At 76.4% G+C, this 84,910-nt stretch carries 83 protein-coding genes and 1 pseudogene; 38 read left to right on the forward strand and 46 right to left on the reverse strand.

From position 1 onward, the window contains the following. Window positions 1-113 precede the first annotated feature (113 nt). The gene (locus ACI79B_RS19280) at window positions 114-323 is read right to left on the reverse strand and encodes a hypothetical protein (RefSeq protein ID WP_456929616.1); all 210 of its coding nucleotides are present in this window, start codon (window positions 321-323) and stop codon (window positions 114-116) included. 171 nt (window positions 324-494) lie between these two features. Between ACI79B_RS19280 and ACI79B_RS19285 the strand changes: the two genes are divergently transcribed. The 12 genes and pseudogenes from ACI79B_RS19285 to gcvP all read left to right on the forward strand — a co-directional run. Then, window positions 495-1,382, forward strand: a complete 888-nt coding sequence (locus ACI79B_RS19285; protein ID WP_456929617.1) for a PP2C family protein-serine/threonine phosphatase — start codon at window positions 495-497, stop codon at window positions 1,380-1,382. A 125-nt stretch (window positions 1,383-1,507) separates the two neighbouring features. Next, on the forward strand, window positions 1,508-3,574 hold the full coding sequence (locus ACI79B_RS19290; RefSeq protein ID WP_456929618.1) for an elongation factor G-like protein EF-G2: 2,067 nt from the start codon (window positions 1,508-1,510) through the stop codon (window positions 3,572-3,574). A gap of 213 nt (window positions 3,575-3,787) precedes the next feature. Then, a complete protein-coding gene (locus ACI79B_RS19295) occupies window positions 3,788-4,426 on the forward strand; it encodes a CDP-alcohol phosphatidyltransferase family protein (protein WP_456929619.1) in 639 nt (212 codons plus the stop codon). Between the two features lie 56 nt (window positions 4,427-4,482). Continuing rightward, complete coding sequence (locus ACI79B_RS19300; RefSeq protein WP_456929620.1) at window positions 4,483-5,355, forward strand: DUF881 domain-containing protein; 873 nt, start codon at window positions 4,483-4,485, stop codon at window positions 5,353-5,355. Between the two features lie 3 nt (window positions 5,356-5,358). Beyond that, window positions 5,359-5,691, forward strand: a complete 333-nt coding sequence (locus ACI79B_RS19305) for a small basic family protein (RefSeq protein WP_387988172.1) — start codon at window positions 5,359-5,361, stop codon at window positions 5,689-5,691. Next, a complete protein-coding gene (locus tag ACI79B_RS19310; RefSeq protein ID WP_456929621.1) occupies window positions 5,688-6,608 on the forward strand; it encodes a DUF881 domain-containing protein in 921 nt (306 codons plus the stop codon). Before ACI79B_RS19305 ends, ACI79B_RS19310 begins: the two co-directional genes overlap by 4 nt. An 83-nt stretch (window positions 6,609-6,691) precedes the next feature. Beyond that, on the forward strand, window positions 6,692-7,096 hold the full coding sequence (gene gcvH / locus ACI79B_RS19315) for a glycine cleavage system protein GcvH (RefSeq protein ID WP_456929622.1): 405 nt from the start codon (window positions 6,692-6,694) through the stop codon (window positions 7,094-7,096). A 265-nt stretch (window positions 7,097-7,361) separates the two neighbouring features. Further along, window positions 7,362-7,880, forward strand: coding sequence for an oxoglutarate dehydrogenase inhibitor Odhl (gene odhI, locus ACI79B_RS19320; RefSeq protein ID WP_456929623.1), 519 nt, complete (start codon window positions 7,362-7,364; stop codon window positions 7,878-7,880). Between the two features lie 4 nt (window positions 7,881-7,884). Further along, window positions 7,885-8,622 carry a transcriptional regulator FtsR gene (gene ftsR, locus ACI79B_RS19325; RefSeq protein WP_456929624.1) on the forward strand — a complete coding sequence of 246 codons (738 nt, stop codon included), beginning with the start codon at window positions 7,885-7,887 and terminating at the stop codon, window positions 8,620-8,622. Window positions 8,623-8,713: 91 nt separating this feature from the next. Then, window positions 8,714-9,199: a bifunctional nuclease family protein gene (locus ACI79B_RS19330; RefSeq protein WP_387988177.1), complete on the forward strand. Its 486-nt coding sequence runs from the start codon at window positions 8,714-8,716 to the stop codon at window positions 9,197-9,199. Between the two features lie 303 nt (window positions 9,200-9,502). Next, complete coding sequence (locus ACI79B_RS19335; protein ID WP_456929625.1) at window positions 9,503-10,078, forward strand: MerR family transcriptional regulator; 576 nt, start codon at window positions 9,503-9,505, stop codon at window positions 10,076-10,078. Between the two features lie 133 nt (window positions 10,079-10,211). Then, window positions 10,212-13,061 (forward strand): annotated as a pseudogene (gene gcvP / locus ACI79B_RS19340) (aminomethyl-transferring glycine dehydrogenase); the annotation flags it as partial. A 168-nt stretch (window positions 13,062-13,229) separates the two neighbouring features. Here the strand turns inward: gcvP and ACI79B_RS19345 are convergent. Then, window positions 13,230-13,868, reverse strand: a complete 639-nt coding sequence (locus tag ACI79B_RS19345) for a DUF5701 family protein (protein WP_456929627.1) — start codon at window positions 13,866-13,868, stop codon at window positions 13,230-13,232. 110 nt (window positions 13,869-13,978) lie between these two features. Between ACI79B_RS19345 and ACI79B_RS19350 the strand changes: the two genes are divergently transcribed. Next, window positions 13,979-14,893: a hypothetical protein gene (locus tag ACI79B_RS19350; RefSeq protein ID WP_456929628.1), complete on the forward strand. Its 915-nt coding sequence runs from the start codon at window positions 13,979-13,981 to the stop codon at window positions 14,891-14,893. A gap of 70 nt (window positions 14,894-14,963) precedes the next feature. Here the strand turns inward: ACI79B_RS19350 and ACI79B_RS19355 are convergent, their stop codons facing one another. After that, window positions 14,964-15,167, reverse strand: a complete 204-nt coding sequence (locus ACI79B_RS19355; RefSeq protein ID WP_456929629.1) for a DUF5999 family protein — start codon at window positions 15,165-15,167, stop codon at window positions 14,964-14,966. 269 nt (window positions 15,168-15,436) lie between these two features. Then, window positions 15,437-16,399, reverse strand: a complete 963-nt coding sequence (gene coaA / locus ACI79B_RS19360; protein ID WP_456929630.1) for a type I pantothenate kinase — start codon at window positions 16,397-16,399, stop codon at window positions 15,437-15,439. A 114-nt stretch (window positions 16,400-16,513) separates the two neighbouring features. Between coaA and ACI79B_RS19365 the strand changes: the two genes are divergently transcribed. Then, window positions 16,514-17,317, forward strand: a complete 804-nt coding sequence (locus tag ACI79B_RS19365) for a GNAT family N-acetyltransferase (RefSeq protein ID WP_456929631.1) — start codon at window positions 16,514-16,516, stop codon at window positions 17,315-17,317. Window positions 17,318-17,368: 51 nt separating this feature from the next. On the opposite strand, the gene ACI79B_RS19370 is transcribed toward ACI79B_RS19365, so the two are convergent. Beyond that, window positions 17,369-17,914 carry a YbhB/YbcL family Raf kinase inhibitor-like protein gene (locus tag ACI79B_RS19370; protein WP_456929632.1) on the reverse strand — a complete coding sequence of 182 codons (546 nt, stop codon included), beginning with the start codon at window positions 17,912-17,914 and terminating at the stop codon, window positions 17,369-17,371. 140 nt (window positions 17,915-18,054) lie between these two features. Between ACI79B_RS19370 and ACI79B_RS19375 the strand changes: the two genes are divergently transcribed. Together ACI79B_RS19375 and ACI79B_RS19380 are read left to right on the forward strand one after the other, a co-directional pair. Continuing rightward, window positions 18,055-18,786 carry an HAD family hydrolase gene (locus tag ACI79B_RS19375; protein WP_456929633.1) on the forward strand — a complete coding sequence of 244 codons (732 nt, stop codon included), beginning with the start codon at window positions 18,055-18,057 and terminating at the stop codon, window positions 18,784-18,786. Next, window positions 18,783-21,164, forward strand: a complete 2,382-nt coding sequence (locus ACI79B_RS19380; RefSeq protein ID WP_456929634.1) for a glycoside hydrolase family 65 protein — start codon at window positions 18,783-18,785, stop codon at window positions 21,162-21,164. The genes ACI79B_RS19375 and ACI79B_RS19380 overlap by 4 nt, the downstream gene beginning before the upstream one ends. On the opposite strand, the gene ACI79B_RS19385 is transcribed toward ACI79B_RS19380, so the two are convergent. Continuing rightward, the gene (locus tag ACI79B_RS19385) at window positions 21,161-21,862 is read right to left on the reverse strand and encodes a M50 family metallopeptidase (RefSeq protein WP_456929635.1); all 702 of its coding nucleotides are present in this window, start codon (window positions 21,860-21,862) and stop codon (window positions 21,161-21,163) included. The genes ACI79B_RS19380 and ACI79B_RS19385 overlap by 4 nt on opposite strands. Before the next feature lie 185 nt (window positions 21,863-22,047). Between ACI79B_RS19385 and ACI79B_RS19390 the strand changes: the two genes are divergently transcribed. Together ACI79B_RS19390 and ACI79B_RS19395 are read left to right on the forward strand one after the other, a co-directional pair. Continuing rightward, window positions 22,048-22,650 (forward strand): antibiotic biosynthesis monooxygenase, encoded by a 603-nt coding sequence (locus tag ACI79B_RS19390; protein ID WP_456929636.1) that lies wholly within the window; start codon window positions 22,048-22,050, stop codon window positions 22,648-22,650. Window positions 22,651-22,777: 127 nt separating this feature from the next. Next, a complete protein-coding gene (locus ACI79B_RS19395) occupies window positions 22,778-23,425 on the forward strand; it encodes a LysE family translocator (RefSeq protein WP_456929637.1) in 648 nt (215 codons plus the stop codon). Between the two features lie 69 nt (window positions 23,426-23,494). Here the strand turns inward: ACI79B_RS19395 and ACI79B_RS19400 are convergent, their stop codons facing one another. Together ACI79B_RS19400 and ACI79B_RS19405 are read right to left on the reverse strand one after the other, a co-directional pair. Continuing rightward, window positions 23,495-25,384 (reverse strand): MFS transporter, encoded by a 1,890-nt coding sequence (locus ACI79B_RS19400; RefSeq protein ID WP_456929638.1) that lies wholly within the window; start codon window positions 25,382-25,384, stop codon window positions 23,495-23,497. 745 nt (window positions 25,385-26,129) lie between these two features. Next, a complete protein-coding gene (locus ACI79B_RS19405; protein WP_456929639.1) occupies window positions 26,130-26,987 on the reverse strand; it encodes an ABC transporter permease in 858 nt (285 codons plus the stop codon). A 70-nt stretch (window positions 26,988-27,057) separates the two neighbouring features. On the opposite strand from ACI79B_RS19405, the gene ACI79B_RS19410 reads away from it, so the two are divergent. Together ACI79B_RS19410 and ACI79B_RS19415 are read left to right on the forward strand one after the other, a co-directional pair. Beyond that, complete coding sequence (locus ACI79B_RS19410) at window positions 27,058-28,011, forward strand: ABC transporter permease (RefSeq protein WP_456929640.1); 954 nt, start codon at window positions 27,058-27,060, stop codon at window positions 28,009-28,011. Window positions 28,012-28,553: 542 nt separating this feature from the next. After that, window positions 28,554-28,793 carry a hypothetical protein gene (locus ACI79B_RS19415; RefSeq protein ID WP_456929641.1) on the forward strand — a complete coding sequence of 80 codons (240 nt, stop codon included), beginning with the start codon at window positions 28,554-28,556 and terminating at the stop codon, window positions 28,791-28,793. 33 nt (window positions 28,794-28,826) lie between these two features. Here ACI79B_RS19415 and ACI79B_RS19420 read toward each other — a convergent pair whose 3' ends face one another. Further along, a complete protein-coding gene (locus ACI79B_RS19420; protein ID WP_456929642.1) occupies window positions 28,827-29,252 on the reverse strand; it encodes a hypothetical protein in 426 nt (141 codons plus the stop codon). 105 nt (window positions 29,253-29,357) lie between these two features. Here ACI79B_RS19420 and ACI79B_RS19425 point away from each other — a divergent pair, with 105 nt between their 5' ends. The 6 genes from ACI79B_RS19425 to ACI79B_RS19450 all read left to right on the forward strand — a co-directional run bounded on the left by ACI79B_RS19425 (window position 29,358) and on the right by ACI79B_RS19450 (window position 34,415). Further along, window positions 29,358-30,134: a glycerophosphodiester phosphodiesterase gene (locus tag ACI79B_RS19425; RefSeq protein ID WP_456929643.1), complete on the forward strand. Its 777-nt coding sequence runs from the start codon at window positions 29,358-29,360 to the stop codon at window positions 30,132-30,134. After that, complete coding sequence (locus ACI79B_RS19430; protein ID WP_456929644.1) at window positions 30,131-31,030, forward strand: lysophospholipid acyltransferase family protein; 900 nt, start codon at window positions 30,131-30,133, stop codon at window positions 31,028-31,030. The genes ACI79B_RS19425 and ACI79B_RS19430 overlap by 4 nt, the downstream gene beginning before the upstream one ends. A 46-nt stretch (window positions 31,031-31,076) precedes the next feature. After that, entirely contained in the window at window positions 31,077-32,423 is a 1,347-nt protein-coding gene (locus ACI79B_RS19435; protein ID WP_456929645.1) for an MFS transporter, read from the forward strand. Then, window positions 32,420-33,145, forward strand: a complete 726-nt coding sequence (locus tag ACI79B_RS19440) for a thymidine kinase (RefSeq protein WP_456929646.1) — start codon at window positions 32,420-32,422, stop codon at window positions 33,143-33,145. The genes ACI79B_RS19435 and ACI79B_RS19440 overlap by 4 nt, the downstream gene beginning before the upstream one ends. Before the next feature lie 193 nt (window positions 33,146-33,338). After that, window positions 33,339-33,683, forward strand: coding sequence for an RNA polymerase-binding protein RbpA (locus ACI79B_RS19445; protein ID WP_456929647.1), 345 nt, complete (start codon window positions 33,339-33,341; stop codon window positions 33,681-33,683). 177 nt (window positions 33,684-33,860) lie between these two features. Then, window positions 33,861-34,415: a dihydrofolate reductase family protein gene (locus ACI79B_RS19450; RefSeq protein WP_456929648.1), complete on the forward strand. Its 555-nt coding sequence runs from the start codon at window positions 33,861-33,863 to the stop codon at window positions 34,413-34,415. Here the strand turns inward: ACI79B_RS19450 and ACI79B_RS19455 are convergent. From ACI79B_RS19455 to ACI79B_RS19470, 4 genes are all read right to left on the reverse strand, one after another. Continuing rightward, on the reverse strand, window positions 34,412-34,951 hold the full coding sequence (locus ACI79B_RS19455) for an FxsA family protein (RefSeq protein WP_456929649.1): 540 nt from the start codon (window positions 34,949-34,951) through the stop codon (window positions 34,412-34,414). The genes ACI79B_RS19450 and ACI79B_RS19455 overlap by 4 nt on opposite strands. A gap of 39 nt (window positions 34,952-34,990) precedes the next feature. Next, complete coding sequence (locus ACI79B_RS19460; RefSeq protein WP_456929650.1) at window positions 34,991-35,782, reverse strand: polyprenol monophosphomannose synthase; 792 nt, start codon at window positions 35,780-35,782, stop codon at window positions 34,991-34,993. Beyond that, window positions 35,779-37,422 carry an apolipoprotein N-acyltransferase gene (lnt, locus tag ACI79B_RS19465; protein ID WP_456929651.1) on the reverse strand — a complete coding sequence of 548 codons (1,644 nt, stop codon included), beginning with the start codon at window positions 37,420-37,422 and terminating at the stop codon, window positions 35,779-35,781. Before lnt ends, ACI79B_RS19460 begins: the two co-directional genes overlap by 4 nt. Window positions 37,423-37,605: 183 nt before the next feature. Next, the gene (locus tag ACI79B_RS19470; RefSeq protein ID WP_456929652.1) at window positions 37,606-39,129 is read right to left on the reverse strand and encodes an amidohydrolase; all 1,524 of its coding nucleotides are present in this window, start codon (window positions 39,127-39,129) and stop codon (window positions 37,606-37,608) included. 83 nt (window positions 39,130-39,212) lie between these two features. Here ACI79B_RS19470 and ACI79B_RS19475 point away from each other — a divergent pair, with 83 nt between their 5' ends. Then, the gene (locus tag ACI79B_RS19475) at window positions 39,213-39,746 is read left to right on the forward strand and encodes a GNAT family N-acetyltransferase (protein WP_456929653.1); all 534 of its coding nucleotides are present in this window, start codon (window positions 39,213-39,215) and stop codon (window positions 39,744-39,746) included. Here ACI79B_RS19475 and ACI79B_RS19480 read toward each other — a convergent pair whose 3' ends face one another. Beyond that, complete coding sequence (locus ACI79B_RS19480) at window positions 39,747-40,607, reverse strand: lysophospholipid acyltransferase family protein (RefSeq protein ID WP_456929654.1); 861 nt, start codon at window positions 40,605-40,607, stop codon at window positions 39,747-39,749. 30 nt (window positions 40,608-40,637) lie between these two features. Further along, a complete protein-coding gene (locus ACI79B_RS19485) occupies window positions 40,638-41,768 on the reverse strand; it encodes a carboxylate-amine ligase (RefSeq protein ID WP_456929682.1) in 1,131 nt (376 codons plus the stop codon). On the opposite strand from ACI79B_RS19485, the gene ACI79B_RS19490 reads away from it, so the two are divergent. Together ACI79B_RS19490 and ACI79B_RS19495 are read left to right on the forward strand one after the other, a co-directional pair. After that, window positions 41,652-42,548, forward strand: coding sequence for an AMP-binding enzyme (locus tag ACI79B_RS19490; protein ID WP_456929655.1), 897 nt, complete (start codon window positions 41,652-41,654; stop codon window positions 42,546-42,548). The genes ACI79B_RS19485 and ACI79B_RS19490 overlap by 117 nt on opposite strands. A 252-nt stretch (window positions 42,549-42,800) precedes the next feature. Then, on the forward strand, window positions 42,801-43,655 hold the full coding sequence (locus ACI79B_RS19495) for a hypothetical protein (RefSeq protein ID WP_456929656.1): 855 nt from the start codon (window positions 42,801-42,803) through the stop codon (window positions 43,653-43,655). 75 nt (window positions 43,656-43,730) lie between these two features. On the opposite strand, the gene ACI79B_RS19500 is transcribed toward ACI79B_RS19495, so the two are convergent. The 5 genes from ACI79B_RS19500 to ACI79B_RS19520 all read right to left on the reverse strand — a co-directional run bounded on the left by ACI79B_RS19500 (window position 43,731) and on the right by ACI79B_RS19520 (window position 49,023). Beyond that, window positions 43,731-44,027 (reverse strand): DUF1540 domain-containing protein, encoded by a 297-nt coding sequence (locus ACI79B_RS19500; RefSeq protein WP_456929657.1) that lies wholly within the window; start codon window positions 44,025-44,027, stop codon window positions 43,731-43,733. A gap of 224 nt (window positions 44,028-44,251) precedes the next feature. Then, window positions 44,252-46,414: an intein-containing Rv2578c family radical SAM protein gene (locus tag ACI79B_RS19505; RefSeq protein WP_456929658.1), complete on the reverse strand. Its 2,163-nt coding sequence runs from the start codon at window positions 46,412-46,414 to the stop codon at window positions 44,252-44,254. Window positions 46,415-46,544: 130 nt separating this feature from the next. Further along, a complete protein-coding gene (locus ACI79B_RS19510) occupies window positions 46,545-47,426 on the reverse strand; it encodes a DMT family transporter (protein WP_456929659.1) in 882 nt (293 codons plus the stop codon). Window positions 47,427-47,441: 15 nt separating this feature from the next. Then, on the reverse strand, window positions 47,442-47,909 hold the full coding sequence (locus tag ACI79B_RS19515; RefSeq protein ID WP_456929660.1) for an Lrp/AsnC family transcriptional regulator: 468 nt from the start codon (window positions 47,907-47,909) through the stop codon (window positions 47,442-47,444). Next, window positions 47,884-49,023 (reverse strand): M24 family metallopeptidase, encoded by a 1,140-nt coding sequence (locus ACI79B_RS19520; RefSeq protein ID WP_456929661.1) that lies wholly within the window; start codon window positions 49,021-49,023, stop codon window positions 47,884-47,886. Before ACI79B_RS19520 ends, ACI79B_RS19515 begins: the two co-directional genes overlap by 26 nt. 89 nt (window positions 49,024-49,112) lie before the next feature. On the opposite strand from ACI79B_RS19520, the gene ACI79B_RS19525 reads away from it, so the two are divergent. Further along, a complete protein-coding gene (locus tag ACI79B_RS19525) occupies window positions 49,113-50,030 on the forward strand; it encodes a 5'-3' exonuclease (protein ID WP_456929683.1) in 918 nt (305 codons plus the stop codon). Window positions 50,031-50,063: 33 nt separating this feature from the next. Here the strand turns inward: ACI79B_RS19525 and ACI79B_RS19530 are convergent, their stop codons facing one another. The 3 genes from ACI79B_RS19530 to ACI79B_RS19540 form a co-directional block, all read right to left on the reverse strand. After that, on the reverse strand, window positions 50,064-50,729 hold the full coding sequence (locus ACI79B_RS19530; protein WP_456929662.1) for a DUF4333 domain-containing protein: 666 nt from the start codon (window positions 50,727-50,729) through the stop codon (window positions 50,064-50,066). Between the two features lie 162 nt (window positions 50,730-50,891). After that, on the reverse strand, window positions 50,892-53,738 hold the full coding sequence (locus tag ACI79B_RS19535; RefSeq protein ID WP_456929663.1) for a DEAD/DEAH box helicase: 2,847 nt from the start codon (window positions 53,736-53,738) through the stop codon (window positions 50,892-50,894). A 319-nt stretch (window positions 53,739-54,057) separates the two neighbouring features. Beyond that, on the reverse strand, window positions 54,058-54,948 hold the full coding sequence (locus ACI79B_RS19540) for a diacylglycerol/lipid kinase family protein (protein WP_456929664.1): 891 nt from the start codon (window positions 54,946-54,948) through the stop codon (window positions 54,058-54,060). Between the two features lie 238 nt (window positions 54,949-55,186). Here ACI79B_RS19540 and ACI79B_RS19545 point away from each other — a divergent pair, with 238 nt between their 5' ends. Beyond that, window positions 55,187-56,584: an FAD-dependent oxidoreductase gene (locus ACI79B_RS19545; protein ID WP_456929665.1), complete on the forward strand. Its 1,398-nt coding sequence runs from the start codon at window positions 55,187-55,189 to the stop codon at window positions 56,582-56,584. Here the strand turns inward: ACI79B_RS19545 and tatC are convergent. The 5 genes from tatC to ACI79B_RS19570 form a co-directional block, all read right to left on the reverse strand. After that, on the reverse strand, window positions 56,572-57,504 hold the full coding sequence (tatC, locus tag ACI79B_RS19550; RefSeq protein ID WP_456929666.1) for a twin-arginine translocase subunit TatC: 933 nt from the start codon (window positions 57,502-57,504) through the stop codon (window positions 56,572-56,574). The genes ACI79B_RS19545 and tatC overlap by 13 nt on opposite strands. Before the next feature lie 20 nt (window positions 57,505-57,524). Beyond that, window positions 57,525-57,821 carry a Sec-independent protein translocase subunit TatA gene (gene tatA, locus ACI79B_RS19555; RefSeq protein WP_456929667.1) on the reverse strand — a complete coding sequence of 99 codons (297 nt, stop codon included), beginning with the start codon at window positions 57,819-57,821 and terminating at the stop codon, window positions 57,525-57,527. Window positions 57,822-57,907: 86 nt separating this feature from the next. Beyond that, the gene (locus ACI79B_RS19560; protein ID WP_456929668.1) at window positions 57,908-58,117 is read right to left on the reverse strand and encodes a hypothetical protein; all 210 of its coding nucleotides are present in this window, start codon (window positions 58,115-58,117) and stop codon (window positions 57,908-57,910) included. A 23-nt stretch (window positions 58,118-58,140) separates the two neighbouring features. Further along, window positions 58,141-59,106, reverse strand: a complete 966-nt coding sequence (locus ACI79B_RS19565) for a helix-turn-helix transcriptional regulator (protein WP_456929669.1) — start codon at window positions 59,104-59,106, stop codon at window positions 58,141-58,143. After that, window positions 59,103-60,080, reverse strand: a complete 978-nt coding sequence (locus ACI79B_RS19570; RefSeq protein ID WP_456929670.1) for a helix-turn-helix transcriptional regulator — start codon at window positions 60,078-60,080, stop codon at window positions 59,103-59,105. Before ACI79B_RS19570 ends, ACI79B_RS19565 begins: the two co-directional genes overlap by 4 nt. A gap of 125 nt (window positions 60,081-60,205) precedes the next feature. Between ACI79B_RS19570 and ACI79B_RS19575 the strand changes: the two genes are divergently transcribed. Then, a complete protein-coding gene (locus tag ACI79B_RS19575; protein WP_456929671.1) occupies window positions 60,206-61,258 on the forward strand; it encodes a DUF3866 family protein in 1,053 nt (350 codons plus the stop codon). A gap of 67 nt (window positions 61,259-61,325) precedes the next feature. Here ACI79B_RS19575 and pafA read toward each other — a convergent pair whose 3' ends face one another. The 3 genes from pafA to prcB all read right to left on the reverse strand — a co-directional run bounded on the left by pafA (window position 61,326) and on the right by prcB (window position 64,499). Further along, window positions 61,326-62,684 carry a Pup--protein ligase gene (pafA, locus tag ACI79B_RS19580; protein WP_456929672.1) on the reverse strand — a complete coding sequence of 453 codons (1,359 nt, stop codon included), beginning with the start codon at window positions 62,682-62,684 and terminating at the stop codon, window positions 61,326-61,328. Between the two features lie 64 nt (window positions 62,685-62,748). Next, a complete protein-coding gene (prcA, locus tag ACI79B_RS19585; protein ID WP_456929673.1) occupies window positions 62,749-63,651 on the reverse strand; it encodes a proteasome subunit alpha in 903 nt (300 codons plus the stop codon). Window positions 63,652-63,656: 5 nt separating this feature from the next. Then, window positions 63,657-64,499, reverse strand: coding sequence for a proteasome subunit beta (gene prcB, locus ACI79B_RS19590; protein ID WP_456929674.1), 843 nt, complete (start codon window positions 64,497-64,499; stop codon window positions 63,657-63,659). Between the two features lie 193 nt (window positions 64,500-64,692). Here prcB and ACI79B_RS19595 point away from each other — a divergent pair, with 193 nt between their 5' ends. Next, window positions 64,693-65,325, forward strand: a complete 633-nt coding sequence (locus ACI79B_RS19595; protein WP_456929675.1) for a hypothetical protein — start codon at window positions 64,693-64,695, stop codon at window positions 65,323-65,325. After that, window positions 65,322-65,600, forward strand: a complete 279-nt coding sequence (locus tag ACI79B_RS19600; RefSeq protein WP_456929676.1) for a hypothetical protein — start codon at window positions 65,322-65,324, stop codon at window positions 65,598-65,600. Before ACI79B_RS19595 ends, ACI79B_RS19600 begins: the two co-directional genes overlap by 4 nt. Before the next feature lie 12 nt (window positions 65,601-65,612). Here the strand turns inward: ACI79B_RS19600 and ACI79B_RS19605 are convergent, their stop codons facing one another. The 4 genes from ACI79B_RS19605 to dop all read right to left on the reverse strand — a co-directional run bounded on the left by ACI79B_RS19605 (window position 65,613) and on the right by dop (window position 69,033). Beyond that, on the reverse strand, window positions 65,613-66,011 hold the full coding sequence (locus ACI79B_RS19605; protein WP_456929677.1) for an endonuclease VII domain-containing protein: 399 nt from the start codon (window positions 66,009-66,011) through the stop codon (window positions 65,613-65,615). A gap of 251 nt (window positions 66,012-66,262) precedes the next feature. After that, window positions 66,263-66,472: a ubiquitin-like protein Pup gene (locus ACI79B_RS19610; protein WP_456929678.1), complete on the reverse strand. Its 210-nt coding sequence runs from the start codon at window positions 66,470-66,472 to the stop codon at window positions 66,263-66,265. Window positions 66,473-66,544: 72 nt separating this feature from the next. Further along, complete coding sequence (locus ACI79B_RS19615; RefSeq protein ID WP_456929679.1) at window positions 66,545-67,528, reverse strand: acyl-CoA dehydrogenase family protein; 984 nt, start codon at window positions 67,526-67,528, stop codon at window positions 66,545-66,547. Then, window positions 67,528-69,033 carry a depupylase/deamidase Dop gene (dop, locus tag ACI79B_RS19620; protein WP_456929680.1) on the reverse strand — a complete coding sequence of 502 codons (1,506 nt, stop codon included), beginning with the start codon at window positions 69,031-69,033 and terminating at the stop codon, window positions 67,528-67,530. The genes ACI79B_RS19615 and dop overlap by 1 nt, the downstream gene beginning before the upstream one ends. A 43-nt stretch (window positions 69,034-69,076) precedes the next feature. On the opposite strand from dop, the gene ACI79B_RS19625 reads away from it, so the two are divergent. Beyond that, complete coding sequence (locus ACI79B_RS19625) at window positions 69,077-69,934, forward strand: hypothetical protein (RefSeq protein ID WP_456929681.1); 858 nt, start codon at window positions 69,077-69,079, stop codon at window positions 69,932-69,934. 144 nt (window positions 69,935-70,078) lie between these two features. On the opposite strand, the gene arc is transcribed toward ACI79B_RS19625, so the two are convergent. Both arc and ACI79B_RS19635 read right to left on the reverse strand, forming a co-directional pair. Continuing rightward, window positions 70,079-71,860 (reverse strand): proteasome ATPase, encoded by a 1,782-nt coding sequence (arc, locus tag ACI79B_RS19630; protein WP_456930480.1) that lies wholly within the window; start codon window positions 71,858-71,860, stop codon window positions 70,079-70,081. A gap of 100 nt (window positions 71,861-71,960) precedes the next feature. Beyond that, entirely contained in the window at window positions 71,961-72,902 is a 942-nt protein-coding gene (locus tag ACI79B_RS19635) for a tRNA (adenine-N1)-methyltransferase (protein WP_456930481.1), read from the reverse strand. A gap of 86 nt (window positions 72,903-72,988) precedes the next feature. On the opposite strand from ACI79B_RS19635, the gene ACI79B_RS19640 reads away from it, so the two are divergent. Together ACI79B_RS19640 and ACI79B_RS19645 are read left to right on the forward strand one after the other, a co-directional pair. Next, a complete protein-coding gene (locus ACI79B_RS19640) occupies window positions 72,989-73,936 on the forward strand; it encodes a RecB family exonuclease (protein WP_456930482.1) in 948 nt (315 codons plus the stop codon). Between the two features lie 404 nt (window positions 73,937-74,340). After that, entirely contained in the window at window positions 74,341-75,519 is a 1,179-nt protein-coding gene (locus ACI79B_RS19645) for an amidohydrolase family protein (protein ID WP_456929011.1), read from the forward strand. A gap of 4 nt (window positions 75,520-75,523) precedes the next feature. Here the strand turns inward: ACI79B_RS19645 and ACI79B_RS19650 are convergent, their stop codons facing one another. From ACI79B_RS19650 to ACI79B_RS19680, 7 genes are all read right to left on the reverse strand, one after another. Beyond that, a complete protein-coding gene (locus ACI79B_RS19650) occupies window positions 75,524-76,246 on the reverse strand; it encodes an HAD family hydrolase (protein ID WP_456929012.1) in 723 nt (240 codons plus the stop codon). Window positions 76,247-76,349: 103 nt separating this feature from the next. Next, window positions 76,350-76,559: a dodecin gene (locus ACI79B_RS19655; protein ID WP_456929013.1), complete on the reverse strand. Its 210-nt coding sequence runs from the start codon at window positions 76,557-76,559 to the stop codon at window positions 76,350-76,352. An 81-nt stretch (window positions 76,560-76,640) separates the two neighbouring features. After that, window positions 76,641-77,318: a hypothetical protein gene (locus ACI79B_RS19660; RefSeq protein ID WP_456929014.1), complete on the reverse strand. Its 678-nt coding sequence runs from the start codon at window positions 77,316-77,318 to the stop codon at window positions 76,641-76,643. A gap of 135 nt (window positions 77,319-77,453) precedes the next feature. Next, entirely contained in the window at window positions 77,454-77,975 is a 522-nt protein-coding gene (locus ACI79B_RS19665; protein WP_456929015.1) for a hypothetical protein, read from the reverse strand. Window positions 77,976-78,079: 104 nt separating this feature from the next. Then, window positions 78,080-79,402 carry an ATP-dependent 6-phosphofructokinase gene (locus tag ACI79B_RS19670; protein WP_456929016.1) on the reverse strand — a complete coding sequence of 441 codons (1,323 nt, stop codon included), beginning with the start codon at window positions 79,400-79,402 and terminating at the stop codon, window positions 78,080-78,082. Window positions 79,403-79,455: 53 nt separating this feature from the next. Further along, entirely contained in the window at window positions 79,456-80,460 is a 1,005-nt protein-coding gene (locus ACI79B_RS19675; RefSeq protein ID WP_456929017.1) for a zinc-dependent alcohol dehydrogenase, read from the reverse strand. A 2-nt stretch (window positions 80,461-80,462) separates the two neighbouring features. After that, entirely contained in the window at window positions 80,463-82,787 is a 2,325-nt protein-coding gene (locus ACI79B_RS19680; protein ID WP_456929018.1) for a transketolase-like TK C-terminal-containing protein, read from the reverse strand. Between the two features lie 89 nt (window positions 82,788-82,876). On the opposite strand from ACI79B_RS19680, the gene ACI79B_RS19685 reads away from it, so the two are divergent. Continuing rightward, entirely contained in the window at window positions 82,877-83,245 is a 369-nt protein-coding gene (locus tag ACI79B_RS19685) for a nuclear transport factor 2 family protein (protein ID WP_456929019.1), read from the forward strand. A gap of 54 nt (window positions 83,246-83,299) precedes the next feature. On the opposite strand, the gene ACI79B_RS19690 is transcribed toward ACI79B_RS19685, so the two are convergent. Further along, on the reverse strand, window positions 83,300-84,325 hold the full coding sequence (locus tag ACI79B_RS19690; protein ID WP_456929020.1) for an NAD(P)-dependent alcohol dehydrogenase: 1,026 nt from the start codon (window positions 84,323-84,325) through the stop codon (window positions 83,300-83,302). Further along, the gene (locus ACI79B_RS19695; protein WP_457000237.1) at window positions 84,322-84,672 is read right to left on the reverse strand and encodes a hypothetical protein; all 351 of its coding nucleotides are present in this window, start codon (window positions 84,670-84,672) and stop codon (window positions 84,322-84,324) included. Before ACI79B_RS19695 ends, ACI79B_RS19690 begins: the two co-directional genes overlap by 4 nt. Between the last annotated feature and the right edge of the window lie 238 nt (window positions 84,673-84,910).

Here is an 84,910-nt window from a genome sequence, read left to right on the forward strand (position 1 = left end):
CCTGGCTCACCGCCGACCGTGAGCCAGGACGCGCGGCGGTGAGCCAGGACGCGCGGCGGTGAGCCAGGACGCGCGGCGGTGAGCCAGGACGCGCGGCGGTGAGCCAGGACGCCTCAGGCGGGGACCAGGCGCCGGCACTCCGGGCAGACGTCGTCGGAGCCCAGCCCGCGCCGGCCGTTCCACGCCCCCTGGACGACGGCGACCGGCGTCCCGCACGCGGCCACCCACGGCGGCGGCCCGTCGGCGGCCTCCCGCGGCACCGCGTGCGCCCGGCTGCTCTCCTGGTCCCGCCCGGCCGCGTGCCCGCCCGTCGCGCTCGTCACCGCCCCAGTCTCCCGGCCCGGCCCCGCCGCCGCGGGTGCCCGGCCTCGCGCCGCGGGGGAAGGGCGGGCACCGCGGGACGGGGCCGGGGCCACCGGTCGCCGCGGGCGCACCGGAGGGCGGCGCGCGCCGTCACCCTCCGGAACCGCGCGCTGCGGTCCATGCTGTCGGCCGTGACCGCCCCGTCGACGCCGCTGCCGTGGTTCCCCGCGGCCGAGGCGCCCGGCGGGCGCCGGGTCCCGCCGCCGGACGGGGCCGGGCCGGACCGGCTGGTCCTCGACCCCGCCGCGGTCTCCCTCGCCGGCCCGCGCGGCGCCGACCAGGACGCCGGGTCCGCCGGTCCCGCGCTGCTCGTGGTCGCCGACGGCGTGGGCGGCGGGCGGGGCGGGGCCACCGCGGCCCGCCTGGCCGTGGCGGAGGTCGTCGCGCGCGCGGCCGCCGCCCGCGCCGACGGCACCGAGGCCGCGCCCGACGCCGGGCTCGCCGACGCGCTCGCCGCCGCCGACGCCGCCGTGCGCGCGGCCGCCGCGGCCGACCCCGCGCTGGCCGGCATGGCCACCACCTGCACCGCGGCCGTGCTCACCCGCGACGGCCGGGTCGTCGTCGCGCACGTCGGCGACAGCCGCGCCCACCTGCTGCGCGCCGGCGTCCTCACCCGCCTCACCACCGACCACTCGCTGGTGCAGGCGCTGGTCGACTCCGGCGACCTGACCCCCGAGGAGGCCGCCGCCTCCCCGATGCGCTCGGTGCTGCTGCGCGCCCTGGGCGGCTCGGCCGACCCCGGCCGGGCCGACCTGCTCGCCGTCCGCGCCGAGCCCGGCGACCGACTGCTGCTGTGCTCCGACGGGCTGTCCGGCGTCGTCCCGGCCGCCACCCTGCAGCGCGTCCTCGCCGCCGAGCGGCGCCCCGCGGCCGCCGCCGCCCGGCTGGTCATGGCCGCGCTGGCGGCGGGCACCCGCGACGACGTGACCGTCGCCGTCGGCGACGTCACCCCCGCCGGGTGGGCCGCGAGCAGCGTCCAGGTCACGGTCGGCTCGGCCGCCGGGACCGCCGCCGACTGAGTCCCGGCAGGGGCTTGCCCGGCCCGCGCGTCCGGGGGCAGGGTGTGGTGCACACCACATCCCGCGAGCCCGGGAGGTCCCCGTGCGCATCCCCGTCCAGGACAGCGACCGGCCCGGCGGCCGCCGTGGGTAAGGAGGTCGTCCCGGCGCCGGAGCCGCGGGAGGCGGCCCGGGTGCGCAACGTGGCCCTCGTCGGCCACGCCGGCGCCGGCAAGACGACCCTCGCCGAGGCGCTACTCGTGGCCACCGGCGCGCTCGTGCGCGCCGGCCGGGTCGAGGACGGCACCACCTGCCTGGACAGCGACGACGTCGAGGTCCGCCAGCAGCGCTCGGTGACCCTCGGCGTGGCCACCGTCGAGCACGACGGCACCCGGATCACCCTCCTCGACACCCCCGGCAGCCCCGACTTCGTCGGCGAGCTGCGCGCCGGGCTGCGCGCCGCCGACGCCGCGCTGTTCGTCGTCTCCGCCGTCGGCGGCGTCGACGCGACCACCGTGCAGCTGTGGGAGGAGTGCGCCGCGGTCGGCATGCCGCGCGCCGTCGTCGTCACCCAGCTCGACCGCGCCCGGGCCGACGTCGAGGAGACCGTGCGGCTGTGCCAGACGGCGCTCGGGGAGGGGGTGTACCCGGTCCACCTCGTCGACCGGGCGCCCGACGGGACCGTGCGCGGCGTGGTCAACCTGCTCGAGCCCGGCGCGCAGGCCCCCGACGCCGAGCGGCTCCGCGGCGAGCTGATCGAGGGGATCATCGGCGAGAGCGAGGACGAGGCGCTCATGGAGCGCTACCTCGCCGGCGACGAGCTGGTCCAGGGCGACCTGATGGCCGACCTGGGCACCGCGGTCGCCCGCGGCCACTTCCACCCGGTGCTGTGCGCCACCCCGCTGCAGGGCATCGGCCTCGACGCGCTGCTCTACCTCATCGTGCACGGCTTCCCGAGCCCCGCCGAGCACGGCTGCCCGCCGGTCACCCGCCCCGACGGCTCCAGGGCCCCCGCGCTGACCTGCGACCCCGACGGCCCGCTGGTCGCCGAGGTGGTCAAGACGACGACCGACCCCTACCTCGGCCGGGTCTCCCTGCTGCGCGTGTTCTCCGGCACCCTCACCCCCGACACCCCGGTGCACGTCTCCGGGCACGGCGGCGCCGACCGCGGCCACCCCGACCACGACGCCGACGAGCGCATCGGCGCGGTGTCCTCCCCGCTCGGGTCCGCGCTGCGCCCGGTCGCCGCCTGCCCGGCCGGCGACGTGTGCGCCGTCGCCCGGCTGAGCACCGCCGAGACCGGCGACACCCTGTCCGCGCCCGGCGACCCGCGGCTAGTGCCGCCCTGGGACCTGCCGGTGCCGCAGCACCCGGTCGCGGTGGAGGCCGCCTCCCGCGGCGACGAGGACCGGCTCGGGCCGGCGCTGGCCCGGCTGGCGGCCGAGGACCCGACGGTGCGCGTCGAGCGCTCCCGCGACACCGGGCAGCTGTTGCTGTGGTGCGTGGGGGAGGCCCACGGCGAGGTGCTGCTCGAGCGGCTGCGCACCCGGCACGGCGTCGCGGTGACCACCGTCCCGGTGCGGGTGCCGATGGTGGAGACCCTCGCCGCGCCGGCGAAGGCCACCGGGCGGCTGGTCAAGCAGTCCGGCGGCCACGGGCAGTACGCCGTCGTCGTGGTCGAGGCCGAGCCCGGGCCGCCGGGGTCGGGCATCACCTTCGAGCAGCGGGTGGTCGGCGGGGCGGTGCCCAGCCAGTACCACGGCAGCGTCGAGAAGGGGATCCGCGCGCAGGCGGCCAAGGGCGTGCACGAGGACCGGCCGCTGGTCGACGTCGCGTTCGTCCTCGTCGACGGCAAGGCGCACTCGGTCGACTCCTCCGACGCCGCCTTCCAGTCCGCCGGGGCGCTGGCGGTCCGCGAGCTCGCGGCCGCCGCGGGCACCAAGGTGCTCGAGCCGTGGTGCGAGGTCGAGGTGGTCGTGCCCGGGGAGCACGTGGGCGCGGTGATGAGCGACCTGTCCTCCCGCCGCGCCCGGGTGACCGGCAGCGACGCCGACCCCAACCGGGACCGCACCACCGTCCGCGCCGAGGTGCCCGAGGTGGAGCTGCTCGGCTACGCCGGGGCGCTGCGCTCGGTCAGCCACGGCACCGGCTCCTTCAGCCGGCGCCCGCTCGGCCACGAGCCGGCCCCCGCCTCGCTGCTCGTCCCGGCGTAGCGCCCGGCCCCGCTGCAGGCCCCCGCTGCAGGTCCCCGCCACGAGCCTGCGCGTGGCGGGGAACGGCGGGGTCCGTCGACTAGCCTCGGGCACGGTGTGCAGCGGGGTGGAGGAGCAGTGACGTCGTCGCAGGGGCCGTCGGCCGTCCCGGCGTCCCCGGAACCGGGGTCGATGGCGGGCGCGGTGGTGGGGCCGGACGCGGGTGTGGGCCGGGTGACCGACCGCAACGAGCTGCCCGACCGGGTGTGGACCGTCCCCAACGCCCTGTCGGTGCTGCGGCTGCTCGGCGTGCCGCTGTTCCTCTGGCTGCTGCTGGGCCCGCAGGAGGACGGCTGGGCCGTGGTCGTGCTCATGGTCTCCGGCGTCACCGACTGGGCCGACGGCAAGCTCGCCCGGGTGCTCGGCCAGTCCAGCCGCCTCGGCGCGCTGCTGGACCCGGCCGCCGACCGGCTGTACATCGTCGCGACGCTGATCGCCTTCGTGCTCCGCGACGTCGTCCCGCTGTGGGTGGTCGCGGTGCTCGTCGGCCGCGAGGTGGTGCTCGGCCTGATGCTGCTGGTCCTGCGCCACCACCGCTACGAGCCGCTGCAGGTGCACTACCTGGGCAAGGCGGCCACGTTCAACCTGCTCTACGCCTTCCCGCTGCTGCTGCTGGCCGACGACGCCACCGGCGCCTGGCTGGCCTGGGTGCAGCCGTTCGCCTACGCGTTCACCATCTGGGGCGGCGTGCTCTACGTGCTGGCCGGCGTGCTCTACGTCGTCCAGGTGGCCGGCATGGTGCGCACCGAGCGGGCGCTGACCCGGGGCACGGCCCGGTCCGGGGCGGGCGCGCCGGCCCGCCCGGCGCCGTGACCGCGACCCGACCGACTCCCCGGCCGGCCCCGCCGGCCCGCGGCGGGATGCGCTCCATGGGCGCCTCGCTGCTGGACCAGGTGCTCGCCGAGACCCTGGACCCGGCCTATGCCCGTGCCGCCGAGGCCCGTGCCGCCCGCCCCGGGGACGCCCCGCCGCCCCGCCGCCGGGTGGGCGCGCTGGCGGTCGCGCTGACCATGGCGCTGGCCGGGCTGCTGTTCTCCGTGACCTACCACCAGGCCGCCGCCGGACAGGCCGGGCAGGACGAGGTCCGCGCCCGGCTGGTGGAGGAGATCGGCGTCCAGTCCGCCAGCACCGACGACCTCGCCGCCGAGCTGGAGGACCTGCGCGGCCGGGTCGCCGACGCCCGCGACGACGCGCTGGCCGCCAGCACCGTCGGCCAGCGGGCCATCGACGCCCTCGACGCCGCCGAGCTCGCCGCCGGCCTCGACCCGGTCACCGGCCCCGGCCTGCTGGTCACCCTGGCCGACGCCGAGCCCGACGCCGACGCCGACCCGGTCGGCGGCACCGCCGACGACGGCAGCGGAGACGTCCGCGACGGCGACCTGCAGCTGGTGGTCAACGCGCTGTGGTCCGCCGGCGCCGAGGCGGTGTCGATCAACGGCCAGCGGCTGGGCCCGACCACCGCGATCCGCTTCGCCGGGGAGGCGGTCCTCGTGGACTTCCGCCCGGTCACCAACCCCTACCGCGTCAGCGCCATCGGGGACCCGGACGAGCTCCGGGCCCGGTTCCTGGCCAGTGCCGAGGTCAACGCCCTGGCGGTCATCTCGGAGACCTACGGCCTGCGTTTCGAGTTCGCCCAGGAGGACGAGCTGTCCGTTCCCGCCGGGGGAGTCCCCGAGCTGCGTTCCGCCGTGCCCTTCGCCGGCACCCCGGCCGACGCCGCCACCGGCGGCACGGGGGACTGAGCGGTGATCCCCGTCATCGGCCTGGCCGTCGGCATCGCGCTCGGCCTCGTCCTCGACCCCACCGTCCCGCTGTGGCTGCAGCCCTACCTGCCGATCGCGGTGGTCGCCGCGCTCGACGCGGTGTTCGGCGGTGCCCGCGCCCGCCTCGACGGGATCTTCGACGCCAAGGTGTTCGTCATCTCGTTCGTGTCGAACGTCGTCGTCGCCGGGCTGATCGTCTTCCTCGGCGACCAGCTCGGCGTCGGCGCGCAGCTGTCCACGGCGGTCGTCGTCGTCCTCGGCATCCGCATCTTCGGCAACGCCGCGGCCATCCGCCGGCACCTGTTCCGGGCATGAGCGGCACCCCGCGTCCCGCCGGGGACGACCCGCGGCCGCCCGACCCGGACGACGCCGGGCCGGAGGTCGCCGACGCCGGCCCCGCCGAGGCCCGGGCCGCCGGGACCGCCCCGGTCGCCGACGCCCCCGGACCCGCCGCCGACGCCCCCGGACCCGCCGCCGACGCCCCCGAGCCCGCCGACGACCCCGCCGCGGAGGCCGGCCCGGAGGAGGCACCGGCCGCCCCGCGGCGCCGCCGGCAGCGGGTGGTCGCCGGCCTGCTGATCGGCGTCCTCACCGTGCTGCTCGGCTTCGCGATCGCGGTGCAGGTGCGCAGCACCGACACCGGCCAGGCGCTGGAGGGCGCCCGCGAGGAGGAGCTCGTCGCGATCCTCGACGACCTCGACCTCGAGGAGGAGCGGCTGCGCGCCCAGATCGCCGACCAGCGCGGCGCGCTGCGCGAGCTGTCCGACACCGACAGCCGCTCGGCCGCCGCCCTGGAGGACGCCAACGAGCGCGCCGACGCCCTGGCCGTCCTCAACGGCACCGTCGCCGCCGAGGGGCCGGGCCTGGTCATGACCATCCGCGACCCCGAGGCCCAGGTGCGGGTGGCCGACCTCCTCGACGCCATCCAGGAGCTGCGCGGCGCCGGCGCGGAGACCATGCAGATCGACGGCGTGCGGGTCGGCGTCTCCACCGCCGTCACCGGCGTGCCGGGCGCCCTGCAGGTCGACGGGCGGGCGGTGAGCGCCCCCTACGAGGTCGTCGTCATCGGCTCCCCGCAGGACCTGCAGACGGCGATGAGCATCCCCGGCGGCGTCGTCGACCGGGTCGGCCGGCAGGGCGGCAGCGTCGACATCGAGCAGCGCGACCGGGTCGTGGTGGACGCGTTGCGGCCGCTCGACGAGCCTCAATACGCTCAGCCCGACACCGACTGAGGGCCCTCCTGCCCCCACGCCTCGCTGACGCTCGGCGCGGGCCCCCGCAGGAGGGCCACGGACCGACCTGGAGACGACACCGCATGAGCACGCCCGACGACCGCCGCTACACCGACCAGCACGAGTGGGCGCTCGTGCAGGGCAGCGGGGAGGCGGGCACGGTCGTCCGGGTCGGCATCACCGACCACGCGCAGGACGCGCTCGGCGACATCGTGTTCGTGCAGCTGCCCGAGGTGGGGGAGGAGGTCGGCCCCGGCAACCCGATCGGCGAGGTCGAGTCGACCAAGTCGGTGTCCGACGTCTACTCGCCGGTGGCAGGGACCGTCTCGGCGGTCAACGAGGCCCTCGGCGACGCCCCGGAGACCATCAACGCCGACCCCTACGGGACCGGCTGGCTGGTCGAGATCACCGTGGCCGGCGACGGCGGCGACCCCACCGCCGGCCTGCTCGACGCGGCCGCCTACCAGGCGCTGGTCGACGCGTCCTGACCACCCCCCGGGCCGCTCGGGCGGCCGGGCACGATCACTATGCTGCCCCTGGGAACGGGCTCTCGACGGCCCCGTGGGACAGCTGTGACACCGCCCCCGGCGTCCGGTTGACCCCCGGGACCACCGCTGGTTCCATGACCAACGGCCCGCCGTGCCCCGCACGGCGGCCGACCCGCGACGACACCGCCCGGTGCCGTCGTCCGCCGGCCGCCCGCGGCAGGACCCCACGCCCGCGGCGGTGCCCCCTGCACCGGAGGAGACAGACGTGCACTGCACTCGTTGTGGCCACGACAACCCCGAGGGCAGTCGCTTCTGCGCGCAGTGCGGCGCCGCCCTCTCCCAGGAGCGCGTCGGGGAGTCGACGAGCGTCATCCCCAAGGTCGGCGGCGAGGACACCGGCGACGTCCCGGAGGCCGCCGAGCCCTCGGCCGACTCGCACGCCGGGGCGGTCGAGTCCCTGCCCGCCGGGTCCGCGCTGCTCGTGGTCAAGCGCGGCCCGAACGCCGGCAGCCGCTTCCTGCTCGACCAGGACGTCACCACCGCCGGCCGGCACCCCGACAGCGACATCTTCCTCGACGACGTGACCGTCAGCCGCCGGCACGTGGAGTTCCACCGCGAGGGCGGCGGCTTCTCGGTGCACGACGTCGGCAGCCTCAACGGCACCTACGTCAACCGCGAGCCGGTCGACGTCGCGACCCTCTCCGGCGGCGACGAGGTGCAGATCGGCAAGTTCCGCCTCGTCTACCTGACCGGCCCGCGCACCGGCGAGCCCACCGCCCGCTGACCCGGTGCCCGGAGCGCCCGCCGGCGCGTCCGGGGACGGCGCGCCCGACGCCCGCACCCCCCGCCTGACCATCGGGGCGGTGCTGGGCGCCCTGCGCGACGACTTCCCCGACGTGACCATCAGCAAGATCCGGTTCCTCGAGGCCGAGGGCCTGGTCTCCCCGGAGCGGACGCCGTCGGGATACCGGAAGTTCTCCCGGGCCGACGTCGACCGGCTGCGCTACGTGCTCACCGCCCAGCGGGACCACTACCTGCCGCTGCGGGTCATCAAGGAGCAGCTGGACGCGCTCGACCGCGGGGAGCCGGTGCCGGACCCGGCCGCCCCGGCCGTGCCGGAGGAGCTCCGGCCGGACGGGGAGGCGCCGGCGGCGGCCGGGCCGATGACGGCCGCCGCGTTCGCCGCGGCGGCCGGGCTGACGCCGGCCCAGCTGGGCGACCACGTCCAGTTCGGGCTGCTCGTGCCCGACGCCGACGGGCGGTACCCGGCCGGCGACCTGCCGGTCGCGCGGGCGGCCGCGGGGCTGGCCCGGCACGGCATCGAGCCGCGCCACCTGCGGGTGTTCCGCACCGGCGCGGAGCGGGAGGCGGCGCTGGTCGAGCAGCTGCTCGCGCCGGTGCTGCGCTCCCGCTCGGAGGACGCGCGGGCCCGCGCCGGCGAGCAGCTGGCCGAGCTCGCGGCGCTGTCGGCGCAGTTGCACCGGGCGCTGCTGGAGGCGCGACTGCGCGACCTGTTGCGCCCGTGAGTCCGGCGTACGGTGGACCCAGCCGCCGGACCGGCCGTCCGTCACCGCGCACCGGCGCCTCCCCGTACCGCCGCAGCTGAGGAGCAACACCGTGCAGGAACTCAGAGTCGTCGGGGTCCGGGTCGAGCTGCCCGGCAACCAGCCGATCCTGCTGCTGAAGGAGACGCAGGGGGAGCGGTACCTGCCGATCTGGATCGGCGCGGTCGAGGCCGCCGCCATCGCGTTCGAGCAGCAGGGCGTGCGGCCGGCGCGGCCGATGACCCACGACCTGCTCCGCGAGGTCGTGCGCACCCTCGGCGCCACCCTCGAGGCGGTCAACATCACCGAGATGCGCGACGGCATCTACATCGCCGAGCTGGACTTCGGCGACGACCGGGTGGTCAGCGCCCGCCCGTCGGACGCCGTGGCCCTGGCCGTGCGCACCGGCGCGCCCATCTACGGCGCCGAGGAGCTGCTCGACGAGGTCGGGATCGAGATCCCCGACGAGCAGGAGGACGAGGTCGAGAAGTTCCGCGAGTTCCTCGACCAGATCTCGCCCGAGGACTTCGGCGCCGGTTCCGGCTCCGGCGGCGCCTGAGACCCGACCCCGCGGCGGGACGCCGGCCCGCGGGCGGCGTCCCGCTGCCGTGGGTGCACGCACGGGACGGGTGGGACCCCGCACGTCGCCCTCGTCACACCAGTCACAGAACGCTGGAGCCCCGCGCGCAGCTGCCGATACCACTCTCTCGGGGTGAGTGGGGCGACACGCCGCCCGCGTCAGTTGACCGCCCTGGGGGCCCGGCTTACGGTCGCGGACAACACCGGTGTGACCCGTGGGGAAGCGGGAGCACTCCGGGACGCTCCGCCGCGCCCGTGGCGGGACTCGAAGGAGGACGCTGACGTGAGCGACCAGAGCGAGGGCTCCCAGGGTCAGCTCTTCAGCGACGCCGCCGTGGGGGCGACGGACTACGACGAGGTCGACACCGACCTCGTCGGGTACCGCGGCCCTACGGCGTGTGCCGCCGCCGGGATCACCTACCGCCAGCTGGACTACTGGGCCCGTACCGGTCTGGTCGCCCCCTCGGTGCGCAGCGCCACGGGGTCGGGGACACAGCGGCTGTACTCGTTCCGCGACATCCTGGTGCTGAAGGTGGTCAAGCGGCTGCTCGACACGGGGGTGTCGCTGCAGAACATCCGCAAGGCCGTCGACCACCTGCGCCACCGCGGGATCAAGGACCTCGCCAACGTCACGCTGTTCTCCGACGGGGCGACGGTCTACGAGTGCACCTCGGCCGAGGAGGTCGTCGACCTGCTCGCCGGCGGGCAGGGCGTCTTCGGCATCGCGGTGTCCGGCGCGCTGCGCGAGCTGTCCGGTGAGCTGGCCGAGCTGCCCGCCGAGCGGCTGGACGGCGCGCCGCTGCACGCGGCCGACGACGAGCTGTCCCTGCGCCGCCGCCGCCGCGCCCAGACCGCGTAGCCGGCCGCACGTCCGCGAGGGGCGTCCCGCCGGGTGCGGGACGCCCCTCCCGTGCGTCCGGGCGAGCCGCCGCGCCCGGCGCCCGTGAGCGGTCCGCCGTTCGCGCGCGGGAGGCGCTGGTAGCGTCGTGGCAGTGGCGGACGCTGCTCACTCCCTCCCGTCGTTGCGCTCCCTGAGCCCCGCGGGTTCCTTCGCCGGCCGGCACATCGGCCCCCGGGCGGACGAGACCGCCGCGATGCTCGAGGCCGTCGGCCACGACTCGCTGCAGGCCCTGGTGGACGCCACCGTCCCCGAGGCGGTGCGCGACCGCGACGAGCTGTCGCTGCCCCCGGCCGCCGACGAGGCCACCGTGCTCGCCGAGCTGCGCGAGCGGGCCGCGGCCAACCAGGTCGCCGTCCCGATGATCGGGCTGGGCTACTCCGGCACGGTCACCCCGGCGGTCATCCAGCGCAACGTGCTGGAGAACCCCGCCTGGTACACCGCCTACACGCCCTACCAGCCCGAGATCAGCCAGGGCCGGCTCGAGGCGCTGCTGAACTTCCAGACGATGGTCGCCGACCTCACCGGCCTGCCGGTCGCCGGCGCCTCGATGCTCGACGAGGCCACCGCCGCGGCCGAGGCGATGACGCTGGTCCGCCGCGCCGGCCGCGCGAAGCCCGACGCCGTGTTCGTCGTCGACGCCGACACGCTGCCGCAGACCCTCGCGGTGCTCGAGACCCGCGCCGAGCCGCTGGGCATCCGGCTGCACGTGGCCGACCTGTCCGCCGGCTGGCCGGCCGACCTGCCCGAGGCCGGCGCGTTCGGCGTGCTGGTGTCCTACCCCGGCGCCAGCGGCGCGGTCCGTGACCACCGGGCGCTCGCCGACGCCGCGCACGCCGCCGGCGCGGCGGTCGTCGTCGCCGCCGACGTCCTGGCGCTCACCCTGCTCGAGGCGCCGGGCGCCTGGGGTGCCGACGTCGCCTGCGGCAGCACCCAGCGCTTCGGCGTCCCGCTGGGCTACGGCGGCCCGCACGCCGGCTACCTGTCGGTGCGCGAGGGCCTGGCCCGGCAGCTGCCCGGCCGGCTGGTCGGGGTGTCGGTCGACGCCGACGGCGACGTCGCCTACCGGCTGGCGCTGCAGACCCGCGAGCAGCACATCCGCCGGGAGAAGGCGACCAGCAACATCTGCACCGCCCAGGTGCTGCTCGCCGTCATGGCCGGCGCCTACGCCGTGTGGCACGGGCCCGAGGGGCTGACCGCGATCGCCGCCCGGGTGCACCGCAGCGCCCTGGCGCTGGCCGGGTGGCTGCGCGCCGGCGGCGTCGACGTCGTCCACGGGTCGTTCTTCGACACCGTGCAGGCCCGCGTGCCCGGCCGGGCCGACGAGGTGGTGGCCGCCGCCGCGGCCCGGCGGATCGACCTGCGCCGGGTGGACGCCGACACCGTGGCCGTCGCCTGCGACGAGACGACGACGCCCGCGGTGCTGCGGCAGGTGGCCGAGGCGTTCGGCGTCGCCGCGGACGAGTCCGCCCTGGACGACGACGGCCCGGACGCGCTGCCCGCCGCCCTGCGCCGGCGCACCCCGTTCCTCACCCACCCGGTCTTCTCCGCGCACCGCTCGGAGACGGCGATGATGCGCTACCTGCGCTCGCTGTCGGACAAGGACCTGGCGCTGGACCGCACGATGATCCCGCTGGGCTCGTGCACGATGAAGCTCAACTCCGCCGTCGAGATGGCCGCCGTCACCTGGCCGGAGTTCGCCGGGCTGCACCCCTTCGCCCCGGCCGAGCGGGCCCGCGGCTACCGGCAGCTGATCGACGAGCTGTGCACGTGGCTGGCCGAGATCACCGGGTACGCCGCGGTGAGCGTGCAGCCCAACGCCGGCTCGCAGGGCGAGTTCGCCGGGCTGCTGGCGATCCGCGGGTACCACGCCTCCCGCGGCGAGTCGCACCGCGACGTCTGCCTCATCCCCAGCTCCGCGCACGGCACCAACGCCGCCAGCGCGGTCATGGCCGGGATGCGGGTGGTCGTGGTGGCCTGCGACGAGGCCGGCAACGTGGACGTCGCCGACCTGCGGGCCAAGATCGACCAGCACGCCGGGCGGCTGGCCGCGATCATGATCACCTACCCGTCGACGCACGGGGTGTTCGAGACCGAGGTGCGCGAGATCTGCGCCGCGGTGCACGACGCCGGCGGGCAGGTGTACGTCGACGGCGCCAACCTCAACGCGATGGTCGGGCTGGCGCGGCCGGGCCGGTTCGGCTCCGACGTCAGCCACCTCAACCTCCACAAGACCTTCTGCATCCCGCACGGCGGCGGCGGCCCCGGCGTCGGCCCGATCGGCGTCCGCGAGCACCTGGTGCCGTTCCTGCCGGGCCACCCGCTGGCCGACACCGGCGGACAGGGCCCGGCCGTGTCGGCCGCGCCGTGGGGGTCGGCCGGGATCCTGCCGATCTCGTGGGCCTACCTGCGGCTGATGGGCCCCGACGGGCTGCGGCGGGCCACCGAGCACGCGGTGCTGGGCGCCAACTACCTCGCCGCCCGGCTGCGCGAGCACTTCCCGGTGCTCTACACCGGCGCCGGCGGGCTGGTCGCCCACGAGTGCATCCTCGACATCCGGCCGCTGACCCGGGCCACCGGCATCACCAACGACGACATCGCCAAGCGGCTGGTCGACTTCGGCTTCCACGCGCCGACGATGAGCTTCCCGGTCGCGGGCACGCTCATGGTCGAGCCCACCGAGAGCGAGGACAAGGCCGAGCTCGACCGGTTCGTCGAGGCGATGGTGACCATCCGCGGCGAGATCGAGAAGGTCGCGTCCGGGGAGTACGACACGGCGGACAACCCGCTGCGCAACGCCCCGCACACGCTGAAGATGCTCGCCGGCGACTGGGACCGGCCCTACCCGCGCAGCGCCGCGGTGTTCCCGGTGCCCTCGCTGGTCACCCGCGGCTACCTGTCGCCGGTGCGCCGGATCGACCAGGCCTTCGGCGACCGCAACCTGGTCTGCTCCTGCCCGCCGCCGGAGGCGTTCGCCGAGCCGGAGCCCGCGCACGCGCCGCGGACGCACGTGCCCGACCGCGACGAGGGCGCCCCGGACGACCTCGGCACCACCGCCGATCTCACCGCGTCAGGGCAGCCGCGTCAGGGTCACCGCGTCAGGGCAGCGGCGTCAGGGCAGCGGCGTCCGCCCGGCGGCGGAGGCGATGCCGAGCCAGGTGTGCCGGTTGCCCGCCCAGCACCAGCCGACCTTCGCCGAGCCCCGGCGCCCGGGGCCGTCGCGGCCGGTGCCGTTGCTGATCCACAGCGCCGGGGTGCGGGCGTCCAGCGACCCGTTCGCCCGGCGCAGCCGGGAGCCGACGGTCATCGTGCAGGCGTTGCGCTCGAGCAGGTCCGGGCACTGCAGCAGCCAGGTCAGGCCCTCGGTCACCGTCAGCGGCGTCCGGCCGGCGGCGCGGATGCGGGGCAGTGACTCGTCGGGCGTGCAGTTGCGGTACGCGTCCCCCCGCTCGGGGGCGGACAGGGCGTAGACGTCGGCGGGCGGGGCGGCGTCGTCCAGCGGGGCGAACGCGTCGAGGTCGGTCATGTCCACGACCACGAACACCGGCCGGTCCCGCCAGGAGACCAGCTCCGCCAGGGCGGTGGCCGGCAGCAGCGCCGGCGCGAGGACGAGCAGCCCGTCGTCCGGGACGCCCACCGCACGGGCGCGCAGCTCCGCGGCCGACAGGCCCGCGCGCTCGTGGGCGCCGGCGGCGACCAGCCGCTCGGCCTGCTCGGCGGGGGCGGGGAGGGACAGCAGGGTTGTCGGCACGGGGCACCTCCGGCGACGGGGACGGACGGCGGACCAACGCCCCTGGGCGTGGTCCGGTTCCGACCTCTGGCCCGTCGACGCCGTTCCCCGCCCGGGTGGACGATCACCCCATGGCGGTGAGGGCGGGACGGGTGCGGCGGACGGCGGGCGCGGCGGTGCTGGCCGCGGGGGCGGCGCTGCTCGCCGCGTGCGGGGACGGCGCGGAGGAGGCGGCCGGCCCGGGGGACGTGAGCCCGGCGGCGGCCACCGAGGAGGCCCCGGCCCCCACCCCGAGCCCCGCACCGGCGCCGGCGGAGGACCCCGGCACCCCCGCGGAGACGCCCGCCGCCGGTGACCTGGGCGACCGGCTGCTGCCCGCCGAGGCGTTCGGCCCCGACGCGTCCGTCGTCCGGCTCGACGACCTCGACCACGACGGCGACCACGACGGCGACCACGACGGCGACCACGACGGCGACCACGACGGGTGGCACGACGGCTGGGGCTGGGGTGGCTGGGGCTGGGGTGGCTGGGGCTGGGGTGGCTGGCACGACCACGACGACGACGGCGAGCACGACGGCCTGCCCGACGGGGTGAGCGTGGAGCCGGCCGCCTGCGCCGACGTGCTGGAGGCGCTGCCGGAGCCCGCCGAGGACGCCGCCGACCCGGTCGTGGCCGCGCAGGCCGCCCGTAGCGACGACGTGCACACCTACCAGGTGGTGGCCGAGTCGCCGGAGCTCGCGGGGCTGACCCTGCCGGTCGACCAGCTGCTGGGCGCCTGCTCGTCGGTGACGGTCACCGCGCCGTTCGGCTGGGACGCCACCGCGCAGCTGGCGCCGCTGGACCTGCCGGCGGTCGGCGGCGGGAGCGCCGGCCTGCAGGTCACGGTGGAGGGCTGGGGCGACACGGTCACGATGCTGGTCGGCGTCGCCGTCGAGGGGTCGCGCGGGCTGTTCCTCACCCAGACCGCCGGCCCCGGGGACCCCGCCCCCGACGCGGCGGCCTTCGCCGGGCTGTTCGGGGACGCCGGGGCGGCCGCCTTCGACTGAGCCCCCGGGACGACCGAGCGCCCGTCCCCTCCGGCGAGGGGGCGGGCGCTCGGTCGCGTGCGGGCCGCTCCTAGGCGGGGACGAGCCCGGCGGTCCGCCACTGGTGGTGGTCGGCGACGGCGCTGCCGTCGGGGAGCAGCTCGCCGTCGTCGTCGAAGAGGACGACGCCGTTGCACAGCAGGCTCCAGCCCTGCTCCGGGTGGCTGCTCACGACGACCGCGAGGTCACGCGCGTCGGCGTCGGCGTCGGGGCAGGGGATGGGGTGTACGCACATCGGGAGGACTCCGGATCGGGCCGGTGGCGGGACCACCGGCATCACTGACGGTGAGTGCCCGGTGACGGGGACGCCTTCGAGTGTGCGCCGGCGCGGAGGCGGTGTCAGGTGACGAACCTCACCACCTGACCCGATCGGGTCGTCAGTCCTCGCCATGGCGGCGGCCGCGGCGGCGGGCGGACCATGCCGCCCGCCGCCCGGTGGACCGTTATCCCCAACTCCGCCGCCGCTGGGAACGGCGCGGGACGGACGGCGGCGAGGGGGAGGGGTCAGAGCTTGCGCAGCAGCACCCGGCGCACCGAGTGGTCGGCCGCCTTCTGCAGCACCAGCCGGGCGCGGGAGCGGGTGGGCGCGATGTTCTGCCGCAGGTTGGGGCCGTTGACCGCGGCCCAGATCGACAGCGCGGTGGCGCGGGCGTCGTCGTCGCTGAGGTCGGCGTACCGGTGGAAGTAGGCGGAGGTGTCGGCGAAGGCGGTGCGCCGCAGCGCGAGGAACCGCTCGACGTACCACTGCTGGATGTCGGCCTCGGCGGCGTCGACGTAGACGGAGAAGTCGAAGAAGTCCGAGAGGAACACCTCCGGCATCCGGCCGTCGTCGCGGCGGCCGGCCTGCAGCACGTTGAGCCCCTCGAGCACCAGGACGTCGGGGCGGTCGACCACCTGCCGCCGGCCGGGCAGCACGTCGTAGGACTGGTGGGAGTAGACCGGTGCGCTGACCTCGCCGCGGCCGGACTTCACGTCGGACAGGAAGCGGATGAGCGCGCGCCGGTCGTAGCTCTCGGGGAAGCCCTTGCGGGCCATGAGGCCGCGGGCCTCGAGAACGGCGTTGGGCCACAGGAAGCCGTCGGTGGTGACCAGGTCGACCCGCGGGGAGCCGGGGGCGGCGGCGAGCAGGGTCTGCAGCAGCCGGGCGGTGGTGCTCTTGCCGACGGCGACGCTGCCGGCGACCGCGATGACGTAGGGGACCTTGGCGGTGGTGTCGCCGAGGAACCGGTTGCGCGCCGCCCACAGCCGCTGGCTGGCGGTGACGTGCAGGTTGAGCAGTTCGGCCAGCGGCAGGTAGACGGTGGCGACCTCGTCGAGGTCGATGCGGTCGCCCAGGCTGCGCAGCGCGCGCAGGTCGGCCTCGTCCAGGGGTAGCGTGCGGGTGGCCGCGAGCGCCCGCCACGCGTCGCGGTCGAACGCCGCGTAGGGCGAGATCGAGGGGCGGGTCCCTGCCGTCACGGCTCCCATCGTGCCGCCCGGGTCCGCGGGCACTCGCCGCCGGGGTCACCCGCGGGGGTGGCGAACCGGCCCGGGCCGGGCTCGGCCGGCACCGCCGCGGGCGCCCGCGTCTAGGGTGCCGGTGTGCCGACGCGTCCCGGGCTGCTCGACCGCGTCGAGCAGTACGCCGCCGTCGCGTCCCTGCCCGACGCCCCGCCGGTCCCCGCCGGCCCGCTCGACGTCCCGATCGGCCCGCCCGCCTGGCCGTTCCCGGCCCGCCCGCGCCCGGGCACCCGCCGGGTGACCGCCGACGACGTGCGCGCCGCGGTGGCGCTGCAGGAGGAGGCGGGCCTGCCGGCCGCCCTCGAGTGGGTGGTGGAGCGGACGCCGACGCTGGGCGCCGCCGCCCGCGAGGCCGGGCTGCTGGTCACCGAGTTCCCGCTGCTGGTCGCCGACGAGCCGGTCGAGCTGCTGCTCCCGCACGGGGTGCGGCTGTACCTGGTCGGCGGCGAGGACCCGCGGCTGCCGCACTACCAGCACCTGCTGGAGAGCGGCTTCGCGCCGCACGCGGAGGGCGGCGCGGGGGTGCTGGACGACCCCGGCCCGCCGGACGAGGCGCGCACCGCCGTCCTGCGCGAGCGGGTGGCCACCGGGCGCACCGTGGTGATGGTCGCCGTCGAGGACGGCGAGCCGGTCGCCGTCGGCTCGCACCAGCCGGTCGACGTCGACGGCACCGAGATCAGCGAGGTGGTCGGGGTGGCCAGCTCGCCGCGCCGCCGCGGCCGCGGGGTCGGCGCGGCGCTGGCCTCGGCGCTGGTCGCGCAGGCCCGGGAGACCGCGGAGCTGGTGTTCCTCACCGCCGGGGACGACGACGTCGCCCGGGTGTACGAGCGGGTCGGCTTCGCCTGGCTCGGCTCGACCGGCGTCGCCGCCCGCCCGCCGGCCTGAGCCGCCGCGGGGCGCCCGGGGCGGCCCGGGCCCCGGACGCCCCCGCGGCGGTCAGTCCTCGACGTACACCGGCACGAGCACCGCGCGGGCCAGCGTGTGGCCGAAGAGGTTGAAGCCGTGGAAGGCGGGGCTGGCGTCGTCGGGCACGCCCATGTCCTCGACGTCGAGGGCGTGCACCACGGTGAAGTAGCGGTGCGGGCCGTGGCCGGCCGGCGGCGCGGCGCCGACGTAGCCGGGGAACCCGGCGTCGTTGCGCAGCTGCCGGGCGCCCGCGGGCAGGCCGGCGCCGTCCCGGCTGCCGGCGCCGGTGGGCAGCTCGGTGACGTCGCCGGGGATGCCGGTGACCACCCAGTGCCAGAAGCCGGAGGCGGTGGGCGCGTCGGGGTCGTACACGGTGACCGCGAACCCCTTGGTCTCCTCGGGGTGGCCCGACCAGGACAGCTGGGGGGAGCGGTCCTCCCCGCCTGCGCCCATGACGCCGCTGACGCAGTGCACCGGCAGCACCTCGCCGTCGGTGACGTCGGTGCTGGTGACCGTGAACGACGGGACGGGCGGCAGGAAGTCGTAGGGGCTGGGCGGCTGGGGCCGGTCGGCCATCGGGGTCCTTCCGTCGGGCGGGCGGGGCGGCCGGTGCCGTCCCGGCGCCGACCCTAGGCAGCCGGTCCCCGGCGCGCGCCCCGGATCCCGCGCGTGATCTCGACGGGTCGCCGGGGACGGGCGTGGGTAGCGTCCGCAGCGTGCTCGGACTCCCCGACGGCATCCGCGTGTGCCTCTTCGACATGGACGGCGTCCTGACCCGCACCGCCACCGTGCACATGGCCGCCTGGAAGCGGACCTTCGACGAGTTCCTCCGCGCCCGGGAACCGCAGGCGCCGGAGTTCACCCAGCTCGACTACAACCGCTACGTCGACGGCAAGCCGCGCGCCGACGGCGTCCGCGACTTCCTCGCCAGCCGCGGCATCACGCTGCCCGAGGGCTCGCCGCAGGACCCGCCGGACGCGCCGACCGTGCACGGCGTCGGCCGGCGCAAGAACGAGCTGCTGCTCACCGAGCTCGAGGAGCACGGCGTCGAGGTCTACCCCGGGTCGCTGGCCTACCTGCGCGCGGTCAAGGACGCGGGCCTGGGCACCGCGGTGGTCACCGCCTCGGCCAACGGCGAGCAGGTCATCGCCGCCGGCGGCTTCGCCGACCTCATCGACGCCCGCGTCGACGGCGTGGTCACCGCGCGGGAGGGGCTGCGCGGCAAGCCCGCCCCCGACACGTTCCTGGCCGGCGCCCGCGCCCTGGGCGTCGAGCCGTCGGCCGCCGCGGTGTTCGAGGACGCGCTGGCCGGTGTCGCGGCCGGGCGGGCGGGGCACTTCGGGTTCGTCGTCGGCGTGGACCGGGTCGGGCAGGCCGACGCGCTGAAGGAGAACGGCGCCGACGTCGTCGTGACCGACCTCGACCAGCTGCTGGAGGACCGCACGTGACGGAGGGGAGAGCGACCTTCCCGGTCGAGCCGTGGTCGCTGACCGAGATCGGCCTGGACCACTCGTCGCTGGGCGTGCACGAGTCGGTGTTCGCGCTCGCCAACGGGCACGTCGGCCTGCGCGGCTCGTTCGAGGAGGGGGAGCCGGTCGTCGTCCCCGGCACCTACCTCAACGGCTTCTTCGAGGAGCGGCCGCTGCCCTACGCCGAGGCCGGCTACGGCTTCCCCGAGCAGGGGCAGACCGTCGTCAACGTGACCGACGGCAAGCTGGTCCGGCTGCTGGTCGGCGACACCCCCCTGGACCTGGACTACGGCGAGATCGTCGAGCACCGCCGGACCCTGGACCTGCGCCGCGGCGTGCTGCGCCGGGTCACCGAGTGGCGCTCGCCCAACGGCCGCACGGTGCGGGTGACCAGCACCCGGCTGGTGTCGCTGCGCCGCCGCTCGATCGCCGCGATCGAGTACCAGGTCGAGTGCACCGACGACCGGGGCGACCTCTACATCGCCCTGCAGTCGGACCTGCTGGCCAACGAGCCGGTCGACAGCGGCAGCGAGGGCGACGACCCGCGCGCGGCCGCGGCGCTGCGCCGGCCGCTGGCCAACGAGTTCAGCGTCGCCCGGGGGCGGCGCGCCGTCATGGTGCACCGCACCCGGCGCAGCCACCTGCGGATGGCCGCCGGGATGGACCACGTCGTCGACGTGCCCGACACCGCCACCGAGGACATGGAGGCCGGCGAGGACCTCGCCCGCTACACCCTGGCCGCGCGGCTGCCCGGCCACGGGTCCGGGGTGAAGCTGGTCAAGTACCTCGCCTACGGCTGGTCCTCGCGGCGGTCCGCGGCGGCGCTGCGCGACCAGGTGGAGGGCGCGCTGGCCACCGCCAAGCTGGCCGGGTTCGCGCGGCTGGCCGACGAGCAGCGGCAGGTCCTCGACGAGTTCTGGGCGGGGGCCGACGTCGAGATCGACGGCGACGACGAGCTGCAGCAGGCCGTGCGGGTCGGCGTCTTCCACCTGCTGCAGGCCGGCCTGCGCGCCGAGCGGCAGCCCATCCCGGCCAAGGGGCTGACCGGCCCCGGCTACGACGGGCACACCTTCTGGGACACCGAGACCTACGTGCTGCCCGCGCTCACCTACATCGCCCCGCACGCCGCCCGCGACGCGCTGCACTGGCGGTACTCGACCCTGGACAAGGCCCGGGCGCGGGCCCGCGTGCTGGGCCTGAACGGCGCGGCCTTCCCGTGGCGGACCATCCGCGGGGAGGAGACCTCCGGGTACTGGCCGGCGGGGACGGCGGCCTTCCACATCAACGCCGACATCGCCGACGCCGTCGTCCGGTACCTGCACGCCACCGAGGACGAGGAGTTCGACCGCGACTTCGGCGCGGAGCTGCTGATCGAGACCGCCCGGCTGTGGGCGTCGCTCGGCCACTTCGACGAGGAGCACGGCTTCCGCATCGACGGCGTCACCGGCCCGGACGAGTACACGGCCGTGGTGGACAACAACGTCTACACGAACCTCATGGCGCAGCGGAACCTGCGCGAGGCGGCCGCGGCGGTCGACCGGCAGCCCGACGTCGCCGGCCGGCTGGAGGTCACCGCGGACGAGGTGGAGACCTGGCGGCGGGCGGCGCGGCTGATGGCCGTGCCCTACGACACCCGGCTGGGCGTGCACATGCAGTCCGACGCGTTCACCCACCACGAGGAGTGGGACTTCGCGAACACCCCGCGGGAGTGCTATCCGCTGCTGCTGCACTACCCGTACTTCGACATCTACCGCAAGCAGGTGGTCAAGCAGGCCGACCTCGTGATGGCCCTGCACCTGCGCGGCGACGCGTTCACCTTCGAGGAGAAGGTCGCCGACTTCGCCTACTACGAGGCCCGCACGGTGCGGGACTCCTCGCTGTCGGCGGCGCAGCAGGCGGTGGTGGCCGCCGAGACCGGGCACCTGGAGCTGGCCTACGACTACTGGGCCGAGGCCGCGCTCACCGACCTGCAGAACCTGCACGGCAACTCCGGGCACGGGCTGCACATCGCCTCGATGGCCGGCGGCTGGACGGTCGCCGTCGCCGGGTTCGGCGGGATGCGCGACCACGACGGGCACCTGCTGTTCGCGCCGCGGCTGCCCGAGCGGATCACCCGGCTGCGCTTCCGGCTGGCCTACCAGGCCCGCGTCCTGCAGGTCACCGTGACCAAGGAGCAGGCCACCTACCGGCTGCTCGACGGCGACCCGCTCGACGTGCACCACCACGGCCGCCGGGTGACCGTCGACCACGAGGACCTGGTGGTCGACATCCCGCCGGCGCCGGACACCGGGAAGGTCACCCAGCCACACGGCGCCGAGCCGCGGCGGCGCAGCCCGTACTCCTCCCGGGGGCGCTAGAGGAGCAGCCACCGGACGGCGAGGCCGAGCGCGGCGAGGTCGACCAGCAGGAACACGCCCACCCACAGCAGCGCGGGCAGCCGGGTGAGCCGGGCCAGCTGGTCGGCGTCGGAGTCCGGCGCGGCCCGCCGCCGGCGCGCGCCCTGCAGCTCGAGCACGGTGCGCGGCGCGGCCAGCAGCAGGAACCAGGTGACCGCCGCGGCGACGGCGGCCTGCCCGCCCGGCGGCAGCCACGCGGTGACGGCGGCCAGGCCCGCGCCGGTGACCAGCACCGCCCACAGGCCGTAGAGGTTGCGGATCTGCAGCAGCAGGAGCGCGAGCAGGGCCAGCAGCGCCCACAGCACCCCGACGGCGTGCCCGGCCGCCAGCAGCGCCGCGGCGCCCAGCCCGAACAGCCCCGGCCCGACGTAGCCGGCGGCGCAGGTGAGCACCATCCCGGCGCCGGTGGGCCGGCCCCGGGAGACGGTGAGCCCCGAGGTGTCGGAGTGCAGCCGGATGCCGGCCAACCGGCGGCCGGTGGCCAGCGCGGCCAGGCCGTGCGCGCCCTCGTGGGCGATGGTCACCACGGTCCGCGCCGGGCGCCACAGCGCGGGGGCGGCCACGACGAGCAGCGCGACGGCGGCGGCGCCGGCCAGGACGGTGGGCGGGAGGGGCGCCTCGGCCGTCACGCGGGTCCACAGGCGGTCGACGGCGTCCATCCCGGCGAGTCAACCGTACGCACCTGGGCGGGCCGCGGAGGCCGCCGGACCGCCGTGTCGCCCGTTATCCCCAACTTCCCGGCGCGCCGGACAAGGGTCGGGTCGGGGGAGGGGAACGGCGAGGGCGGGGCAGATCACGCCGCCGCGGCCTGCGCGGCACCCCCGGGGTCGCCGATCCTGGCGGTATGACGACGTCGCTCCCCGTCGCCGGCGCGCGCCTCCCGGTCACCGTCTCCTTCACCCGCCGGGCCGATCCGGCGCACACCCGGGAGATGACGGCGTGGATCCGGGCGGGCATGACGATGGCCGAGACCTTCCCGGGCTTCCTCGGCGCCGGGTGGGTGCGCCCGCGCGGCGGCTCGGACGAGTGGCACATGCTCTGCCGCTTCGCCGACCAGGAGGCGCTCGACGCCTGGGAGGCCTCGGCGGAGCGCGCCTGGTGGCTGCGCTCGGCGGAGGGGCTGGCCGAGGTGACCCGCACCGAGCGGCGCACCGGCATCGAGGGCTGGTTCGACCAGCCGGTCAGCACCGAGGTCGCCACCCCGGCCGGGCCGCCGGCGCCGCCGCGGTGGAAGCAGGCGACGACGATCTGGCTGGTCTTCTACCCGCTCAACCTGCTGGCCACGGTGACCCTCGGGGCGCTGCTGGCCGACGTGCCCGTGGCGCTGCGGGTGCTGGTCGTGACGCTGGCGCTCACCCCGGTGATGACCTACCTGCTGCTGCCGTGGATCACCCGCCGGCTCGGGTGGTGGCTGCACGGCCGGCCCTGGCGCGACCGCCGGCGCTGACCGGCCGGGGACGCGCGCCGTCCCGTGGTCCTCCGTTATCCCCAACTAGCCGCGGCGCTTCCGGCGGGGCGCGACAGGACGGGGAAAAGCCGGCGACGCCGGGAGGGGCTCCTGCCACGCTGGTCGGGTGGACGTCCCGGCGCTGCTGCCCGCGCTGCCCGCCTTCCTGGGGGCGGTGCTGCTGATCGCCGCGACCCCGGGGCCGGCCGTCGCGCTCATCGTGCGCCGGGCGGCCCTGCGGGGGACCGCCGCCGCGGTGCCGACGGTGCTGGGGCTCGAGGCCGGGCTGTTCGTCTGGGCGCTGCTGGCCGGCGCGGGCGTCGCGGCCGCGGTCGCCGCGTCGGAGGCCGGCTTCCTCGTCCTGCGGGCCGTCGGGGCGGCAGTGCTGCTGTGGCTGGGCGGCCGGGCGCTGTGGCGGGCGCTGCGCGGCGGTCCCGGGCCGGCGCCCGACACCGCGGCGGGGCCGGTGCGCCGGCGGTGGGGCGGCGCGTTCGCCGAGGGGCTGCTCGTGCAGCTGGCCAACCCGAAGCTGGCCGTCTTCATGATCGCCTTCTACCCGCAGTTCGTCCCGGCCGGCGGCTCCCCGCTGCCGACCGCGGCCCTGCTGGGGCTGCTGCAGGTGACCGTCGAGACGGCGCTGTACCTCGGGCTGGCGGCCGGCGTCGGCCGGGCCGGCAGCTGGTTCCGCCGCCCCCGGGTGCGCCGCGGCCTCGACGCGACCTCCGGCGCGGTGCTCGTGGGCTTGGGCGTGCGGGTGGCGGCGGCCTCCCGCTGAGAGCCCGACGGGCCCGGAACGCGGACGGGCCGGGGAGCGTGCGCTCCCCGGCCCGCCGTGCGGCAGTGCTCAGGCGTCCGTGCGCTGCAGCGCCGCCAGCTCCCGGGCCACCATCTCCTCGTGCGCCTGCTCGTCCTGGCGCGCCCGGCGCGGGCTCCACCGGCCGGCCATCACGAAGACGAACGGCAGGAAGAGCACCTGCCCGGCGACGCACACCCACCACCAGCGCTGCCACTGGTGCGGGTTCTCCTCGGCGGCGGTGGCGACCTCGTCGCCGTGGGCCGCGAGGTAGGCGAGGTCGTCGGCCGGGATCGCGGCGTTGGCGTCGGTGAGCACCGTCGCGTAGCGCTGCACGAGCGCGAGGTCGGCCTGCACCGCCGGGTCGCCGAGGCTGACCAGCAGCTGCGTGGCGGTGCCGGCGTCGACGCCGAGGGCCTGCGCGATCTGCCCGACGGCGGCGGCACCGGCCGCGGCGTCGGCCGGGTCCTCCTGCAGCGCGGCCAGCGTGGCCGGGTCGACCGCCTGGGCGGCGGCCAGCTGCGGCGCCCGGTTCCGCACCGCCTCGGAGACCGCGGCGGCCTCGTCGGCGTCGGCGCCCTGCTGGGTGGCCACGGCGCCGAGGGCGGTGGCCAGCGCGTCGACGTCGGTGGGGTCGGCGGCCAGCGCCTCGGACGCCGCCGGCGGGACGGCCGACAGGACGGCGACCTCCTGCGGGTGCGCCTCGACGATCTCGGTGACCCGCGACCCCTGGTCGACCAGCACCGAGGTGGCGGGCACGACGAGGGTGAAGACCGCCAGCGACGCCGTCACCACGATCCGCAGCAGCCAGCCCCAGATGGCCAGGCCGGTCGCCGTCGCGGCCGGGTTGTGCCGCTCGACGGTCTCGGTAAACGAGGCCATCCAGGCGACGTAGGCCATGCCGCCGCCGGCCGCCGACAGGATGAAGTAGACCGCGAGCGTGTAGTAGCCGGTCTCCGGCTTCGTCGCCGACAGCGCGAACAGCACCGAGCCCACCAGGCCGACGAGCGTCCCGACGACCATGAACGGCTTGCGCACCCGGAACCGGTCGGTGAGCACGCCGGTGACCACCAGCGCGATCGCGTTGGTCACCCAGTACCAGTTGGCCAGCGCGTTGGCGCGCTGCTCGGAGTAGCCGAACACGGTGGCGAAGTAGACGACCGCGAAGCCGACCAGGATGTAGTAGAGCAGCAGGAAGATGCTGATGGCGAAGGCCGACCCGACGACGTCGAAGCGCAGCATCTGCCGCCAGTGGCCCTTGAGCGCCTGCTCGGTGTCCAGGCCGCGGGCCCGGGCCTCGATGAGCGCGCGGTCGCGCATGCTGACCATGAGCTGGTCGCGCAGGGCGGGGGAGAGCTCGCGCAGCCCGACCAGCGCGACGAGGAAGACGACCAGGCCGGCGACGCCGCAGACGTAGAACTGCCAGCGCCAGTCGGGGTGGTCGTCGAGGGTGTTGCTGGACACCGTGGTGACCACCAGGCTGCCCAGCACCGGGCCGAGCGTCCAGAAGCCCATGGCGACGCCGCGGCCGACCTGGGGGGAGAAGTCGCGGATCAGCGCCGGGGTGGCCACCAGCACGACGCCCTCGACGAAGCTCAGCACCGCGAACAGCACGGTGAAGGCCGTCTTGCCCGGCGCGTGCGGCAGGCCCACCAGGAGGATCAGGCCCGTGATGAGCAGGCCGCCGACGACGAGGTTGGCCCGCCCCCAGCGGTCGGCGAGGCCGGCGAACAGCGAGGCGAAGGCGCCGACCAGGTTGCCGATGACCGAGACGAACACGTAGCCGGTGAACGAGTAGCCGAGCTCGGCGATGATCTGCGTCGCGACGGCGCCCCCGACGTAGAGCTCGTAGTACAGGACCACCGTGGCCAGCACGGTGATCCCCAGGTAGAGCGACCGGGGACCGGTGTCGGGGTAGCGGTCGAGCTTGCGGTCCCACAACCGGCGCAGGCCCCCGCCAGCGGATGGCGTGGGTGTCTGGCTCGGTCGGAGGTCGGTAGCGGTCACGTGCGGTCCCTTCCCGGCGCAGCGCCGAGCACGGGGGGGGAGACGGCCCCGGACGGGCCGCCGGTGTGGCGCGGAGCACACCGGCGCGGAACGTAATCGCGGGATGTTGCAGGCGTCAACGGAACCGTCGGGTGTCGTCACCGGACCGTGACCCGCGGCTGTTGACCCGTTATCCCGAACTGCGGGTCATAACCGGAAGACGGGAGGAACGGACGACGACGGGGGAGGGGTCCCGCCCGGTGGTCGCCGGGGAGCGCCCGCGCGACAGAGGTGGCTGCGGGCCGCCGCAGCGTGCCAGCGGGGCGGACCTCGAGGAAGGCGGCCGACACACCGTCGGGCGATCGCGGCTCCGCCGCCGTAGGCGGGTGAGACTGTCCGCCGCCGGTGCCCAGGTCGTGCAGGACACCGGCGGCGGAGCCTGGCAGGCGCCGCCGGTCGCCCGCGACGGGCCGGCTCGAAGCGACTTCGGGGACGCCGCTGCACGAGGAGTACCCCAATCCGTTATCCCCAACATTGAGATGAACTCACCGATCGGGAAACCCCAAGACGACAGTTGTGCGACGGGGGTCCCCTCGGTCATGGAGGTCTCGGACCGCCCGTTGGACGGGGGAGGGCGGTGCGCCACCCCGGCGCCGCACGGGGGTCCGTCCCGGGCCGGCCACCGGCCGGGGGAGCGGGCTCAGTGCCCGCGGGACGTCCGGCCGGCCGCGCGCAGCCCCTCGCCGAGGAGGACGAAGGCGGCCACCGCGAGGACGAGCACGAGGCTCGGCGCGACGAGGGCGTGCGGTGCGCGCGACGCCGCCTCGCCGCCCTGCTGCAGCAGGATGCCCCAGGACTCGGTGGGCCGCTGCAGCCCGACCCCGGCGAAGGTCAGCACCGCCTCGGCGGAGATCAGCACGCCCGCGTACGCGCTGGCGAACACCAGCAGCGGGCGCACGGCGTTGGGCAGCACGTGCCGGAGGACCAGCCGCAGCGACCCGGTGCCCAGGGCGCGCGCCGCGGTGACGTACTCGAGCGCCAGGACCTGCCGGGTGCCGGCGCGCATGACGCGCACCATCGGCGGCCAGCTGAACACCGTCAGCACGGCGACGACCTGCCACACCCCGCGGCGGTCGGTCGCGCTGAGCAGGACCACGCCGCCGAGCACGAGCGGGATGCCCGACCACACGTCGGTGAGCCGCGAGACGACGCCGTCGACCCAGCCCCCGGCTGCGCCGGCCAGTGTCCCCAGTACGACGGCGAGCAGGCCGCTGAGCACGATGACCGCGACGGCGAGCAGCAGCGACGTCCGCGCGCCGTACATCGTCTTGGCGAGCAGGTCGCAGCCGAACAGGTCGAAGCCGAAGGGGTGGTCCCAGGACGGCGCCACGAGGGAGTCGGCCAGGTCGCAGGAGCGGGGGTCGGCGTCGGTGAAGGCGCCGGGCGCCAGTGCCGTCACGGTGAGCAGCCCCAGCACGGCGACCGCGACGGCCAGCGGGGCGTTCCAGCGCCCCGCCCCCGGCCGGACCTCCCGGGGGTCGGGGAACGAGGACGGCACCGGCGGAGTCTGACCGAGCGGGTGCCGCGCCGTCGACCGGGATGATCACCGTGCTGCCACGATGTCGCCCGTGGTCGCGTTCGTCGCCCGCCGGTCCGGGCAGATGCTGCTCAGCCTGTGGGCGGCGGTGACCCTGGTGTTCGTCGCCGTGACGCAACTCCCCGGGGACCCGGTGCGGGCGCTGTTCGGGTTCCAGCCGCCGCCCCCGGCGCTCTACGCCCGCATCCGCAGCGACTACCGCCTCGACGAGCCCCTGCCGGTCCAGTACGGCCTCTACCTGCGGGACCTGCTGACCGGCGACTGGGGGCGCGGGCTGCCCTCCCTCCGGGGCGACGCCGTGGTGCCCGGGCCCGCCGTGCTCGACGTCGTCGCCGCCACCGCGCCGGTGAGCGCGGCCCTGCTCGCCGGCGCGGTGATCGTGCAGCTCCTGGTGGGCGTGGTCGCCGGGGCGCTGGCCACGAGCGGGCGGTGGACGGGCACGGGCGTCTACGCGGTGGCCACGGTGCTGGTGGGCACGCCGGTCGTCGTCGCGGCCTACCTGTTGCGGTTCGTCTTCGTCTCCGAGCTCGGCTGGGCGCCGTTCAACGGGCGCACGGGGGAGCCGGCGGCCTACGTCCTCCCCGTGCTCGCCCTGGCGGCGCTGTCGACCGGCTACGTCGCGCTGATCACCCGCGCCGAGGTCGGGGACACCCTGCGGGCGCCGTTCGTCCAGGCCGCGCGCGGCCGCGGGCTGTCGCCGTCCCGGGTGGTCGGCGTGCACGCACTGCGGCCGGCGCTGACGCCGGTGGTGACGTTCGTGGCGGCCAACCTGGGCCAGCTGTTCGTGGGGCTGATCGTGGTCGAGGGCGTGTTCGGCATGCCCGGTGTCGGGGCGGCGATCCTGGGGGCGATCGAGGCGCACGACCGGGCGCTGCTGGTCGGGCTCACCACGGTCGTCATCGGTGCGGTGATCGTGGCGAACGCGGTCGCCGACGTCGTCGCGGCGGCGGTCGACCCGCGGGTCCGCCTGAGCCCGGCGACCTGACCAGAGCTCGGGGAGCGGGCCCTCTCCACGTTAGTTGACATAATGTGCATTATCGGCGGAGGCTCCAGGAGCTCGAGAGGGGCTGCCGGGACGCCCGGAGGCCGCCTCGAGACGGGCGACCGGTCCGCCCGTCGGTGACCGGTCGTCGACGGGCGCCGACGAGTCGCTCGTGTTGCCGTGCTCGTGTCGCCGTGCTCGTCGTGCCGCGGCGGGTCGCCGGCGCGCGCGACGTCGTGCCGGCCGCGCCCAGGCGTTTCCGTCGCTTTCCCATCCGGGCCTCGTGCACGACTCCACGACACCCGTCGCCGCCCGGCCATCTGTCGACCGCCCGTCGGCCGACCACCTGTGCGTCCCGGTCCGGCCCCCGGTGTTCCCGGTGATCGTCCGGGTGCTCGTCGACGGCCGATCCGGGCCCCGCTCCGGCCGGGATCCCCTCTCGCCCCACCCGGCGACACCTCTATCATTCCGTCACTGTGACGTTATGCCGGTGGTGTCAGCGGGTTCGACGGGCGCCCGGCCCGGTGCCTGCTTAGGGTCGAGACATGGAACTCCGCCGCCCGATCGCCGCCCTCATGACCGCGCTGGCGCTGTTCGGGGGCGGCGCGACGCTCACCGCCTGCAACGCGGCCGGTGACACCCAGAACGACGGCACCACCGACGACAGCGAGAACACCGGCGGCAACGACCCGGCCGACGAGTCGCAGGACAACCTGCCGGACAACAGCAACCCGGACCAGGAAGCGCCCGAGGACCAGGACGACGACACCCAGGACCCGGACTGACCCGCCGCTGACGAGCCGGCCCGCGACGCGGGGTCAGCCGGCGGCGCGCTCGGAGACCCAGAGCTTGTCGAGCCGGCCCGTGGAGTGCACCAGATCGGCCAGCGACCGCTCCAGCTCGGCCTTCGTGTGCCGCTCGCCGAGCAGCGTCTGGACGTCCTCGAGCGCGCAGCGCAGCTGGAACAGCCGGTCCTGCAGCCCGTCGAGCTCGGCGCGGCGCACGAGGACGACGTCGTCGGAGAGGCCGGCCTTGGCGACCGCCGTGCGCTGCTCGTACGCGCGCTGCCGGCAGGCCTGGCCGCAGTACATCCGCGGGCGGCCGACCGAGCCCGCCTGGGGCAGCACCCGCCGGCACCAGCCGCAGCGCCGTTCGGCCCCGCTCCCCTGCCGTCCCGTCGTCGTGTCCGCCTTCCCTGCCGTCCCGTCGGTCCCGACCACGCGGTCGGCGTGCTGCTTGCCCACGCCGGGCACGCTAGACGCCGCCACCGACAGTCCCGGCGGACACGCCCGACCCGTCGGGAGAAGGGGCTGGTGAGCGCGTCGGAGCGGCCGGTTAGCGTGTCGCCCGTGCCTCCCGCCCGGTTCGCCTTCCTCGACGCGCCGGCGCCGCTGGCGATGGCGCACCGCGGCGGGGCGATCGAGCACCTGGAGAACTCCATGCCGGCCTTCGAGGCCTGCGTGAAGTTGGGCTACCGGTACATCGAGACCGACGTCCGGGTGACCGCCGACGGCGTCGTCGTCGTCTTCCACGACCCGGCGCTGGACCGGGTCACCGACCGCACCGGCCGGATCGAGCAGCTGTCCTGGGCCGAGGTCGCCGCCGCCCGCATCGGCGGCCGGGAGCCGATCCTGCGGCTGGAGGACCTGCTCGGCGCGTGGCCCGACGTCCGGTTCAACCTCGACATCAAGGCCGCCGGGGTGCTCGCGCCGCTGGTGCGGGTGCTGCGCCGGATGGACGTCCTGGACCGGGTCTGCCTCGCCTCGTTCTCCGACGCCCGCGTCGCCGCCGCCCGGCGGCTGCTCGGCCCCACGGTGTGCACGTCGCTGGGCCCGCGGGGCGTGGCGGCGCTGCGGCTGTCGTCCTACTCCCCGCGCGCGGCCGGGCTGGTGCGCATGCAGGCCGGCTGTGCCCAGGTGCCGCTGCAGCTGGGTGGCCGGGCGCTGGTCGACGAGCGGTTCCTCGCCGCCGCGCACGCCCGCGGCCTGCAGGTGCACGTGTGGACGGTGGACACCCCGGAGGAGGCGACGGCGATGCTCGACCTCGGCGTGGACGGCATCATGACCGACCGCCCGGCCATGCTGAAGGAGATCCTCGAGGCGCGCGGCCAGTGGGTGGGCCGGTGACCGGTCTGCTCCAGCGGCTGGCCACGGGGGTGAAGGAGTGGCGGCCGGCCCCGCCGCCGCTGCCCGACCACCTGGAGGCGGTGCTGCACGACGGGGACCCCGAGTGGTTCGCCCGGGAGCTGGCCATCGCCGCCGCGCCGCCGTGGGAGGTGTGGCTGCTCCTGCTGCGCCGGTTCTCCTGGCTGGTGGACCTGTTCGGCCGGGTGGAGGTCACCGGGTGCATCCCCGAGGAGCTGCGCCGCGGGCCGCTGCTGCTGGCGGCCAACCACGTCGGCGACTTCGACCCGTTCGTGATCGCGGTCGCACTGCACCGGCTGGGCGTGGTGCCGCGGATCATGGCCACCGGCGGGATCATCTCCGCGCCGCTGGTCGGGCCGCTGCTCGAGCGGGCCGGCGGCATCCGGGTGGAGCGCGGCACCGAGGTCGCCCGGCACGCGGTGCGGGTCACCGAGGTGGCGCTGGTGCACGGCGGGCACGTCGTCGCCTATCCCGAGGGGCGGGTCGGGCTGGCGCCCGACGGGTGGCCCGAGCGCGGCCGCACCGGGATGGCCCGGCTGGCGCTCGGCGTCGGGGTGCCGGTGATCCCGGTCAGCCAGTGGGGCGCGCAGGAGGTGCTGCAGTACGGCAACGACTGGGGGAAGCTGCGCACCCTGGCCCGCTCGCTGGTGCGGCGGCCGGTGCTGCGGGTGCACGTCGGCCCGCCGGTGTACCTGGAGGACCTGCGCCTGGGCCGGGTGGGCGACGCCAACCGGGCGCGGATGCGGATCGCCGCGGCGATCACCCGCGGGCTGGTGCCGCTGCGCGCGGCCGGCCGGCCGCTGCACCCGGACCCCACCCGCCCGACCAACGGTGCCGCGGCGTTCCCCGGCGGCGTCGTCCCCCCGGACATCCCGTGACCGCCCGGTGCTGGAACGGGCCGCGCCGGGCTGGCACCCTGCGCCCGTGACCGCCCCCCACGTCGACGCCGCGCGGCCCGTCGACCGCGCCCTGCGCCGCGAGCGCTTCGGCTGGTACTCCTACGACTGGGCGATGTCGGTGTTCAACACCAGCGTCACCACGGTCTTCCTGGGTCCGTACCTGACCACCGTCGCCGAGGACGCCGCCGGCGCCGACGGCCGGCTGCCCTTCCTCGGCCTGTCCATCCCGCCGGGCAGCTGGTTCTCCTACGTGCTGTCGTTCTCGGTGGTCCTGCAGGTCGTGGTGCTGCCGCTCACCGGCGCCGTCGCCGACCGCACCGGGCGCAAGCGGCAGCTGCTCGGCGGGCTGGCGCTGCTCGGGGCGCTGGCCGCGACCTGCCTGTTCTTCGTCGCCGACGGCCGCTACCTCTTGGGCGCGGCGCTGTTCGTCGTCGCCAACGTGGCCTTCGGCGCCGCGACGGTCGTCTACTACTCGTGGCTGCCCGACCTCGCCGGCCCCGACGAGCGCGACGCGGTGTCCAGCCGCGGGTGGGCGTTCGGGTACGTCGGCGGGGCGCTGCTGCTGGCCGTGCACCTCGGGTTGTTCCTCGGCGCGGAGTCCCTGGGGCTGACCACCGGCGAGGCGGTGCGCATCTGCCTGGCGACGTCGGGGCTGTGGTGGGGGCTGTTCACCCTGGTCACCGTCTCGCTGCTGCGCGACCGGCCCCCGCAGGCCGCCGCGCACGCCACCCCCAGCGGCTTCCGCCAGCTGGCCGCCACGCTGCGCGGGATGCGGGCGTTCCCCCTCACGCTGTGGTTCCTCGGCGCGTACCTGCTGTTCAACGACGGCGTGCAGACGGTCATCTCGCTCAGCGCTACCTACGCCAGCGAGGAGCTGGGGCTGTCCCAGTCGGTGCTCACCGGCGCGATCCTCATGGTCCAGGTGGTCGCCGTGTTCGGGGCGCTGGGCCTGGGCCGGGTGGCGGCCCGCTACGGCGCCAAGCGGACCGTGCTGGGCTGCCTGGTCGCCTGGACGGCGGTGCTGGTGGCGGCGTACTGGCTGCAGGAGGGCGCGGTCGCCCAGTTCTACGCGCTGGCCGCGGTGATCGGGCTGGTGCAGGGCGGCACGCAGGCGCTGTCCCGGTCGCTGTTCAGCCACCTCATCCCGGCCGGCCGGGAGGCGGAGTACTACAGCTTCTACGAGATCAGCGACCGCGGGACCAGCTGGCTGGGGCCGCTGGCGTTCGGCCTGACCTACCAGCTCACCGGCTCCTACCGGTACGCGATCATCAGCCTGGTGGTCTTCTTCGTCGCCGGGTTCCTGCTGCTGCTGCGGCTGCCGATGCGCCGGGCCGTGCAGGCCGCGGGCAACACCCCGCCGGAGCGGCTGTGAGCGACCCGTCCGCCCCGCTGGTGGCGGTCCCGGCGGCCGGGGACCGGCGGCGCGCCCCCGCCCCGGCGCACCTGCGGTTCTTCCACGGGCCGATGGACTGCGGGAAGTCCACGCTGGCCCTGCAGGTGGACCACAACCAGAGCCGGCAGGGCCGCTCGGGGCTGCTGCTCACCCAGGGCGACCGGTCGGCGCAGCCGCGGATCAGCTCCCGGGTGGGGCTGTGCCGCGACGCCGTCGAGGTCGACCCGGGCACCGACCTGCTGCTGCTGGTGCGCAGCCACTGGGCCGACGGGCGGCGGGTGGACTACCTGATCGTCGACGAGGCGCAGTTCCTCACCCCCGGGCAGGTGGACCAGCTCGCCGAGCTCGTCGACGCCTCGCACGTCGACGTCTACGCCTTCGGGCTGACCACCGACTTCCGCGCCCGGCTGTTCCCGGGCACCCAGCGGCTGCTGGAGGTCGCCGACGACGTGCAGCGGATCCAGGTCGAGGTGCTGTGCTGGTGCGGCCTGCCCGGGCTGCTCAACGCCCGGGTCGTCGACGGGCAGATGGTGCGCGAGGGCGCCACCGTCGTCGTCGCCGACACCGCGCCCACCCCGGCACCCGATCCCGATCCCGAGCCCGGCCCGGAGGTGCACTACCAGGTGCTGTGCCGGCGGCACCACGTGCTCGGCCAGCTGGGGCCGACCGCGGCGGGCCCGGGGCAGCTCGCCCTGCCCTGAGCGGGCCGGCCTCCCCCGGCCGAGGGGGCCGCGCGCGGCCCAATACCACCCCATGCGATGATGGGGAACCGACTCAGCGGAATCTCTCCGCGAAATCCGCCGTTGGTCTCTTTCGACACCCTCCCGCAGTGGGTACCCCCTGCCGCGACGAGGAGTCCTGACCGACACCACCAGCACGAGAGGACGGTGTGCCATGGGCGAGCGTTCCCTGCGGGGCAGCCGACTGGGCAGCGTGAGCTACGAGACCGAGCGGAACACCGCGCCGATCGAGCGGCAGTACGTCGAGTACCGGTGCACCTCGGGTCACCAGTTCACCGTTCCCTTCGCGGACGACGCCGAGGTGCCCGACACCTGGGAGTGCAAGTTCGACGGCTCCTCGGCCAAGCTGGTCGGCGGCTCCGAGCCGGCGCCCAAGAAGGTCAAGCCGCCGCGGACGCACTGGGACATGCTGCTCGAGCGCCGCTCCGTGGAGGACCTCGAGGAGGTCCTCGCCGAGCGTCTCGAGGTGCTGCGCGGCCGGCGGACCCGCGCCAGCTGAGGAAGGACCCGCCTCCTCCCCCGCTCGCGACCTCGCGGCGGGCCCCCGGAGGCGGGCCGTTCCGGAGGCGTTGACGGCCCCGGTGGGACTCCCCACCGGGGCCGTTCCGCGTCCGGGGACCGGTGAGTTCCCGCCCCTGCCCCGGTCTGCCCCACAGGACCCGACCGAGGAGGACCCGTGGCGCACCTGATCGCCGGCATGACCATGTCCCTGGACGGCTACACCGCCGACCCCGACGGCGACTTCGGCATGCTCTACGCCGACCTCGGCACCCCGGCCGGCGAGCAGTACCTGGCGGCGTCCCAGGCCGAGACCGGCGCGGTGCTCATGGGCCGGCGCACCTACGACGGCGCGCCCGACCCCGACTCCTACGCCGACGACTACGAGTACCAGGTGCCGATCGTCGTCCTGACCACGCACCCGCCGGCGACCCCGCCGCGGCGCAACGACCGGCTGTGGGTCACCTTCTGCGGCGACCTCCGCGAGGCGGTGGACACCGCCCGCGCGCTGGCCGGCGACAAGGCGGTCACCGTCGTCGGCGGCGCGGACCTCAACCGCCAGCTGCTCGACGCCGGCCTGTTCGACGAGCTGCGCGTCGACGTCGTCCCGGTGCTGCTCGGCGGCGGCCTGCGCGCCTTCGACGGCGTCGCCCCCGGCCGGCTCGAGGTGCTCGACGTCGAGCGGGTGGGCGAGCGCACCTGCCTGCGCTTCCGGCCCCGCCGCCGGGACTAGCGGGGCACCCGCTGCCCGGGGGCGCCGGCCCCGGCGACCGGACCCCCGGCGACCGGGCCCTCGACCACCTCGCCCTCGACCACCTCGCCCTCGATGACCCGCACCCCGCCGTCGGGCCGGGCGTGCACCGGGCCGGGCACCCGGGTGCTGTGCACCCGCACCGGCGCGGACAGGCCCAGCCGCGCGGCCAGCCCGCGGCCCACGGCGGCGCGCACCAGCGGGCGGGTGGGCGGCAGCAGGCACAGCAGGCCGACGACGTCGCCGAGGAAGCCCGGCAGCACCATCAGCGCGCCGCCCACGGCGACCAGCCCGGCGTCGGTGGCCGCGGTGCCCGGCGCGCGGCGCTCCCGGGCGCGGGCGCGCAGCTCGTCCAGCGCCCGGGTCCCCTGCCGGGCCAGCAGCCCCCAGCCCAGGACGGTGGTGGCCAGCGCGGCCAGCAGCGTCCAGCCCACGCCGATCCACGCGGCGACCAGCGCGAAGACGACGACCTCGGCGAGGGCCCACAGCCCCGCCAGCACCCGTACCCGGTGTCCCACGGCACTCCCCGGCCCGGCTCGCGGGCGGCCCGGGTCCGCCTACCGGACCTCGCTGGACCGCCCGCGCTCGCGGGCCCGTCCCGGCACGGGCGGTGGGACCCGGCCCGGCAGGCGGTCGGCCAGCCGGTCCTGCAGGCCCCAGAGGGTGACCCGTGCCAACGCCTCTCCAACGATCGAGGGCGTCATCTTGCTCCTGCCGAACTCGCGTTCGCTGAAGGTGATCGGCACCTCCACCACCCGGGCGCCCTCCCGCCAGGCGCGCCACACCCAGTCGACCTGGAAGCAGTAGCCCTGGCTGGCCACCTCGTCGAAGGGCAGCCGGTCCACCAGCTCCCCGCGGACGGCACGGAACCCGCCGGTGGCGTCGGCCAGCGGCAGCCGCAGCGCCCGGCGGGTGTAGACGTTGCCCAGCCGGGACAGCAGCAGCCGCCGGCGCGGCCAGTCCTCGACGCGGCCGCCGGGCACATAGCGCGAGCCCAGCGCGAGATCGGCGTCGCCGAGGGCGGCCAGCAGCAGCGGCAGCTGCTCGGGGTGGTGGGAGCCGTCGGCGTCCATCTCCACCAGGACGGCGTAGCCGCGCTCCCGACCCCAGCGGAAGCCGGCGACGTAGGCCGGGCCCAGCCCCGCCTTCTCCGTGCGGCGCAGCACGTGCACCCGGTCGTCCCGCGCGGCCAGCTTCTCGGCCAGCTCGCCGGTGCCGTCGGGTGAGCCGTCGTCGACGACCAGGGCGTGCGCGGTGGGGACGGCGGCGTGCAGCCGGTCGAGGATCGGCTCGAGGTTCTCCGCCTCGTCGTAGGTGGGGACGACGACGAGGACCCGCGCCGCGCTCACCGGGCGGCCCGGCGGGCCCGCTGCCGGCGGCGCAGCGCCGGGGCGGCGACCGCGAGCACCGCGCCGGCGCCCAGCGCGGTCAGCGCCCACTCCGGGGCCGCGCCCAGCCGCTCGGCGACGGTGGTGGAGTCGCGCTGGGCGACGTCCTCGACGAACACCGCGGGGGTGAACAGCTCCGAGCGGCGGGCCAGCGACCCGTCGGGCGCCACGACGGCGGAGATGCCGCTGGTGGCCGCCACGACGACGGTGCGGCCGAACTCGACCGCGCGCAGCCGGCTGGCGGCCAGCTGCTGCTCGCTCTCGTCGGTGTAGCCGAAGGTGGCGTTGTTGGTCTGCACGACGAGCATCCCGGCGCCGGCCTCCACGGTGTCGGCGACGAGGGAGTCGTAGACCACCTCGAAGCAGATGACGTCCCCGACCCGCGCGCCGCCCATGTCCAGCACGCCGACCTCGGTGCCGTGGGTGAAGTCGCGGCGGACCAGGTCCACCTTGTCGCTGAAGAAGCGGAAGAACGCCCGCGCCGGCACGTACTCGGCCAACGGGACGGGGTGCCGCTTGACGTAGGTGTCGCCGGGCCCGGTCACGGGGTCCCACACGATGCCGGTGTTGCTCAGGTACCGGCCGGGCCCCTCGACCACCGCGCCGACCAGGATCGGCGCGCCGATCGCCTCGGCGGCGCGGCTGATCTGCCGGGCGGCGTCGGCGTTGCGGTAGGGGTCGATGTCGGAGCTGTTCTCCGGCCAGACGACCAGGTCCGGCCGCGCCCGGTCCCCGGCCGCGACCGCGGCGGCCAGCTGCACCGTCTGCTGCACGTGGTTGTCCAGCACCGCCCGGCGGCGGGCGTTGAACTCCAGTCCGGCCTCGGGGACGTCGCCCTGGATGACGGCGACGGTCCGGGTGGGGCCGCCGTCGGTGAGCGAGGGGCCGGGCAGCGGCGTCCAGGCCAGCGCGCCGAGCAGCGGGACGGCGAGGACGGCGGCCACCAGCGCGGCCGCGGTGCGCAGCGCCGGCCCGCGGGCCGCACGCTCGCCGGCCGCGCGCCAGGCCCGGGCCAGCGCGAGCAGCGCCGCGGCCAGCAGGGTGCCGGTGAGCGCGACGGCGAAGGACACCAGCGGCACCCCGCCGTAGGCGGCGAGGGAGAGGAAGGCGCCGTCGGTCTGGCTCAGCCCCAGCCGCCCCCAGGGGAAGCCGCCGAGCGGCAGGCGGCCGCGCAGCGCCTCGTCGGCCACCCACAGCGCCGCGGTCCACAGCGGCCACAGCCGCAGACCGGACACCGCCGCGCCGGCCGCGCCGAGCAGCGCGAGGAACAGCGCCTGGGAGACCGCCAGCGCCAGCCAGGGGAACGCGCCGACGAAGGTGCCGGTCCACGACAGCAGCGGCACGAAGAACGCCAGGCCGCACACCAGGCCCAGCCACGCACCGGACCGGGCCCGCTGCCCGCGCACGGCCAGCGCCAGCGCCGCCGGTCCGAGCACCGCCAGCGGGGGCAGCGACCAGCCGGGGAAGGCCAGCAGCATCGCCAGGCCGCCGGCGGCGGCGAGCGCGGTGCGCCACGGCAGGCGGCGGGCCCGGCGCGGGCCGGCTCCCGCGGGCGCGCCAGAGCCGGTGTCCCGCTCCTGCGTCACGGCTGCTGGCGGCACCCACGACCTCCCCGCGACGTCCAGCCGCGGGCAGCGCCCGGGCGTCCGGCTGCACGCCGCCCGCGAGTGGACGGCGCGCGGACCACGGTCGTGGTCCACCCACGAGCATCCCACCCCGCACCCCCGGCTCCGGGACGCGACCTGCGCGGGGTCCCCCGTCCGTGCCGTCCCCGCACCGGGTGGTTACAGCGACGGCAGCGGCCGCCCCGCCACCAGCAGCCGCCGGCAGGCCGGCCGGTCCCGCCGGTCGAGCACCGCCGACAGGCCGGCGTCGGTGGCCCACAGCGCGAGGTCGGCGGGCGCGCCGGGCGCCAGTGGCCCGGCGGCGGTCTCGGCGCGGACGGCGTGCCAGCCGCCGTGGGTGGCCGCGTCGAAGGCGTCGAAGGGGCGCAGCCCGGCGCCGGCGGTGCGGTGGTCGACGGCCGCGTGCACGCCGCCCCAGGGGTCCATCGGCGTCACCGGGGCGTCGCTGCCCAGCGCCAGGGCGACCCCGGCGTCGGCGAGGTCGGCGAACGGGTTGCACCCGGCGGCCCGCCCGGCGCCCAGCCGCTCGGCGTACATGCCCCCCGGGCCGCCCCAGGCGGCGTCGAAGGCGGGCTGGACGCTGGCCACCATCCCCCACGCCCGCATCCGCTCGACCGCCTCCGGGCCCGCCATCTCCACGTGCTCCAGCCGGTGCCGGCAGGCCCGCACGGCCGGCGCCCCGAGCTCGGCCACCACCGTCCCGACCGCGTCCAGCACCTGGTCGACGGCGGCGTCGCCGATGCAGTGGAAGCCGGCCTGGATCCCGGCGGCGGTGCAGGCGCGCACGTGGTCGACCAGGGAGGCGGTGTCGAACCGCAGCGCCCCGGCGGTGCCCGGCCGGTCGGCGTAGGGGGCGTGCAGCGCGGCGGTGTGCGAACCGAACGCGCCGTCGCAGAACAGGTCCCCGCCCGCGCCGGCCAGGTCCAGCTCGCGCACCAGGTCCAGCCCGCCGCGCTCGGCCAGCTCCCCCCAGTAGCCGGTCACCCGCGGCCCCGGCCGCTGCCGGGCCAGGTCCAGCAGCGCACGCAGGTCCGCGGCACTCGACACCTCGGGCCCGGCCATCTCGTGCAGGCTGCCGATGCCCAGCCGCGCCGCCTCGGCGAGCGTCGCGGCCTGCGCGGTGGCCCGCTGCGGCGCCGTCACCGCCCCGTAGGCGGCCTGCCGGGCGGCGTGGTGGGCGTCCAGCCGCAGCTGCCCGTCGGGCGAGAAGCCGGGCAGGTCCCGCACGCCGGGCACGCGGTCGAGCAGCGCGGTGGAGACGGTCGCGGAGTGCACGTCGACGCGGGCCAGGTAGGCCGGCCGGTCCCCGACGACGGCGTCGAGGTCGGCGCGGGTGAGCCCGCGGCCCTCGGGCCAGCCGGTCTCGTCCCAGCCGGTGCCCAGCAGGATGCCCGGGGGCGCGCCGCGCACCGCGCCGGCGACCGCGGCCACCGCCGCGGCGAGGCTCGACCTCGAGTGGAGGTCGAGACCGGTGAGCGCCAGGCCGGTCGCGGTCGCGTGCACGTGCGCGTCCACGAACGCCGGGGTGAGCAGCGCGCCCTCCCCGGCCAGCACCCGGCCGGCCCGCGGCGCGTCGGCGGCCGCGCCGGTCCAGGCGATCCGCCCGTCGACGACGTGCACGGCGCGGCCGGGACGGTCGCCGACGGTCACGTCGGTGAGCAGCAGGTCGGTCGGGGACGTCACGGCCCCTGAGCATGACGGCGCGCCCGGGCCGCTCCGGCGCCGGGTCCGCGGGTAGCGCGGGGCGCGCCGGGTAGGCAGTCGCGATGACGGTGCCCGACGGGGAGCTGCTCACCGAGCGGCTGCGGCTGCGCCCGTGGACCACCGGCCGCGCCGACCTGGCCCGGCTCACCGACATCTACCGGCGCGAGGAGGTCACCCGCTGGCTGGGCGGCCCGCCGTCGGTGGGGCCGGTGGAGCTGGTGGCCCGGTGGGCGGAGATCCGGCGCGCGGACCCGGTGCACGGCTGCTGGGCGGTGGAGGTGCGCGGGCCGCGGCCGGTGGTGGCCGGCACCGTGCTGCTCAAGCCGCTGCCCGACGGCGTCGGGGAGGTCGAGGTGGGCTGGCACCTGCACCCGGACTGCTGGGGCCACGGCTACGCCACCGAGGCCGCGCGGGCGGTGGTCGACCACGCCTTCGGCGCGGGGGTGCCGGAGGTCTACGCCGTCGTGCGGCCCGGCAACGACGCCTCGCTGGCGGTGTGCCGGCGCCTGGGCATGGAGCCGCTGGGCCGGCTGCGCCGCTGGTACGACGTCGAGCTGGAGGCGTTCCGGCTGATGGCGCCGGTGGTGGTGGAGTAGCTAGCGGCGGCGGCGGAGGCGGCGGGCCAGCCGCGCGCGGCGCGAGGTCCGCGCCTTGACCCGGTGCCCGGCGGCGTCCTGCGCGTCGCGGGCCGTGGCCTCCTCCAGGGTGGGCGCGGTCCCGCCCAGGTGCGCCGGCACCCACCACAGGTCCTCGGGGCCCGCGGGCTGCTGCGGATAGGTGCGCTGCGCCTCGTCGAGCAGCGCCTCCATCGCCGCGCGGGTGCGGGCCAGCAGCTCGGCGGGCTGCTCGCCGGGCAGGGGGACGACGGGCTCGCCGAGCAGCACGGTCACCGCGCGGCCGCGGGTGAGGTCCACGGGGCGCTTCTTGGTGGCCACCCGGTGCCCGCCCCACACCGCGGCCGGGACGATCGGCACGCCGGCGTCGATGGCCATCCGGGCGGCGCCGGCCTTGAGGTCCTTGACGGTGAAGCTCTGGCTGATCGTCGCCTCGGGGAAGACGCCGACGACCTCGCCGTCCTTGAGCGCCCGCACCGCGGCGTCGAACGCGGCCGCGCCGGCCTTGCGGTCCACCGGGATGTGCCGCATGGCCCGCATGAACGGCCCGGCGAACCAGTGCGCGAACACCGAGGCCTTGGCCATGAACCGGACCAGCCGGTGCCGCGGCAGCGCGGCCAGGCCGAGGAAGGTGAAGTCCAGGAAGCTGACGTGGTTGCTGCAGACCACCGCGCCGCCCGACGTCGGCACGTGCTCGGAGCCGCGCACGTCGAACTGCAGCCGCAGCAGCCGGAAGACCACCAGCGCCAGCCGCACGATGAACCGGTAGGGACGGTCCCGGCGGTCGGGGGCCGGGCCGAACAGGTCGCGCCGCACGACGTCGTGCCAGCTCGCGGTGTACATGGCGGGACGATATCCGCCCTCCCTGGCAGCTCACCTCCCGGTCGTGAGCTGCACCGCCGCGCGGACGACGGCGGTCAGGTCCCCCGTGCCGGCGTGCACGCGGCGCTGCAGGTCCGCGCCGGTGCCGCGCTCCAGCACCGCCGCCACGCCGTCGGCGACCCGCTGCCGGTCGCCGGCGGCGTCCAGCGCCGGGCCGACGTGCTCCAGCAGCGCCGCGACCACCGCGGCGGCCGGCGCCGGCGCCCCGGTGCGCGGGTGCACCAGGTCGCCGGTGGTGCCCGAGCGCCCGGCCCGCCAGGCGGCCACCCGCAGCAGCTCGGTGCGCACCCGCGGCGCGGGGACGCCCGCGCGCCACTCGCGGGCGGCGGTGTCCACCAGCGCGCGCACCAGCCCGGCGTGGGTCACCGCGTCCTCGACCCGCAGCGCGACGTCGGCGCAGCGCACCTCGACCGTGGGCCAGGTCCGCGACAGCCGGGCGTCGAAGTAGACCATCCCGGCGTCGACGATCGTGCGGGTCGCGACCAGGTCGGCGACCACCCGGTGGTAGGTCGCCGGGTCCCCGAACGGCTCGGTGGGGCCCGACGAGGGCCAGCGGTTCCACGCCTGGGACCGGAAGCTGGCGTACCCGGAGTCGGCGCCCAGCCAGAACGGCGAGTTGGCGGTCAGCGCGGTGAGCACGGGCAGCCACACCCGGATCCGGTCGAGGACCGCAACGCCCTCCTCGTCGCCGTCCACCGACACGTGCACGTGGCAGCCGCAGGTGAGCTGGTCGCGGGCGATCAGGCCGAAGGTGTCGGTCATCGCCGCGTAGCGCTCGCCGGGCGTCGTCTCCGGCGCGACGCCGACCGGCGAGGTGGCCAGCGCCGCCACCCGCGTCCCGACCACCCGGGCGGCGGCGTCGGCGCGCCCGCGCCAGTACCGCAGCTCCCGCTCCACCTCGGCCAGCCCGGTGCACACCCGGGTGCCCAGCTCCACCTGCTCCCGCTTGAGCTCGGGCACCAGGTGCCCCGGGGAGCCGCCGTCGTCCCCCTGCGCCGCGCTCTCGTGCTGCTCCGGGGTCTCCCCCTCCCCGCGGCGGGCGGCCACCGCCAGCGCCTCGGGACCGCGCGGCACCGGCGTCCCCGAGGGGTCGACGACCAGCAGCTCCTCCTCCACACCCACCGTGCGCACCGGCACATCCTGGGGGCGGGGCGACGCCGCCGCAGGGCGGGCACCGGCCACCCGGTTCGGGCGCGATCCCCGCATGACCGAACCCAGGGCCTCGAGGAGGCGATCCGGCGCATCGGCTCCGTCCTCGGGCAGCTGGACGGCCAGTCCGAGGCGCCGATGATGATCTCCACGATGGCGCCGGCCGAGCACCCCGACGGCTCCCCCGCCCAGGAGCGGTTCGCCTCCGCCGGTCGGCCCACCCCGCTCACCACCGTGACGGTCATGGCCGACGACGGGCGGCTGCTCCCCGCCGGCGAGCGCGGCGAGGTCGTCGTCCGCGGCTCGCTGGTCATGGACGGCTACCACCGGGACCCGCAGGCCACCGCCGAGGCGAGCCGGTTCGGCTGGCACCACACCGGCGACGTCGGCTACCTCGACGCCGACGGCTGGCTGTACCTCGTCGACCGCGCCAAGGACATGATCATCAGCGGCGGCTTCAACGTGTACTCGGCCGAGGTCGAGCAGGCGGTCCTGGCCCACCCGGCGGTGCAGGACTGCGCGGTGGTCGGCGTGCCCGACGAGAAGTGGGGCGAGCCGGTGGTCGCCGTCGTCCCTCCGCGGGCCGGGGAGGCGCTGGACCCCGCCGACGTCCGCGCGTTCGTCCGCGCCCGCATCGGCGGCGTCAAGGCGCCCGAGGACGTCCTCGTCTGGGCCGACCTGCCGCGCTCCGAGGTGGGCAAGGTGCTCAAGGGCGACGTGCGGTCGCAGCTGCCGACCGCCGGGGACGCGTGAGGGCTCCCCCGGCCGGTCCGTGACGGAACGGCGCCCCTCCCGGGAGGCGGGCGGGTGGGCGCTCCCCCGCCCGCGCGCCCGCTCCGCGGTGCCGCCGCGGACGGCCTGTCCCGAGCGCGAGTTCCCCGGACGACGGTCCCTCGACGGGCTCGCCCGACCGGTCCGGGAGCACCCTTCCCGGCGTCGTCGCCGGGTTCGACGCTTTCCTGAAAAGTCGTGTGAGTTGTTGGGGATAACGGGTATGGTGGGGGCATGGCGAAGGGCTGGCAGGGGCCGCTCCCGGAGATGCCGTCACCGCCCGCGGCGCAGGCCTGGGCCCAGCTGGAGCCGCCGGAGGGCTACGCGGTGCAGTGGCGCCGGCTGATCGACGCCGCCCTCGAGCTCGGCCTCGGCCCCGACGAACTGGCCGAGGGCGGGATGGACGACGTCGCGGCGGCCCGCGGCTGGAAGCCCGCCACCGTCACCCTGTACAGCAAGGTGGCCCGGTACGGCGGGGTGCCCCTGCCGGTGCCCCCGACGCCGGAGCCCGATCCGCGGACGCTGGACCTGCGGCCGCTCACCGAGGTGCGCAGCGAGGAGCCCGAGCACCTGCGCACGGTCGTGTGGTGCGCGATCGCGCTGCGCTGGCCGGCCCCGGTGGGCACCTTCCGCGACCTGCGCCGCGACCAGGTGCACGCCACCGCCCGGCGTCTGGTGGTGCGCACCGAGGACGGCGAGTGGTCGGTCCCCGGGGCGCTGACCGCGTGGCACGCCTGGGAGGCGGTGCGCAACCGCTTCCCCGCACTGGCCGACAGCCCGTGGGTGCTGCCCGCACTGCGCCGCGGCCCGGGCTTCGCCTCCCACGTGGGCGGCCGGCTGTCCAGCCAGGCGCTGCAGGTGACGTTCGCCAAGCACGCCGTGCGCACCGCGCTGTACCTGCGCGCCACCACGACCGGCGCGCGCCGCCAGCGGGCCGAGGCGCTGGCCGCCGTCTACGAGACGCTGTCCTACGACTCCTACCGCCGGCTGGCCCTGGCCGCCGGCGCCGAGCCGGTGGCCGCCCGGGGCGCGGTCCGGGCCGAGCGGGCCGCCCGCGCGAACAAGGCCGCGGCTCCACCCCCCGCCTGAGCGGCACTCCTCGAACGCCACGACGGCCCGGGCGGAGGCCCGGGCCGTCGTCGTGCAGAGATACCGCGGGTCCCGTCAGGCCGGCGAGTAGGTCATGCAGGTGGCGGTGTCGTGGTCGAAGCCCACCCGGATGCCCTCGGCGCGGCACTCGAGGGCGTCGTTGTGCACGCAGTCGGTCCGCTGGCACGCACCCACCAGCGCCTCGGCCCGAGGCAGACCGCCGCGGACGGTGAGCGGGATGAAGGTGCCGCAGTCGGCACTGCCGTTGTGGCTGCTCACGGTGATCGCGAAGGCGTGGCAGCCGTGCTCGTGGTCGTTGTAGGAGCAGCCGGTGACGGTGCACTCGGCGACGGGGGGCACGACGGCGGTCATCTCTGGTCCTCCGGGCTCGGACGGATCGGCCGGCCCCAGTGTGCCGCAGAATGGCGCCGGGTTCGACCCCGGAATGCATTCCGCGTGTCGCTTCCCGACCATTTCCTCAGGTGAGCCTCACCTGAGAACCTGCACGTCAGCCGCTTGCGCCCAGGGAAGGCTGCCCTTCCCTGTGCCATTTCGTTGCGGCACCCAATGGTCAGGGAAGGCTTGCCTGGCCATTTCTAGATCAGCGCCAGCTGACCCGGCACGGCGTCGTCCCGGGACCGCCGCGCCCGGGTCGCCCGGCCGCGCGGGGCGACGGGGTCGCGGGCCGGTGGCAGGCTGCCCGCGGGGAAGGCGGCCTCGTCGTCCCCGGGGACGCCGGAGGGCGCCTCGGCCCCCCGGGCCGCGCCGCCGGACCGGCCGTCGAGGCCGTGCCGGCGCAGCAGCGGCGCGACCCGGCCGGCCAGCCAGGCCCGGTACTCGGGCGGCACGTACGCGCCGCCGCGGTAGAGCTGCCGGTAGCGCCCCACCAGGGAGGGGTGCTCGCGCGCCAGCCAGGCGGAGAACCACTCGCGGGCGCCGGGGCGCAGGTGCAGCGGCACCACGGTCACCCCGGTGGCGCCGGCGGCGGCGATCGCCCCGAGGGCGGCGTCGAGGTCGGCCAGGCGGTCGGTGAGCCCCGGCAGCACCGGGGCGAGGAACACCCCGCACGGCAGCCCGGCGTCGGTGACCGCCCGCACCAGGTCCAGCCGGGCCCGCGGCGAGGGGACCCCCGGCTCGAGGCTCGCGTGCAGGTCGTCGTCCCAGATGGCCATCGAGACGCCGAAGCCCACCGGGACGTCGCGGGCGGCGTCGGCGAGCAGCGGCAGGTCGCGGAGGGCCAGCGTGCCCTTGGTGAGGATCGAGAACGGCGTGCCGGAGTCGGCCAGCGCGCGGATGACGCCGGGCATCAGCCGGTACCGGCCCTCGGCCCGCTGGTAGGGGTCGGTGTTGGTGCCCAGCGCCACGTGCTCGCGCTTCCAGGACGGCCGGGCGAGCTCGCGGCGCAGCACCTCGACGAGGTTGGTCTTGACGACGATCTGGGTGTCGAAGTCGCGGCCGGCGTCCAGGTCCAGCCACTCGTGCGTCGAGCGGGCGAAGCAGTTGTGGCTGATCACCCCGTTGGCGACGAAGTCCCCGGTGCCGGTGGTGATGTCGAACATCGGCATCTCGAGCCCGAGCGCCTGCAGGTCCACCACGCGCAGGTCCGCGTCGCTCTCCACCGCGGTGCCCACCAACCCGCACTTCCGGCGGATGGCGGGTGCGACCAGGTGCACGAACCGCATGTGCTCGCGCACGCCGCCGCGCACCCGGACGGTGGCGAGGCCGTTGGCCTGCTGCCGGTCCTCGAGCACCGCGTCGAAGCCGAAGGCCCACAGAGCCGACCGCGTGCGGTCGAGGATCTCCGGGTCGGTGTTCGCCACCCGGAGGACGCCCCCGGCGCGGCTGCCCTCCGCTTCGAAGATGCCGGCGAGGAAGCCGCGCTGCCACGCCGGACCCGGCTCCCGGGGCCACTCCACCAGGTCGGTGATCCGCGCGACGGCGGCCGCGGAGGACGTGCGGATCGCTCGGATGGCCCGGCGCTCCCCCTGGGCGGCCGAGAACTGGAAACGGTCCGTGCGGACGCCCTCCTCCGCGAGGAACACCTGGGTGCGGTCGAGACCCTCGTCGTCGACCAGCGCCAGGCGGAACCGGTGCTGGTCGCCGTGCTTCCGCCCGGGCCGCTGGTAGCGGTGGACGCGCAGGTGCCCGTCCCCGCGGATCATGCCGGTGAGATAGCCCCGCCGGTACTCGGCACAGGCGACCGGTGCCACTCCGGTACGACCGAAGCCGAGCAGCTCGTCGTTCGTGGTGAGGTGCGGCCGGCGCCCCCCGCCCGAGGTCGTCCCCCTGACGTACTTCCACCCGCGGCTGCTGAGGAAGCGGTGGTCGCCACTGGCCACGAGCGTCGTGCCGTCGGCCAGGGTGACCCGGTGGGCCGGCTTGACCGTGCTCCAGTGAGCGAGGACCTCGGTCTCCACGTAGTGCCGGTAGGTGCCCCGTCGCTCGGTGCCGACCACCCGGTCCCCGACCCGGAGGTCGGCGAGGGCCCGCTGGCTGCCGTCGGCCATGAGGATCCGCGTGTCCCCGGCCAGGCAGTACACGCACTGGTGGAGGCAGCCCCGGTACGGGTTGATCGTGTAGGAGAACGGCACCCGCGAACCCTCCGGCACCGCGTTGAGGGCCGACCGGCACAGCACCTCGTGCATCGTCACACCCGGGAACTCGGGCACCTCCACGCTGCGCAGCAGCCCGCGCAGGCTCGGCATGCCCGGCAGCAGCGTCTCGTCGTCGGCGTCGAGGCGCCGGGCGTCCCACCTCACCACCCGATGCGAACACGTGTTCGAGGCGTTGTCCAGTCGCACCGCCGTCCCCGCGGTTTCCCACCTCCGCAGCGGGTCCACCGGTGGGTTGCTCGCATAGTTGGGGATAACGGTCGAACGGCGGGCGCGGTCACGCCCCGACGACGGGTGCCTCCCGCGGCGGCCCGCTGCTGCGGGTGAGCAGGACCACCCCGACGACGGCGACCAGCGCGGCCGGCCCCCACACCGCCGCGTGCCCGGGCTCCAGGTGCTCCCCGAGCAGCACCCGGGCCGACGGCACCGCCGCCAGCGGGTCGAACACCACCAGCGCGGGCAGCGACCAGGACAGCGAACCGCGGCCGTAGGCCTGCTGCGCGCCCACCTGGGAGGCCACCGAGGCCACCACCGCGCCCCACGGCTCGGGCCGGGCGAGCGCGCCGGCCACCCCGTCGGTCGCGAGCACCGCGAGCCCGGCCGAGACCAGCACCGCGGCCACCCCGGCGGCCAGGCCCCCGGTGACCCCGCAGGCCAGCGCCGCGCCGCTGCCGCCGCGCAGCCGGGCGGTGAGCGCGACCGCCAGCACCACCAGCACGACGGCGACCACGGCGGCCGCGGCCGGCGGCGGGTCCCCGGAGCCCCGGCCCGGGCGGGCGGCCACCACGAAGACCACGAGCCCGCCCACGGTGAGCGCGGCGCCGGCCCACTCGGTCCGGGACGGCGGGTGCCCGGTGCGGACGGTGCGCACCGCCAGCGCCGCCACCAGCGCGCCGGCCAGCAGCGGCTGCACGATCGCCACGGGCGCCAGGGCCAGCGCCGCCACCTGGGCGACGGTGCCGCTGGTGGTGGCCGCCTGGCCGAGCAGCCAGGTGCGCTGGCGCACCATCTCCCGCATCCGCAGCCGCCCGCCGGTGGTGGCGCGGACCGCCGCCTCGTGCTGCAGCACCGAGCCCAGCCCGAACAGCGTCGCCGCGAGCAGCGCCAGCAGCGTGCCGGGCAGGTGGTCCCCCACCCCGCGGGCCAGGGCGTCGGGCACGCCGGTCCTCCGGGCTCAGACGGGCGGACGGTCCTCGTAGAAGGTGGACAGCACGACGGTGGTGCGGGTGCTGACGTTCGCCGTCGTGCGGATCTCGCGCAGCAGCGCCTCCAGCGCCTCGGGCGAGGCCACCCGCACCTTGAGCAGGTAGCTCTCGATGCCCGCGACCGAGTAGCAGGCCTCGATCGCGTCGAGGTGGGTGAGCTTGGCCGGGGCGTCGTCGGCCTGGGCCTGGTCCAGCGGGGTGATCGAGACGAACGCGGTCAGCCCCAGGCCCACCTGGCGCGCGTCGATCCGCGCCCGGTACCCGGTGATCAGCCCGCGCTGCTCGAGCCGGCGCACCCGCTGGTGCACCGCCGACACCGACAGCCCGACCCGCTCGGCGAGCTCGGTGTAGCTGGCCCGCCCGTCCCGCACCAGGGCGGCCAGCAGCGCCCGGTCGACGTCGGAGGGCGGGTCAGCCGGGGAGGACGACGAGCTCACGGGTGCCCTCGTTCAGCGTGCGGACGCCGTCGTCGGTGCAGACCACGATGTCCTCGATCCGCGCGCCGCAGCGGCCGGCCAGGTAGATGCCCGGCTCCACGGAGAACGCCATCCCGGCCTCCAGCGGCAGGTCGTTGCCCGCGACGATGTAGGGCGCCTCGTGCGTGTCCAGGCCGATGCCGTGCCCGGTGCGGTGGATGAAGTGCTCCCCCCACCCGGCGGCGGCGATCCGGTCGCGGGCGGCGGCGTCGACCTGCTCGGCGGTCACCCCCGGCCGGACGGCGGCGACGGCGGCCTGCTGCGCCTCCTCGAGGACCGCGTACCACTCGGCCACCTCGGGGCCGGGCTCGCCGCCGACGACGTAGGTGCGGGTGCAGTCCGACCGGTAGCCGGTGGCGGTCTCCCCGCCGATGTCGACGACGACCAGGTCGCCGGCCTGCACCACCCGGTCGGAGAGCTCGTGGTGCGGGCTGGCGCCGTTGGGGCCGGAGCCGACGATGGTGAAGTCCACGCCCACGTGCCCCTCCGCCAGGATCGCCGCGGCGACGTCCGCGCCGACCGCGGCCTCGGTGCGCCCGACCCGCAGCCACTCGCCCATCCGGGCGTGCACCCGGTCGATGGCGGCGCCGGCGCGGGCCAGCTCCTCCACCTCGGCCGGGCTCTTGACCATCCGCAGCCGGTCCAGCACCGGGGTGGCCAGTTCCAGGGTCGAGCCGGGCAGCGCCCGGTGCACGCCGAGGGCGTGCTCGGCCCAGGTGCGCGCCCCCACCGCGACCCGGGTGGGGGCGGCGCCCAGCCGGGCGGTCACCTCCCGGGCGACGACGGCGAACGGGTCGTCGGTCTCGTCCCAGGCGTGCACGTCCAGGCCGAGGGCGCCGGCCGGCGAGGCGTCGACCATCGGCGCCTCCAGCCGCGGGACGACCAGCAGCGGCTCCCCGCGGCGGGGGACCACCAGCGCGGTCAGCCGCTCCATCGCGTGGGCGTGGTAGCCGGACAGGTAGCGCAGGTCCGAGCCCGGGGTGAGGACCAGGACGTCGACGCCGAGCTCCCCGGCGACGGCGCGTGCGGCGTGCACGCGGTCGATGCTGACGAGGGCCCCCGTGCTGCTTGCCACGCCCGGACACTAACCCCGCGGCCGGGCCGGGCCCGCGCCGGTTTCCCCGGCCCGTCGTCCCCGGCGGCTACGGTCCGCCCGTGACCACGATGCTGCTCGACGCCGCGAGCCTCTACTTCCGGGCCTTCTACGGCGTCCCGACCAGCGTGACCTCGCCCGACGGCCGCCCGGTCAACGCCGTCCGCGGGTTCCTGGACATGACCGCCCGGCTGCTCACCGCCCACGCCCCGACCCGGCTGGTCGCCTGCTGGGACGACGACTGGCGCCCGGCGTTCCGGGTCGAGGCGCTGCCGTCGTACAAGGCGCACCGGCTCTCGCCCGACGGCGGGGAGGAGACGCCCGACGAGCTGTCCCCGCAGGTGCCGGTGCTGGTGGACGTGCTGGCCGCGGCGGGCATCCCCCGGGTCGGCGCGCCGGGCTACGAGGCCGACGACGTGATCGGCACGCTGGCCACCCGGGCGCGCGGGCCGGTGGACGTCGTCACCGGCGACCGGGACCTGTTCCAGCTGGTCGACGACGCCCGCGGCGTCCGGGTGCTGTACACCGCGCGCGGCATCGCCGACATCGAGGTGGTCGACGAGGCGGCGGTGGCGGCGAAGTACGGCATCCCCGGGCGGGCCTACGCCGACTTCGCGGTGCTGCGCGGGGACCCCAGCGACGGCCTGCCCGGCGTGGCGGGCATCGGCGCGAAGACGGCGGCGGCGCTGGTCACCGAGTTCGGCGACCTGGCCGGCATCCGCGCGGCCGCGGCGCGCACCGCGGTGCCGAAGGCGCCGCTCACGCGCGGCGTGCTGGCGAAGCTGCACGCCGGCGGGGAGTACCTGGACGCCGCGCCGGTGGTGGTGGCCGTGGCCCGCGACGTCGACCTGCCGCCGGTGGAGGGGGCGCTGCCGTCCCGGCCGGCCGACGCCGCGGCGCTGGCCGCGCTGGCCGACGCGCACGGGCTGCGGTCCTCGCTCGGCCGGCTGGGCGCCGCCCTGGGCTGGCCGGCCGACGCCCTCGACTGAGGAGGACGCCGGCCGGAGGTCAGCCGCGGGGCCTCAGGAGGCGACCTCCCAGGTGTAGGCGGCCGCGTCCGCGTCGGTGATGGCGACCTGCAGGGTCACGTCCTCGCCGTCGTCGGTGGTGCCGGTGCACTCGTAGGTGGCGCCGTCCTCCACGACCATCTCGTCGTCGCAGGAGACGTCGATCGCGACGCCGAAGGTCTCCTCGAACTGCTGCGCGATGTCGCTCTCGGCCTGCGCGCCGTCGAGCACGTCCTTGCCCAGCACGATCGGCAGGACGATCGCCGCGGCGATCAGCACGACGGCGAGCGCGACCAGGCCGATGACCAGCCCGGTCCGGGACTTCCTCGGCTGCTGCCCGAGTCCGGGCTGGCCGTAGCCGCCGGGCTGGCCGAACTGGCCGGGCTGCTGCCCGTACTGCCCCGGCTGCCCGTAGCCGCCGGGCTGCGGCTGGCCCGGCTGGCCGTAGCCGGGCTGCCCGTACTGGCCCGGCTGGCCGTACTGGCCGGGCTGCCCGTAGGGGCCCGGCTGTCCCGGCTGCTGGCCGTACTGCCCCGGCGGGGCGGCGGGCTGCCCGTACTGCCCACCCGGCTGGCCGTACTGCCCCGGCTGCCCGTACGGGCCCGGCTGTCCCGGCTGCTGGCCGTACTGCCCCGGCTGCCCGTACTGCCCCGGCTGGCCACCCTGCGGTGGGTTGGTCATCGTCGCTCCCGTTCGGTGCGGCCCCGCGGGGGCCGTGTCGTGTTCCGCGCTCCGATGACCGTCCGTCACCGGAGCGGGGGAGATTGTGCACCACGGGGGCCCTCCGGCAGCCCGTCCGCGACGCGGTCGCCCGCCCGGGTCAGCGGCGGCCGGGCGGCGGCCTCAGCCGCTGACCGCGACCGCGACCACCCCGCGCCGCACCAGCCCCACCGCGGCCCGCGCGACGCCGGCCACGGCCCCGTCGGCGACCTTCGCCAGCTGGTCGAGCAGGTCCACCAGCTGCCGCGCCCAGCGGACGAAGTCGCCGCCGGACAGCTCGGTGCCCGCCTGCTCGGCGCCGGCCAGCACCCGGTCCAGCGCCTGCCCGTCGGCCCAGCGGTAGGCCGCCCAGGCGAAGCCGAGGTCCAGGTCGCGGCTGGCGGGCAGGCCCCGGTCGAGCTCGACGTCCTGCAGCCGCGCGCGGATCCGGCGCATCTCGGCGATCGCCCCGGCCACCTTCCCCGCGGGCACCGCCGGCTGGCCGGGCATCTCCCGCCGGGCCTCGAACACCAGCGTGGACACCGCCGCGGCCAGCTCCGCCGGGGTGAGCCCGCGCCACGCGCCGGCGCGCAGGCACTCGGCGACGAGCAGGTCGGCCTCCGACCAGATCCGCGCCAGCCGCCGGCCCTCCTCGGTGACCCGCGGGACGTCGTCGACGGGGGTGGGCTCCTCGGTGTCGGCCGGCACCAGCGGCACCGCCTCGGGCACCAGGTAGCCCAGCTCCTCGAGGACGTCGCAGGTGCGGTCGAACTGCCGGGTCAGCGAGCCGGTGCGCTCGGCCATCTTCCGGTGGGTGGCCTCGGCGTCGGCGACCGCGCGCAGGTAGCGCTCGGCGAAGCGCACCCGCTCCTCCCGGTCGGGCAGCGCGTGCACCGGGTGGTTGCGCACCGCGCGGCGCAGGTCGTGCAGCACCGGGTCGTCGGCGGCGGCCGAGCGCTGCTTGACCCGCCGGGCGCCGAGGTCGTTCTCCAGCCGCGCGGTGCGCAGCGTGGAGGCCAGGTCGCGGCGGGCGTGCGGGCTGCGGTGGTTGAAGTTCTTCGGCACCCGCACCCGGGCCAGCGCGCTGACCGGCGTCGGGAAGTCCACGCTGGCCAGCCGGCCGGCCCACTTGTCCTCGGTGAGCACCAGCGGGCGGGGGTCGGACAGGTCGGTGACGCCGGGGTCGAGGACGACGGCCAGACCCTGCCGGCGGCCCGAGGGCACCCGGATGACGTCGCCCGGGCGCAGCGCGGCCAGCGCGTCGGCGGCCTCCGTGCGCCGCTTGGCCTGCGAGTCGCGGGACAGCTCCTTCTCCCGGTCGGCGATCTCCCGCCGCAGCCGGGCGTAGGCGAGCACGTCGCCGCCCTCGCTGGCCATCTCGGCGGCGAACTTCTCCGCGTCCCGCTCGGAGCGGGCGGCCTGCCGGGCCAGGCCGACGACCGAGCGGTCGGCCTGGAACTGGGCGAAGGAGGAGGCCAGCAGCTCGCGGGCGCGGGCCCGGCCGTAGGAGCCGACCAGGTTGACCGCCATGTTGTAGCTGGGCCGGAACGACGACCGCAGCGGATAGGTGCGGGTGCTGGCCAGCCCGGCGACGACGGAGGGGTCCATGCCCGGCGCCCAGACGACGACGGCGTGCCCCTCGACGTCGATGCCGCGCCGCCCGGCCCGCCCGGTGAGCTGGGTGTACTCCCCCGGCGTGACGTCGACGTGCGCCTCGCCGTTCCACTTGACCAGCCGCTCGAGCACGACGGTGCGGGCGGGCATGTTGATGCCCAGCGCCAGGGTCTCGGTGGCGAACACGGCCTTGACCAGACCGCGGACGAAGCACTCCTCGACGGTCTCCTTGAACGCCGGCACCAGGCCCGCGTGGTGGGCGGCGAGCCCGGCGAGCAGGCCCTCGCGCCACTCCCAGAAGCCGAGGACGTGCAGGTCCTCGTCGGGCAGGCTGCCGGTGCGCTCGTCGACGATCCGGGCGATCTCGGCGCGCTCGGCCTCGTCGGTGAGCCGCAGCCCGGCCATCAGGCACTGGTGCACCGCCTGGTCGCAGCCGTTGCGGCTGAACACGAAGGTGATGGCGGGCAGCAGCCCGGCGCGGTCGAGCCGCTCCACCACCTCCGGGCGGGCCGGCGGCCGGTACCGCGGCTTGTGCCAGTCCCGGTCCCGGCGGGAGCCGCCGTTGCCGCCGCCCCAGGTGTCCAGCCGCCGCTCGTGCTCGCGCACGTACCGGACCAGCTCGGGGTCGACGACGCTGGCGCCCCGGTCGCGGGTCGACTGCCCGCGCGGGTCGTCCCCCTGCTCGGCGGCGTGCGCCGCGGGCCGCAGGCTGAACAGGTCGAACACCCGGTTGCCGACCAGCATGTGCTGCCACAGCGGGATCGGCCGGACCTCGCTGACGACGACCCGGGTGTGCCCGCGGACGGTGACCAGCCAGTCGGCGAACTCCTCGGCGTTGCTCACCGTCGCCGACAGCGACACCAGGGTGACCGACGCCGGGAGGTGGATGATCACCTCCTCCCACACGGCGCCGCGGAAGCGGTCGGCGAGGTAGTGCACCTCGTCCATGACCACGTAGCCGAGGCCGGCGATGGCCGGGGACTCGGCGTAGAGCATGTTGCGCAGCACCTCGGTGGTCATCACCACCACGGGCGCGTCGCCGTTGATCGCGTTGTCCCCGGTGAGCAGCCCGACCTTCGCCTCGCCGTAGCGGTCGACCAGGTCGTTGTACTTCTGGTTGGACAGCGCCTTGATCGGCGTCGTGTAGAAGGCCTTGCGCCCCTCGGCCAGCGCCTTGTGCACGGCGAACTCGCCGACGACGGTCTTGCCGGCCCCGGTGGGCGCGCACACCAGCACCCCGGCGCCCTCGTCGAGCGCCTCGCAGGCCTCCACCTGGAACGGGTCCAGGGAGAAGCCGAGCTCGGCGGTGAAGTCGGCGAGGGTGGGGTGCGCGCTGCGCCGCCGGGCAGCCGCGTACCGCTCGGCGGGGCTGGACATGCCCCCACGTTAGGCGCTTCCCGGACGGCGCTCAGCCCGGACGGGGTCTCCCCGCGTCGCCGCTCCTCCCCCGGGGCCGGCCGCACCGACCGAGTGGCCGATAAGTTGGGGATAACGGTCGAACCGGCGGTGCGGAGCCGTGTGGCGGCGGCTCGGCCACCGCGTCCTCGCGGCGGGTCGAGGGCGGGTGGTGTCACCCAGCGTCAAGATCCTCGGTATATAACCCCGGAGATCCGGAGACCCCGGCCACGGAGGGTGAGGACGGCCGCGCCTCAGCACCTCGCCGTGGAGCCAGGAGCCCGGCAGGGCGGCCGCCCGCTCATGCGGGCCGCCCGGAGCCCACGATCCGCAGCGCGCCGGGCACCGCCTCGGCGCGCACCGGCAGCGCCGCCACCGGCTCGCCGTCGGCGCAGGTGGTCAGTCCCGTGCCGGCGAGCTCCACCCGCGCGGCGCGGTGCACGGTGACGGCGGGGTGGTCGACGTGCGTGCCCTCGGTCAGCCGCGGCCGGGTGCGCACCAGCTCCCGGCGGGACACGGGCCCCACCACGGTGACGTCGAGCCGGCCGTCGGCGGGGTCGGCGGCCGGGCAGACCCGCATGCCGCCGCCGTACCAGGCGGTGTTGCCGACGGCGACCAGCGTGACCGGCAGCGTCCGGGCCTCCCCGTCGAGGGTCAGGGTGACCTCGCGGGGCCGCAGCCGGGCCAGCTCGGCGAGGATCGCGACGTCGTAGCGGCGCGGCCCGCGCGGCCAGCGCAGCCGGTTGGCCCGGTCGGTGACCGCCGAGTCGAAGCCACAGCACAGCACGGTGGCCCACCAGCGCCCGGCGGTGCGGCCGGCGTCCAGGGACCGCACGGCGCCCGAGCGCAGGTCGCCGGCGGCCGCGGTGGCCGCGGCCACCGGCTCGGGCGGCACGCCGAGGGCGAGCGCCAGGTCGTTGCCGGTCCCGGCCGGGACGACGGCCAGCGGCGTGCCGGTGCCGGCGACCGCCTGCAGCGCGGCGTGCACGGCGCCGTCCCCGCCGATCGCCACGACGGCGCCGGCGCCGGCCGCCACCGCGCCGGCCGCGGCCCGCTCCGCCTCGGCGCGGGTGCCGGCCGCGAGCACCGTCGGGGTGAGCCCGCCCCGGCGCAGCGCGTCGAGCGCGGCGGCGGACACGGTGCGGGCGCGGCCCCGCCCGGCGGCGGCGCTGACGAGGACGGCGACGTCCACCCGGTCTCCTCCCCTGGACCTCCGGCGAGCGGCGGCCCACGCTACGGCCCGGCGGCGTCCCCGGGGCCGCCGCACCCTCCCTGCGGTGGAGACCGGCCTGGTCGGAGGTCGGGTCCGGCCCCTGGTGACCTTGACACGGCCGCGCCGCCGGTGGCTCGATGACGCCGCCAGTCGGTTGCCCAGCAACACCTTCCCGCGGACGACCCCGCTGGCCCCGTCGAGTCGTGCGGAGGTCGCCGTGCAGGTCGTCGTCGCAGGGGCCGGGATCTCGGGCCTGACCGCAGCGGTCACGCTGGCCCGCCAGGGCCACCGGGTGCAGCTGGTGGACCGGGACGGCGCGCAGCCGCCCGGCGACGTCGGCGCCGCCGCGGACTGGCCGCGCCGCGGGGTAGCGCAGTTCCACCAGCCGCACGCCTTCCTCGCCCGGCTGCACGCCGAGCTCGCCGCCGGCCTGCCCGACGTGCTCGACGCGCTGGTCGCGCACGGCGCCGAGCCGGTGCGGCTGCCCGACGGGCTCACCGCCCTGTGGTGCCGGCGCAGCACGCTGGAGTGGGTGCTGCAGCGCACCGCCGACGCCGAGCCGGGCGTCACCCGGTGGCGCGCCGGGGCCGAGCGGGTGGAGGTGGCCGGCGGCGCGGTCTCCGGCGTCCGGCTGGCCGGCGGCGGCGTGCTCCCCGCCGACCTGGTCGTCGACGCCACCGGCCGCCGCGGGCGGCTGTCGCGGCCGTGGGTCGGCGACACCGTCGACGTGCCGGCCGACGAGGTGTACGTCTCCCGCCGCTACCGGCTGCTGCCCGGCGCGGGGTTCGCGCCGGTCGAGCGGGGCGTGGTCTCGGTGGCCGAGGGCGACGGGTACGCGGTGCTCGTCTTCCCGCACGACGCCGGCACGTTCACCGTCTGCCTGACCCGGCTGCCCGACGACCCGCAGCTGGCCCGCTCCCAGGAGCTGCCCGGCTTCGAGGCGGTCACCCGGGCGGTGCCGCTGGCCGCGCGGTGGACCGACCCCGCCCGCGCCGTCCCGGTGTCGCCGGTGCGGGTCATGGGCGGCCTGCGCAGCACCTTCCGGGTGCTCACCGACGACGCGCCGCTCGGGCTGCACCCGCTGGCCGACGCCGTCAGCACCAGCAACCCGCACTTCGGCCGCGGCTCGGCGCTGGCGGTGGCGCACGCGCTGCGCCTGGCCGGGGCCGTCGCCGCCGCGCCCGGGGACGCCCGCTCCTGGCGCGCGCAGGTGGACGCCTGGGTGCAGGGCGAGCTGCGCGAGTGGTTCGACGACGGCTGCCGCACCGACCTCGCCCGCGCCCGGATGTGGCGGGCCGCCCGCGACGGCGCCGGGTGGGGCGCCGGCCCGCCGTCCGGACCCGCCGGCGACGGTGCGCCGCTGCCGGGCTGGCTGGTGTTCGCCGCCGCCGGCGCCGACCCGGAGGTCGGCCGGGCCGTGCTGCGGCACGCCCAGCTGGTCGACCCGCCGGCGGCGCTGGCCGCGGTGCACCCGCGGGTGGCCGGGCTGCTCGCCCGCGGCTGGCGGCCCGGACGCCCCGCCCCCGGCGACGGCGGCCCCCCGCCGGCGCCCCCGCGGGCGGTCCTGGTCGAGGCCCTGGCGGCGGCCGGGCCCCGGGCGGCTCAGCCGCGGTAGGTGTCCGCCGGGGCGCCGGGCAGCAGGTCCTCGCGCCGGGTGGGGCCGGCGTCGAGGTCGGAGGGCCGCGCGTCCAGCGGGGAGGCCTCGTCGTCGGGCACGTCGTGGAAGTGCTGCACGGCCTCCCGGCGGGCCCGCCGCCGGTCCACGAGCCGGGCGACCTGGATGGCCAGCTCGAACAGCACCACCATCGGCAGCGCCATGGCCAGCATGGTGAACGGGTCCTGGGTGGGCGTGACGAACGCGGCGAACACGATGGTCAGGAAGAAGATCCACCGCCGGCTGCGCGCCAGCACGGCGTGCGAGAGGACGCCGACCAGGTTCAGCGCCACCGCGATCAGCGGCAGCTCGAAGCTCAGCCCGAAGGCGACCAGCAGGCTGATCACGAAGCCCAGGTAGTCCGGCGCGGTGAGCTGGAAGGCCACCTCGTCACCGGCGAGCTCCAGCAGCAGCTCCAGGCCCTTGTAGAGAGTGACGTAGGCCAGCACCGCGCCCAGGGCGAACAGCGTCGTGGAGACGGCGACGAAGGTGATCGCGTAGCGCTTCTCGTTGCGCTTGAGCCCGGGGGTGATGAACGCCCACAGCTGGTAGAGCCAGAACGGGCTGGACAGCACCGCCCCGGCGATCAGGCCGATCTTCAGCCGCAGCAGCACGCCGCCGAAGACGTCGAGGACCACCAGCGAGCAGCTCTCGTCGCCCTGGAAGCGCAGGTCGGCCGGCAGCGAGCAGTAGGGCTCGCTGAGGAAGGTCAGCAGCCCGTGGTCGTACCAGAGGAAGCCGGCGACCGTGCCCAGCGCGAGCGCCAGCAGGGCCTTGGCGACGCGGTTGCGCAGCTCGGTGAGGTGCGCGACGAGGGTCATCGTCGCCTCGGGGTCCCGCGGGGCCCGCCGCCGGCGGCGGCGCAGGGAGGGACCGCTCACGTTCCTGCCCTTGGCAGCGGTCAGCGCGCGTCGGCGGCGCCGGGCTGTGCGGCGCGCGCCCGCAGCTCGGCGGCGCGGGCCTCGGCGGCGGCCGCCTCGGCCTCGAGCTGGGCGCGCCGGTCCCGGTCGGCCGCGTCGAGCGCGGCCGGCGACGGCGCGGACGCGGCGCGGTCGTCGTCCTTCATGCCCTTCATCTCGCCCTTGAAGATGCGCAGCGAGCGGCCCAGCGAGCGCGAGGCGTCGGGGAGCTTCTTGTAGCCGAACAGCAGCAGCACGGCCAGGATGATCAGGCCGATCTCGAGCGGGCCGAGGTTCATGCGTCCTCCAGGTCGCGGGGGGCGGAGCCGATGCTACGCCGGGAGGCGTTCGTCCCCGGGGTGCCCGGCGGACGGTCGCCGTCGGTTCAGCGGCCGTCCGCGGGCCGTTCACCGGCCTGCAGCGCGGCGGCGCGGGCGGCGGTGGCCGCGGCCTGCTCCAGCACCGGCCGCACCTCCCGCTCGGCGGCCTCCAGCTCCCGGCGCAGCCGCTGGAACGCCCCGAGCAGGCCGTACCCGATCGCGCCGAGGACGACCAGCGACACGACGACGGCGGCGATCCACACGACGAGCAGCACGCCGCGAGCCTAGGCGCCCGCGGTCAGGCGCCGTACCGGGCGAGGGCGGCGCGCGCGTCGGCGGCGACCGCCGCGGCGAGCTCGGCCGGCTCGTCGACGGTGGCCGCGCCGCCCAGGGAGGCGACCAGCCGCCGCGCCCAGGCCAGGTCGTGGGTGCGCAGCGCGACCGCCAGCCCGCCCGGCGGGTCCTCGACCTCGCGGACGTCCTCCACCGGGTAGTACTCGGCCACCCAGCGGGCGGTGCGGGCCAGCCGCAGCCGCACCACCGGCGCGCCGGGCGCCGGCTGGTACAGGCCGGACTCCACGTCCCGCGGCGCGGCCTGCGGCGGCGGGGCGGCCGGCTCCTCGAGCACCTCGACGTCGTCGATGCGGTCCAGCCGGAACAGCCGGACCCCGGCCACCTCCCGCGACCACGCCTCCAGGTACCAGCGGCCGTCGACCAGCAGCAGCCGCATCGGGTCGACGGTCCGCTCGGTGCGCTCGTCCCGGGTGGGCACGTAGTAGTGCAGGTGCAGCGCCCGGCCGCGCTCGAGCCCCTGCCGGACGACGGTGAGCGCCTGCTCGCGGGCGTCGACGCTGAGCGCCACCGGGGTGACCCGCTCGGCGGCGTGCCCGGCGGCGGCCGACACCTTGGCCAGCGCCCGGCTCACCGCCTCCTGCTCGGCCAGCCCGGGCAGGTCCAGCAGCGTGCGCAGCGCCACGACCAGCGCGACCGCCTCGTCGGTGGTCAGCCGCAGCGGGCGGACCATCCCGGCGGTGAAGGTGACCCGCACCCGGTCGCCCTCGAAGGACAGGTCGATGAGGTCGCCCGGGCCGTAGCCGGGCAGGCCGCACATCCACAGCAGCTCGAGGTCGCGGCGCAGCTGCCGCTCGGGCACGCCGAAGTCGCGGGCCACCTCGGCCAGCGGCACGCCCTCGGGCCGGGCGGTGAGGTAGGGGACGAGCGAGAGCAGCCGCGTCATCCGCTCGTTGGTGGCCGGGCTCGTCATCGCTCCCCCATCGCGGCCAGGCGGGTCAGCCGCTCGACCACCGCGTCGCGGACCGCCGCCGGGGACTCCACGACGACGTCGGGCCCGTAGGCGGCCAGCTGGTCGGCCAGCCGCCCCGGCTCGGTGGTGCGCAGCTGCAGCCGGTCCTCCCCGTCCGGGCCGGCGCCCAGCGGGGTGGCCCAGCGGCGCAGCCCGACCGCGGTGCCCGGGCGGGCGCGCACCACGACCAGCTGCTCCTCGCCCCGGCCGCCGAACTGGCCGGCGACGATCCCGGCGAGGTCGAGGTCCGGCGGCGGCTCGAACGCGTTCTCCGGCCCGGTCGCCCTCGGGGTGCCGGCCACCCGGGACAGCCGGAACACCCGCGGCGCCTGCCGGTCCAGGTCCAGCCCCACCAGGTACCAGCGGCCGTGCCAGGCGACCACGCCCCAGGGCTGCACGTGCCGGCGGGCCGGGGCGTCCTCGTCGGGACGGCGGTAGTCGAAGGTCAGCACCCGGCGGTCGCGGGCGGCGGCGTAGCAGGGCTCGAACGCCGGCTCGTCGGAGTCCAGCCGCGGCTGGATCGGCAGCCGGGTCGGGTCGACGTCGACCCCGGCGGCGCGCAGCTTCACCAGCGCGCTGTGCGCGGCCCCGGCCAGCTGGGCGGACTCCCACAGCCGCAGCGCCAGGCCGACGGCCGCGGCCTCCTCGCCGGTGAGGGTGATCTCGGGCAGCTCGTAGTCGGCGCGGGCGATGCGGTAGCCGTCCTCGGTGTCGAAGACGCTGGTGCGGCCGGTCTCCAGCGGGATGCCCATCTCGCGCAGGTCGGCCTTGTCCCGCTCGAACATCCGCTTGAACGCCTCGTCGGCGCGCGCGGTGCCGTCGTCGGGCTCGTAGCCGGGGACGGTCGCCCGGATCCGCGCCGCCGTCACGTACTGGCGGGTGCCCAGCAGCGCGATGACCAGGTTGACCAGCCGCTCCGCCCGCTTCGCCGACACGCGCCCCAGGCTAGTCAGACCCGCGCTCCCCCACCGTCCCGGCCGCGCGCGGGCCGCCCCCTGGCTAGCCTCGCCCCGTGGGGGAACGGACGACTGCGCAACGGATCCGCTGGCGACGCGGCACGGTGACCGCGACCGGGAGGAGCTGGCGCGACGCGCTGGAGCTCACCGTCGAGGTGCCCGGCGACGGCGCGGTGCGCTCGCTGGCGCACCCGTCGCTGGTGGGGGTGCCCGAGGTCGGCGACGAGGTGCTGCTCAACACCACCGCGTGGGCGCAGCGGCTGGGCACCGGCGGGTACGCACTCGTCGTCGCCGTGCCCGACCGGCTGCCGCCGGACCCCACCGGCCCCGGTCACCTCGTCAAGGCCCGCTACACGCCGCTGCAGGTGAGCGTGCAGGGCGTCGACGAGCAGGACACCGAGCACCACGACACCATCGCCGCGGCCGAGGACCTGGGCGGGATGCCGGTCGTCGTCGCCGACCTGCACTCGGCGCTGCCGGCCGTGCTCATCGGCCTGTTCGCCACCGACCCCGACCTGAAGGTCGCCTACGTGATGACCGACGGCGGCGCGCTGGTGGCCGGGTTCTCCCGGACGCTGCACACCCTGGCGCCGTCGCTGGCCGGGGTGGTCACCGTCGGGCAGGCCTTCGGCGGCGACCTGGAGGCGGTCACCCTGCACACCGGGCTGCTCGCCGCCAGGCACGTGCTCGGCGCCGACGTCGCCGTGGTCACCCAGGGGCCGGGCAACCTGGGCACCGGCACCCCGTGGGGCTTCTCCGGGGTCGCGGCCGGGGAGGCGTGCAACGCCGTCAGCGTGCTCGGCGGCGAGCCGATCGGCGCGCTGCGGATCTCCGACGCCGACCCGCGCCACCGCCACCGCGGCGTCTCCCACCACTCGCTGACCGCGTTCGGGCGGGTGGCCCTGGCCGGGGTGACGCTGGTGGCCCCGCGCGGGCTGGGCTCGGAGCTCGGCCGGCAGGTGGAGGAGGACCTGGCCGGGCAGCCGGAGCGCAACCGGGTGGTGTGGGTCGACGTCGAGGGGCTGGACGAGGCGCTGCAGCTGTCGCCGGTGACGCTGTCGACGATGGGCCGCGGCTGGCCCGAGGAGCGCGCCTACTTCCTCGCCGCCGCGGCCGCCGGCCGCTACGCCGCCGTCCGGGTGCCCCTGCCCGACTGACCCTGCCCGGCCGACCCGCGCGCGTCCCCGCGGACGGGCACCGTGCCCGCCCGCGGGGACGGGCGGCCTACATGGAGGCGATGAGCTTCTCCACGCGCTCGTCGACGCTCTTGAACGGGTCCTTGCACAGCACGGTGCGCTGGGCCTGGTCGTTGAGCTTGAGGTGCACCCAGTCGACGGTGAAGTCCCGCCGCTTCTCCTGGGCCTTGCGGATGAACTCCCCGCGCAGCTTGGCCCGGGTGGTCTGCGGCGGCACGTTCTTCGCCTCGAACACCCGCGGCTCGTGCGCCACCCGCTCCACCTGGCCGTTGCGCTCGAGCAGGTAGTACAGCCCGCGCCGGCGGGAGATGTCGTGGTAGGCCAGGTCCATCTGCGCCACCCGCGGGGAGGACAGCGACAGGCCCCGCTTGCCCCGGTACCGCTCGATCAGCGACAGCTTCGTGGCCCAGTCGATCTCCCGGTCGATGAGCGAGAGGTCCTCGGTGTCGACGGCCTTGAGCACCCGCCCCCACAGCTCCAGCATCTGCCGGTGCACCGGGCCGAAGCCCTCCCGGTCGACGAACTCCGCGGCGCGGGAGTGGTACTCGCCCTGGATCTCCAGCGCGCTCATCTCCCGGCCGTTGGCCAGGCGCACCTTGCGGCGGCCGGTGACGTCGTGGCTGATCTCCCGGATCGCGCGGATCGGGTTCTCCAGCGCCATGTCCCGGATCGGCACGCCGGCCTCGATCATCCGCAGCACCAGGTCGGTGATGGTGACCTTGAGCAGCGTCGTCGTCTCGTTCATGTTCGAGTCGCCGACGATCACGTGCAGCCGCCGGTAGCGCTCGGCGTCGGCGTGCGGCTCGTCGCGGGTGTTGATGATCGGCCGGGAGCGGGTGGTCGCCGAGGACACGCCCTCCCAGATGTGCTCGGCGCGCTGGCTGACGCAGTAGATCGCCCCGCGCGGGGTCTGCAGCACCTTGCCCGCGCCGACGATCAGCTGCCGGCTGACCAGGAACGGGATGAGCACGTCGGCCAGCCGGGAGAACTCCCCGTGCCGGCCGACCAGGTAGTTCTCGTGGCAGCCGTAGCTGTTGCCCGCCGAGTCGGTGTTGTTCTTGAACAGGTAGATGTCGCCGGTGACGCCCTCCTCGGCCAGCCGCTGCTCGGCGTCGACCAGCAGGCCCTCGAGGATCCGCTCACCGGCCTTGTCGTGGACGACGAGCTCGGTCAGGTCGTCGCACTCGGCGGTGGCGTACTCGGGGTGGCTGCCGACGTCGAGGTACAGCCGCGAGCCGTTGCGCAGGAAGACGTTGGAGCTGCGCCCCCACGACACGACCCGCCGGAACAGGTAGCGGGCCACCTCGTCCGGGGACAGCCGCCGCTGCCCCCGGAAGGTGCACGTGACGCCGTACTCGGTCTCGATCCCGAAGATCCGTCGGTCCACGGACCGAGCCTAGGCGCCGGATGCGACTCCGGCCGGTTCCCGGGCGTCCCTTCGACGGCGCCGCTCAGCTGCCCCCGTCGGTGCCGCCGCCGACCCCGTCGGCCGGGCCCGGCTGGGGGCCGCTGCCCTCCCCCGACCCGCCGGTGCCGCCGGCGGTGTCCGGCGCCGAGGGGTCGCCGAGACCGGCCGGGGTGCCCGGCATCGCCGCGCTCGGGACGTGCGCGTGCGTGGCGCCCTCGGGGGCGGCCTCGCCGGCGCTGCGGTCGCCGAGCAGGGTGCCCAGCGCCGCGCCGACCACCCGGCGGAAGGCCCGCTTCGGCCGGCGGCGGTCCAGGACGGCGACCTCGAGCTGCCCGGCCGGCAGCAGGCCGCCGGCGCCGTTGCCCGACATCGCCGGGCTGGACGCCGACAGCGCCCGGACGCCGACCATCAGCGCGTCCCGCAGCGCCAGGCCGGGGCGGAAGTCCTCCCGCAGCCGGGCGGTGACGGCCTCGGCCTGCCCGCCCATGACCACGAAGTCCGGCTCGTCGACGACCGACCCGTCGAAGGTCAGCCGGTACAGCTGGTCCTGCTCGGCGGTCTCGCCGACCTCGGCGACGCAGAGCTCCACCTCGTAGGGCTTCATCTGCTCGGTGAAGATCGCCCCGAGGGTCTGCGCGTAGGCGTTGGCGATGACCCGGCCGGTGACGTCGCGGCGGTTGTAGGAGTAACCGCGGACGTCGGCCAGGCGCACCCCGGCCACCCGCAGGCTCTCGAACTCGCTGTACCGGCCGACCGCGGCGAAGCCGATCCGGTCGTAGATCTCGCCCACCTTGTGCAGCGTGGAGCTGGGGTTCTCGGCGATGAACAGCACGCCGTCGGCGTAGGTGAGGACGGCGACGCTGCGGCCGCGGGAGATGCCCTTGCGGGCGTACTCCGAGCGGTCGCGCATGAGCTGCTCGGGCGAGGCGTAGTACGGCATGGTCATGGCGCTCAGCCCTGCCCCTCGGCGGCGGCCCGCTCGTCGACGATGGTCTTCGCGACGGCGGACACCTCGTCGTCGGTCAGGCGGACCGCGCCCTCGGCGTCGACGCGGTACACGATCGGGTAGAGCCGTCGGACCGGGTCCGGGCCGCCGGTGGCCGAGTCGTCGTCGGCGGCGTCGTAGAGCGCCTCGACCAGGCTGCGGGTGGCGTCGTCGCCGCCCAGCCCCGGCCGCCAGGTCTTCTTCAGCGAGTTCCGGGCGAACAGCGAGCCGGAGCCGACGGCGGCGTAGCCGCGCTCCTCGTAGTTCCCGCCGGTGACGTCGTAGCTGAAGATCCGGCCCGGGCTGGTGCCGGGGGCGGCGTCGAGGTCGAAGCCGGCGAAGAGCGGGACGACGGCCAGCCCCTGCAGTGCGGCGCCGAGGTTGCCGCGGATCATCTGGGCCAGCCGGTTGGCCTTGCCGTCGAGGCTGAGGGTCAGCCCCTCGATCTTCTCGTAGTGCTCGAGCTCCACCTGGTAGAGCCGGACCATCTCGATCGCGATGCCCGCGGCGCCCGCGATGCCGATCACCGACCAGGAGTCGGCCGGGTACACCTTCTCGATGTCGCGGCTGGAGATCAGGTTGCCCATGGTGGCCCGGCGGTCGCCGCCCATGAGCACGCCGCCGTCGTAGGTGACCGAGACGATCGTGGTGCCGTGCGGGGTGAGGTCGCCGGCGTGCACCGACGGCACCGGGCGCCGCCCGGGCAGCAGGTCGGGCGCGGCCTGGGCGAGGAAGTCGGTGAACGAGGAGCCCACCCGGTCCAGGTAGGCGGGCGGGAAGCCGCTCCGGCCGGTGTGCGACTGGGTCAACCCGTCTCCCCTTCCCGCGCCCCTCCCGGGGTGCTCCTCAACGTGCCGTCGACGTGCCGCGGACGTGCCGCGGCGGCTCGTCGCCGACCCTACCGGCGCGACTGGCGGGCCACCCGGGACGCGGGCGGGCCTGGTCCGCCGCGACCGCGGGGTCTACGGTGCGCCGGCCTCGATCGACCGGAGGGGAGCTGGCGTGACCGACGGACCGCACCTGCAGGAGGCGGGGAGGGCCCCGCGCGTGCCCCGGGTGCCGGCGGCGCGCCGCCGCGCCGCCCTGGCCGCGACCGGGGTGCTGGTCGCCCTGCTGTGCGGGCTGTGCGCGGCCTCGTCCCGCGCGGCGCTCGAGGGCCGGGCCGGGTGGACGGCGGCCGTGGCGGCCCTGGCCGGGCTGCTCGCCGCCCTGTCCCTCCGGTCGCGGGTTCGGCGGGACGTCGCCGGCCGGCTGCGGCTGGAGGGGACGGTGCTCGTCGGGCGGACCCTGCTCGGTGACCACGGGGTGGACCTCGCCCGGGTGACCGCGGCGTCCGCCGGCAGCGACCCGGAGCTGGGCGGGCTCGTCGCGGTCCGGCTGGACGACGGCGAGCGCGACCTGGTGGCCCCCTGGTCGCGGCTGGACGGCCTGCCGGAGGCGCGCCGACTGCTCGTCGACCGGCACCGGCGGGGCGCGCTGCTGCCGGCGGCGGTGTGCGACGCCTGGGACCTCCCCGCTCCGCCGCAGGTCCCCGCGCCCGGGCCCGTGCGCCGGGACGGGGTGGAGCGCGCCATCGGCGGGCTGACCCTGATCGGCTCGGCCGCCGCCGTGGCCGCCGGCGTCCTGCTCGCGTGACCTCGCCGACGCGGGTGGTACCACGGGTGCCGTGGCCGGAGGTGCGCCGGCACCTGCCGCTCCGGGCACTGCTGCTCGCCCGTCAGGAGCAGGGAGCCGTGGTGCTCCCCCGCGTGCTGTGCGCGACGTGGGACGTCCCGGCGCTGCCCGGGGCGCCGTGGGCCGGACCGGTGCTCGGGGACCTGCACGACCCGGTGGACGCGGTGATCACCGCCCTCACAGCGACCGGGTGCCTCGTCACCGGCCTGGCCGCTGCCCTCGCCGCGGTCGGGTGAGCGCCCGGCCGCTCACTCCCCGGCCGGCGACGGGGCTCCGCCGTTCTGGCGGGCACGGTGATGAGCGACGTAGTCAGCGGCGGCACGCATGAGCTCGGGGTCGTCCTTGAACTGGCCCAGCCCTCCGTTGCAGTTGAAACACAGCAGCGCCCGCACCGCACCGGTCACGTGGTCGTGGTCCACGTGCTGGGCCGCTGCCCGACGGCAGATCGCGCACCGGCCGTCCTGCTGAACGAGCATGACGTCGGCCTCGGCGGCCGTGATGCCGTAGCGCCTCTTGAGGTGATAGGTCCGTGACCCGCCGACCTGCTCCTTCGACGCCCTGCCGCGGGCGTTGTGGCAGGGCTTGCAGTAGGGCTGGCGCCCCGAGGGCTGACTCCGGTTGCGCACGAAGTCGTCGATCGGCTTCACCGAGCCGCAATCAGGACACCACTTGTGACCGTCCGGCACAGCGATCTCGCGTCTGTGCCTGCTCTTCGGCGGTCCCTGGCGCGCGTCCTTGGCGCGGAGGAGGCGACGGCGAGCGTGCACGCGACAGTAGAAGCTCAAACCGTCTGGGCGCGACCGGTCGGAGGAGAACTCCCCGACCGGCCGCTCCTCACCACAATCCCGACAATACTTGGTATTGTTTACTGCACGAGAAGTGCTGTCGGGAGAATGGTCTATTGGCCCCCCTTTTGCACATAACTGCGCACAAATTCCTCTGCGTTCTCCTCGAGCACGTCGTCGATCTCGTCGAGGATGGCGTCGACGTCCTCGGACATCTCCTTGTGCCGCTCGGCGACCTCGGTGTCGACCGAGGCCTCGACCTCGTCGGTCTCCTCGCGCGTGCGCGTGGTCCGCTGCTGCCCGCCGGTGTCCCTGGTGGCCATGTGCCCTCCCCTGGTGCGCGCCGAGTGCGTGCTGCCGCCGAAACTACCCGCAGGTACCGACACCCGGCGGCCTCAGCGGGCCGCGCCCAGCCGCGCCAGCAGCGACGCGCGGATCGCCGGGCGCGAGCCGAACACGAGCAGGAACACTGCCTCGCGCGCCGTCCGCTCGGCGACCGCGCCGGCGCGCGCGGCGCCGCTGCCCGTCGCCACCACCAGGGCCCCGGCCGCCCGGTGCGCCAGGGCCGCGGCGGCGGCCCGCGCCTCCGGCAGTTCCCCCGGCCCGGCCGCGTCGAGCCGGGCGCGCGCGTCGGCCAGGTCGTCGTCCAGGGGTGAGGGACCGAGCAGCCGGGCGCACCGGAGGACCAGCCCCAGCGCCAGCGAGCCGTTGAGCCGCAGCCCGGCCGCGTCGCCCGCGCGGACCTCGGCCTGCGGGGTCGCGCCCAGCAGCCGGGCGGCGGGCAGCCGGTGGCCGCGCAGGTGCAGCTCCACCGTGGCGCTGGCCTGCACCGCGACCAGCCGCTGCGGCACCGCCGCCAGCGTCGGCCCCTCCACCGCGTCGGCCAGCGCGAACGCGACGTCGTCGCCGTCGCGGGCGGCCACCAGCAGCACGTCGACCAGGTTCCAGCCGGTCACCCACGGCACCGCGCCGTCGAGCACGAGGTCGCCGCCGTCCCGGGACAGCGTCACGGGCGCCGCGTCCGGGCGGGTCGCGGCCTGCAGCGCGATCCCGGCCCGCCGGCGCCCGGCGCACAGGTCGGCCAGCAGCTCCGGGTGCGCCCCGGAGGCGGCCAGCCGGCCGACGACGCCGTGGTGCTGCAGCCAGACGAACGCGGTCGCGAGGTCGCCGGCCGCGAGCTCCTCGACCACGGCCGCCAGCGTCGCGCCGTCGCCGTCCAGGCCGCCGGCGTCCGCGGGCCCGACCAGGCCGTACAGCCCGGCCGCGGCGAGCGCGTCGAGGTGACCGCGCGGCAGCACGCCGGTGGCGTCGACGGCGGCGGCCGCGGGCGCGAGCAGGTCCCCGGCCAGCGCCCGCGCGACCTCGACCGGGGAGGCCACTAGGCGCCGGTGATGGTGTCGACCAGCTCCTGGGCGCTCGCCGTGGACTCGAACAGCAGGCCCACGTGGTCGCGGGTGCCGCGCAGCGGCTCCATCGTCGGGATGCGCACCAGGTTCTCCCGGCCGAGGTCGAACACCACCGAGTCCCACGACGCCGCGGCCACCTGGGCGGGGAACCGCCGCAGGCACTCGCCGCGGAAGAAGGCGCGGGTGTCGGCCGGCGGGGTGACCATCGCCCGGGTCACCTCGTCGTCGGTGAGCAGCCGCTGCATCGAGCCGCGGGCCACCAGCCGGTGGTAGAGCCCCTTCTCCGGGCGGACGTCGGAGTACTGCAGGTCCACCAGCTGCAGCCGCGAGTCACCCCAGGACAGCCCGTCGCGGGACCGGTAGCCCTCCAGCAGCCGCAGCTTGGCCGGCCAGTCCAGCCGGTCGGCCAGGCGCATCGGGTCGGTGGCGAGGTCGTCGAGGACCTCCGCCCAGCGGCGCAGCACGTCGGTGGTCTGCTCGTCGGCCTCCCCGTTCCGGTCGACGAAGCGCTCGGCGTGGTCGAGGTAGACGCGCTGCAGGTCCAGCGCGGTCATCCGCCGCCCGTCGCGCAGCCGCACCTGGGTGGCCAGCGACGGGTCGTGGCTGACCGCCTGCAGCGTGGCGACCGGCTCCTCCAGCGAGAGGTCCTCGCGCAGCGCCCGCGCCTCGATCATCGCCAGCACCAGCGACGTCGTCCCGACCTTGAGGTAGGTCGACAGCTCGGCGAGGTTGGCGTCGCCGATGATCACGTGCAGCCGGCGGTACTCGTCGGGGTTGGCGTGCGGCTCGTCGCGGGTGTTGATGATCGGCCGCTTGAGCGTCGTCTCCAGGCCCACCTCGACCTCGAAGAAGTCCGCCCGGGAGGAGATCTGGAAGCCCTGGGTGCGGCCCTCGGTCCCGATGCCGACGCGGCCGGCGCCGGCGAACACCTGCCGGGTCACGAAGAAGGGGATCAGCCCGCGGATGATGTCGATGAACGGCGTCCGCCGGTCCATCAGGTAGTTCTCGTGCGCGCCGTAGCTGGCGCCCTTGCCGTCGGTGTTGTTCTTGTACAGCTGGATCGGCTGGGTGCCGGGGATGCGGGCGGCCCGGCGGGCCGCCTCGGCCATGACCCGCTCCCCCGCCTTGTCCCAGAGGACGACGTCGCGCGGGTTGGTGACCTCCGGCGTGGAGTACTCCGGGTGCGCGTGGTCGACGTAGAGCCGGGCGCCGTTGGTGAGGATGACGTTGGCCATCCCCGAGTCCTCGTCGAGGTCGGTGTGGTCCAGCGCCTGCGCCGGGGAGAGGTCGAAGCCGCGGGCGTCGCGCAGCGGCGACTCCTCCTCGAAGTCCCAGCGCGGCCGGCGGCGGGTCGGGGCGTCGGCGACGGCCCAGGCGTTGACGACCTGGCTGGACAGGGTGGTCGGGTTGGCGGTGGGCTGCCCGGGCACCGAGATGCCGTACTCGACCTCGGTGCCCATGACCCGCCGCACGCTCATGCCCCGAGCCTAGGCCGCGGTCGCCGGCCGCGAGGATGACCGGGTGACCCCGCCACCCCTGGGCCTGCTGCTCGACGTCGACGGCCCGGTCGCGAGCCCCGTGACCCGCACGGTCGCCCCGGCGCTGCTGGCGGACCTGCGGACCCTGCTGGCCGCGGGCGTCCCCGTGGTGCTCAACACCGGCCGGTCGGCGGAGTTCGTCGGCGAGCGCGTCCTGGCGCCGCTGGCCGCGGCCGGCCTGCCCGGTGGGGCCCGGCTGCACGCGGTCTGCGAGAAGGGCGGCGTCTGGACGTCGGCCGGCCCGGACGGCGCGGGTGAGGTGCACGTCGACCCCGCCCTCGCCGTTCCCGCCGTGTGCCGCGCCCTGCTCGCCGACCTGGTGGGCGACGGCTACGGCGACGCGATGTTCCTCGACGACACCAAGCGGACGATGGCCACGGTGGAGGCGCGCACCGACGTCCCGGCCGCCCTCTACGCCGAGCGGCAGCGGGCCTTCGACGCCGACCTGCTCGCCGGCCTGGTGACCGCGGGGCTCGGCGTGCGGCTGGGCGACCGCGCCCACCCCGATGCCGACGGCCGGACGCCGTGGCGGATCGACCCGTCGGTGATCGCGACCGACGTCGAGTCGGTGCGCTCGGGCAAGGCGCTGGGGGCCCGCCGCGCGCTGGAGCTGCTGGGGGCCGACGGGCCGCTCCCCCGGGCCTGGCACACCGTCGGGGACTCGGCGACCGACTACGCGATGGCCGACCACCTGCACGGCCTGGGGTACGACGTCGTCCACGTCGACGTCGGCCCGCGGCCGCCGCTGGACCGGCCCTATCCGGTGCGCACGGTGCCGGGTGCCGCGTACGAGGCCGCCGGCGGGGCGCACCTGCGCGCGCTGGCCGGCCGGCTGGGCTGATCGCGCCGGGGGGGGGGGGCCCCCCCCCCCCCCCCCCCCCCCCCCCCCCCCCCCCCCCCCCGCCCCCCCCACCGGCGCCCCCCCCCCCCCCCCCCCCCCCCCCCCCCCCCCGCCCCCCCCCCCCCCCCCCGGGGCCGGGCCGGCCTAGAGGTACTGGCCGGTGTTGGTGGCGGTGTCGATCGCGCGGCCGGAGTCGTTGCCCTTGCCGCTGATGAGCGTGCGGATGTAGACGATCCGCTCGCCCTTCTTGCCCGAGATCCGCGCCCAGTCGTCGGGGTTGGTGGTGTTGGGCAGGTCCTCGTTCTCCTTGAACTCGTCGACGCAGGCCTGCATCAGGTGGCCGACCCGCAGGCCCGCCGTCCCCGTCTCCAGGTTCTCCTTGATGGCCATCTTCTTGGCCCGGTCGACGATGTTCTGCAGCATGGCGCCGGAGTTGAAGTCCTTGAAGTACAGGACCTCCTTGTCACCGTTGGCGTAGGTGACCTCGAGGAAGCGGTTCTCCTCGCTCTCGGTGTACATCCGCTCGACAGTGCGCTGGATCATCGCCTGGATGGTGGCCTCGCGGCTGCCGCCGTTCTCGGCGAGGTCGTCGGCGTGGATCGGCAGGTCCGTCTTCAGGTACTTGCTGAAGATGTCGCGCGCCGCCTCGGCGTCGGGCCGCTCGATCTTGATCTTCACGTCCAGCCGGCCGGGCCGCAGGATCGCCGGGTCGATCATGTCCTCGCGGTTGGAGGCGCCGATGACGATGACGTTCTCTAGGCCCTCGACGCCGTCGATCTCGCTGAGCAACTGCGGGACGATCGTCGACTCGACGTCGGAGGACACGCCCGACCCGCGGGTGCGGAAGATCGAGTCCATCTCGTCGAAGAACACGATGACCGGGGTGCCCTCGCTGGCCTTCTCCCGGGCCCGCTGGAACACCAGCCGGATGTGCCGCTCGGTCTCGCCGACGTACTTGTTGAGCAGTTCCGGGCCCTTGATGTTGAGGAAGTAGGACTTGGCCTGCCCCTCGCCCTTCACCGCGGAGACCTTCTTGGCCAGCGAGTTCGCCACCGCCTTGGCGATGAGCGTCTTGCCGCAGCCGGGCGGGCCGTAGAGCAGGATGCCCTTCGGCGGGCGCAGCTGGTACTCGCGGAACAGGTCCGCGTGCAGGAACGGCAGCTCGACGGCGTCGCGGATCTGCTCGATCTGCCGGGCCAGGCCGCCGATGTCGGAGTAGTCGATGTCGGGGACCTCCTCGAGGACGAGCTCCTCGACCTCGCTCTTGGGGATCCGCTCGTACACGTAGCCCGACCGGGCCTCCAGCAGCAGCGAGTCGCCGACCCGCAGCGGCTGGTCGGTGAGCGAGTCGGCCAGGTAGACCACCCGCTCCTCGTCGGTGTGGCCGATGACCAGGGCCCGCGGCGTGACGCCGTCGATCGGCTCCAGCAGCTCCTTGAGCATGACGACGTCGCCCTGCTTCTCGAAGCCGAGCGCCTCGACGACGTTCATCGCCTCGTTGAGCATGACCTCCTGGCCGGGCCGCAGCTCCTCGGCCTCGACGGCCGGGGACACCGAGACGCGCAGCTTGCGGCCGCCGGTGAAGACGTCGACCGTGCCGTCGTCGTGCTGCCCGAGGTAGACCCCGTAGCCCGACGGCGGCTGGCCGAGCCGGTCGATCTCCTCCTTGAGCGTGAGCAGCTGCTCGCGGGCGTCGCGCAGGGTGCCGGCGAGCTTGTCGTTGCGCTCGGAGAGGAAGGCCGCGCGGCCCTCCGCCTCGGCGATCCGCTCCTCGAGCGCCCGCACCTGCCGGGGGCTGTCGGCCACCTTGCGGCGCAGGAGAGCGATCTCCTCCTCGAGGTAGGAGATCTGGGAGAGCAGGGCGGAGACGTCACGTTCGCGCCGCGCTCGGAACTCGTCGGGACCGCTGACAGGACCGGGGCCCATCGCGCACCTCCGCACATCGGGGGGAGCCAGGAGGCAAATCTATACACGCCTGCCGACACCGTGCCCGGCGCTCGCCGGAGGCCGACTCCCCCCTGCGGGGCTACTTCTGGGGACGCCGCTGGCGGACCGGCGCGACGACGCCCTCGGCCAGCCGGCGGGCGGTCACGAGGAACGCGGTGTGCGCGACCATGCGGTGCTCGGGGCGGACGGCGAGGCCGACGGCGTGCCACGGGCGGACCAGCGACTCCCAGGCGTAGGGCTCGGTCCACACGCCCTGCGCGCGCAGCGCCTCGACGTAGGTGGACAGCTGGGTGACCGTCGCGACGTAGCCGACGAGCACGCCGCCGGGCCGCAGCGCCGCGGCCACGGTGGGCAGCACCGCCCACGGCTCGAGCATGTCCAGGACCACCCGGTCGACGACCTCGTCCGCGGGGTGGTCGGCGAGGTCGCCCAGGCGCAGGTCCCAGGTGTCCGGCACCCCGCCGAAGAAGGCGGCCACGTTGCCGCGGGCGACGTCGGCGAAGTCCTCGCGCCGCTCGTAGCTGGTGACCCGGCCCGACGCCCCGACGGCGCGCAGCAGCGAGCAGGTGAGCGCGCCGGAGCCGGCGCCGGCCTCGAGGACCCGCATGCCGGGCCCGATGTCGCCGCTGCCGACGATCTGCGCGGCGTCCTTGGGGTAGATGACCTGGGCGCCGCGCGGCATGGACAGCACGAAGTCGGCCAGCAGGGGCCGGAACGCCAGGTAGCCGGTGTTGGCGGTGGAGTGCACGACCGAGCCCTCCGGCGCGCCGATGAGGTCGTCGTGGGCGATGGCGCCGCGGTGGGTGTGGAACTGCTTGCCGGGCTCGAGGACGACGGTGTGCAGCCGGCCCTTGGGGTCGGTGAGCTGCACCCGGTCGCCGACGGCGAAGGCGCCCGGCACGCGGTCGGCGACGGCGGCCGGCTGCGCCGCGTCCGTCTCCGTGTCCGCGTCCGCGGGGACCGGTGCGGCGGCGGGGGCGGCGCTCGGCGCGTTCTGGCTGGGCTCGGGCTGCGGTTCCACGGGCGGCCAGCCTAGGCGAGCGGCGGGACGGGTCCGCCCGGCGCGGGGACTCGGAACTGTCGGCGGGGCGTCGTAGCGTCGGGTGCATGACGGCAGTGGCGCAGGACCCGGCGCGCAGCGGCACGGTCTTCCCCGACACGGCGTCCGACGGCGGCGAGCAGGCTCCCGACGGGGGCAGGGCCCCGCGCCGGCCCTCGCTGTCGCCCAGCCGGGCGGCGGACTTCAAGACCTGCCCGCTGCTCTACCGGTTCCGCACCATCGACCGGCTGCCGGAGAAGAAGAGCGCCGCGGCGGTGCGCGGCACGCTGGTGCACGCGGTCCTGGAGCGGCTCTACGACCTGCCGCCGGCCGAGCGGACCGTCGAGGCGGCCCGCGGGCTGGTGGCGCCGGCGTGGGACGAGCTGCGCGCCGACCCCGAGGTCGAGGCGCTGTTCACCGCCGGCGAGGAGGGGCAGCAGCCGCCGTCGCTGGAGAGCTGGCTGGACTCGGCCGGGAAGCTGGTCGAGACCTACTTCCGGCTGGAGGACCCCACCCGCATCCAGCCGGAGGGACGCGAGCAGCTGGTCGAGGTGACCCTGCCGGACGGGCTGCTGCTGCGCGGGTACGTCGACCGGCTCGACGTCGCCCGCAACGGCGCGCTGCGGGTGGTCGACTACAAGACCGGCTCGATGCCGCGCGAGGCGTTCGAGTCCAAGGCCCTGTTCCAGATGAAGTTCTACGCGCTGGTGCTGTGGCGCACCCGCGGCGTGGTGGCCTCCCAGCTCAAGCTCATCTACCTCGGCGACGGCGACGCGCTGACCTACGCCCCCGAGGAGGCCGAGCTGGTCCGCTTCGAGCGGACGCTGCTGGCGATCTGGGCGGCGATCGAGCGGGCGGTGGCCACCGGTGACTTCCGGCCCAACCGCACGCGGCTGTGCGACTGGTGCGACCACCAGGCGCTGTGCCCCTCCTTCGGCGGCACTCCCCCGCCGTTCCCCGCCGAGGCCGCCGCCCGGGCCGGCTGGGCGACGCTGCCGATCGTCGAGCGCGACTGACGCACCCGGCGCCCACTCCCGGGTCCCGCGTCCCGGCGGACGCTGCCCGGACGCCCGGAACGATCACGGAGCCGCGGTGGCGACACGCCGTCGCCGTCCGGCGTGTCGCCACCCGCCCGCCCCCCCCCCCCCCCCCCGACCCCCGCGCGGCCGCCGGGCCCCCCCCCCGCCCCCGCGCCCGCCCCCCCCCCCCCGGGACTCCGTGATCACCGGGCCGTGGCGCCGGGCGGTCCCCCGGCAGGTGCTCTCCCTCTGCTCGCAGCCGGCCGACACAGTCGGCACCTGAGTTGGGGATAACGGTCGGGCACGAGACGGGTGGGGTGAACGAGACGCGCCGGTCCCCGTCGACCGGCCGGCGCGGCCGGCCCTAGCGTCGGCTGCTCCCGCCACCCAGGAGGACCGGCATGCGGGGTTACCGGGCCGACCGGGCCTTCGACGGCGAGCGGGTGCGGCGCGACGGCGCCCTGGTGCTGGTCGACGACGGCCGGATCGTCGCCGTCCAGCCCGCCGGGACCGCCCCGCCCGACGGCGTCCCCGTCACCGCCCTGCCCGGCACCACGCTGCTGCCCGGGCTGGTCGACACGCACGTGCACCTCTGCGGCGACAACGGCCCCCGCGCCCTCGACCAGCTCCCCGAGCTGGAGCCGGCGCAGGTGGACGCGATCGTCGCCGCCGCCCTGCAGCAGCACCTGGCCGCCGGGGTCACGGCGGTCCGCGACCTGGGCGACGTCGGCTGGGCGGTGGTCGAGCGCGCGCCGGCCGACGGCCCCACCGTGGTGGCCTCCGGCCCGCCGCTGACCTGCCCCGCCGGCCACTGCGCGGGCATGGGCGGCGTGGTCCGGGGCGTCGAGGCGCTGCGGGCCGCGGTGCGCGAGCGCGCCGAGCGGGGCGCGGACGTCGTCAAGATGATGGCCAGCGGCGGCGTCATGACCGCGGGCACCGACATGACCGCCTGCCAGTTCAGCACCGCCGAGGTGCGCGCCGTCGTCGAGGAGGCGCACCGGCTGGGCCTGCCGGTCACCGCGCACGCGCACGCGCTGACCGCCGTCCGGCAGGTGCTGGCCGCCGGCGTCGACGGCATCGAGCACTGCTCGTGCCAGACCGCCACCGGCTGGGGCGTCCCGCCGGCGCTGGCCGGCCAGCTCGCCCGCGCGGGCACCGCCGTCTGCCCGACGCTGGGCCTGGCCGACGGCGTGGTGCCGCCGCCGCGGATCCAGGAGCTGCTCGCCCGGATGGACATCACCGACCCGGCGCGCGCCGCCGACGCGGCCCGCATGCACCGCGCGGGCGTCCGCATCGTCAGCGGCGTCGACGCCGGCATCGGCCCCGGCAAGCCGCACGGGCTGCTGCCGCGGGCGGTCGCCTCGCTCGCCGGCGGCGGCGTGCCGGCCCCGGAGGCGCTGGCGACGGCGACCTCCGCGGCGGCCGCCGCCTGCGGTCTCGGCGGGCGCACCGGGCGGCTGGCGCCCGGCCTGGACGCCGACCTGCTACTGGTGGACGGCGACCCCACCGTCGACGTGACGGCGCTGGAGCGGGTGCGGCTGGTGGTCTCCCGCGGCCGGGAGGTCGTGCCGGCCGGCTGAGGGGTCAGCGGCGCGGCGCGGCGTCCCGCCCGAGCAGCAGCCCCTCCAGGTCGGCGAGCCCGACGCCGGCCAGCGTGTCGCGCAGCACCAGGCCCGGCGCGGGCTCCAGCGGCTGCAGCGCGGGCACGCCGAGGACGGTGGCGCCCGCGGCCAGCCCGGCGGCCACCCCGGCCGCGGAGTCCTCGACGACGACGCAGTCGGCCGGGTCCACGCCGAGCGCGGCGGCGGCCTGCAGGTAGGGCGCCGGGTCGGGCTTGCGGGCGGGCACCTCGTCGCCGCACACGGTGAGGTCGAACGGCGGCACGTCCGGGAACGCGCGCTCGATGTGCGCGATGACCACGTCGGCCAGGCGGCGCGGCGTCGTCGTCACCAGGGCCGTGGGCAGCGCGGCGGCGCGCACCTCGGCCAGCAGCTCGCGCGCGCCGGGCCGCCAGTGCAGGTCGGTGGCGAGCAGGCCGGCGACGGTCTCCTCCACCCAGGCGACGTCGGCGCTCGTCTCCCCGGGGGTGCGCTCGATCCCGAGGTCGGCCTGCAGGACCGCCATGGACGCCGCCATGCTGGTGCCGACGGTGGCCTCGCGGGCGGTGGCGCTGAGCTCACCGCCCAGGCGCCGGGCGAGGGCGAACAGGGCGTGTCCCCAGTGCTGCTCGGACTCCACCAGCGTGCCGTCCATGTCGAAGAGCACCGCGCGCAGGTCGGTCCGGGCGTCAGGGGCAGGGAGGGTCACGGCAGGTCTCTCGGGCAGGGAGCAGGGGCACGACGGCCCACGCCGGCCGACGTCCCCAGTGTCCCACCGCCCCGGCCCGGGCCGGTGCCCGCACGGGGAGCGGTCAGTCCTCGACGCGGAACCCGATCTTGAGCGTCACCTGGACGTGCGCGACCTCCCCGTCGGCGACCTGCCCGCGCACCTCCTGGACCTCGAACCACTCGACGTTCCGGATGGTCTGGCACGCCTTGCCGATCGCGGTGCGGATCGCGTCGTCGACGCCGGTCGGGCTGCTGCCGACGACCTCGGTGAGCCGGTACACGTGGTTGGCCATGGCGGTCTCCTCCCCGCACCCGGCGGCGCCGGGCGCGGGTCGATCCTGGCCCCGGGGGTGCCGGACGGGGAACCGGGCGGATCAGCCGGGCAGGATGTTGATGACCCGGGCGAGGACCACCACGAGGACGCCGAGGGAGATCAGCGACTGCAGCGCCATCAGGCCCTTCACCCGCAGCGTCAGCGGCAGCGTGTCGGTCGGGCTGAAGGCGACCAGGTTGGTGAACGCCACGTACAGGTGGTCGCCGAAGTGGGGCCGCCAGCCCGGCGGCGCGAGGCCGGGCGCGTCGGTCTGGGGGAACTGGAAGTCGGGGTGGGGCGGCGGCTCCGCGACCCGGCCGGCCGGCCCGCCGCCGTCCAGCTGCCAGTAGACCAGCGCGAAGGTGACCACGTTGACCAGCAGGACCAGCGCCGCCGCGACGAGCAGCCGGTCGGCGGTGAGCGGGACGTGGTCGACCTCGCCGCCGTCCAGCACGAGGACCACGAGCCGGGCGGCCGCGCCGGCGTTGGCGACCACGAGGGTGCCGAACAGCGCGAGCACCAGCGACCGGGCGCCGCGGGGCACCGGCCCGGGCCGGGCCGCGATGCCCAGCAGCACCAGCAGCGCGATCCCCTCCACGACCGGGACGAGCAGCGGCGGGCCCACCCGGTAGCCGGCGGGGATCAGGACCTGCAGGAGGATGACCACCACGACCGTGAGCAGCGGCCAGGTGTAGCTCTCCGGGGTGCCGGACCGGGTCCGGTCGACCGTGCGGTCCATCGCACCACCGCGTCCCTCCCGCCCCCGGGCGGCGCGGGTCGCCGGGAGGGCGGGCCGCGACGAGGGCGCTCCCGCGGCCCAGCCTCCGCAGCAGGGGCTCCGGCCGCGTCACCCGCCGCGGACGAGGGAGCGAGGTCAGGCGGGGCGGCGGCGGGCCCGCCGCAGCAGCACCGCGCCGACCCCGCCGGCCACGGCGACGCCGATCGCGAGCCCGGTGCCGTTGCCCTCGGCCGGCATCTGCGTCGAGGGCGGGCAGGCGGCGTCGGCCTTGCGGGCGGCCAGGTTCGTCTCGCCCAGGTGCCACATCGGCCCGCCGCCGTTCTCGACGGTCACGGAGAACACGGCGTGCCGCACCCCGGGCTCGAAGGTCGTCGGCTGCGGCTCCCCGAGCGGGGCCGGCGTCACCTGGTTGGCCGGGCCGACCGGGATGTCCACCGTCTCGCCGGTGCGGTTGTCGTAGCCGAACACCGCCGTCCAGCTGCCGTCGTCGTGCCGGACGACGCAGTCGACCAGGGGCACCACGTCCGGCGGGTCCGACCGGTTCGGCGCCGCCCCGGCGACCCCCGGGGTCAGGGCGAGGACCGCCCCGACCGCGGTGGCCGCGAGTCCCCGCGCGAGGCGGCCCCGTCGCGTCGTCGAGCGTCCCGTCGTGTCCATGTCGTCCCTCGTGTCGCTGGTGAGCTGCACCTGACACGGGTCCATCGGCAGACGCGGGGCCGGCGGGGAGCCGGATCCCGGGATCCCACCCGGGCGGGTGAGCCCTACTCGAAGCGCACCGGCTGCCCGGTGGCCTCCAGCACCGACATCCACAGGTCGCCCAGCGGGTCGACGTGGTTGCGCCGGCTGACCGCCAGGGACATCGGGAGGTGCACGAACCGCCGCCGGCGGCGGGCCACGATCACCTCGGTGCGGCCGGCCATCGCCGCGTGCACGGCGGCGTGCGCCAGCCGCAGGCAGTAGGCGCTGTCGTAGGGGTTGGCCGGCACGCTGCGGATGGCGTAGCTGGGGTCGAAGTAGCGGACGTTGTTCTCGACCTTCGCGTCGTCGAGGTGCTCGGTGATCAGCCGGCGCAGCAGCCGCCCGATGTCGCCGAGCCGGACGTTGCCCGACGCGTCGCGGCCGGGCTCGTGCTCCTCGATGTGCTCCTGCCCGGCGCCCTCGGCCACGACGACGACGGCGTGCCCGCGCTCCTCCACCCGGCGGCGCAGGTGCTCGAGGAAGCCGTGCTCGCCGTGCAGCGCGAACGGCACCTCGGGGATGAGCACGTAGTCGGCGTCGTCCTTGGCCAGCGTCGAGTAGCAGGCGATGAACCCCGAGTGCCGGCCCATGAGCTTGACCAGGCCGACGCCGCCGGGCGCCGACCGGGCCTCCACGCTGGCGGCGTGGATCGACTTGGTCGCCTCCGACATCGCCGTCTGGAAGCCGAAGCTCTGGTCGATGTAGGGGATGTCGTTGTCGATGGTCTTCGGCACCCCGACGACGGCGATCTTCAGGCCGCGCTCCTCGACGACCCGCACGACCTCCATCGCCCCGCGGATCGTGCCGTCGCCACCGATGACGAACAGCACGTTGATCGCCAGCCGCTCCAGGGCGTCGACGATCTCCTCGGGGTCCTGCATGCCGCGCGAGGTGCCGAGGATGGTGCCGCCCTCGTCGTCGATGTGCTGCACCACCTCGGGCGTGAGGTCGACGACGTCCTCGCCGTAGTGCGGGATGAAGCCGCGGTAGCCGTTGCGGAACCCGACGATCCGGCGCACGCCGTAGTGGCGGCACAGCTCGAGGACCAGCCCGCGGATGACGTCGTTGAGGCCGGGGCACAGCCCGCCGCAGGTGACGATGCCGACCCGGGTCTTGGCCGGGTCGAAGTAGATGCGCTTGCGCGGCCCGCCCGGCTCCAGGCTGGGCAGCCGGTCGACCGGCACGCCCCGGGTGCCGGCCATCGACAGCGTGTCGTCGAAGAGGATCCGGTCGTCCTCCTCCACCGAGTGCTGCGTGGTCTCCCGCGCGGCCAGCCGCTCCGCCAGCGGCGAGTCGATGCGGCACGGACCCAGCGTCCGCACGGCGAGGTCCTCGTGTCCGATCACACGCGGAACGCTCCCACACGCGCGTCCCGCCGCTGCGCGCGGCACCCCGGTCGTCAGGACGTCATGTCGACCTGGATCTTGGGGCCGGGCCCGGACCCCTCCGGCCGCCGCCCGGCGAGCACCTCGCCGACCTGCGCGAGCCCCACGGTGGCGGCCACCAGGGGCCGCGGGTCGACGGTGCCGGCGGCGTAGGCGGCGACGGTGTCGGCGAGCCCGGGCGAGGCGGAGAGCACGCCGACGGCGGTGACGTCGCCGAGCACCAGCGCCCGGGTGTCGACGGCGCTCGCGCGGCCGGCCAGCCCGATGTAGACCACCCGGCCGGCGGGCTCGACCAGCTCCAGCGCCCGGGCGGGGGCGCCGGCGTCGGTGGAGGCGTCGACGACGGCGTCGAACGGCCCGGCCGGCACGGTGCCGGCGGCGGCGAACCCGAGGCCGCGGGCGAAGTCCAGGGACCCGGGCGTGACGCCCAGCAGGTGGACCTCCGCGCCGGCCGCGCGGACGAACATCGCCGTCAGCAGGCCGATCGTGCCCGGCCCGACCACCAGCACCCGGTCGCCGGGCCCGGCGGCGGTGGCGCGGGCCGCGCGCAGCGCGTTGCCGCCGGGCTCGACCAGCGCGCCGAGGGCGGCGTCGACCGCGTCGGGCAGGGCGTGCAGCGACCGCGCCGGCACCGCCAGCCGCTCGGCCAGCGCGCCGGGCCGCCCGCCGCGGATGCCGACCTCCTGCCGCCGCGCGCACACGTGCTGCTGCCCGCGCCGGCAGCGCCGGCAGGTGCCGTCGCCGAGCATGGTGTCGCCGGTGACCCGCCGGCCGGCCCAGCCGGGGTCGACCCCCTCCCCCACCGCGGCGACCGTGCCGGCCCACTCGTGGCCCAGCCGCACCGGGTAGGCGGCGTGGCCCTGGTGCAGGTAGGCCATCTCGCCGGTCCAGAACTCGACGTCGGTGCCGCACACGCCGACCCGCTCGACGTCGACGACCACCTCCCCCGGCGCCGCGACCGGCTCCTCGACCTCGGCGACCCCGCCCTCGCCCGGCCCGGTGACGACGAACGCGCGCACGCTCAGTCGACGAGGTCGAGCGCCGCGCCGACCAGCGAGTCGACGTCGAGGCCGTGGTGGCGGTAGACGCTGTCGAGGTCGCCGCTCTGGCCGAAGCGGGTGACGCCCAGGTGCGCCGCGGGCACCCCGCGGACCCCGGCGAGGAACGCCAGCGTGTGCGGGTGCCCGTCGAGCACGGTGACCAGCGGCGTGGCCCGGTCCGCGGGGAACGCCCCGTCGAGCACCCAGGGCGCGGCGTCGTCCAGGCCACGGCGGGCCTGCACCGCGCGGAACAGCAGCCCCGGGCTGGTCACCACGACGACGTCGGCGGGGAACCCGAGCCCGTCCAGCCGCTCCGCGGCGGCCAGCGCCTCGGGGACGACGGCGCCCATCGCGGCCAGCGTCACCGCCGGGCGCGGCACCCGGCGCAGCGGGTAGGCCCCGGCCACCACCTGCCGGCGGCGCCGCTCCCGGGCGGCCGGGTCGGCGGGCACCGCGGCCAGCGCCTGGTCCACCGGCCGGGTGGACAGCCGCACGTACGCCGACTGCCCGCCGGAGCGGCCCATCTGGCCGAGCGCGGCGAGCAGGCACCACTCGGTGTCCAGGGCGAACGCCGGCTCGTAGGACAGGCAGCCGGGCTGCTCCAGCCCGATCGACGGCGTGGTGACCGACTGGTGCGCGCCGCCCTCGGGCGCCAGGGTCACCCCCGACGGCGTGCCGACCAGCAGCGACTGCCCGCCCGCGTAGATGGTGAACGACCACGGCTCCAGCGCCCGCTCGACGAACGGGTCGTAGAGGACGCCGACCGGCAGCAGCGGCTGGCCCCACCGGGACCAGGTGGCGCCGAGCTCGCCGATGGCGCCGACCAGGTTGGTCTCGGCGATGCCGAGCTCCACGTGCTGGCCCGAGGGCTTCTCCCGCCAGTGCAGGATCGTCTCGGCGTCGTCGGCGAACCAGTCGCGGCGGTCCTCGTGCGACCAGACGCCGACCTTGTTCACCCAGCCGCCGAGGTTGGTCGAGCTGGACACGTCGGGGCTGACGGTGACCACCCGCCGGCCCACCTCAGGGGCGGCGCGGTTGAGGTCGAGCAGCGTACGGCCGAGCGCCGCCTGCGTCGTGGCGGTGCCCGACGGGGTGCGGCCCAGGTCCGCCGGCACGGGCGGGACGACGGCGTCGTCGACCGGCGGCCGGGCCAGCCGGGCGGCCGCGGCGGCGAGCAGCCCGGCGGGGCGGCCGCCGGCCGGGAACCCGGCCCACGGCCGCGCCGGGTCGACGCCGACCCGGGCGGCCAGCTCGTGCAGCTGGGCCTCGGTGAGCAGCGCGGAGTGGTTCTGCGGGTGGCCCTCGGTGGCCAGCCCGTAGCCCTTGAGCGTGTAGGCGATGACCACGGTGGGGCGGGTGTCGTCGATCCGCGCGAACGCCTGCCGCAGCGCGGTGAGGTCGTGCCCGCCGAGGTTGCGCACCGCGGCGACCAGGTCGGCGTCGGGCACCCCGGCGACCAGCTCGGCGATCGCGGCCGCGCCGGGCCCGTCCCCGGGCAGCTCGCGGCGGACCTCCGCCGGCGTGCGGCGCAGCAGCCGCTGGTACTCGGCGTTGCTCATCCCGTCGATGCGGTCGCGCAGCGCGGGCCCGCCGGGCCGGGTGAACAGCTCCTCCAGCAGCGCGCCGTACTTGACGGTGAGGACCTGCCAGCCGGCGGCGGTGAACATGCCCTGCAGCCGGGTGGCGCCCATGGTGGGGACGACGCGGTCCAGCGACTGCCGGTTGAGGTCGACGATCCAGTTCACCTCGCCGAGCTCGGCGACCATCGGGTCGAGCACGGCCTCCCACACGGCGCCCTCGTCCAGCTCGGCGTCGCCCACCAGCGACCACTGCCGGCCGGTGCCGCCGGCGCCGAACTGGGTGTTGACGTAGCGGCGGGCCAGCGCGCCCCAGACCGGCGCGGTGGCGCCGATGCCGACCGAGCCGGTCGAGTAGTCCGCCGGGACGGGGTCCTTCAGCCGCGACGGGTAGGACTGCAGCCCGCCGAACTCGCGCAGCGTGGTCAGCCACGAGGCGTCCAGCTGCCCGAGCAGGAACTCCAGCGCGTGCAGCACCGGGCTGGCGTGCGGCTTGACGCTCACCCGGTCGTCGGCGGCCAGCTGCTCCAGCCACAGCGCGGTCATGATCGTGACCATCGAGGCGCTGGACGCCTGGTGCCCGCCCACCTTCAGCCCGCTCGGGTTGGGGCGCACCCGGTTGGCGTGGTCGACGATCGCCGTGGCCAGCCACAGCACGCGCTGCTCGATCTCGCGCAGCGCGGCGTCGTCCGAGCCGGTGGCGGGGGGCCGCGGGGCGGCGAGCGTCATGGTCACTCCTGTCGGGTGGACGGACGACCAGCATCGCGCGTGCGCGCGCTCCCCCCGGAGGGAGGTCCGGTGTGCCACCGTCGCGCCCCGTGACCGCCCCGGACCGCCCCGCCCTGCTCCGCTCGCTCTACCGGGCCTTCACCGCCCGCGACCTCGACGCGGTGGTGGCCGCCATGGCCCCCGACGTCGACTGGCCCAACGGCTGGGAGGGCGGCCGCGTGCACGGCCACGACGGCGTGCGGGACTACTGGGAGCGCCAGTGGGCGCAGATCCGCCCGCTGGTGCGGCCGACCGGCGTCGAGGAGCGCCCGGACGGCTCGGTCGCGGTCACCGTGGCCGTGACGGTGCGCGACACCGGCGGCGCGGTGCTCTCCCGGGAGACGGTGCGCCACGTCTACCGGTTCACCGGCGACCTCGTCCAGCGGATGGACATCGAGCGCCAGGACGCCGAGCGGTAGGAAGTCGAGCGGGGACGCGACCCCCGGCCGGGGCGGGCCGGGGGCCGCGCCCGCTCACGGCACGAGGATCGCGCGGCCCCGTACCCGTCCGGCCGACAGGTCGTCGATCGCGGTCTGGAAGTCGTCGAGCGCGTACCGCTGGGTGTGCAGCGTGACCTTCTGCTGGGCGGCCAGCGCCATGAGCTCGACCAGGTCGTTGTAGCTGCCGACCAGGTTGCCCAGGATGTTGATCTCGCTGGAGATGAGGTCGATGGTCGGCACGTCGATGTTCTCGCCGTAGCCGACCACCAGGTAGTCGCCGGCCCGCCGGGTCATCGCCAGCCCCTCGGCGGTGGAGCCGCCCTCGCCGACGAAGTCGATGACGACCTCCGCGCCGCCCACGCCGGTCAGCGACAGGACCTGCTCCACCTGCCCGCCGTCGGCGTGCACCGTGTGGTCGGCCCCGATTGACTGCGCCAGCTTCAGCGCCTCGGGGTTCCGGTCGACGACGATCAGCTCTGCCGGCGAGAGGGCGACCATCACCTGGATGCCGATGTGCCCCAGCCCCCCGGCGCCGATGATCACGCACCGGTCGCCGGGGCGCAGCCGCCGGGCCGCCTTGGCCGCGGCATGGTAGGCGGTCAGGCCGGCGTCGGCGAGCGCGGCGACGTCGGCCGGCTCCAGCGACTCGTCGATCTTCACGCAGCTGCGCGCCGAGGTCTTGAGGTACTCGGCGTACCCGCCGTCGGTGTCGATGCCGGGGAACTGCGAGTTCTCGCAGTGCACGTCGTCCCCGGCGCGGCAGGCGCGGCACAGCCCGCAGGTGACCAGCGGGTGCAGGATCACCTTGTCCCCGACGGCCACGTTGGTCACCGCGTCCCCCACGGCGTCGACCCAGCCGGCGTTCTCGTGGCCGATCGTGTACGGCAGCCTGACCTGCGACTTCTCCGCCCACTGCCCCTCGAGGATGTGGATGTCGGTCCGGCACACCCCGGCCCCGCCGATCCGCACGACCACGTCGTGCGGGCCGGTCACCTCGGGCTTCGGGACGTCGTCCATCTGCAGCGGCTCGTGGTAGCCGACGACGCGGACGGCCTTCATGGCAGCACCTCCAGGGGGATGAGCGGACGCTCGTCGGGACAGGGGGTCTGGTCGGCCTCGGAGCCGGGGTAGCGGGTGGTGAGCAGGCCGCGGCAGAAGTGCGCGTTGCCGTCGACGGAGATCCGCACCGAGCGGGCCCGGCGCAGCACCGTCGGCGCGTCGTCGGGGCCCGGGCGGGTGCCGTCCTCGCGCAGCAGCACCGGGGCGGCGTCGTCGACGGGCAGGCCGAGGGCCGCCCGCCGGCGGCGCAGGCCGTCCGCGGCGTCGGCCGGGAGGTCGCCGAGGGTGACCGCCCGGACGTCGGCCGCCGGGTCGGCGCGCAGCAGGGCGGTGAGCGCCCGCTCCACGGCGGCGGTGTGCGCCTTGCGGGTGAACGTCGCCCGCAGCTCGTCCAGCGACTCCTCCGCCTCGTGCCCGAAGGTGCCGCGGTAGCCGAGCCCGGCGGCCAGCCCCCGGTTGATCAGGTCGGAGTCGTGGGGGGGGGGGGGGGGGGGGGGGGGGGGGGGGGGGCGGGGGGGGGGCGGGGGGGGGGGGGGGGGGGGGGGGGGGGGGGGGGGGGGGGGGGGGGGGGGGGGGGGGCGGGGG

Source organism: Geodermatophilus sp. SYSU D00879, from assembly GCF_054050375.1.

What these genes read in the sequence shown, in the direction of transcription:
- ACI79B_RS19660 (WP_456929014.1), bottom strand. Translation starts at nt 77,318, where the DNA reads ATGGACCGCACGGTCGACCGGACCCGGTCCGGCACCCCGGAGAGCTAC.
- ACI79B_RS19495 (WP_456929656.1), top strand. Translation starts at nt 42,801, where the DNA reads ATGGCGAAGGGCTGGCAGGGGCCGCTCCCGGAGATGCCGTCACCGCCC.
- ACI79B_RS19500 (WP_456929657.1), bottom strand. Translation starts at nt 44,027, where the DNA reads ATGACCGCCGTCGTGCCCCCCGTCGCCGAGTGCACCGTCACCGGCTGC.
- ACI79B_RS19415 (WP_456929641.1), top strand. Translation starts at nt 28,554, where the DNA reads ATGGAACTCCGCCGCCCGATCGCCGCCCTCATGACCGCGCTGGCGCTG.
- ACI79B_RS19530 (WP_456929662.1), bottom strand. Translation starts at nt 50,729, where the DNA reads ATGACCAACCCACCGCAGGGTGGCCAGCCGGGGCAGTACGGGCAGCCG.
- ACI79B_RS19355 (WP_456929629.1), bottom strand. Translation starts at nt 15,167, where the DNA reads ATGTGCGTACACCCCATCCCCTGCCCCGACGCCGACGCCGACGCGCGT.
- arc (WP_456930480.1), bottom strand. Translation starts at nt 71,860, where the DNA reads ATGGGCCCCGGTCCTGTCAGCGGTCCCGACGAGTTCCGAGCGCGGCGC.
- ACI79B_RS19370 (WP_456929632.1), bottom strand. Translation starts at nt 17,914, where the DNA reads ATGGCCGACCGGCCCCAGCCGCCCAGCCCCTACGACTTCCTGCCGCCC.
- ACI79B_RS19690 (WP_456929020.1), bottom strand. Translation starts at nt 84,325, where the DNA reads ATGAAGGCCGTCCGCGTCGTCGGCTACCACGAGCCGCTGCAGATGGAC.
- prcA (WP_456929673.1), bottom strand. Translation starts at nt 63,651, where the DNA reads ATGACCATGCCGTACTACGCCTCGCCCGAGCAGCTCATGCGCGACCGC.
- ACI79B_RS19350 (WP_456929628.1), top strand. Translation starts at nt 13,979, where the DNA reads ATGGCGGTGAGGGCGGGACGGGTGCGGCGGACGGCGGGCGCGGCGGTG.
- ACI79B_RS19390 (WP_456929636.1), top strand. Translation starts at nt 22,048, where the DNA reads ATGACGACGTCGCTCCCCGTCGCCGGCGCGCGCCTCCCGGTCACCGTC.
- ACI79B_RS19665 (WP_456929015.1), bottom strand. Translation starts at nt 77,975, where the DNA reads ATGGACACGACGGGACGCTCGACGACGCGACGGGGCCGCCTCGCGCGG.
- ACI79B_RS19445 (WP_456929647.1), top strand. Translation starts at nt 33,339, where the DNA reads ATGGGCGAGCGTTCCCTGCGGGGCAGCCGACTGGGCAGCGTGAGCTAC.
- ACI79B_RS19310 (WP_456929621.1), top strand. Translation starts at nt 5,688, where the DNA reads ATGAGCGGCACCCCGCGTCCCGCCGGGGACGACCCGCGGCCGCCCGAC.
- ACI79B_RS19610 (WP_456929678.1), bottom strand. Translation starts at nt 66,472, where the DNA reads ATGGCCACCAGGGACACCGGCGGGCAGCAGCGGACCACGCGCACGCGC.
- ACI79B_RS19565 (WP_456929669.1), bottom strand. Translation starts at nt 59,106, where the DNA reads ATGACGAGCCCGGCCACCAACGAGCGGATGACGCGGCTGCTCTCGCTC.
- ACI79B_RS19385 (WP_456929635.1), bottom strand. Translation starts at nt 21,862, where the DNA reads ATGGACGCCGTCGACCGCCTGTGGACCCGCGTGACGGCCGAGGCGCCC.
- ACI79B_RS19535 (WP_456929663.1), bottom strand. Translation starts at nt 53,738, where the DNA reads ATGTCCAGCCCCGCCGAGCGGTACGCGGCTGCCCGGCGGCGCAGCGCG.
- ACI79B_RS19525 (WP_456929683.1), top strand. Translation starts at nt 49,113, where the DNA reads ATGCTGCTCGACGCCGCGAGCCTCTACTTCCGGGCCTTCTACGGCGTC.
- ACI79B_RS19640 (WP_456930482.1), top strand. Translation starts at nt 72,989, where the DNA reads ATGACGGCAGTGGCGCAGGACCCGGCGCGCAGCGGCACGGTCTTCCCC.
- ACI79B_RS19475 (WP_456929653.1), top strand. Translation starts at nt 39,213, where the DNA reads ATGACGGTGCCCGACGGGGAGCTGCTCACCGAGCGGCTGCGGCTGCGC.
- ACI79B_RS19655 (WP_456929013.1), bottom strand. Translation starts at nt 76,559, where the DNA reads ATGGCCAACCACGTGTACCGGCTCACCGAGGTCGTCGGCAGCAGCCCG.
- gcvH (WP_456929622.1), top strand. Translation starts at nt 6,692, where the DNA reads ATGAGCACGCCCGACGACCGCCGCTACACCGACCAGCACGAGTGGGCG.
- dop (WP_456929680.1), bottom strand. Translation starts at nt 69,033, where the DNA reads ATGAGCGTGCGGCGGGTCATGGGCACCGAGGTCGAGTACGGCATCTCG.
- ACI79B_RS19300 (WP_456929620.1), top strand. Translation starts at nt 4,483, where the DNA reads ATGGGCGCCTCGCTGCTGGACCAGGTGCTCGCCGAGACCCTGGACCCG.
- ACI79B_RS19680 (WP_456929018.1), bottom strand. Translation starts at nt 82,787, where the DNA reads ATGACGCTCGCCGCCCCGCGGCCCCCCGCCACCGGCTCGGACGACGCC.
- tatA (WP_456929667.1), bottom strand. Translation starts at nt 57,821, where the DNA reads ATGAACCTCGGCCCGCTCGAGATCGGCCTGATCATCCTGGCCGTGCTG.
- ACI79B_RS19480 (WP_456929654.1), bottom strand. Translation starts at nt 40,607, where the DNA reads ATGTACACCGCGAGCTGGCACGACGTCGTGCGGCGCGACCTGTTCGGC.
- coaA (WP_456929630.1), bottom strand. Translation starts at nt 16,399, where the DNA reads ATGGGAGCCGTGACGGCAGGGACCCGCCCCTCGATCTCGCCCTACGCG.
- ACI79B_RS19645 (WP_456929011.1), top strand. Translation starts at nt 74,341, where the DNA reads ATGCGGGGTTACCGGGCCGACCGGGCCTTCGACGGCGAGCGGGTGCGG.